This window comes from Streptomyces sp. NPDC024698 (genome assembly GCF_055559015.1).
In genome coordinates, this window is sequence record NZ_JBVHLK010000012.1 from 1 (window position 1) to 115,343 (window position 115,343).

Here is a 115,343-nt window from a genome sequence, read left to right on the forward strand (position 1 = left end):
CGCCCGCTGGTCCTTGCGCGGCACCGACGCGAACACATCGGCCACGAATAACCCCAACTTCACCCGGGCACGGCCCACTTCATGTGCGTCCATACTCCCAACATGCCCTCAAACAGGGACAAGCGGAAGACGTAACGGAGTCCTACTAGGGCGGCGAGTATTTTCAGGGTGGTTCGGTGCACGCGGTCACTAAACCACGGTCACCCAACGGCTGTAGCGTTGACCTCAGCCCGGCCTGCGGATGGCGCGCGTGAGCGGTGCCACGCTCGCCCGCAGGGTGGATGAGGCCCGGCAGGGCGATGTGCCGACGGAGGCGTGCGGAGCATCGCCGCACTGATCGGCAGCAGGTACGGCCGAGGGCCGCGTCCAGTCGTCTGCGTGCTTCGTCTACACCGGCCAGGGCCGCCCTGCGGGGACCTGTTGCACACCATGGGGTGTCCGCGCAGCGTGTGGATGAGCTGCGGGAGGACTGCGGTTTCCGGGAGTTCGGCGCCGTCTCCAAGAAGCCGTGCCGCATCGGCCCGCGCTGCGTCGAGGTCGCTGCGAAAGCGTGGGCTGGAGTCGCATCGGCCGTGCGCGGTACGCAGCTGCTTGCGCTCCTCCGCAGGCGGCAACGGCGAACGGGACGCAACCAGCGCTTACCGGGTCCTGCTGACTCGCGGCACCCACGCCACCCGCATCCACGCTACCGACCCCGGCCCAGCGCTTCCTCGACCGCCTCATCATCCAAGCCTCGACGGGCTGGCTCGCTGGCTCGCTCGACGAAAGAGCACCAGCCTGATGTCCGGCGCCACCGCTTCACGAGGTCTGGTCTGTCCCACGCTGCAAAACCTCAGCCCCAGCTACAACTCGCTTACTCCAGACCATATAGTCAGATGCCGATCTCATCTGACTATATGTGGCCAGTGATGGACTCATGTCAGGAAAGAATATTGACGCCGAAGCATCCGATTACTTTGAGCGGATGCGGATCAAGGTAAAGTTTGAAGTAGTGCCCTGATCGTTTGCGATCGTCTACATAGGACACAAGGAGACCCCGCTCACCCATTTCAGCAAGGCGCGTAAGACATTCCTCGGCCCCAATCGCCTGCTTGCCACGCCTTTGCAAGGTCCTCACTCTCCCCCAAAGGATACCCTCGAGCCTCGCAGCCGGAATTGGTTCGATCCCGACCTGGAAATGTGCTCCAGAATTTATCGCATCCTTGGCCAGAATGTTGACCTCGGAGTCAGCCCCGAATGCGGCCAACAGTTCACTCGCGGACACTTCGTTCATCTCGCCCCCCCGGTAACGCTTTCCCACGTCTCCCCGAAGTCAAAACTAAGTTCGTGAGCTTGGATTTCTCCTACAATAAGGTGCTCATCTTCAAATTGCGACATATCCCACTCGCTATCATGGATTTGAATATCCCTTGATGCGCCCACCGGGGGATTTACATCTGCCACCCTCAAGCGCAGGATGACACCCTCCCCAACCCACTCGCGCCCCAGGCTCTCTGCGCTGGCAACGGCAGTGTCGAGGTCGTCCGACCAAGACGTAAAAATGCTATCCGTATTATCTCCACCGACGTGATCGATGATGTCCGAGCGGCTTCCCATAGGAACCGCACGGCCTTGGACAGCGGCGCCATAACTAGTGTGCCCCTTGGCGAGACCGCGATACAAATGGCCATCGCTGAGGTCGCAACTGTCACTGGTGTTGTGTACCAAGACCGGCGTGGTGCCTGCCAGCACATAATACGTGTGGAGTTCCTGGACGGTGAGGTTCCAGCGGTTCGCCGTACCGGGTGTGACGCGAGTTGTGACGACGTAGGCATGACTGTTGGCAGCTGTGTTGAGGGCGTCTCCGTGGTGGAGTTTGCCTGCAGGGACCCAGGTATGGCTGGTGTCGTCCCAGAAGGGATGGTTGGCAGTGGTATGGAGGTTTGCGGTGTGGCCGCCCTTGTCACGGATGGTTACGTCGAGCAAGTCCGTGTCGTAGTTGATCCAGACGTGCTGGACGGTACGACCGCCCCGGTGCTTGCCCGTCTTGGGGTCAGCGGACTCGACCTGGTCGCCGGTCTTGATCTTGCCAATTGCCTTGGTCTTGCCACCTGCCATGAGGACGGGCGTAGAGGGGGAGAAGCTGCAGCGGGGTGACGACTCTGTGGGCTTCGTGCCCGCGTTCCCCGCTTCCGGTTTGCTCGGTTTGGTTGCTTCCGCGTTCGCTTCTGTCGCGTGCTCTTGCACGTTGGCGCGCTTTGCGGCGACGAGGTCAGCCGCGTCGTCTGCGGCTTCGCTCGCGGCACTTGCGTCGGCGCCGGCTGTCGCGACTGTCGCACCCCCCGCTGCCTCCTCTTCGATGGCCCTTGCGGCACTCACTCCCACGCCCACGACTACGCGGACGCCGAGGAGCATGCTGCCGCCGGCATCGGCATCCGCGGCACTGGTAACTATCCCCGTAACGCATTCCACGAAGGTGACGAGGCAGAGCCCGACACCCCCCACAGCCCCGACGGTCAGCATCCCGGCGGCCGTGTAGATCAGCTGGCCACCGTCGTAGCTCTCGCACCGGTTGGTACCGAAGTCTGCCGGCTGGCAGGGGGTCTCGCCGAGTGTCGGTGCCGGCGTCTGGGTGGAGGACGGAGTCGATCCCGTGGAAGGCGTCGGCGTGGTGGAGGGTGAGGGCGAGCCGGTGGAGCCGCCGGAGGTCTTGGTGCCACTCCCGCCGCTGTGGTGCTTCTTTTTGACGCCGCCACCGCCGCCGCTGGAGTCCACCATTTCGATCAGGCCGCTCGGGTCAGAGGAGCTGGCCGGGTTGTCGCCGGCGTAGGTGTAGCCGCCCATCTGGTTGGGGTCGCCGGCCTCGAAAATTGGGTCGGGGGTGAGGAAGCGGCCAAGGACGGGGTCGTAGTCGCGAGCGCCCAACAGGTTCAGACCGGAGGCGGGGTCGGCGGGTTGTCCGAGGAAGCCGTGGTTCTCGTCCGCGGCCACCCAGGAACTCGGCTTCGTGCCACGGGGATTGCCGAAGGGGTCGAAGGAGCGGCGGGTGACGGCCAGGGTGGAGGCATCGACGGAGGTGACAGCGGTTCCTTGGCCGTTGGCGACCTGATAGGAGACCGTCCCGGTGCTAGAGCGGGTGACGGTGGTGCCGTCCGGGCCGCTGATGTTACGCAGGCCCGTCCAGGTCTTGGCGGAGACGTTCAGGGTGATCTGCTCGGCACCACCGAAGAGATAGAGGATGCGGGTCTTGTCGACGCCGTCAACCGCGGCGGTCTGCTCGAGTAGGCCACCCTGGGCGTCGTACAGGTACTTGCTGGTATTCGTGTGGGCGCCGGAGGTGGTGGCGACGGTGGCGGTGCGGCCCTCGGTGTCGTAGGTGAAGGTTTGGCTCTGGCCTGCTGGGACGACACCTGTGGCGGCATTGGTCCAGGTCTGGCCGGTGCCGCCGCAGGCGGCGAGCGTCAGCTGAGTGCCGGTGGTGGCGGAGGCGGCCGGGTCGGTCAGGCACATCGCGGTATTGGCGTTACTGACCAGGGTGCCGGTGGTGGTGACCTTCCACTTCTGGGTGGCGTCGGTCTTGCAGGTGTCGATCACCACGAGGGCGCCGCTGGTGGTGGCGTTGCCGGTGGTGTCCAGGCACATGCCGAGGACCTTCACCGTGCCGTCGGTGCCGATCGTCCACTTCTCGCTGGTGGCGCCGTTGCAGGTGTTGATCTGCACCTTGGTGCCGGCGGTGGTGGAGCCGCCCGTGTCGTCGACACATCGCCTGACGCCACCTGTGATCGTGAATGAGCTGGTCAGCGGGCCGGTCGAGGCCACCTTCCGGCTTATGGTGGCGCCGGCATTCACGTTGCCGTGAGCAGGGTCGGTGTAAGTCGGAGCAATGCTCGCCGTGCCAGCCGGGTTGGTGAGCGTGGCCGTTCCTGCCTGGTTAGGCAGGGTCGCGGGCGCCGTGCCGTTCGCGCCGGGGTACGTGATGTTCTGGGTGGTGTCGTTGAGGGCGTTTCCGGTGGTGTCGTGGTTGACCGTGCCAGTGCGGTCACCGAGCTGGTCGTAGGTGTAGCTCTGCCAGTAGGGGGCCGGGCCCCCGACGGTGCTGGCGGTGATCGGGGCCGTGGTGGTGGTCTGCACCCGCGCGGTGGTGCAGCCGCCGACCGCGCCAGGTGTGGCCGCGTTCGGGTCGGTGATGCCGGCGGTGTCGGTCCAGGCGGTGGTCAGGCGCTGGAAGGAGTCGTAGGTGAAGCATTGGGTGTCGTGCGTGGTGTTGTCCTGCAGGTCGTCGATCGCGGTGAGTTCGCCAGCCTGGTTGTAGCGCAGGTTGGTGACGTCCAGGGCGTTCGCCGAGGTCTGGAGCATGCTGCTGGTCTGGGTGACGCGCCCGGTGGTGGCGTCGTACTGGGCGAAGGTCGCCATCTCCTTGCCGGTGCGGCCGTAGTCGGCCTGCAGCACGCGTCCGAACGCGTCATGGACGGCAGTGTCGAGATAGGCGGGAGTATTGGCGTTGTTGATGAAGCCGCCGATGCCGTCGAGATTGCCCTGCTGGGTGTAGCCGTAGTCGATGTCCTCGGCTGGCAGGTTGCCGTCAGCCTGGAAGTGCGTCGTGGACAGCAGCCCGACCGTGTTGGTGTAGCGGTTGGTGGAGGTGTAGGTGACGCTGCCGGAGGCGGGTGCGCTGGACTGGCCGGCGGCGGCGAAGCCGTCAGACGCCGGGACGGTCAGTGTGGTGCCCAGCGGCCGGTAGGCCGTGTCGTAGTCGGTGACGGCCTGGGTATAGGCGGATCCCGAAGCGCCGCCGACGTAGCGGGTGGCGGAGGTGGCGTAGCCCTTGGCCAGCGTGTCGTACACGTGGGAGACCAGCAGCTTGGACTGGTCGGGCGTGGCCGACCATGCGGCGGCGTACTCGGCCGTGGGGCGGTTGTCCCAGTCGTAGGCGAAGGACATGGCCTGGCCGCGGGCGTCGGTGGTCTGGAGCAGGTTGCCGGCGACGTCGTACTTGTCGAACGTGGTCGTGCCGGAGTTCGGGTCGCTCTGACTGAGCTTCTGGCCGAGCAGGTTGTAGGTGTACGACCAGGCGTTGCCCGCGTTGTCCTTGATCGACTCGATCTGGCCTGCGGGGAAATAGGTGTACTTGGTGGTGAAGTCGGCAGCCGCGACGGCATTTGCGGTGCCTTGTTTCCACAGCACGGTGGTGCCGTTGGAGGCGACGACGACCGCGGTGGAGTCGTTGCGGACCCGGAAGGTGGCGCCGGTGGTGGCGGTCAGGCCAGTGGTCCACAGCTGGGCGGCGGCCGTGCTGTAGATGACCAGGTTGCCGTCGGTTCCGAATTTGGCCCAGGCGCCGCCGTGGCCGGAGGTGCCCGACGACCAGATGGTCGCCCCGCTCGCCAGGGCGGACAGGACGAGATTGCCGTCCGGCTGCATCGTCAGGCGCACGCTGTCGGAAGTCAGCGATGTCCCCGACGGGATCACCGAGCCTGCGGGCAGGGTGACCGTGGAACCGGTGTTCTTCACCACGCTGCTGGTGGTCTGGCCCACTGCGTTGGTGAAAGAGGCGGTGGAACGGCCTCCAGCCGCAGCGGTGGTGTCGACCTCGTCGGCGCCCGGATAGCTGGTGGAGGTGTGCCACTGCTCGACGGCTTGGTGCCAGAGGGTCCCTTTCAGGGACCGGCCCTCGCCGTCGTAGGTGGTGGTGGTCTCCGAGGGGATCTGGTTCTCGTTCGCCGCGAACAGCGTGGTCGAGGGGAAATTGCTCGGCTCCGAGTATGGCGCGTAGGACGCCACTTGCCAGCCGTGCGAGTCGTAGAAGGTGTCGGAGATGACCCGGCCCGCGTTGGAGTCGCCCATGGCGGTGGCCTGGGTCTGACGGGGCTGGAGCATGCCGTCGTAGATCGAGACCGAAGTCGCGTACGTGCCGTCGTCTCGCAAAGTCTTCGTCGTGACCGAGGTGGGCGCGCCAGGCTGGGTGATGGTGCCGCCGGGTGCGGGTACGGCGCCGGGGTTGACGGAGTACGTGAAGGTGCGGTCCGCGCTCTGGCCGGCTGCCTTGTCCCGGCCGGGCAGCCACACCGCGGTACGCCGTCCGAGCGCGTCGTAGGTCATGTCGGTCTTGCGGCCGTTGGCGTCGATGTTCTCGGTGGGGACGCCGCGCAGCGGGTCGAGGGTGGAGGCGACGCTCCAGTTCTTGCTGTTGATGGTGGTGATGCCGGTGGGGTCGGTGTTGCCACCTGCCGAGGTCCACGACGGGGTGAAGTCGGTGTGGGTGTTCTGCCCGGTGACGTCGAGCGTGTCGGTGATCCGCCCGGCGCCGTCGTACTTCATCGCCGAGTTGGTCTGCCAGTTCTCCGTAGTGCCGGTGTAGCCGGTGGCCGTCCGCATGGCGGTGACCCGGCCGATCGCCGTACTGCCGCTTTGCTCGAGCTGCCCGAAGGTTCCCAGGCTGGTGAGGGTGCCGTCACCGTCGTAGTAGAGCTTCTTGTCCGTCAGGAGCGTGGAGGCGCTCGGTGCGGTACCGCACGGGCCACTGACGACGGTGCTCTGGTCGGGATAGGACAGGGCCATCGAGTTGCCGGACGGCGGTGCCGCGTAGGTGGTGGTGGCGCACTTCTCCTGCTTGGGATCGACGCCGTCGCCGTGCTCGTCGACGGTGGACAGGCGGCTCTGGCCGTCGAATGCGGCGTCGGTTTTGGTGTGCCGCCAGGTCCCGTCGGCGAGGCGTTCGTACTTCAGGGAGGTGGCGGATTTGATCCGGTGAGCGGTGAGGTCGGGCAGGGTGGACAGCGTCGGCTCGCTGTCACCGGGGTTGTCCTCCTGGGTCCAGTCCGTCCAGGGCGTCTGTCCTGCGGAGGCGGTGGTGGTGAAGGCGAACGGGCCGTTGACGCTGACGGCGTCGACCGTGCCGCCAGCCTGGGTGTAGGTGTCGTCCTCGAGTGCCGTGCCGGACAGCTGGTCCACGTCGGTCACGCTCAGGACGGCGTTTCCGTCGACCTTGGCGTCGACGGTGACGGAGCGCCGGGTGCCGTCGGCTTTGTAGTCGCCGTCCATGCCCTGCAGATAGGTGGTGGTCTGCTGGGTGACGGGTTCCGGGGCCTGACCGGTCTGCACGGTGACGGTGCGAAATCCGCGGAACTGGTCCCAGGTGCGGTACTGGTCGTCGGTCGTGGCCGAGTCGTCACGGTGCCAGGCGGGGGATGAGTAGCTGTAGTGGGAGACCTGGGCTTCGGAGCCGGCTGGGTTGTTCTGCGCGTTCGGCTTGTACTGGCCTGCGATCGTCAGGTCGGAGACGGCCACGCTGTTGACCGTGACTTTGTTGAACCAGTCTGCGATCGGCTTCGAGGCACCGGGGACAGTCCAGTAGACCGGGTAGCAGGAGTGGGTGTTGCTGTCCGCCTGGGAGATCGACAGGGTCAAGCCTGCGCAGGGAGCGGAGTTGTACTCGACCGCGACGGACTCCCCGGTCTCCGTCTGCACGCTGGAGATGCGCGGCCGGTACAGCGGCGGTGCGGAGGGGGAATCGTCGTTGACCCGGTTGTCGACCTCGGTTCCGGTGAACGACACCTGGTTCACATCGATGTCGCTGTTGCCGTTGTCGTAGGTGCCCTTGCCGGTGTGCTTGATCGACTGCAGCCACATGACGGCCTGCAGCATTCCGGCGTCCTTCGGGTCCACCGTGGTGCCGGTGACTGGGTCGACGGTGCCGCCCGCGTCTGAGTAGACCTGGCCCAGTTTGTAGGAGTCGACGGCGGTGAGCTGGTCGGTCGCCTTGACGTGGACCTTGGTGGTGATGGAATCCAGCCTGGTGGTGGTCCAGAAGGTGGGGCTTGAGGTGATGCACACGTCGTCGGGGACGCTGGTGGCGCCGTCGGGCAGCTTTGTCTTGTCCGTCGAGTCGCAGTGCAGGTCCCACGGCACGTCCGGCCAGTGAGTGGCGGTGCTGTCCTTGAGATTGTCGGCCGAGCAATCGGTGAAGCTGCCGGTCGTCTGGCAGCGCTGGGCCAGGCCGAGGTCCACTTCCGCGGCGGGGGTGCGCCCCGCCTGCTCGTCGGCCAGGGTATAGCCGTAGGAGATAAGGGTCAGCGCGCCGCCGCGGGTGTAGGAGGTCAGGGCACCGGTGTCGTCCGGGTCGGTCGACTTGGCCGCCTGGCCGCCGCCGAGGTCGTAGTAGTTGGACTCGGTGGTGTAGTCGTAGCGCTGCACGAATCCGGCCGGCGACACCACGAAGTCGAGGTTCCAGCGCCAGCCTTCGGGCTTGTCGCAGCGGGAGGCCTTGCCCTTGGCATCGTCGTGGCACGGGTCCGCCGAGCGCGGGTGCAGGACGGGGACCCCCCAGGCGGAGTGTGTGGAGGAGTCGTCCGGGTTCGCGGGCATGGTGGCATCGGTGCCCGCACCGCTTGGAGAGTGGTCTGCACCGAAGTAGGCGGCGGTGCCGTCCTTGGTCAGAACCCGGTAGTAGATGCCGTCGTGCAGTCCGTTGTCGGCACCGGACAGCTCCTGCACGAGAGTTCCGTCGTCACCCTGCAGCCGCCACTGCTTGATCTCGCCGTGGACGCTCGAGTCCACGCCGTCGGGCACCAGCGCTCCGGAATGCGCGCCAAAGGACAGCGTGGCGTTGTCGCCGCCCCAGCACTCGTCACCGGAGCCCTTGAGGATCTTGTCTCCGCCCGACTCGAGCAACGAGTCGCAGTGGCGGTAGGACCGTTCCACGGAACCGACCTGGTAACTCCAGCCGTCCCCGACCCAGGAAGCCTGGGAATTGCGGGCGGTGGTCTCGCCGTCGACGGACTGGGAGTCGTAACTCAGGCCGACGGAAGGCGCATTGCTGCCTACCGCAGACGGCACGGAGATCGGGTAGGAGTAGGTGAAGGAGCCGGTGGCCGACGCCTGCCAGGTTCCTGCGGCCGACAACTCCGTTGCCCCGTAGTCGCCTTGTGAGCCAGAGGTGCCGGAGGTCACGGCGAGTGCCGTGGTGCCGGCGGCAGCGGCAGCCGTCAGCGGTGCGGTACGGGCCGACATCGCCTCCGGCCCGTTCGCGCTCTCGGACGGCTTGGGAGATGCGAACTGGTCGGGCTGGGCGGATTCCGTGCCGGTGGTCGGCTTCGCGGTGGGGGTGGCGTTAGCGGACTGCGAGGGGCTGGCGCTCGCAGTCCGCGTCGAACTAGCCGTGTCGTCGGCCGGCTTGGGATCGGCCGCACCGTCGTCGCCGGGCGCAGAGGCCATGGTGACAGTCGCTGTCAGCTGTTCGGCGGCGGCCCGGTTGGTGAACTTCAGCGGGGTGGCCTTCTGGCACTCCGCCTTCTGCGGGGTGGTCAGTGCACAGCCGGGCAGCTGCACCAGCTGCAGCCGGGAGCCGTAACCGCCGCCGTACGCACGGGCGATGCTCCTATGGAGCGGCACTGACACGCTTCTTGAGCCGGGAGAACATCCAGGTCATCGAAGTCAATCAGCCTGACCGCGCCCTGCGCCGCAAGCGTGGCAAGACCGATGCCGTCGATGCGGAGGCCGCCGCCCGCGCGGTGCTATCCGGGCGCGCCGACGTGACACCCAAGACGGGCCAGGGCCCGGCCGCCGACATGCGTGTGCTCCGACTGGCGAAGGAGTCGGCCGTCAAGGCCCGCACACAGGCGAAGAACCAGCTCAAGGCCGTATTGCTCGGCATCGATCCCGAACTGCGCGAGGCACTGTCCAACCTCACCAACGCGACCCTGATCGCCACGTGTGCCGACCTTCCCGACGCCGACGACGCAGCCGTCTTCACGCTGCGACTGCTGGCCCGTCGCGTCCAGCAGCTGACGGTCGAGGTGAAGGAACTCGTCCAGCGGGTCACCAAGGCCGTGCGTCGCTGCCAGCCGCAGCTTCTGGACATCGTCGGCGTTGGGCCCGACAGTGCCGCTGCCCTGTTGATCGCCGCCGGCGACAATCCCGAACGACTGGCCAGCGAGGCGTCGTTCGCGGCACTGTGCGGCGTGAGCCCCGTCGAGCAGTCTTCCGGGAAGACTCGACGTCGCAGGCTGAACCGCGGAGGAAACCGGCAGGCCAACGCCGCCCTCTACCGCATCGTCGTGACCCGCCTCCGCCGTGACGCTCGAACACGTCTCTACCTTGAACGACGCACAGCACAGGGCATGTCGAAACGCGAGGTAATCCGCTGTCTCAAACGCTACGTGGCCCGAGAGATCTACCGCCACATCCAGCCGACCCAGGCCTTCGCTGCCCCGCCTGCTGTCGCTTGACGCAACATATGGGCATCTTGAACACCCATCGTGCCGCCGGGATGAGGAAGTACGCGGCCGACCACGAATGGCTCACCATCATCCAACTGCCTTCCTACAGCCCGGACCTGAACCCCGTGGAAGGCATCCGGAAGCTCCACCCAACAATGCGCCGGTGGAGCTTCCAGAATTGATGGAACGGCCCGGCAAGAAGGCCAGAATCGCGCTACTCCAAATTTCCGAGAGTCCCCTGCGGACCCTCCGCCACGATCGCACGAAATGCCTCGACCATGGCTGCCACTCCCCCCTTGGGCACGATCACGAGATCAGAACACTGGAAGAAGACTCCACCGCCATACTCGCCGGTTTCCCTCCATCGATTCATCACCGTTTCGATCGCACCAAGAGTCATGAAACTTGCACTCCACCGGGTGCCGTCAGGGAGTCGCAACTTGGCATCAACGTCCTCTACTGTTTCCGCCGCGTCATCGGCACCGAGCATGAAAAGCGCAGTGAACTCAGGTTCCCTGACGACGTGGTAGATGCCGTCTTCCACAGGTTCGACGTGATTACTGTCCATAAATCTGCTTCAGCCTCGCGATCACCTTGGACTCGTTCCCCTTGTCCGCCTTGCCGACAACTTGTATGCCGCCGTCAACATTCCGGAAGAAGAGCCGCCCACCGTTTCGCCCTCGCGCGTAGGTCACGTCCGTGCCTCTGAAGAACTTTTCCGCGGAAATATGAATCCGGGTAGAGGAGGTAAAGCGCTGACTGACAGGTGGTCCAAGTCTCTTTGTATATCCTGACTCTTCCCTGCCTACTGGGCCGCCGCGCGGTGCAGAACACCGACGCCCCGAACGCCGACGTCCGCGAGATGGGCGAGCTATGGGTCACACATACCAGGACATCAGGGCCATTCCGCGCTCCCTGGCATGGTGGCGCGAATCAGCCCATCACAGGCTCGATCTGCTCCCAATCCGTGGGAGTTCCCGGACCTTGGTAGGGCTGGACATACTGATAGAGCGTGCCATCAGGGATTCCCTCGGGTGCAGAGTCGCCGAGCCAAACAGCATCACATTCACGGCATATCCAGAGGCGACGTCCGCCCTCAATGAATCGGAATGCTGAAACATTCCCCACGTTGCAACGGGTACACAGAATCACGAATTACCTCTCTTCGGGGTATATAGGAATGACCTATACCGGGTGAGCCGTAATGATTCTACTCGAACCCGATTCGGTGATGATCTTAATGTCTGTCTGCCCCTGTGTACCGATTGTTCGTCCCATGGGGACGATGTACTCATCCGTACCGCCGACCGTGAGTGGTGTTCCTCTGAGCTCCCAAGCTTCATCCAAGGTACTCAGTAGCTCGCGACCGTGGCTGTTGAACTGCGTATGCGTCGCCTTTGAGGGGTCGGTGGCCCCTTGCGTTCCGTGCCTTAGTACGTGCCTTAGACGGTGGCCGTCGGCGGAACCAGGGTTGTAGATCAAACCTGCGGGAGACAACATTGATCCGTTTCCAAGCGGAGTCATGTTGAACGGGCAGTTGCTGTTGTGAACGAGGACCGGCGTGGATCCCGCCAGCACATAGTACGTGTGCAGGCCGTCGACGGTGAGGTTGTATGTCCGGGTGTGTTTGGTGAAGGGCCTGTTGCCTGTGACGATAACCGTGTGACCGGTGTTGGTGCGCAGGGTCATGCCGGGTTTGAGAGCGCCTGCTGGTATCCAGTCGTGCTGGGATGGGGACCAGAAAGGGTGTCCGTGCGTGGCTGTGAGTTTTTCTATGCCGTTCTTAGTGGCGATGGACAGCTCGTTGAAGCGCTTGTCGCCGTCGGTCCTGATGAGCCGTGTGACTGCCCGGGGGCCGGATTTTCCGGTCTTCGGATCGGTGGCCAGGACCTTGTCGCCGAGTTTGATGTCCTCGATGTTCTTGGTGGAGCCGTCTGCCATGAGGACGTCCGTGCCGGCGAGGAAGCATTTGCAGTCGACTGTTCGCCCCGAGACGCTTCGGGTTCCGCCTCGACTGTGGCCGGTGTACGCAGAGACGCTGTTGCTGTTCCCGAGCGCTGCGCCGCTCGCCATCGCTTCGATCACGGTGGCAGGGCTCATCCAGAGTTTGCCGCCGTTGCAGCTGGCGGAGCAGGCTCTGGCCTTTGCGACGAAGCGGTCCTGGGCTCCCATGTCGATGCCGTTGGCGTCCGTGTGGGGTGCGTCGCAGTAGTAGCCACCGACGCGGCCGGAGCAGTTTTCCTCCATCTGCATGCTGATGTCTGCTGCGATGGATTCGGCTTGTGGGTGGTTGGCGCGCAGGAGGATGCCGGGGTAGAGGGTGAGGTACCACTCGTTGTTCTTGCGTACGAGTTGGTTGGAGTCGCCGTGGGCGGCGGCGGGGAGGTCTCCGATGTATCCGGCCCCGTTGGAGTGCTCGACGCCGACTCCGCCGGCGTGTTGAGGGGCGGTGGTCACATACTGCTTGTCTCCGCCGTTGGAGCCGGTGCCGCCGATGGGGTAGCCGATGCCGCAGATGTCGGCCATGCACAGGCCGGAGGGGTCGGAGTGTGCGACGGGGTTGTTGTCGGCGTAGGTGTACCCGTTCATCTGAAGCGGGTCTGCAAGGTCGATGACCGGGTCGGCGGAGAGGAAGCGGCCGGTGTTCTGGTCGTATTCACGGGCGCCGAGGTGGGTCAGGCCGGTGGCCGCGTCGTCGATGCCCGAGCCGAGATAGCTGCGCTTGTTGGGCCAGTTGGCCGGTTTGGCGCCGCGCGTCTCCCCGTACGGCTTGAAGGCTCTGCGGGCGATGGTCTGACCGGAGGACAGTTCCACGGAGGTGTTCGCCGTGCCGAGGGGGTCGGCGATCAGGGTGCTGAGTTTGTGGCCCGTCGTCGCACCGTTGGTGGCGGTGCGGACGACGGTGGGCGCGCCCGCCTGGCCGTAGGACCGTGAGGCGAGGGTGATCGTGCCGGAGGTGTTGGTGGTCACCTCTGTCTCGCCCAGGTACAGGGTCGAGCCGGTGGAGGAGTTCTCCAGGATCCGGTTGCCGGCGGCGTCGTAGACGTAGGTCGTCTTCTTGCCGTCGTCGGTGATGGTGTCGAGCTTGTTCTCGGACGTCCAGGCCAGGTTCTGGGTGGTGTTGGCCAGGTCGCGCAGGGTGGTGTTGCCGCTGTCGTCGAAGGTGTAGACGCTGCCCTTGCCGGTGGGGGTAGAGCTGATCGAGGTGGCTGTGTGCGGCTGCTTCAGGTACGACGGAGTGGTTCCGTTGCCGGTGACGGTCTTGCCGTACCGGTAGGCGAAGCTGACGTTCTTGGCCGGGTCGGCCGTGTCGTGTTCGGTCTGCGTCGCCCGGTTGCCGAGCCAGTCAAAGGTGAAGGACTGACGGTAGGCGGTTGCGCCGGTAGAGACGGTTGCCGTGTCGGGGGCCGCTGCCGCGAGCGTCGACGTCAGCGAGGGGTTCGGGCTCGTGACGTCGGCTGCGTCGTCCGGGGCTTCAGCCACCGGTCCTGACGAGGTTGCGTAGGAGGCGCGGTGCCCCCATGTGGTGCCGTTCGCAGCCTTGCAGCCTGTGCCGTTCTTGTCCGGATTGATCTTCGACGTCCAGGCGTGCACCAGCTCACCCAGAGCGTCGTAGGTGTAGCACTGGTTGTCCCAGGTACCGTCCGCCGGGTCGCCGAGCTGACGGGCGTTGGAGGTGATGGTGCCGGAGGCGTCGTAGGAGTAGAAGCTGTCGGCGATGCGGTGGGGGCCGGCGCTCTCCCGGTCCGCCACGGTCCGCTGGAGGCGGCCGGTGTGCGGGTCGACGAAGTTGGTCGTCCAGACACGGTTGGGCTGCGATCCCGAGACGGTGCGCAGCGGCTCGCCGTAGGGCGAATAGGTGGCGTCTGCCGTGTACCAGGTCTGTCCGGAAGTGGATTCCGGCAGACCGTCGCTGTCGTAGCGGCTGACGACGCGCTCACTCGCCAGACCGCCCACCGGGGGCAGGGTGACCGACTGCTGCGCACCTGTGGGGGTGTAGGTGTAGGAGTAGGCGTAGGTGCCGGACAGCCCGGTGGTCATCGAGTTGGCGGGGATGACGGTCTCGGTGCCGGTGGGACGGTATTCGGTGTCGTAGCCGGTGACGCGGTTGATGTAGTCGCCGTTGGCGGTGTGCCGGATCGAGCTCACCGGCAGGCCGATCGCACCCGGCAGGCTGTCGTAGGTGTACTCCTTGACCGGTGTGGAGGTCGCGGAGCCCTGCCTGACCTTGACGACGCGTCCCAGGACGTCGTACTCGGTGAAGGTCTCCTGCTGGCGCGCGTTGCGGACACGGTAGGGGCGGTCGGCGTCGTCGTACCAGGTGTCCGTGGTGCCGGTGTCGGGGTCGGTCGCGGAAGTTATGCGGCCGCGGGCATCGTAGGTATAGGACCAGACGTTGCCCGCCGGGTCAGTGGCCTTGACCTGGTTGCCGCGCGCGTCGTACTCGTAGGTCGTGGTGCGCCCGCTGCTCGCCGAGGAATCCGTCGTCGAGTAGTGCTTGACGGATGCGACCCGTCCCAGCGCGTCGAATGACGTCAGGGTCGTCGGGGTGGTCGATCCCGGTGGGTTCACCCAGGTGCTGGTGTCGTTGTAGGTGGTGTAGGTGGCGTACTTGTAGTCGCCGTCCTGGTAGACCGATGCGCGGACCTCGCGCTCCAGGCCGTCGTAGCGGTGTTTGGTCCAGCTGGCGATGGACGATTTCGAGCGGGGGGTGAACAGGTCGGTGCCGGGTTCACCCACGGCGAGGTAGGCGCTGGTCTGCTCGTTGACCAGGCCGTGGTCGTTGTAGGTGGTGTCCGCGATGATCCGGCCCGGTCCGTGGGCCTCGGACTGGGTCTGGACCGGACGAGCCAGCCCGTCGTAGAGGGTGACCTGGCGGGAGTAGGAGCCGTCGTTCTTGAGTGACTTGACGGTCACCGCGGCCGGACGGTTCACCTTGGATGTGGCGATCGCCGTCTGGTAGGAGATCTCGACATCGGGCGACTTGCCGCCCGAGGAACGCGACGAGGAGAAGCCTCGTACCAGGCGTCCCAGCGCGTCGAACTCGCTTCGCTCCACCCGGTTGTTGGCGTCGGTCACCGTCAGGGGCAGGTTGCGGCCCGGGTCGTAGGTGGTGACTGTCGCATGGTTCATGTTGTCGATGGCCTTCACCGAGGTGACCGGGCCGCCCGAGTCGCCGGGGGTGTACTGCTTCTCGGTGGTTCCAAGGCCGGGGGCCGTGACCGTGCGGACTCGGCCCAGCGGGTCGTACGTCGTGGTCACGGCGGCGGTGTAGCCGGTGCCGGCACCGTCGTTCTGCGTTGTCGAGGTCACCTGGCCCTTGGTCGGCGTCGCACCGTAGGCGAGCTTGTCGTAAGCGGTCTGCGCTGTCCCCTGGAGCTTGGTGGCGGGGTCCGCCGTGTCGTAGTCGGCGCACGAGGTGGCCATGGTGCGCTGTTCCTTGGGCAGGCCGATCAGCCAGGCCGTGGTGTTGTGCACGTACGACGTCTTGGTGCAGGACTGGTCGGAGAGGGTCTCGCCGCTTCCGTTGGGCTTGACGACGGAGGTTTCTACCTCGGTGGGCAGCCCGTAGGTGTCGTCGACACTGGTCAGCGTGCGTACGCTACGCCAGCTCGAGTCGACGGACTGGATCTCGTCGGTCCGCTTGATACCCGTGCGGTAGGCGAGAAGCGGTTCCCCCGTGGTGCCGTCCTCGTTCTCGCGGGAGCGGGACGCTGTCTGCTTGGACCAGGGGAAGCTGAGGCCGCGCTTGAGGATTTTGCCGTCGGAGTCGCGGTAGGTGATGGTCTCCGCGGTCATGCCCGCGTACTGCGGCGCGTCGTCCGTGAGCAGGGTGTAGGTGCCGGTGGAGTCCTTGACCGTGCCGCCCACACCCTGGAAGTAACGGGTCACGGTGTACGACTGGGACTGCGCGACGCCTTCCTCGGAGATGGATTTGCTGCCCTTGGTGGCGGTGACCTGCCGGTAGCCGTGCCAGTCGGTGTAGGTACGCAGTGCGGGACGGGTGAATTCGTCGTCGCTCTTGGCCCAAGCCGCGTCCTGGTAGGCGTACTTGGTGAAGACCGGCTCTCCGTGGGAGGTGACCTTGTCGTTCTCGGTGACGGAGTCGACGACGTACTTGTTGAACCAGGCCTTCGCCGGTGTCCTCTCGTCGCCGTCGGGCGACCAGCGCACCGGGTAGCAGGTGCCGTTGGCCTTGCCCTTGTCCTCCGTAGGCGGGCTCGTGCAGCCGCCGGTGTACTCGACCTCGATGTCCCCGCCGTTCTCGGTGGAGACCATGCCGATGCGCGGGCGGGTGAAACCGGGACGCGGGTCGTTCTTGCCGTTGAGCACCAGGTTCGGCAGCTGCCGGTCCTTGAGCCGTGCGCGCAGCGGAGAGTCGGCGCCGACGGTGTAGGGGGCAAAGCTGATGCCGTCCGCCGACTGAAGGGTGCCGGTGGTGTCACCGGGCGCGTATCCGGTGCGTGTGATCGAGTTGAGCCACAGGCCGGGCGAGGTGTCGTACCAGTCCGCGGGGAAGGACTGACGCAGCGTGTACTTGTCGACCGGGCCCAGGCCGCTCTGCCCGGCGCGTGCCGCCCTGGTCGTCACGGTGTCCAGACGCAGCTGCGTCCAGAAGGAAGGGAATGGTGCGCACAGCTTGGAGGTGGACTTGCAGTTGAGGTTGCCGGGGGTGTCCCACCAGGGCCGGTAGGCGCCCGGGTCGTCGGTCTTGGCGAAGTTCGCCGCGTCGCAGGCTGTCTCGGACTTCAGGCAGCGCTGCTTGGCCCCGAAGTCCACGGTGGCCGCCGGCTTGGTGAGGTCCGAGCGCATGCCGTACTCGATCGTGGTCGGGTACGCGTTGCGGTCATACTGCTCGGGCGACTTGAACTTCTTCTTCACCGCGTAGTAGTTCGTCTCCTGCTTCCAGTTGACGACCATCGTGTTGCCGTTGACGTCGACGACCTTGTCCAGGCCCCAGTACCAGGCCTGCTGCCTTCCGGAGCCGCACCGGGAGTCGGCGAAGGTGTCGGCGTGGCAGGGCTCGCCGGGGTGGTTGCCGAACACGGGGACGGTGGAGACCGAGTGGGTGTCGGCGTGACCGCCGCCGACACTGTTCTGGCCGTAGAAGTACTGGGTGCCGTCAGTGGTGGTGACGACCCAGTACTCGCCGTTGTTGTCGTCGTTGCTCGCGCCGGTCCGGTGCTCCACCCGGGTTCCGTCGTCCTGCTGGGGCCGGTAGATCTCGGTGTCCGTCTCCGGCTTGCTGCCCGGGGCGGCGTCCCGGACCAGTTCCGTGTTCCGGCCTCCCAGGGACATCACCGCGTTGTACGAGACCCAGCACAGGTCGGACGTCTTGTCCTTCTTGGCTGTGTTGTTGGGAGTCCCGGAGTCGAGTGTCTTGCTGTCGTCCTTGCAGGTGCGGTAGCGGCGCTCGATGTGCCCGGGGTCGTAGGACCAGCCCTCGCCGATCCATGAAGCCTGCGGCGAGGAGACCGCCGTACGGCCGTCGACGGCCTGGGAGCCGTACTCGAAGGAGACCTTGGGCGCCGGTCCGGCCGGCGTAGGTGGCGTGATCAGCGGGTACGACCAGCTGAAGCCGCCCGACGAGCCTCCGGCGGCCCACTTGCCGTCGGAGGCGAGCGGCGTCGCCTTGAACGATCCGCCCGCACCGCCGCCGGAGTCGACGGCACCGACGACCGCCGTGGCGCCGGCCACCGCAGGAGTCGCCGCCGCCGACGTGCGGTAGGCGGCCTGGGCGACGCCGGACTTCGCGGTTCCCGTGGACGGGGCGGCTGCCGGGGTCACGGCGTCCTGGGCAGTCGGGTCGACGGTGGCGGTCAGGGACTGAGCGGCGGGGTCGTTGGCTGTCTCCAGCTCCTCGTACGCCTGGCACGCCTCGTCGTCCGGTGTGGTCAGGTAGCAGTCGGGGAACTGCACGAACCGCAGACGCGAGGCCCAGTCGGCGCCGTAGAGGCCCTTGAACTTCGAGTAGTCCAGCTTGACGGAGACCGGTACCGAGCCGGTGGCGGGGGACTGGACGACGAGGACCGTGCCGTCCACCCCCTGGCTGACCGGCGCCGCGCGATCGGGGATGGTGACCTGCCACGTGCCGGTGGGGGCTGGCTGGTCGGGGGCCTGGCCGAGGCTGACGGGCAACTTGCCCACCGGCTGGAGAGCGGCCGGGTCGGCTGCCGCCGAGGAGGCGCGCGCCGAGGTCGTCGTGGCCGCCGTACCGCCGAACGTGACGGAGTCGCTCAGGCTGGAGGGCGGGGTCACCGTGCTCGAGGGTGCGGCGAGCAGGTCCTTGGGGACGTCGGCCCTCAGCGTGTCGAGGCGCCTGGGGGTTGTCTTGCCGGGGACGGGCAGATCACGTTCGAGGTCCGCGAGATCCAGAGTCGCGCGCCCCGTCTCCGCCGTCGCCGGACCCGGAGGCACAGCCAGTGCCTGCGCGGGCAGCAGGCCCACCAGCAACGCGGCCGCCGTGACGGGCACGGCTGTGCGCGCGAGGCGGCGTCTACGGACATGTGGAAGTCCACCGAACACGGCGAGGTCCCCCCGAACCATTGGAGCGGGACCAGTGACGGACCACGCATGACGATGCATCAGACAGTTTGGATTCTGTGATCACGCTGTGAGGAAACGCCAGACGTGTAGGGGTGATGTGAGCATGATCACGGAAGGTAACGCGGCGCTACACAACGAACAGGAATAAATGCCAAGCAAAGCCATGCGAATGGACTGTTACCGCTTTAGTTTCGTTCGACGCTAATGCGGTCATATCCCGTCATATCGCCGCGCATTATGGCCCGATTGGCTATAATTTGCCACCCGTGGAAGTTGACGGATCATCAAATTTCGTACTCCGTAGCCGACTTCCTCCCGGCGCGTCGGACACAGGCCGAGCTCCCGCCCCGTTCGGGCGCGAATTGCGCACAGGATGACGACAGCTCCTTCATAGGTCATCATCGGCTGGCCCGGCAGCGTTGTGTCTCGCGCCGGATTCCATGGGGGAAAGGGAAGCCGTCCGATGACGCTCAACTGGCGCCGTATACCCGGCCGTCGGACCAGTGCGGCACTGCTCGCCACCGCAGTCGCCACGACCGGCATCGTCTACGCGGGCCTTCGGCTGGACACCGGCGCAGAGGACCACGGAGTCACTGGGAACGACCGGAGCGCAAGGACGGTCACCGAAGCGGAAGCCGTCGACCAGGCACGCCGGACGGGCAAGTCGGTCGAGGTCGCTTCCGCGCGCACCACGCACTCCACCACCTGGGCGCGTCCTGACGGCCTCATGACGAAGCGGCTCTACTCATCGCCGATCCGGGCCAAGGTGGGCGGCGAGTGGAAGAAGATCGACCCGAGGCTGCACCGCACCAAAGACGGATGGGAACCGGCCGCCACCAACACCCGGATGGTGTTCTCGCCCGGCTCCGCCGCCGGACGCGGCAAGCAGCGTGCTTCACGCTCGGTGACCCGCCGGATCGCCCTCCTCAAAGGCGCAGACACGGCCGACACCGGGACCCCGCTGGTCACCCTCCACGTCGGCGACGGCACCTACGACATCCAGCTCACCTGGCCCGGCACCGTTCCCGCGCCCATCATCGACGGCAACCGCGCCCTGTACCCGGAGATCTTCCCCGGTGGCGACCTGGTGCTCACCGCCGACGACGACGGCTTCGGACAGCTCATCGTCCTGAAGAACCGACAGGCGGCAAGCGACCCGCATGTGCGGCAGCTCGCCTACGGCCTTCACTCCGCCGAGCTCACCTTCCGCCTGAACCCGGCCTCCGGGATGGTCAGCGCCGAGAACCCGTACGGCGAAGAAGTCGCCGTCTCCCCCACTCCCCTGATGTGGGACAGCAGCGGCGCGCCGGCCGACACCGACGGCACCGTGGGTGTCACCGCCCAGCCCACCGAGCCCGAGTCCCCGGATCCCTCGGATTCGGCCGTTCCCGACCCCAGTGACAGTCCGACAGCCACGGCGGACGACCCCGTCGAATCCGACGAGCAGAGCGACACCGACGTCGAGACGCTGCCCTCCGCGAGCGACGGTCCCGAGCCGACCGTCTCGGAGTCCCCGCTGCCGTCCGCACCCGCGGAACCGACCCCGGAACCCTCGCGAACCGGCTCGGCCGCCACGCTGAGCCTGCCCTCCCTGGACGGACCCTCTCCCGACTCCCGAGGCGACCTGGTGGAGAACGATCTGTCCGCAGGACGCTGGACGATCACTCCGGACCAGGACTTCCTGAACGACCCGGACACCACCTACCCGGTGTTCATCGACCCCTCGGTCAAGAAGCACGTCCAGAACTGGACCACCGCCTACGACCGGCATCCCACAGCGACGTTCTACAACGGGAAGGGCTTCAACAAGGGAGGCACCCACGAAGCCCGCGTCGGCTTCGAATCCGACACGTGGGGAACCTCCCGCTCCTTCTTCAACATCGGCTTCGACAAGGACCTCAAGGGAACGAAGATCACCAGCGCTAAGTTGCACCTGTTGGAGACCTACTCCTGGTCGTGCAGCGCCCGCTCGATGAGCGTCCACCTCACCGGTGAGATCAACGCCCACACCAACTGGCGGAACGCGCCCAGGCTCACCGACGGCAACAAACTCGCGACCAAGAGCTTCGCGCACGGCTGGAAGGCATCGAGTTGCCATGACGCCTACGAAGCCTTCGACGTGAGGAAGGGCGCCCAGGAGACGGCCGACGACGGCGACGACACCATCACTTTCGGACTGCGCGCCCGTGACGAGCATTCCCAGTACGCCTGGAAGAAGTTCCAGGCCAACGGCGACAACGCCACGTACCTGGCACTCGTCTACAACCGCAAGCCCGTGATCGTCTCCAACTCCCTCGACCTGGGACCGGACGCCAAATGCACCACCACCAAGCCCTACGTCCGGATGGGCTCGGGCAATCTGACCTTCACCGCCAAGGCCACGGACAAGGACAAGAACCTCAACTACCTCGACTTCGACCTGTGGCCCACGGGCCAGTGGGAGAGTACCGGTGACCTCCTCAAGTCGACCGGCAAAGTGTCCGTCGGCGCCGACACCGGTACAGCACTGAAGACGACGAACAACTTCTCCACCAGCACGCTCAAGAACGGCACCACGTATTCGTGGCGGGTCCGAGCCCTCGATGATGCCGGAAGCTCGTCGGCGTACTACCCGCTCAAGGAACCCTGCCGTTTCGTCCTGGACACCGCGGCACCCCATTCGCCCGTGGTCACCTCCAACGACTTCCCCAATGCCGACGCGGCCGAGGACGGATTCGGCAGCGGCGCCGAGGACGCGATCTGGAGCACCAAGAAGTTCGGCACTCCCGGATCGTTCACCTTCCGCGCACTCGACACGGACGTCGTACGCTACGAGTACGGCTTCAACTCGCCCACCTATACGGGCCAGATCCCGCGTACGGCCGGCACCGCCACCAGCGTCAAGGCCACCATCACCGACGCCAAGCCGCCGACCGCGGGCCCCAACGTCCTTTACCTGCGCGCCCTGGACAGTGCGGGCAACTACTCCGACCCGGCGAAGTACTTCTTCTACGTGTCACCCCGCGACCAGGCCGACGCGCCCGGCGATTTCACCGGCGACAAACTGCCCGACCTGATGGCGGTCACGGAGGGCGGCAACCTCGCCCTCTATCCGTCCCAGGCCGACAAGGACGTGACCAAGGGGACAGGCGACCTGGACTACTCCATGGCGGGCGCCTACCGGGCCAACCCCGACAAGGACCCCAACGGCACGGACGACGAACCGCCCTACGTCGCCGCGCCCTCCGGTCACTTCAAGGGTGCCCTCATCACCCACAACGGTGACATCATCGGCGGCGACGGTCTTCAGGACCTCGTCGTCCGTCTCGACGGCAAACTCCGGGTCTACCCCGGAGACGGCTATGGCGCCGTCAACATCGACAAGCGGCGCGAGATCCTGTTGCCGGACGGAGCCCCCAGCCCCGCCGACTTCACCCAGATCATCAGCGCCGGCGACGCCACCGGCGACGGACGCACCGACTTCTTCGCCACCGTCAAGGGTGCCGGCGATGACGAACTCTGGGCCTTCACCGGCTACCACGGAGCCACCATCGACCAGGCCGTCAGGCTGTCCGCCTCCGCCTGGAAGGACCGCGACCTCGTCACCGCTCAGGACATCACCGGCGACGGCGTCACCGACCTCCTCTACCGCACCGACGTGTCCGCCCGGCTGCTCCTGCGCAAGGGCATCGCGGCGAGCGGCGGCGGAGTGAACCTGAACTCCCTGGCATCCGCGGCGAATTCCTCGGGCGGCGTCGACCTCGAGTACGGGGCATCGGGCTGGGCCAGCAGCAGCTTCCCGTTCGTGATCGGCACGCCAAGCGCCGACGGGGACACCGTGCCCGACATCTGGGCCGTCCGCTCCGACGGATCCGTACGCTTCGTCTCGGGCGTCAAGACCAGCGTGACCGGATCCGGAACCGAGGTCATCGCCCCGGCCGACTACTGGAAGACCCGCATCGCCATCGGCTGACCGAACCCCCTGGCCAACGGTTGGGCCCACCTCAGACGGTGGGCCCAACACCACACACGGACCAGACGGTCGCCACCACCAGGCCCCCGGCAACGGCCGCAGAGGGAGCACAGCGTGTCAGCGCCGTTGGCGGCCTGGCACGGTGTCTCTGGTCGCCCCAGTCGAGTGTCTGCTTCTCTCGTCTTGGGGCAGACCGCGCGGTGTGCAGTTTCGTCTCCACCGGGTCCTTGCGGTTGTTGACACCGCTGCCCGCCTTGTGGCCGGGGTCCGGCGGCTCGACCCAGAGGTTCCGCGGATCGTTGGGGTCGCCGCCGAGCTGCAGGCTGATGACGTGGTCGTATTCGGCATCGCGCAGGGAGCCCCGATAGCCGTACGAGGCCGCGTTCAGCGCCTTCTCCTTGCCCGTGACGGATGTGGAGGGCCGAATGCCGGAGGTGTACCCGCCCTTGCGGCAGATCGTGGACTTCAGGTTCGCCTGCGTGACCGCCGGAGAGATCGCCCCCGGCGTGCATGCCAGGTCCCCCAACGGCTCCCCCGTCTCATACCGGAAATGACAGCTCCCGGCCGGAGGCTGTTTCTGGACGGTGTAGGTGGTCTGCGGGCTGGCCCCGACCGCGATCGCCCGGTCCGCGCCGCCGCCCGTGCCCGACGACCTCGTGGCCGAAGTACCGGTCGGCGACGCGGTCGATCCGCCCGTTGCGGCCGGGGTGCAGCCCGCCAGGAGCACGGCGGCGAGCAGCACGGATGACGCGGCGCGGTAGCTGGAGCGCATGACGACCCCTCACGAGCAGGCAATGGCTGGGCACATACTGTCCGGCCAGCGCGTCAGCGCACCGGCCGGGGCGCGCAGTACAGCACGGCACGATGCAGGGGGCGCCTCTACGCAGTCCAACGCCTGCATAGGCCATCGAGTTCGACGGCGATGGCGGAGGGCGTGGTCATGGCAGTCGGCACTCTCATGTCGTCAGCGAGGTGAGGGCGTTGTTGCGGATGGCGTGCAGGCGGTGGAGCAGCTTGTCGTCGCCGGTGCCGAAGGTGTCGTGGAGGCGGCGGTATTCGGCGTAGAGGGCGTCGTAGATCGCTGCGCGGTTGGGGTCGGGCAGATAGGCAGCGGTCTGTTTGCCGCCCATGGCGGCTGCGGCTGTCCGGACATCGGGGTAGGCGCCGGCCGCGACGGCGGCGTGGATCGCCGCTCCCAGCGCGGGGGTCTGGTCGGACAGGGCGACGGAGACCGGGCGGGCGAGGACGTCCGCGTAGATCTGCATCAGGAGGCTGTTCTTCTTCAGGCCTCCACTGACGATGAACTCGGTGACTGGTACGCCACCTGCTTCGAAGGTTTCGGCGATGACGCGAGTACCGAAGGCGGTGGCTTCCAGCAGGCAGCGGTAGAGGTCTTCGGGCCGCGTGGTCAGGGTGAGTCCGGCGATGACGCCGGTGAGGTGGTGGTCGACGAGAACGGAGCGGTTGCCGTTCATCCAGTCGAGTGCCACAAGTCCGTGGGCGCCGACCGGCTGGGCGGCGGCCTTGCGGGTCAGGAGCTGGTGGAGGTCCTCGCCGTGCTCGGCGGCTTCGGCCTCGTACTCGGGCGGGACGCCCAGGCGGGTGCACCAGGCGAAGATGTCTCCCACAGCGCTCTGGCCGGCCTCGTATCCGTAGGAGCCGGACACGATTCCTCCGTCGACGACGCCGCAGATGCCGGGCAGGTCCGGGGCGAGGGTGTCGGCGTTGAGGATGTGGCAGGTGGAGGTGCCCATGATGGCGAGCATCTGCCCCTGGTCGAGGGCTTGGGCGGCGGGTGCTGTCACGTGGGCGTCGACGTTGCCGGCGGCGACGGCGATGCCGGCGGGCAGGCCGGTCCAGGCCGCGGCCTGCTCGGTCAGGGAGCCGGCCCGAGCTCCGAGCGGGATCAGGGGGTGTTCGAGGCGGGTTGCGGCGAAGTCGGCGAAGCGTGGGTGCAGCGCGGCGAGGAAGTCCTGGCTGGGGTAGGCGCCGTCCTGGTAGATGCCCTTGTATCCGGCCGTGCAGGCGTTGCGGGTCTCCGATCCGCACAGCTGCCACACGATCCAGTCGGCGGCCTCGATCCAGCGGTCGGTGGCGGCGTAGACCTCGGGTGCTTCTTCAAGGACCTGGAGCGCTTTGGCGTACTGCCATTCGCTGGAGATCTTTCCGCCGTAGCGGCTGATCCACTTCTCTTCCCGGGCGTGGGCGAGGTCGTTGATGCGGTCGGCCTGTCCCTGGGCGGCGTGGTGCTTCCACAGTTTGGGCCAGGCGTGAGGGCTGCCGCTCCAGCGGGATGTCATGGCCAGGGGGGTGCCGTCGGCCGCGACGGGCAGCACCGTGCAGGCGGTGAAGTCGGTGGCGATACCGATGACCTGCTCTGGGCGTACCCCGGCGGCGCTGAGGGCTGCGGGCACGGCGGTCTGGAGGACCTGTCGCCAGTCCTGGGGGTGCTGGAGCGCCCAGTCGGGCGGCAGCAGTTCTCCGGTGAGCGGCAGGCTGTGGTCGATAACGGCGTGCTGGTAGTCGTGGACGGCCGAGCCGAGTTCGGTGCCGTCGTCGACGGAGACGACGACGGCGCGCCCGGACAGGGTGCCGAAGTCGACGCCTACGGCGACCAGAGGGAGGTTGTCTGCGCTCACGATGTTGCCTTCGGTGCGGTGCCGGGGGGTGGGTTGGTGCGGATGGGGGTGCCGGGCCAGGGCAGGAGGCCTTCGTCTCGGAGGTTTCAGGTTCCGTCGTCGGGGAAGCCCGGGGTGCTGACGCTGTGTCCGTCCCAGCCGGCGGCCATGAGGGAGAACGTGGTCAGCAGGGCGCCGTTGGCCGGGGGCTTTGAGGAGCCGATACGCCTTGGCGGTGATCGTCTTGGCTCCAGTCGTGCGCAGCCTCTCGGTACGCCACTCACGGAGGCGGGGCGCGGTGATCTCGTCCAGGTCCCGTGCCGTGCGTATTCCGCGTTCTGAAGCATGGCCGGCAAAACCACACACTGGAATGACCGAACGAGCCGGGCCCCGCGGACCGCCAGGTCGACAACGGCATCCGCGGAAACACTCAAGCCCGACCGTTTCTCGTCTGCACCCATGGAAGGAGCCGATTCGACTTCGGCGAGTGCCGTCCTCAACTCCGCGACAGCAGAGGCATTCAGGCCGAGAGCTCCAGACATGCGGTCGAGGACGTCACGACTGGGAACCATCCGTCTGTTCTCCACCTTGGACACCGTCGGCTGACCCACCCCAGCCCGCTGCGCCAACACGGCACCGGTCAGGCCGACATCCACGCGCAGAGCCCGAAGACGTGCCCCCAGCGCCCGCATCCGTTCCTGCCGCTCACTCCCCATACCCAGCGTTCTACACCACAGAGCAGCAAGCTCCGGATGCAAACGGTCGTGATCACCGTTCTCCGGTGCCCTTCGAGCTACCACCCCTCTTCGGAGGGGCCGACAACTTGGGCGCCGACCTGCGCCGCCAGCCATGCCGCACGCTCGTCATGCCCGGGGCGTGCGTGGATAAATACGGTGTGCTCGGGCGCCCACTCCTCGCAGTGAATCGTGTGACTGTTGCACACGACTTGCAACTCGGCGTACTTGCACCCTTCGCCCAACCCGAGTTCAGGCACAGCCGGCCGTTTCATGTCGTGCCAAAGGATGCAGCACCTAGTGATGTCCGCCCAGGCCCGCAGGGCTTCACTCCCCTGCGAGAGGTTGGCAACGCCCCATGTCAGCTCTGCCGGAAGGCTGGCGCTCCCCTCTCCGCGCCACCTGACATCCGCTTCCGGGGAAGCCTCAGTCAGACGCCGCAACTCGTCATCATCACTCGCCCAAGCCTCCAGATAGCAACCGCTCGGCCTGTACGAGAAGGCGATCGACAGCAACCCCTCCGCGAGCGTCAACGCCTCGGCCAGATCCGTCGTCCGCAACACCGGCCATGCCTCTGTGACCCCCATCCGCGGCATCCTGCCAGAGTGATCATTCCGTCTGCCGAGGCTTTTCCTGCCCGGTTCGAGACCCGCAGCGACTCACGTCAGATGAAGCCGTGGCGTCAAGGCAGGCCCCTGGGGCCGCAGCGAGCTACGGCCCATGAGTAGAGCTCCGTGCAAACCCCGACGGGGGTCCGGTCGGCTCCAGGCGAACGGATGAGCCCTTGATACCGTCCCGCCTGTGAAGGATGCGCACTGGTGGCCGAAGACGAGACACCTGCTCGCGAACTGGCTCATTACGACGCCAGCCCTCTTGGCGGTGGGTAAGCTTGCGGGAGAGCACGAGGGCATCGTTTTTTGCGCCGTCCTCGCCGCCTGGATCACCGCGTGCAATGAGCTTGCGCCCAGGTGGCGCCGGTACCGCCGATCCAGGAAGCAGGCCCGGAACGCTGCCAGCAGCTAGTGTGATGCGCCTGAAATCCCGACGCTTAGTTACTACGCTGTTGGCATGTCGCATCCCGGGCCTTCTGCTGTGGAGATCACACTGTCCGAGGCCGAGCGTGCCGAGTTGGTGCGCTGGACGGAATTGCCGCACCGGCGCTCGGCCGAGAAGGCCCGCATCGTCCTGGCGTGCGCGGACGGCATGTCGAACGCTGGTGTGGCACGGCTTGTCGGTGTCCAGGCCAAGACGGTCGGCAAGTGGCGTCGGGCCGTCGCCGCGGAGCGTATGGCTGGGCTTGAGGACGCAGGCTGGATCGGCCGGCCAAAGGCCGACCTCGTCCTCGACGACACCGAGCGCAGGCAGCTGCAGCAGTGGGCGCGGCAGGCAAAGACCGCTCAGTTCCTCGCGTTACGGGCCAAGATCGTGCTGCGTTGCGCGGAGGGCGGGACGAACCAGCAGACCGCGGCCGACCTCGGCATCGACAGGTCGACCGTGGACCGCTGGCGGGCCCGGTTCATCGCGAAACGCCTTAATGGTCTGCATGACGAGCCGCGCTCGGGCCGGCCGCCTTCGATCCTCCTCGATCAGGTCGAGGAGGTCGTCGTGGCCACCCTGGAGTCGCTCCCGGGCCAGGACACGCACTGGTCACGGGCCTCGATGGCCCAGCGCACGGGCCTGTCGAAGTCGACGATCGGGCGGATCTGGAAGCGATTCGACCTCAAGCCCCACCTGCAGGACTCCTTCAAATTGTCCACCGATCCGCAGTTCGTCGCGAAGGTCGTCGATGTTGTCGGCCTGTACCACCACCCGCCCGAGAAGGCGGTCGTGCTCTGCGTGGACGAGAAGTCCCAGATCCAGGCACTGGACCGGTCCCAGCCGGTGCTGCCGATGATGCCGGGCATGCCCGAACGCCGCACCCACGACTATCTGAGGCACGGCATCACCAGCCTGTTCGCCGCCTTCAACATCGCCGACGGCACCGTCATATCGGCACTGCACCGACGCCACCGGGCCATCGAGTTCAAGAAGTTCCTGACCCGGATCGACAAGGCCGTGCCCACCGACCTCGACGTGCACCTCGTCTGTGACAACTACGCCACCCACAACACCGCCGACATCAGGGCATGGCTCGCCAAGCACCCCCGATTCCACGTCCATTTCACTCCCACCGGCTCCTCCTGGATGAACCAGGTCGAGCGATGGTTCGGCCTTCTCACCGACAAGCTCATCCGCCGCGGCGTCCACACCTCCGTGAAAGCCCTGGAGGACGACATCACAGCGTGGATCGACACCTGGAACGAGAACCCACGGCCCTTCACCTGGACCAAGACCGCCGACGAGATCCTCAACTCCCTCGCCGACTACCTCACCAAGGTCGGAACCACCGGCCAGAAAACCGAGCAGAACTAAGCATCAGGATTTCAGGCGCATCACACTAGCGTGGTCGCCAGCGGCGGTTTCCCCGCTGCTGCCACGAGCACCTGGCCCAGCGCGCGCACGACACCCTATTCACTCACTCCCGGAAGTGCGCCGACTGCAAGGCGCCGGAAGGGTGCGAGATCGGCCGCTGGCTGTACCGCCTGATGCGCGAGCACCGCCGGTGAACACCCGCCCGAGGCCGGACTCGGCGGATCCGGAGCAGAAGTCGTCGGCGACCGGCCGCGCGGCAGGATACTGCTGGGTGGAGAACCCGAACGGCCACAGCGGCTGGACATGGCCCGCGCTGCCGCAGCACCGTGAGCACAAGGACACGTACGCACGGACGTCCTGGACCAGCTGATCTCCCGGTCCTGGGCGCCGATGCCGGGACCGGGAAAGGGGCGGTCGCTCATACTCCCCCGCGGGAACGGCCGCTCACCTCACGAGGTCAGCCAGCGGAATGCCCAGCCCATCGGCGATCAGGAGCAGATCCCCGTGCTGCGGCTCACGCGTCCCGGCCTCGTATCGCTTGATACGGAACACCCCCGCGTCCGCAGGGAGCAGTCACCTTGGGCGGTGCGGTGGGCCCGTGCCGGGGGACCATCCCTGCGGGCGCGGGGAGCAGTCTGCGCGGGCCAACTTCTCTTGCATGGCCGGGGGACCATCCCTGCGGGCGCGGGGAGCAGAACATGACGTCGGGGGACGCGTACGAGGGCTGGGGACCATCCCTGCGGGCGCGGGGAGCAGACTGTCTGACCTGCGACGCTACCGGCTGGAAAGAGTATTTCCGTTGACTTCTACCGGTTCCGGCAATTCGGACGCGTGGGTAGAGCCGTCCAGTTATCCCGGCACAGCTGGAGCGTCTTGAATGAGCGCTCTCAATGGGGATGTGAGGTCGGGGTGGTCACCGCGGGAGGCTGACTGGAGGAGCTCGGCGCACACGACGAGCAGGGCAGTTCGGCCTGATGGCCCGTCGAGTAGTGGTGCGAATGCGCGGCGGATGCAGTTTGCGGTGGATGGCACGAGCTGCGCGTAAGCGTAGAACAGGGCGGCGTCATAGCCGCGGGGTGCCATGCCCCAGCCTTCCCAGTCGAGCAGGGTGGCACTGGTGGTGAGGTTGGCAGCGTGGAAGTCGCCGTGCGCGCCCTCCCAGTGCCGGACTTGGGGGGCTGGCCGGCCCGTGAACTGAGGGACGGCGCGGTCGATCCACTCTTGGCGGACGGCGGTGCGGTCGGTTGAGGTCGCGGCGATGGTCTTCAGAGTGGTGCTGGTGCTCGCGAACCAGCTTTCAGACAGGGGGAGTTCGTGACGAAGCACCGGGTTGGACGCCAAGAAGGGCTCATCGATGTAGGCGGTGAGTTCGGCACGGTAGGAGTAGGCCTTGCCGTGCCAGTCGTGCACTCGGTGCAGAGCCGGTTTACGGACAGCGGGAAACGCGGTGGCGGCTTTCTCGGTGCCCTCCCACAACTTGCCGCTGCCCATGCCGGCGGGGACAGAGAGCAGGCGCAACCAGCACGGACCGTATTCGGGGTGGTCGGCGCGGTGGCCCAGAGTGCGACCGTGCCAGCCCCACGACGGGGGGCCAGAGGTAGTGGCGCCCAGGACGCATGCTGCGAACGCGGACGCTGCCTGCATTCGGCGCGTGTCGTCGTCAGAGGGGGGAGGCGAGTACATCGAGGACCGTCCGGAGTGTGGCGGGAGGGATGGCGGTCCTGCCAGTCACGGCAAGAGCCTCGTCCCAGTGTGCCTCCTGCCCGGTGGCCAGGAGGACGCGTTTGACGCCTGGACACGACGCGGCGGCCGCCAGAGCGGCGGCGGCCACCGGGGCGCCGGGGCGTATGAGGTCGGCAATTTCTGCAGTGGCCAGGGACAAGAGCTCTCCGCCGTGCAGCGGGGCAGATGCATGGACTTCCCATCCCAGCTCTGCGGCCTGGGCGATGGGCCCAGTCCGGTCCAGGGCTTCGGTCAGGTGAACGTCCATCACGAGGCTGACGGGTAGCTGCACGAGACGAAGATGGTGGGATTTGCTTCCGGCCGCCTCACAGGCCAGCTGGTCCAGCAGCGGCACGGTGAATCGGCCGTCGCTGAAACCCGACCAGGTGGCCACTCCGTAAGCCGTCACCTCGCCGGCATGTGCGGCCCGCTCCAACACGGCGAAGGCATCCCGCATAGCGTCGGTCAGCATCTGTTGGTCGCCGTGGTGGTATTCGGGGTTATGGATGAACACCGCATCGAGCTGCTCGCGGCCCAGTTCGATGCGGCTGCGGGCGATCTGCCAGCGCACGTAGGCGGGCGCGAGGCTGTGCCGGATCTCCGCTGTGGGGATGACGGCGACGGCGTGCGCGGCCCGGGCGGTGGGTGCGGTGAGGAATCCGGCCTTCGTCGCAACCAACAGGCCGGGATGGTCGGCGAGGACAGGGGCGAGCAGGTGATGAGCGCGGCCACCGCAATAGTTGGGAGCAGTGTCGTCCATCCGGACGGAGTGCGGGCAGCGTGCCGGGCGGCGGCGGCCAGCCTGTCACCGGGGATGCGGTAGGTGCCGAGCCCGAGGACGGCGCTCATCCCAGCTCCTGGGCGCGGACAGCCGCCATCTGGGCTGCGACCAGCTCGGTGACCACGGCAGCCGCGTCGACCATTGCGACGTCGGCTGCGGCCGCGAGGTCGTCGAGCCGGTGCCAGCCGACGTGCAGGAGTCGGCGGAGCAGCGGTGCGGCGTCCGCCGCAGCGTCGACCTCCTGACCTGCACCCCGGATGCGCACCAGGTGCTCGCCGTCAATCGTCACCCGGGCGACGTGGGCTCGGCCGGTGGTCAGCCGCACGAGGGTGCCCGGTTCGGGCGGAACAGTCGTCAGGTGGGGCAGCGACGGTCTCATGCGGCCCATGTCCGCGACGTCTTGCGCGGCTGCATACCGTGCCAACACGGAGCCGTTGTCCAGAGCTGATGTGACTTCCTTACCGAAGCGCTTGACGAACTGGGCCTGTATCTCGGGGCTCGCGTTCAGGGGCAGGTCGATGCGGAAGGTGTCCGAGGACAGGAGCTCGTCTGCCAGCCACGTCAACAGTCGGCTGCCGGTATGTGGTGGCGTGATCCCGCAGGTCAGATGCAGAGAGGGGGTGCCCTGGTCGGCGGTAACTGCGTGCCACCAGCCGCGTGGCACGTAGAGAACGTCACCGGGGTGCATGACGAGCTCAACGATCGGGTCGGCGGGGGGCGGTTCAGGCGTGGCGACGTCACGGTGCAGCGGGACGCGGCGCGTGGGTCCGAACAGCCTCCACCGCTTGGCGCCCTCGATCTGCACGACGACGACATCGTGGTCGTCCCAGTGGGTGCCGAACCCCTCGGCGGCCGTCCACGACGCGTAGGCGTTGACCTGGACAGGGGAGCGCAGCCAGCCCTCCAGTTCGGCGGCCAGGTCCCCAATCGGTTCGTGAAGGTGATCGACTTGGTCAACCACGAGGGAGGCACCTTCCGCGAGGCGCTGGTGGAGCTCGGCGGGATGGACGCGCTGCCAGACCGTCGATCGGCGGGTCGTCACATGGGCCGCGTAGCGGTGCGGGAGCAGCATCTCGCCGGCGTGCGCGAGGCGTAGGCGGGGCGGCTCCAGTCGGTGGCGGGAGATCAAGTCGTTGAGGACGTCGAACGAGCATAGGGCGCCGAGTTCGTTCTTCGACAGGGCGCCGGACAGGTGACGGTAGTCGCGGTGCAGTGTCTGGGCCAGGAAGGTGTCCTGGCCCAGACGCTCCGCGATGCGCAGTTCGCTCATCGCCGGAAGGGGACTTCTAGTCGTTGCCGTCGCTGCGACCGGTGCCGCCGCCGTCGGACGGAATGGCGGAGCGACCGCGGGCGGCGGCGATGGCCCGGCGGCTTCGCAGCAGACAGGCGGCCTGTCCCGCCGAGCTGTCCGTGCTGGTGTTCGTCGGCATGTTGTCCTCCTGAAGAGTGGGAAACGGCCGGAGACCTGACCGCTTCACCAGCGTGGCCCGACCGGTGATGGTTCGTCATTGCCTCGTCGGGGCCCGCACATTGCGGGTTGCCCGCAATGCCGTTCGCCTCCCGCAGCACCGCGCAACGACTACCGTGGACACGGCCCGGCCCCGTTATCCGTGCCTGTCCTTCGGGGGATCGCATGGCCACCGTCACCCGCGCACGCCGAGCTGAGATACAGCGCGAGGCGCAGCACTTACGCATGCGCTGTCAGCGCGAACACCACACTCTCGAGCGAACCGTCACAGAGATCCGCACCGCTCTGCATGAAGTCACCGCGCTGGAAGCATGGCGTCTGGCCATGGGCTGGTCTCGCGCTCAGACCGTCGCCCAGATCGCCGCGGTCTACGTGGCGGCTGATCTGCGGCCACGCGGCCTGACGGACGCGTGCCAGGAAGCGTTCCAACTGGCTCGTGACACCCGCTGCATCAAGCGGTACGAGCGCCGCTTCCTCCGGCCGCTCGACGGCCTGTCCTAGACCGCCGGGAGGTGCGTGGCGCGACCCTGCCGCGCGGCGGTGCGCAGCGCTGCGACGACGGCCGTGGTCGTCGGGTTCGCGGTCTCGGTGTGACGGGTCGCGGCGAACGAACAGCAGGCGCAGGATCGGGCGGTCCTCGATGAGCGCCGTGTACCAGCCGCCGAGGGGGGTGTAGATCTTGCCGCCCATGGAGGTGATGTTGACGATGGTGCCGGAGTGCTGAGCGCGCATCTGCGGCAGAACGAGCTGGGCCAGACGCATGGCGCCGAAGACGTTGGCCTCGAACTGACGGCGCGCCTCGTCCATGGGGACGTCCTCGATGGCGCCGGGCGCGCGGCGAGCTCCGGCTCGGGACGGAACGGGAGGTTCATGAGGACTCCTCGTGGGTCAACGGGGGGGGCGGCACGGCTCTGATCCCAGCAAACAAGCTCAGCCGGTGCCGAGGCAGTAGCCCCGCTTGGCCTTACGGCTCCCATCGGGCGGGCCGAGAAGCCGCAGGAAGGGCGGGAGACGGGCCGACGGGACCAGGAGGCCCGCCTGGCACTCCGGCCGTACCCCGTCCTCGTGGTCGACGAAGTGGGCTATCAACACCAGACCAGCTTCGCCTCGTTCCAGGGGCGTCCTAGCCTCCGCGATCCTCGAGCGCCTCCTACACACTGCGAAGTCGTCTCGATCAACACAACAGCTACCGACTGAACAACCACCTCCAGGCCATCGAGGGGGACACCGAAGTGGCCTGAGCGGTGGTGCACTCAGAGTGGGATGCGGACAGTGCATCCCCGACAAACGTCGTGGCCTTCTCCCTCGGGGCCGACGGACGCCGGAAGCCGACAAGACGCGTCCTCATTTCCGCTCCTTGGTGGGAAACACGTACTCGTCGAGGACCAGACCGACGGCGACGGCCGCCGGGATGGCGACGAGGGCACCGATGATGCCGAGAAGCGCGCCGCCGACGAGCACCGCGAGGACGGTGACCAAGGGGTGGACGTCCACCGCGAACTTCATGGCCCGCGGCACGATGAGGTAGTCCTCGGCGACCCGGAAGACAACGTAGAAGACCGCAGTCGCGATCGCGACGGGCAGGGAAACGGACAGCGCGACGAGGCTGACGACAATGCCGGCGAGAGTGGAGCCGACGATCGGAATCAGGTCCATCAGGGCGGTGAAGATGCCCAGGGCGGCTGCGTAGGGGACGCCGGTGCCCACGCACCAGGCGAAGGTCGCCAAGCCGGCGATACCCGAGGTGACGAGGTTGCCGAGCATGAATTTCCCGATCCGATTCATGATCTCTTCGGCCATGCCCTCGACGCGTTCGCGCCGGCTCGCGGCCACGAAGCGGTAGCAGAACTGTTTGATGGCCGGCAGGGCCGCCATGCAGTACAGGGTCACCGTGATCACGATCGCCGTGGACGTGAGGGTACTCAGGACCATCTGGCCTGCGCCCAGAACACCGCCCGCCAGGCCGGTCGCTCCGTCTCCCGACCCGATCTGCTGCTTGGCCTTCTCGACCAGGTGGTAGCGGTCCTCCAGACGACCGATCGCCGACTGGTGGTCGTGAACCTGCTGCAACCAACCGGGCACCGCATCGACCACCGACGACACCTCGTTGGTCACCGGCGGAATGACCAGAGCCAGGAACCCTCCGAGTACCGCGATGAACCCCGTCAGCACGATCGCGACGGCCCAGCCGCGCCGCAGACCCCGGCGCGTGAACCACGCGACGAGCGGTTCCAGACTGATGGCGACGAACGCGGCCAGCAGCAGCAAGGTCAGCATCGAACTGACCCGCAGCACGGTCTGCACAGCCAGCCACGCCAGACTCGCGCCCAGGCCCAGACCGAACCCCACCGTCACCCACGACCGCCTGCGCTCGCGGCGTGGATCTCGGCGCGGCGGCTCTTGGGGTGCCTTCCGGGACCCCTCTACGGCGTCCGCCGGTCCGGAACCGGAGCCGCGCGCCGCTTCTTCAACCGCGCCCCGCTCTTGCCCAACGGACTCGGACCCGGACTGCGCAGACATCGCGGCGCCTCTCCTTGACTCGAACAGGTGTGGCGCGCCGCCCAGGACGCTCCTGAACCGCTCTCGCCCTGCGCCAACGCCCACGAGCACTTCGTCCGCGACGCGTTACGGCATAGGTCCGGTTACCCAGGGACTCCGCTCCTACCACGTCCGCGTCCCACCGGGTCACCTCACCCGTCCGGGACACCGTCAGTAGGCGCCCTGCCGACGCAGAGAGCGCGGGCGGCCGTCGGGATCGGCGACGACCCGGTAGAGCGGCTCGGTCAGGGCCCGCGTGATGCGGGACAGATGCGGCGGGTGATAGGTGCGCAGCCGTCCCGGCGGTCGCGGACCGTGACGGCCGCCGTCGTGCCACGCGTCCAGAGCGGCGGCCGAGTCGGCGTAGGCCGCAAATGCGCGGCCCGGGTCGCAGAGTGCAGCCGCTTCCCCGTCTCCGGCGCGGTCAAGGTGTTCGAGATTCAACGACAACCGCAGCTCGCGCGCGAAGACGCGGGCGCCGTCACCCAGGCCGCCGGGGTCCATCGGTTCACGGGAGTCACGGGTCTCGTCGAGGACAGCGCAGCTGAGTTCCGAATCGTGCGTCCAGGAGCGCCGGTTGACGTTGTCGGACCCGACCGCGGCCCAGACATCGTCGATGACACAGACCTTGGCATGGACGTACACGGGTGTCCCGGCGTGATTCTCCAGGCTGTAGACGGCCACCCGGTCGCCGCCGGCCCGTCGCAGGACTTCCAGAGCGTGGATCCGGCCCAGCAGATTCATCGGTGTGCTGATCCGCCCCTCCTGGTCCGGCACTGGCGGCAGGACGGCAATCATCCGCAGCCCCGGATGATCCGCGAGAGCCTGGGCGAATGGCTGGACGGCACTCTCCGACCACAAGTACTGGTCCTCCAGGTAGATCAGCCGGCGTGCCCGCCGCAGGGACTTCGTGTAGGCGCGGGCGATGCTGCGTTCACCGTCGGGAGCGAACGGATAGCCCCTGAGGCGGTTCGGGTAGGTGCGCAGGATCTGGACCGTGTGGGAACCGCGCGGGCCCGGGTCGGGTTGCTGCACCGGGAGCGGATCCGCCCGTGTGTCCTCGCCCCGCAGTGCCGCCCGCAGCCGGCTGCGCGGGCTGCGACTGAGCGGAGCCGGGTCCGTCCACCGCTCACGGAACGTGGCCTCGACATCCCCGACGGCGGGCCCGCGCACCGCCAGCTGGACGTCATGCCAGGGCGGACGGGAACCGTAGGCGTCGGCCATGGGTTGCGCCAACGGGTCCCCCTGATGAGCGGCGTCGTCCCTGCGGCTGTGGCAAAGATCGATTCCGCCGACGAAGGCGACGTCCTGCTCGGGCCGACCCGGGTGGCGCAGCACCACGAACTTTTGATGGTGCGATCCACCCGGCCGCACCCGCATGTCGAGCAGGCACTCCCCTCCCGCCTCCTCGATCTCCTCCCCCAAGTGGTAGTTCTCCTGTTCGCTGAACTGGAACCGATCCAGGTGCGAGCGCCACACCAGCCCCTTGACGACGACACCGCGGCGTGCGGCGTCGCACAACACGTCGCCGATAGCGCTCTTCGGTCCGTCCAGCAGCTCGTCAGGGTCGCCCCGCCAGTCCGTGAACATCAACATGTCGCCGGCTCGCTGCGCCCGCACGGCCGCGAGCAGCTCGGCGAAGTACACCGCTCCGTGCACCAGGGGGCGGACGTCGTTGCCCGTGGACCACGCCCCACCGTCGGCATGACGGCGGTCCACGCGCGACGCCGGATTCCCCCGCTGAGCGGAGGTGAGCAGCCAGTCGGCGCTTTCCACGTGACAGTCCTTCCAGTCGACGGCCCTTCCGGGATCTCCTGATAGATCCGTTACCCCATGAGCGCGTGACCACGCGATTCCTGCTCCGCCAGCCCTGCGAAGGCCTCCGTCGCCGGCGTCGAGAAAGGCACCACCTCCGCAGGCGTGCAGCGCCAGTACTCCGGCACCGCCGGCCGCACCGAGAACTGCCAGATCGGCGTCTTCGCCGCCTCCGCCACCACCCTGGCACGCGCCCTGGTGGACCGCGAGCTGTATCTGCCCAAGTCCCCGACGGACGACCGCGAACGCTGCCGGGCCGCAAAGATCACCGACGACGAGGCCACTCGTTGGAGGGCGGTCCGGCAACACCGCCCACTACATGCCCCCTGCCAACTACACTCCCGACGACGCCTCTCACCAGGCCAGATAGCGAAACGCTGCTCGAGTACCAGCACAGCGCCGTTCTCGTCTTCACCGCAGCGACCAACGAATTCATTCCGAGCCAGCACGACTGGTGGCACCGTCAGCACGAGGAACGTGACGGTCCGGCGCACGTGGCGGCCAGAACGGAAGCTTTCCGGATCCGCGGTCAGGCCTTCCAGGCTGTTCATCGGCTGCGCCTGCTCGTACCCGATGACGACCTGCATGCACAGGCAGAGCAGACCATGGGATGATCGGCGCCCCTCACCGCGCAGCAGAGCGCGAAGAACTGCGGGTGAGGTCGGCCGAGGGGCGAACGTTCCTCAACTCCTTCGTCGCGCACGCCTCGGCCCGGATCAGGTAGACGGCCGATGGCTCTCGCACCAGTGACATCCAACGCGGGGTCGCTGCGGGTCGGCGACGCGACGGCGACCGGCTTCCCTGTCGATGCACAGCTCCTGTCCGGCAGGGTTCGCGCCGAAATGGGTTACCGGTTCGGGAAACGTGGAACCTGCGGGGACTCCGGTCGCTCCTGGTAGGTGAATTCCGTGTCCAACGTGAGGGCGTGGCGGGCTCGTTCTGTGCTTCGCCAAGTCGGTCCCGGTGCCGGCTCCTGCCTGCTCCGTCCTGTGACCGTTCCGCCTTGGCTGAAAGAGGGGCCGATAACGCACCGTTCTTCGACGCCCGGGCCGGTGTGGCCTCAACCCTCCCCAGGCTGCGTCTTGTCCGGGTTCGGGCAGTCGCGGTCAGCGAGGGCCGGCCCGAGCCGGCGTGACGATCACCGACCACCGATTGCCGGGCAGTTGCTCCCGCTCGTCCTGTCCTCCACATGAGAAGGCTCACCAGTGATCCATGAGAAAACGCCCGTGTTGGTCGACGAGTCAGGGGAGGGGGTGAATGGCCGGCCGGCCTCCTGGGAGCGGCGGCTGCGGGACTTCGGGCACGTCGGGCGTCCGTCTGTGTCCGTGCGCGAGCGCCTGGTCGTGCCGTTTCCCGAACCCGGGTCATGGCTTTGGCGCACGCTCGGGTTCTCCCCGGCAACGGGGCGCCGGCTGGCGCGCTGGTCGCAGTGGGGCGGGCCGCTGCTGGTGGCGCTCCTGGCCGGGCTGCCGCGTTTTTGGCGTCTGGGCAGCCCGCGGGCGGTCGTGTTCGACGAGACGTACTACGCCAAGGACGCCTGGTCGATGCTGCGGTTCGGCTACGAGGGCACCTGGCCCAGCAGCAAGATCTCCGACCCGCAGATCCTCGCCGGTCCGCAGGTGATCCCGCTCTCCGACACCGGGTCCTTCGTCGCGCACCCGCCGACGGGCAAATGGGTCATCGCCCTCGGCGAGTGGATCTTCGGCCTCACCCCCTTCGGCTGGCGTTTCATGACGGCGCTCCTTGGGACGCTGTCGGTGCTGATGCTGTGCCGAATAGGACGCCGCCTGTTCCGTTCGACCCTGCTGGGCTGCCTGGCCGGAGCGCTGATGGCCGTGGACGGCCTGCACTACGTGATGAGCCGCACCGCGCTGCTCGACCTCGTCGTCATGTTCTTCGTCCTGGCGGCGTTCGGCTGCCTGCTCATCGACCGCGACAGCTCGCGGGTCCAGCTCGCGGCAGTTCTGCCGGTCGACGAGGACGGCCGGGTGCGCCCGGACGGACACACCGGCGACCGTGTCGGGACGGGAGCGCGACCCTGGCGGCTTGCCGCGGGCCTGTGCCTGGGCCTGGCGGCCTCGACCAAATGGAACGGCCTGTACTTCCTCGCCTTCTTCGTGATCCTCACCCTGCTGTGGGACGTCGGCGCTCGCCGCGTGGCAGGAGCGCACCGCCCCTACCGCGCGGCGCTGTGTAAGGACCTCGGCTGGTCGGTGCTGTCCATCGCCCCGGTCGCTGTCCTGACGTACCTGACGGCATGGACCGGCTGGTTCCTGTCCGACAACGGCTACGGACGCCACTGGGCGGACGCCCGGGGTGGCACATGGTCGTGGATCCCGGCTCCGCTGCGCAGCCTGTGGCACTACGAGCACGCCGTCTACCAGTTCAATGTGGGACTGAGTACTCCCCACAAGTACCAGTCGAACCCCTGGAGTTGGCCGGTCCTCGGTCGCCCTGTGCTGTTCCACTACCAGTCGCCGGCACCCGGGCAGGACGGCTGCCACGCGACGGCCGGCTGCGCACAGGCAATCCTCGCCCTGGGAACACCGCTCCTGTGGTGGTCGGCGTGCTGCGCACTCATGTACCTGCTCTACCGATGGGCGCTGCGCCGTGACTGGCGCTCCGGCGCGATCCTCTGCGCGGTAGGTGCCGGCTATCTGCCCTGGTTCCTCTACCAGGACCGCACGATCTTCTCCTTCTACGCGGTCGTCTTCGTGCCCTACCTGTGCCTGGCCGTGACGATGATGCTGGGAGCCCTGTTGGGTCCTGCGGGAGCGACTCAGGGGCGCCGCATACGAGGTGCGGTGGCCGCGGGCCTGCTGGTCCTGCTCATCGCCTGGAACTTCATCTACCTCTTCCCGGTCTACACCGGACAGACGATCCCGTACGCCGACTGGCAAGCCAGAATGTGGCTCGACACCTGGATCTGAGCCCAGCCACCCGCCACCCAGTACGCGGCGCTGCGCGCGCCCTCGACCCGACGGGAACCGGTTCGGCGTTACGCTCCGCGGCTGGGAAACGGTGTGCACGCTCACGTAATTCCGCGCCGCCGAACGCCAGTTGGTGGATACCGGCAGTCCTTCCGGCGCCAGGTTCATTGCGGTCCGCCCAGGTCAACGGACCGTGGCCGCTTCCACGAGTTGCCTGGTCCGTCCGAGGTCACCCGGGCACCGCCCGCGGAGGTTGAGGTTGATTCGACGCACCCACACCCGTCGGCCAAGGCCTCGTTCAGCGACCGTTCGGCGGCATCGAACACCCCGTGCCGCAGGCAGCTTTCAACGGCCGAGCCGAGATACGACGCTCAGCGCCCGGCCCTTGCGTCGTCGGCTGCCCGGCTCCAGTACTCGGCGAGGGCTCCTTCTCTGTACGGGGCGGGGCTGACGCTGAGTTCACCGGCGAACGGGCGGTCCAGGACGAAGACCAGGGGCAGACTGACGCCGATGAGCCCGGCGACCGAGGCGACGAAGAGGATCTGAGCACCTGTAAGGCGGCTGCGAGGTGGGCTTCCGTGGTCCCGTAGCTGGGATTTCCCGCTCGCATACGGGGCCATTGGTCCTCGACGACCGCGTGGACGTAGCCGCTCATCGTGGAGTCGAGACGAGCACGTACCTGCGTCGGGTAGGCGGTGGCGTCACGGGTGATGAGCGCTGCGTCCGTGGCCTCGGAAGCGACGATGGTTCAACTGGGTCCAGAGAGTGACGATGACAAAGGCGAGGATGATCCCGTAGATCGCGCCGAACATGCCGAGTGTCACCCCGACCATCTCGTTGGGCTCCCTACGGGCCACCGAGGGGTATCTGCGGCGCAACAGCACGCTGCTGCGAACAGCGAGGAGGACAGTCCCACCGACGGTGAAGACGGCGAGTGTGAAGGTGCTGTAGTGGTTGAGCAGCCAGAGCGAGAGATGCGCGGAGTCCAGGGCGGACACAACTACCCCAACGCGCGGTGTTGATGAGCCGCTACGGGGATGGCCAGGTGGTTCAAACCACCGAGTGAGAGATCGATTCCGCCCGACGCCGCGCAGCCCAGGGTGACTTCCTACGGTGGGATAAGGTCGGCCGAGGAAGATCCGCTCGGTTCGCCCGAGTTGCATCGAGCGGGGGAGACGGCGCCCGCCCGCGAGGGGAGCTGGATGCTGCAGGCATTGGGACTGGGGCCGGCCGAAGAGGCTGTCTACACCGCATTGCTGGCTCGCCCCACAGCCTCCGCGCGCGACCTCGCCCGGCAGACCGGACTGGAGGAGCCCGCGACCACCCGCATCCTGCTCGACCTGTCGACACGTGGCTTGGTGGTGATCGCCGCCGAGGCCGGGAGCGGGACACCTGACCCGGCGGACCGCGGGGCGGGCCGTCCGCCCGCCCGCTACCGGATCACCCCGCCCTCGGTGGCCCTGGCCCCTTTCCTCGTCGAGCAGCGCAACGCGCTTCAGCGGGCCGAGACCGCGTTCGCGATGCTGACCGAGCAGTACCGCAGCACCGCGGTACATCCCGCGGGCAGCGTCATGGAGGTGGTGGTCGGCGTGGAGCAGGTGGCGCACCGATTCCATCAACTGCAGCGCGGCGCTCAGCGGGAGTTGCTCGTCTTCCTCGTCGGGGAACCCATCGCGGTACCGCGCGAGGACACCGACATCTCCGAGAATTCCGCGTTGGACCGCGGAGTCGCCTTCCGCGTCGTGGCGGCCAAGGACTATCTCGACGGTCCCGACGTGGGCAGGGACGTGAGGGAGGCCATCGCCTCGGGTCTCGAACTTCGGCTGGTCGACTCGTTGCCGCTGAAGATGGTCGTGTCGGACCGGGAGCGTGCGATGGTGCCGCTGGACATGGCGGACTCCGGCGGTGAGCCGAGCGCCATCGTGGTGCACCGCAGTGGCCTGCTGACGGCCCTGGTCCATCTCTTCGAGAAGGAATGGGCCCAGGCTCGTCCGCTGTACACCACCGCCACGGGCGTGCGCGCGGGGTCGACAGCCGATCAGCAGCCGACAGAGGGGGAACTGGAGGTCCTTGCCCTGTTGCTGGCGGGGGTCTCCGACCGGCGGGTGGCCTCCCAACTCGGCCTTTCGATACGCACCGTGGAGCGACGGACCCGCCGTCTGATGGACCTCGCCGGAGCTGATTCGCGTCTGCAGCTCGGGTGGTACGCCGCACGTGCGGGCTGGTTCTGACCCACCGGTCCGAGGGTCGCCCGGTTGATCGCGGCGATGGACACTCGGGCGTACCCGCACCTTTCGGGCCTCGAGCGCACCGAGCCGACGAGCCGCCGGACGTGACCGTGTGACGGGAAACCGACATGCGGGAAACCCGTCACGCGCTGCGTCCCCCGCCGATCCGTATGCATGGCAGGCTCCAGCCACAGCCTGACATGTTCACGGTATCCAGTGGGGAGATCCATGCGCTCCATAACGCGTACAGCCTTGGGCGCGGCGACCGTCGTCGTCCTGACCGTCACCGCGGTCCTGCCTTCCGGGGCGGCGGCGGACACGCAGTCTGACGGTGCCTCGGGCAAGAGGCCCATCGTCGGCGGTGGGACCGCGGCGGCGGGCGGCAAGCAGGTGTCGGTCACGCTCGTCACCGGGGACAAGGTGCTGGTGACCACGGACCTGTCGGGTCACAGCTCCGCGGCCGTCCTGCCCCGCGAGGACGGCACGCAGCCGATCGTGCAGACCTTTCAGATGGGCAAGGACCTCTACGTCTACCCGGAGGACGCCTCCCGGGCGATCGCCGAGGGCAAGGTCGACGAGCAGCTGTTCAACGTCACCGGGCTCATCCGCCAGGGATACGACGACGCACACACCAACACGCTTCCGCTCATTGCCACGTACCAGAACAGTGTGAACGTCGCCCGCAGCACGCCGGCGGCTCCTCGCGGGGCCGAGCGGGGCCTGAGCCTCCCGACGGTGGACGGCGTCGCGCTCAAGGCCGGCAAGGACACGGCCGCCACCTTCTGGCAGGACATCACCAACGCCCGCTCACGTTCCGCCTCCACGCTGAAGAAGCTGTGGCTGGACGGCAAGGTCGGGGCCACGCTGGAGCAGTCCACCGCGCAGGTGCACGCCCCGGAGGCCTGGGCTGCCGGCTACGACGGCAAGGGCACCAAGGTCGCCGTGCTGGACACGGGCGTGGACGCCGAGCACCCGGACCTGGTCAACCGGATCGCCGCGTCCGAGAACTTCACGGACTCCAAGACCACCGACGACCAGGTGGGCCACGGCACTCACACCGCTTCCACGGTCGGCGGGTCCGGAGCGGCCAGTGACGGCCGCGAGAAGGGCGTCGCCCCCGGTACCTCCCTGCTCATCGGCAAGGTCCTCAACGACCAGGGCTACGGCCAGGACTCCTGGGTCATCGCGGGTATGCAGTGGGCCGTCGACCAGCAGGCGGACGTCGTCTCCATGAGCCTGGGCAGCCCCGCGATCGGCGACTGCGCCGACCCGGTGGCCCAGGCCGCGCAGCAGCTCTCGCAGAACACCCACACCCTGTTCGTCGTCGCCGCCGGCAACGCCGGTCCGGGCGCCGAGACCGTCTCCTCGCCCGGTTGCGCGCCCGGCGTGCTGACCGTCGGCGCCGTGGACCACGACGACACCACGGCGCAGTTCTCCAGCCGCGGCCCGGTCGCCGTCACCCACACCCTCAAGCCCGAGATCGCAGCCCCCGGCGTCGACATCTTGGCGGCCAACGCGGGCGGACGGGGCATCTACGCCTACCGGACGATGTCCGGCACCTCCATGGCCACCCCGCATGTCGCGGGCGCCGCGGCCGTCGTCCGCCAGGCCCACCCGGACTGGACCGCGCAACAGATCAAGGCCGCTCTGGTCGCCTCCGCCCGCACCGGCGGCAAGGTCGCCGGCGCCGACCAGACCGGCGCCGGTGTCCTCGACGTGTTCGCCGCGGTGAACCAGAAGGTGCTCTCCGCACCGGCCGTCCAGGCCGGCAGCTACGACTGGCCGCAGGACGCATCGGACCGCACCACCGTGCAGGTGCCGTTCACCAACACCGGCGGCCGCGATCTGACCCTGAGACTGAGGGTCAGCGGAGTGCACGGCAACGACGGCAGCGACGTCGACTCCGGCATCGTCCAGCTGGAGGAGGGCAAGGTGAGGGTCCCCGCGGGGGCCACCGCTCAGGTGCCGCTGCGGATCGACCCCACCGCCCGCCTGAAGGACGCCCAGTACGGTGCGGTCACCGGCCGGATCCTGGCCACCGGCGAAGGTGTGCACGTCTCCGTGCCCGTCACCCTCTACGTCCAGCCGGAGACGGTCACGCTCCGGGTCAAGGTCATCGACCGCAACGGCAAGCCCGCGGCCGGCTCCTCCTCCCTGGACCTCGTCAAGCTCGACATCGACAAGGGCGAGCGCCGTACCAACGCGGGTGCGACCGACCAGACGTACAGCGTGCGCCCGGGCGACTACGCTCTCAGCAGCTATGTGATCTCGTACGACGCCAACAACGCGGTCGAGTCGGTCAGTTACCTCGCGCAGCCGCAGCTGCGGATCACCCGTGACACCACCGTCGTCCTCGACGCCCGCAAGGCCCACCAGCTAAGCCTGCACACCGACCGCCCCTCGACAGTGGACAGCACCACGTTCAGCTACAGCCGCACGTGGGACGACACCTGGCTGATGTCCGGCTCGGTCGTGATCGGCAAGAGCGTCCAGAAGGTCTACGCGGACATCGACGGACGTGCCAGGAACGGCACCTTCGAGTTCCGGCCCACCTGGCGGGCGACCGGCTCCGAGGACGGGGCCTCCTACGTCTACAACCTGTCGTACCCGACCCGGGGTCCGCTGTACTCCGACCAGGTCTACAAGCCCAGGGACTCCAGGCTCGCCCAGGTCACCGAGACATGGAAGGCCATGGGCAAGGAAAGCGACTACCTCGACGCACTGTACGTCCGCTCCTCCGGGGGTGACAGCGACTACATCACCGTCAGCCCGTTCCGCGGGGTCCATGTGCCCAGTACCCGCACCGCCTACTACACGACCGGCGACGACGCCTGGTACCACGGCGCGATGACCAGCTTCCCGTTCGCCGCGTTCATGGGCGACCAGGAGCGCACCTACCGGGCCGGAGATCGGCGCGCCGAGGAGTGGTACGGCGGCCCCCTGCGGCCCGCCGCGCCGCGCGACGCCGACGGCAAGCTGATGCTGTCCGCCGAGCGGCAGGGCGACCTGATCGGCTTCCAGAACGCGCTCTGGGTCGACGGCTCCGGCGACCACTGGTCCTCCGGCGGGTCGTTCGGCGACCTCGGCAACCTGGCGCTGAAGCGCAACGGCGAGCAGATCGGCAGCAGTTACGACCCGTACGGCGTGTTCCAGGTGCCGGACGAGGACTCCGCGTACGAGCTCACCCAGAACCTGGAGAAGATCCCCTCCTCGGACCGGAACTGGCTGCGCTCCACCGCCGTCACCACCACGTGGAGCTTCCGCTCCCACCGGGAGCCGGACGTCTACTCCCGCGGCCTGCCGATCCTCGCGCCGGCGTACGACCTGCCGGTGGACGGCATGAACACCCTGCCGGCACAGAGCGGCATCAGGGTCGGCCTGTCGGTGGAAGGCCACGCCGGGTACACCCCCGGCGCGATCACGGAGGCCTCGCTGTCCTACTCCTACGACGGCGGCACCACCTGGACCGAGGCGCCGACCCAGCGGCGGGGCGGCAAGTGGACGGCCGTCCTCGACCACACCGGCGCCTCCGGCAAGCAGGTCACGACGAAGGCCACCATTACCGACGCCAACGGCAACGCGGTCACCCAGACCATCACCCGCGCCTACGACGTTCGGTGACCACCTCGTCCGGCCGGGCTGCCCAATGGAACGGGCAGCCCGGCCGGACGCCATTGCCACCTGTGATCACCAGGCCAACGAGCGGGTCGCCGCTACCGGCGGTCGCCACCGGCGGCCCTCTTCCCGACAGCCGGGACCTGGCGCCACTGATTGCGCGGCATCGCGCCGATCCGCGCCCACCAGGGGCACCCATGAGCCTGGTGGCGCATCTTCCGCAAGGCCGCCCTCGCGGCCGGTCATTCGCCAGCCCCGACGACATCGCCCACGCCACCCGCCTGGCAACATCCCCGCTCAACTCCCGTGCCCGCCCGTGGATCTGGGGCCGCACCCCACCACCAACCCGCTCTCTACGACGCCGATATATGTACCGCCTTTGAGGAATCCAGCACTAAATACTCCAGCCGTAGATCGTGATGTGACGGACGAATGGCGGAAGGTGCGGCTAGGGTCTACGCGCTCGGCGGTCCTGCGCGTGCTTTCCTGCGCGTTGGGCGCTCACCAGAGCCAGGGGCCCGTGTTGTTGGAGGAACACCGGTGATCGGCAAGCTGCAATGCGTGGTTCTGGACTGTCAGGATGTCCTTGAGCTCGCCCGGTTCTACCAATTGCTCCTCGGTGGCGCGGTCAACCAGTCCGATCCCCGGTGGGCCGTCAGCGACGACTTTTCGACCCTTCACACGAGCTCTGGCCTGGTCTTTGCGTTCCAGCGCGTGAAGGATCACCGGGCGCCGCGGTGGCCGGACAGCACGTACCCGCAGCAGTTTCATCTGGACCTCGATGTCCCGGACCTTGACCAGGCCCAGGAACAGGTCCTCGGCTTCGGCGCCACGCTGCTGCATGTCGACACCCGCGGTTGGAGGATCTTCGCAGATCCGGCAGGCCACCCTTTCTGCCTCCTCAGAGGCTGACAGGGAGAGGCCGACCCCCGCTTTCGCCCGGCGATGTCCGTTCTCCGGCAGGGGGAACGGGTGCGGCCACCGTTGATCATCGGTGTGTGAAGACTAACGATCACGCGGTGGCCGCCGTTCACAGCGCAGACACTGCCCGCCGGCAGGAGGCGTTCGAGGGCCTGATGAGCCGGATGGCAGGCCGCTTCGCCCGGGTCTGACCCCGGCGCCGGGCTGGGCGGTTGGTGCTCGGCTGCTGTCGGACCTGCCGCGCAAGAACTGCTGGACTGTCACAGACGCTCGGCCGGCCGCGCGCAAAGCGGCACCGCCCGCTCGGCCGACGATTCCTCGAAAGGACAGCCCGAGGCGTCAATCGTTCGGTGGGTCAGACCGCCGAGCGATGCCGCAACCAATCCTCACGGTCGTTCGTCCAGCAGGACGCTCCACCTTGACGCCCTGAACCACGCCCGCTCCACGGTGTGTGGGTCGACGGCAGACGGGATGGGAGCTGGGGCAGGTGTGTGGTTGAGCTGGTCAGACGAGGGACGACCGGATCCGGTCGATGGCCCGCAGAACCTCATCTCTGTTCTTCGCGCTCTTGATCCAGGTTGGTAGCCGCGCGACGAGGGTCATCTTTCTTATCTGCGCATCCCATGGTGCTCGCTCACGCAACGGCGCCTGTACGAACTTCCGGATCAGCTCCAGATGTTCCGGGTTGTAGGCCCACAGCCAGCCGTGTCGCGTCTCTGTCTGCAACCACAACGGCAGACCGAAGTAGGGATCTGCCGCTTCACCTCGCCCCCGGAAAAGGCGGAAGCCTCCCCCAGGAGCATCTCGCGACAGACCGCATGCCCTACAGACGAGGCGGTGGCGCCCGAACACGGAAGGAACCCCGCCCTCAGCCGCCGACACCATCGGGGCAACGTGTGCAATCCCAGCGCACTTCGGACAGCTCACGAGCACATGATCAATGAAGTCGTACTTCGTGTGCTGGGCATCTCGGAACCGCTGTGGCGAGAGCATGACGCCAGTGCGATCCCTCTGCCTGACCGTGCTCATGCACGGAAGAACCGTGCCCCTACCGTGCCCGGTCGGGCGGGGAACCTCGGGGAACCACGGTCGCTCGCGGTGACAGGACCGAGGAGAGCCCCCGACCGATCCTGCTGGTCAGAGGCCCTCCACCACTGCGGTGGGTGTGGGACTTGAACCCACGGTGACTCGCGCCACGACGGTTTCAAGACCTGTCCCCTGGGCTCACCGCGGCAGATCGAGGTGCGCGAGCAAGCGCAGCACACCGGCGAGGTGATCGAGATCGTGCCACATGGCGATGACGTTCTCTGGGGCGCGCTGTACAAGCGCCCCGATCTCAGCGACGTCGTCGCTGACCTGTCCGCAGTCAAGCTTCGTCGGCGTTTTGCTCATGTCGAACGCGGCTGCAAGGTCGAGGCTCCAGTAGTAGTCCACGGGCAACTCGGAGAGGTTCACCTCATCACCGAACCGGAGTTCCGCCTCGTCTAGAGGGCGTCTGAAAAGCCTGTCAGCGGGCTGGTCTTGCGAGGCGCCGTATGAGGAGCATGGTCATGGTGAGGTAGATGGCGTTCTCCGAGCAGACGCGCAGGTACTCGTAGTCCTTGGACAGGCGGCGACACCGTCCCAGCCAGGCGAACGTCCGCTCTACCACCCAACGCCGCGGGACCACCGCGAAGAGGGCCACTGGCGGAGGCGGTGCCCCGACCTTTGCCCAGGTCGAACGGAATCCTCCGTCGCGGCGCTGCACGACCTCCACAGTGATACCGGTGGCTTCCTGTGCCCAGGCATGGAAGTCGGCGCCGCGGTAGCCCTGGTCCGCCCACACGTGTCGCAGACGCGGGAAGGTCTCGGCAGCCCGGGAGAACAGCACCGCGGCACCGTCGCGATCACCGACGCTGGCCGGGCTCACGCAGGTGACCAGAACGGTGCCACGGGTGTCGACGAGCAGGTGGCGCTTGATGCCGCTGACCTTCTTGCCGCCGTCGTATCCGTGCAGGCCGCCGCGTTCGCTGGCCCGGACACTCTGGCTGTCGATGATGGCCGCACTGGGAGTGGGATCCCGGCCGAGCCGCACACGCTCACGCTCGCGCAGCACCGTCAACATCCGCTCCCACACGCCTTCTTGCTGCCATCGCCGCCAGTAGTGGTAGACGGTCTGCCACGGCGGCAGGTCATGCGGCAGCAACCTCCAAGCACAGCCGGCCCGCAGCCAGTACGCCAGCGCGTTGAGGATCTCCCGCCGCGTGTGTTTCGCCGGCCGACCACCGGGCTTGACCGCCGGAACCAGCGGACAGAGGATCTCCCACTCCGGATCGGAAAGATCCGTCGAGTAACGGGTACGCAGCCCGCACACCCCAGCCCCCGAAAGTGCGACACCACCCCGCTATCAGGCAACTTGCCCGCTGACAGGCTTTTCAGACGCCCTCTAGCCACCAGAACTGGAACCTGAGAGGTGGGGCAGGTCAACCTGTCACCCCTGCATCAGACCCGTTGAAGGTGCGGCGGGCCGCGGTGTCCGCCTGGGAGTCGGCAACGAAGCCGACCGAGCCGCGCGGACCCGAGCGCGAGGCGCCGCGATCCGACGATCACCCCGGATGAGCACCCAAGAACGACGGTATGGAGGTCGGTCTTGACTCCCCACGGCTCGCGACGGTGCACCAGACCGTGTTCCTGGTCGGTGCGGCTGGGGCGTGGCGTCGGCACGTCGTCCGTCAGCAGCTCGGTTCCGCAGCGTCTCGGTGGTCACCCGCGAGTTCACAATATCGCGAAGGAGAGGACACACAGGAAAATAGTTACCCCCGAACACAAGAACTCTGCAATCCCCATCACATATCTCTTACTGAATCTTGCATTAGAATTCCCTTCATCCGGATTGAGCTTTCGGGACAGAATCTCATTGGCCAGCGCATCACGCTGCTTCCTCCCTGTGATGCTCACGTCGTACGCAAGCACCGGAAGATGACCATAATGGGACACCTCAAGAGTAAGGGCACGCCGTCCACCACACGAGATCACGCTACTATACGGAACTTCGTAGACGCTAAATAGGTTGCGCACAACCAGCAAGTCTTGCGCGATTGTCACAGACGGACGCAAATAGAAAGAAAGGGAGAAGTAAAAAACCAAGGGAATGGGCGAAAGCGCGGCTAGCCGTAGCGACGCCGGCTGGTGCCACAATGCTTGCTGCGCGAAAATTTGCAGAGCAGAAAACGTTGCGATCACGATAATTCCGCAAGCTATTCTCTGAGGTCTACGGTGTCGCATTTATCAACCTAGCATGTAGTGATTCTGTGGAACTGGAGGCGTACGTGATCGTCAAGTCTGGTCAATCTCTCCTCTTGAGCAAGCAATCGACCTGTGGTCGACCCTCCCTGGAGGGTCGACCACAGGTCGATTACCCTAAAACATCCACTTTGTGATTCGATGTATTATACTGCTGGTATCGCCTGATGTATACGCCTCTTGCGCCCTTTGTGCAAACCTGGCGCCGGCGCTAGGCAGGTAGGGAAGCGCTATCTCCGCGGCGCTTACGGCTGCACCGAAAACATCGTGGGTACAGTTTGATCCGTTGTCATATGCGCATGAATCCACAGCTTGACTAACGCTGGCTGCCGCGCTGACTACCGCTCCCACCTTTCCGATCGCCGCGAGAACCTCGGCGGGACCTGCGGCACATGCGCCCATTGTCACAACTACACATGTTCCTGCAATTCCCGTAGCGCCATAATTGACAGCTTCTCCCGCATCCCCGATCAGCTGGATCGCATCTCGGTGATCGTGGTTAAATTTCAAACCTTTCTCCCACAAACCTTCCTGGCCGCCGTTCCCTGTCCTCTTTGCCGGTACCGGTTCTGGGCCCTTCCTAAACACCACCTGAGTTGACTTGTGGCCCCCGACCGTGCGGACCGTAACGGACATAACTCCGTTCCCAGTACCACCGCCTGCCTTCTGGTACTGGTAGGTCTGGGTGGAGGTGTGGGTGGAGACGAGTTTTGTCCATCCGCCCTGGCTGTCGCGCTCCAGGTGGTCGACAGTGCTTCCGCCGTGGCCGTCACTGCACCCGTACTCGCAGGGCGTTACAGGCCGCAGGCCGGTGGGGTCGGACTTGGTGACCGGGGTGTTGTTGGCGTAGGCGTAACCGTTGAGGGACTCGTGGTCGTCGGAGGCGAGGACGGGGTCGACGGAGAGGAAGCGTCCGGTGACCTGGTCGTACTCGCGGGCGCCGATGTGGGTCAGTCCGGTGTCGGTGTCGGCGGGTTTACTGAGGAAACCCTTGTCGTCGGGCCACGCTGACGGTGTCCCACCGCGAGTTTCGCCGAAGGGCTTGGTGTAGCGGCGGGTGATGGCCTGGGTGGTGGCGTCCACTGCCATTGAGACGGTGCCGTGGTGGTCGTCGACCATCCAGGACAGGCCGGTCTCGGTCCGGACAGCGGTGGCGTCGCCGGCCGGATAGTAGCGCTGCGCGGTGAACTTCTTGGCAGCCGTGTCGTAGTGGAGCTCCTGACCGTTCAGGTAGAGGACGGTGTTGACGGGGCCACGCCTGATCAGGAGATAGCCGTTGGCGTCGTAGAGGTAGTCGGTGGTCTTGGAGCCTTCGGTAAGGCGGGAGAGTTCTCCCTCAATGTTCCAGATGAGGCTCTGCGCGGTGCCGGTGGGGCCGTAGCGCTTGGTGGTGTTGCCCTGCCCGTCGTAGGTATAGCTCTTGGCGGTACCGCTGTTGACGGTGACTGAAGTCAGCGTGTGGGGCTGTCCGGCACCGGTGGCGTTGACTGCGGGATAGCCGTACGCGGTTTTGGTGTCATCGGCGGCGTTGTGCTCCGTCTGGGTGTCACGCAGCCCGCCGGGCTTATATGCCCAGCTGGTCCAGTACGGGGCCGGCCCTCCGAGGGCGGACGCCGAGCGGGCGGTGGCGCAGTCATTGGACGTCGGGGTCCAGGCTTCGGTCAGACGGCGGTAGCCGTCGTAGGCGAAGCACTGGGTGTCCTTGCCGTTGGCGCTATCGGTGATCGACTTGACGTTGCCGGTGGCGTCGTAGACGTAGTCAACATCGTTGGTGTAGCCGGTGTTGGTCTGGTCGACGGTGTGGGTGTTGGCCAGCCTGCGGGTGCCGTCTTCGTAGCGGTTGAAGACCTGGAGCTGCTTGGCGCCGGTGGAGGTGCCCAGGCGGGTCTCCTCGATCTCGCCATACGGGGAGTAGCCGATGTTCTGGACGTAGTCGGTCATGCCGTCGGTGCCGATGAGCATGCCAAGGCCGTTGTACTTGTTGGTCACGCTCTCGGCGGGCAGACCGGCGGCTGCAGGCATCGAGGTGGACTGGACGGTGCCGTCGATGTTGTAGGTGGTGGAGGTGGTGAAGGTCTGCGGCGCGCCAGCGGTGACCAGGGAGTCGCTGGCAGCGATGACGGTCTTGGTGGCCTTGGGACGGTCAAGGGCGTCGTAGCCGGTGACGGCCTGGGAGTAGATCTTTCCGGTGGTGCCGCCGACGTACCGGATCGAGGCGGTCAGCTGGCCTTTGGCCAGAGAGTCGTAGGTGAACTTGGTCAGTTGATGTGCGTTGTCTTTCGTCCCGTCCCAGGTGCCGGTCTTGCGGTCGAGTTCGTCGTAGTCGGTGATCAGGGTGCGGGAGACGCCGTCGAGGGTCGTGGTGGCCGTCAGTGGCTGGTCGACGTCGTTGTAGGTGGTGTCGGTTTTACCCTTGTCGGGATCGGTGGAGGTGGTCTTGCGGCCCCGCAGGTCGTAGCCGTAGGTCCAGACCGCTCCGTCAGGACCGGTCATCTTCTTGATCTGGCCGCTGGGGGTGTACTCGTACAAGGTGCGGGTGTAGTCGCTGCCAGACGGGACGGAGCCGCTGTACTCGCGGCGCTCGGTGATCCGGCCGCGGGCATCGACGATCGTCAGGGTGCCGGTGCCGCCCTCGGCGGCGGTGACTGCGGTGCGGTCGCCTTGTTCGTCGTTCTTGGTGCGCCACTTCTCCTGGTTGTAGACCCGGAAGACCGATTCGGTGGCGCGGCCTGCGGCGTCGTAGACCGTCTCGGTGGAGGCGGGGACGGATCCGAGGTAGGTGTTGGCCAGGGTGCCTGAGGGTTCGTTGTTGTCGTGGACCTGCTTGTTGGTGATATAGGCCAGGCCGCGGTCGTCGTAAAGGGTTTCGGAGATCACCCGGCCGCCGCTCGGCGCGGGCACCTGCTTCTGGCGGGAGCGCAGCAGGCTGTCGAAGATCTCGTAGGAGCTGTTGTAGGTCTTGCCGTCGGCCTTGAGGGCGTCGGTGCGGACCCAGGTTTCCTTGTCGTTGTTGATGCTGTAGGCGTAGGTGATGCTGGCGGCGTCGTCGAGCGTGCGGGAACGGTCCGGCTTCCAGACCGACCGCAGTCGGCCGAGCGCGTCGAAGGACCACTCGGTGGTGTTGCCGTTGGCGTCGGTGGTCTTGGTGGCTGTGCCCCAGGCCGGGTCCACCTCGGTGGTGGAGCTGTAGAGCTTGGGGTCCGTGGTGGTCTTGGACGTCAGCGGGCCGTAGCCGGTGTCGTCGGGGACGTATGTGGTCTTGACCGTGCGGTTGAGGGCGTCGGTCGCGGTGGACGGGCGGCCCAGTTTGTCGTAGGTGGAGCTGGATATCTGCTGGTAGACCGGCTTTTTGTCGAGCTCACCATAGCTCGCGACCCGGTAGGAGGCGGTGATTTCTCCCTTGGTGGGTGCTGCACCGACCGCCTGGCCGTCATAAGCCGTGGTGACGTCGGAGACGACGTCGTCAGGGACTGTCGGGGCGGTCGCGCACTGAACGCTGTAGGTCTCGGTGCGCGAGACCGCGTTCACAATCCAGGCCAAGGTGTTGCGGGCGTAGCTGGTCCGCACGCACGACTCGTCGCCGGTCTTGGCTGCGTCGCCGCTGTCTTCCACGGTGATCGGCATGCCGTACGTGGTGTCGTACGTGGTCTTCTGTTTGACCGTGCGGGTGCCGGTGGAGGTCTTGGTGCGAGTGGTGGTCTCGTCGGCCTGGACGATCCAGGAGTCAGTGGTGCCCCAGCTGTAGGCGTGGCTGCCGGTCTTGTGGGACCAGGGGCTATTGATGGTGCCGCTGACTTCGTCGGCGTCGTTGTAGACGATGGTCTCGCGGACGAAGCCGGCGTACTGGCGGGAGTCGTCGATCGCGGTGCCGGTGGAGTCGGTGACCTTCTCCACACGGGCGGTGCCGTCGAGTTCCTTCTCGCCGTCCAGGCCGCGCATGTAGAGCGTGGACTTCTTCGAGCGCGGGCCCTCGGTGTCGCCGGAGGTCTCCACGACCTTGCCGTAGCCGCGCCACTGCGACCATGTGCGGTTGGAGGCCTTTGTCAGGCCCTCGTCGTCGGCGTAACCCCAGCCGGCGCCGCCCTGGTAGTCGTAGTACTTCTCGCCGGTGTCGCCGTGGCCGTAGGGGTCGTCCTGGAAGACGGAGGTGACGACGTACTTGTGGAACCAGTCGGTGACCGGGGTCGCGCCAGACTGGGACCACTTGACCGGGAAGCAGCGGCGGGTGCTCTTGTCGATGTCCGCCGGCATGCTCGAACCCCAGATGCAGTCGGGGTCCGAGTAGTTGACGGTGATGGTGGAGCCAGTCTCCGTCTTGATGGTCCGCACCCGCCACTTGATGTAGCGCAGGGTGTCTGGGCCGCTGCCCTCTACGTGGTTGGACAGCTGGATGCCGCCGAAGACGACCGGCGGCATGGCGGCCGTGGTGCTGTTGGCCTTGCCAGTGTTCTGGATGGACTTCAGCCACAGGCTCGGCGAGGAGGCGTCACCGGTGTCGGGGAAGCTCTGGTCCAGATGCCAGGTGTCCACGTCGCGCTGGGTGGTGCCGGTGCCGCTCCACACCGAGGTGGTGATGTCGGTGAGGCGCTTGCGGGTGAAGAAGGACGGACCGATCTGGGTGGTGCACTTGGTGCTGGCCGCACAGATCATGTCGAAGGGAACGTCTGGCCAGTTCGCCTTGGTGGCAGACGTCAGGCTGGAGCAGCCGCCCGAGGTTACGCAGCGCTCGGCGTAGGTGTAGCGAACCTGCTGGGCGGCTGGCTTCGAGTAGATCAGGTCGCTGCGCAGGCCGTAGTCGATACGGTTGAGGTAGCCGCCGCGGGTGTAACTGGTGCCGTTCACCGTGGTGTCGGCGTTCTTGGAGTAGTAGTTCGTCTCTTTGCTGTACCAGTAGGCGGAGGCGTTGTCGTGGGTGTCCACGACGTAGTCCAGGTTCCAGCGCCATGCCTGGTTGCAGGAGGAGTCGGCGAAGCCGGTGGACTTGTTACAGGGTTCGCCGGAGTCGTCGCCGAAGACGGGGACGGTCCATACGGAGTTGGTGACCGGGTCGTCGTCGGCGGTGTCGGTGGTGCCCTTGTCGCTCCAGCCGGGCAGTCGGTGCTTGCCGAAGAAGTACTGGATGCCGGACGCGTCCGTGACCTTCCAGTACTCAGTGTTGTTGTCACCGTTGCCGGTGGCACCGGTCAGGTGCTCGACGCGGGTGCCGTCCTCGTTCTTCAGCTTCCACGAGCCCCCGGCTCCTTCGGAGAGGGCGGCGGTGTCACAAGCCGTCTTGTCGGCGCAGGTGTTGACCAGCTCCGCCGCTTTACCGTTGAGGACCAAGGTGGCGTTGGCGTACTTCCAGCACTGGTCGCCCTTGCCGGACTGGCCGTCGTCCTTGCAGGAGCCGTACTTGCGCTCGATGTAGGACTCGGTGATCGAGAAGCCTTCGCCGATTACAGAGGTCTGGTTGTTCTCTCCGGACGTGCGGCCGTCCACTGAGGCGGAATTGTAGGAGATCGACAGGTTCGGGGCTGGCCCGGCCGTCGCTGGGGGAACCCGCAGCGGGTAGTTCCAGGTGAAGTCACCCGTGCTACCGCCGGCCTCCCAGGTCGCGGTCGGGGACAGCGAAGTGGCGCTGTAGTCGCTTCCGCCGCCGGAACTGTCGGCCGCCGCCGCCAGCAGCATCGGGGTGCCGGCTGCGAGTGCGCGGGCGGAGACGGTGCCTGTCAGGGTCTGGGACTCTGCATCGTTGTCCGCGCCCGCCACTGGGCTCTGGGTGCGGCAGGACCTCTTCTCCGGGGTGGTCAACGCACACGCTGGGAGTGTCACCAGGCGCAGGCGGGGGCCGAAGTTGCCGCCGTAGACATCGTTGAAGGAGGAGTAGTCCAGGGAGAGGTGGAGTTTGTCGGTGTCACCAGCGGAGTTTCCGGATGCTGCTCCTGCCGGGTCGACGGTGAACAGGATGCCGTTGACGCCCGCCTTCTTCGCGGCCGACTGGGAGTGGGTGCTAAGCACCACCTTCTCGGCCTGGCCGGTGGCCTTCGTCGGCTTCTTGGTCTTCGCCGATTTCGCTGCTGCTGCGGCGGGTTCCTGGGTCAGCGTCATGCCGAGTCCGCCGATGGTGATGGCGGCCTTGCCGGTCGCTGCAACCTCGGTGGTGGCCTTCCCGGCCTTCGGCCAGGCGGCCCTCTTCAGCCGCTCACGGGTCTGGCGGGTTGCCGGTGCAGCTTTGTCCTTCGGGGCCTTGGACATGCCGGGCTTAAGCACGCCCACCTTGTCGGTCTTCGCCTTGGGCCGATGCTCAAGCGGCTTGCGGGCGGCCTGGGACTGAGCCTGCGCAGCGAAGTCATAGCCCGCGGGAGCTACGAGTTGTGGCAGGAGGGAGAGGGAGGCGACGAGTGCGCCACGGCCGAGCCAGCGACGTATGACTGCGCCTGGCAAACGTGTGCGGAAAGGTGTTGGAGACACGGTTGTTTCCCGTTTTCGGAAATGGAAAGGGACTTGGACAGGAAGCGTCCGGGCGTCGGTGTCCGCGCCCGAGAACGCAGGAGCTCGACAGCACGTCCGCGCAGGTACGCGGGTGATGTGAGCAGAACGAAACTGAGCAGAAGAGGGCGGGACGGGGCAGGCAAGAGGCCCGCCATGTCCCGCCCCGCTCTTACCGCTGTTCGGCGTTGCGCCGGTTGGCGATCGTGTCGGTGGAGGTGGCTCCGGCCCAGACGCGAACGCTGTCAATCGTTCCGGGGAAGTAGCGTGCGGCAGCGCCGTTGATCTTTGCCCGGCCGACCTCGAACGCTCCGCCGCCCTGCCAGGGGGCTGAGTACGGAACGCCGTCCTCGTCGCCCATCAAGGCGCTGTCGACGTAGAGCTTGAGCGCGCCAAGCCTGGAGGTGTCATCCGGGTCAGCTGCTGCCTGGGCGTCATAGACGACTGTCAGCATGACGGGGACGCCCAGCTTGGCCGTGGTGAGCGCGGTGGACTCGCTCTGGGTCCAGATCGCTCCGGTGCCGTCCTTGTCGGGGCGGCCGAACTTCCATCGTCCCTGGGTGCTGCCGGCTGGCTGCTCGTACCAGACACCCCAGGCGGACTGGCTTGTGCCCGACTGGCCGAAGACCTGCACGGCGTACGACTTACTGGTGTCTGCGAGCTTGGCGGGGTCCAGCGTCACCCAGGCGGTCGCGGTGAACGAACCGGAGTCGTCAACGACCGGACCGGTGGCTGTGGCGTAGGCGCTGGTGCCGTTCAGAGTCATCGCCTGCGTGGTCGTGACCTCTTCGCCGATATCAGGGTCGCCGGTGGTGAACTGGGTGAGCGCAGCTCCGTTGAGGGTCAGGTTGCGGCTGAAGCCGCTGGTGTCTGTGATCGTGGTGCCGGTCGCATTGGCCATGTCCGTGGCGTCCCACTTGGCGATGAGCGCCGGAACCGGGTCGCCGGCGGTGCCGTCGCTGAGGTCCTCGTCCTCCAGCCAGGCATCGTGGGTGACCTCGGTGTCGGCGAGCGCACGGGACCAGACCTTGACCTCGTCGATGGTTCCGGCAAAGTTCTCCTTGCCGGTCGCCGCGTGCCACAACCGACCGACCTGCAGACCTCCGGACGCTTTCCACGGGGTGGCGGTGAACGGCACCGGATTGCCCTGCTGGGCGCCGTTGACGTAGAGCTGGAGGGTCTGTGCCGCGGCGTCGTAGACGCCCGCCAGGTGAGTCCAGGCTTTCAGGACCGGGGGCTTGGTACCGATCGAGCGGGTGATCGCGGGATCGGCGACATCCGTCTGGTGGCGGTTGAAGATCCAGGCGTTGTATGTGCTGGAGTAGTAGAGCTGGAAGCCGGAGGCGTTCGTGCCCGCCTGCGACAGGACGGTGTAGTTGACGTCCTTCTTCTCCAGGCGTGCCCAGGCCGAGACGGTGAAGGACTTGGTGGTGTCGAGCACCGCGCCGGAGGTAGACAGGTAGGCGGTCGTGCCGTTGAGCTTCGCCGCGCCGGAGCCGCTGCGGGCCAGGGTGTCCCAGGTGGCCCCCGAGGAGGTCAGCGGGTGCTGGGTCGCGGTGGTGGCATCGGTGAGAGAGTTGTCCAGGTGCCAGATCCCCGAGGGGGCCTCGGCGCCCTTCACCAGGAAACTGTAGTAGCCGGTGAGCGAGCTGTGTGAGGCAGCGTCGTAGCCCCAGACCTGGATGGTGTTCTCGCCGGCCTGGTTCGGCGTGATCGATTGGGTGGTGGGCGCACCCTTAGCGACCGTGATCGGGGGCGAAATGGCGCCGCTGTTCAGCTTCCACTTGTAGCTGACCACGTCGGACTGGATGCCGGGCGTGGTGGGGTTGGTGTCCGCAGGGGTGAAAGTGAACTTGCCCGGGGTGCCGACCCCGCCTGCGGCCGGGTCGGTCTCGGCCGGCTTGTAGGTGCCGTCCTGACTGGTCACCACCGGAGGCGGCGGCGAGTCGGTATCGACCCGGAAGTAGCACCACGACGACCAGGAGGAGTCGAGCACGCCCGTGACGCCCCGGTCCGTCTTGTAGTACGCCTGCGTCTTGACCCGCATCCGGTAGTCCGTCTGCGGTGGCAGCGCGCTGGAGGATGCGGTGCGGGCGGCGTTGTCGGCTACCCAGGCACTGTCCGGCGAGGCCGCGTACCAGGTGCGGCTTGAGCCGTCGGCCTTCCACACCTCGAACAGTGCGCGCAGTTGAGCGTTGGAGCCGTCGGAGGACTGCACCGTGGCCAGCATCTTCGGCGTGGTGTCACTGGTGGCAAACGGCAGCGTGGAGGTATTGCAGGCGCGCCCGGTGGTGCCCTGCTGGACACCGTACGAAGTCGGCTTGCCCGGATAGGAAACGTAAGTCACCGACAGCATGGCATCGTTGCGGAACCGCGCCCAGGCCCCGGCGTCCGACTCGTCGTGCGCGGTCAGCGAGAAGGTGATCTGCGGCGCCTTGTCTGCGGCGTACGACGCGAGCGTCGTCGTCAGATTCTCGTTCGTCTCCTCGCCCACGTTGTCGCTGAAGCGCACCCAGTTCGCCGGCTGCGACGGGCTGCACAGGCTGCCCCGCCCGTAGGCGACGTTGCGGTCGCCCATCAGGTCCACGCCGGTGGGGCGGGACGACCACGTGGTGCTGGAGGAGATTCCTTTGTCCACACGGCTCAGGTCGTACCAGTGCGGATCACAGGAGAACGTCCACTCCTGATACACCTCCATCGTCGCGTCCAGGATCTTCTTGCCGTGGATCGACGAGAGCGGGTACTCGAAGTACATGCGCTGGGTGTACGGGCTGTTCGAGCAGAGGTAGCCAGCATAGTTGGAGCAGCGCCCCACGCCCTTGTCTCCGTCGAATTTCCAGTACTTGGTGCCGTTGGAGGCCAGAGCCGTCCAGTCGCCCAGAGTTATGCCCTTGGTCGGCGGATCGATGTAGAGAGGGAAGACGGTGTCCTCTCCGTGGAGTAGGGCTGGATCGGGCGTGATCTCGAGGGTGGTCCCATCGACCTTGAGCGGGAGGTCGGCTGCAGCGTCACCACTGCCGGGGCCCTCCAACGGGGTCGGCTCACCGCCGGCGGCGGGCAGTGGGGTCGTCTCCGTGGTCGGCTCGTCCCCAGCCTCCGCCGCTGCCGAAGAAGCAGTGCGGGCGAGTTGAGTGGTGACGTGGGCAGCGGAGGCGACGGCTGCCGAGGTGGTGTCACCGGCCGAGTCCCACATCCGCCCTGTCGGGCTCTCGAAGACCGGGGTGCCGTCGCTGTCGCGCGCGACGAACCCGCCGTCAGCTGTCGGGGCGATGTCCACGCCGTGGCCTGACACCGTCATCTTGATCGTCGCGAGCGCCGGGTCCTTTGCCGCCTCAGCGGTCTTGACCACGAGTACTGAGGTGTAGCCGGAGCTGAGCGCGGTCAGTTTCAGGTCCACGTCCGGAAGGACTTCGGCGTAGGTGGCGGTGTCGCCGTCGAGCTGGGGCTTGGGGAGTGCGGTAGGCCAGCCCAGTTCCAGCGAGTGCCCTTTGTCCTTCAGCGCGACCAGAGCGTTGCCGGTGCCGCCACCCGAGAAGGTGAGGCCGGCGGTGGTGTTCTTCGCCTGTACAGCGCCTCCGGCTTCGTGCACAAGGGTAGTGTCGATAGGGCCCCAAGTGCCGTCGTCCTTGCGGGCGCGGACCGGAGCTGCGTTCATCTCCTGCGTGAAGGTGCCGTCCGGATTGGCGAAGACCTGGGAGGACTCGGTGGTCGCCGCGTCCACGGCCACCCGCTCACCGGTCGTGGCCGCACGAGCACTTGCCTCTGACTCCAGAGTCCTGTCAGCCGTAGTCGTGGCCGCCCTGCCATCGGTGAGCACCGAAGCCGCCCCAGCCTCGGCCACCGGGACGGCACACGCTAGAAGCGTGACGGCTATCGACCCACTCCACATCGCTTGACGCCAGCGGTGCCGACGTTCTCGTGAAAGCACACCCCACCCGTTTTCTTAATTCTTCTTAACAAGATTGCGGGGAGCATGTGGTGGATGATCATTTAGGTCAACGGTGTCACACATCACACTGGCTGGAATCCACCTCCACGAGGTGCTCGAGTGGGCTGATGAACCTTCACGGAGCCGCCGCAAACGGACGGCCCCGCGCCCCTCCTCCGCGCAGCAGCATCTTCCTTCGTATCAACTGACGGTCGGGGATGGCAATCCATCCAGATCAGACTCGAGTTGTACGCAGACGACGCACCCGCTCGCATGATCGATTGGCTGAAATCGAGCTATGCCCATGTTGCCCCACTGGCTGAGAAGCCCGCCCCCGGCTGCTCCTAGCTGCTGTCGTCTTACGGTTGGCGTCAACCTTGTCTGGATCAATGAGCCGGTGCAGGGGTTCCTTCGCTTCGGGATCGGTCTTGCCGGGCCACGAGGGGAAGGTGCGCTTGGGTCGGTTCAGGGCTCAAGAATCATCCGACTGATTGACGGTTGAGAACAGGCGTCTCGGACTGACTGGAAGGGCAGGTGTCCCTGCAGGACGTCGTGTGCCTCTCCCTTAGCTTGACTCTGTCGGGGATCTTGGAGTTTCCCGGTACGGCAGCGTGATCAACGGGCATGCTCGGGGCTGTTCCAAAGGTCCTTGCGATTGTCGAGGTGCTCGTTGTCCCTCCGTCCCCGTTCCGGTGAGCAAGTCCCGTCTCTGACCGCGCAGATCGCGCGGGCGAGCAATCCGGACGGCACGACGGCGATATGGGTGCGCGACCGGCTCGACGGGCTGTGGTGCGACGAGGACTTCGCCGACTGGTACCCGCGCGACGGGCGTCCGGGTCTCTCGCCCGCCCAGCTGGCCACCGTCTGTGTGCTGCAGTTCGTGCTCGGCCTGTCGGACCGGCAGGCCGCCGAGGCGGTTCGCTGCCGCATCGACTTCAAGTACGCGCTGGCCATGGAACTGGACGACCCAGGCTTCCATCACAGCGTGCTGGCCGACTTCCGCGACCGTCTCGCCGAAGAGGGCCGTGCCGACCACCTGCTCGACTTGGCGCTGGCCCGCCTCAAGGAGGCCGGCCTGGTGCGCGAACGCACCACGCAGCGCACCGACTCCACCCATGTCCTGGCCGCGGTACGGGATCTCACCCGAATGGAGCTGGTCACCGAGGCGGTCCGCGCTGCACTGGAAGAAGTCGCTGGTATCTCTCCTCACCTGCTGGACGATCTGGTCGATGAGGACTGGGGACGCCGCTACGGTCGACCGGTCCGTCTGGGCAAGAACCCCACCAAACCCAAGACCAGGATCCTCGCCACCGGAAACGACGCCGTCCGGCTCCTGGAGCACCTCTACCGTCACGGAGTGGACCGCGCGCCCGGCCCGCGTGTCCAGGCCCTGCGCCAGATCATGGTGCAGAACTACCACCGCGACGCCGCAGGACACCTGCGCTGGCGCACTGCCGAGACGGAAGGCGGACCCGGACTGCCGCCCTCGTCCCGGGCGATCGTCTCTCCCTACGACACCTCGGCCCGCTACGCCCGTCACGGGCACATCACCAGCTGGAAGGGGTTCTCGGCCCATTTGATCGAGACCTGTGCTCCTGACGGCCCCAACGTGATCACGGACGTGGCCACCACCGCGGCCACCACCCACGACAGCCAGGTCCTGCCCGGCATCCACATCCGACTGCGGCACCGCGGCTTACTGCCCGCCGAGCACCTGGTCGACGCCGGCTACACCTCCCTGCCCCACCTGGAACAAGCCGCACGTGAGCACCAGGTCACCGTCTCCGGGCCACTGCGCAGCAACCCCACCCGCCAATACCGCAAGAACGAAGGCTTCGGCCGGGACGACTTCCACATCGACTTCGACCGCCGCCAGGTCACCTGCCCCCAGGGCCAGATCAGCGCAGGCTGGCACGGCCCCTACCCGACCTCCTCGCCCACCGCCGCCCCGCTGATCGTGGCCCGGTTCACCAAGAGCCAGTGCCGCCCCTGCCCTGCCCGCACCCGCTGCACCACCACCGCCGACAGCGCCCGGACCGTGGGCTTTCCCCCGCGAGAACTTCGCGACCTGCAACTCCGCGTCCGCGCCGAGCAGCAGACACCCGAGTGGAAGACCCGCTACGCGGTGCGCTCCGGGGTGGAGGGAACCGTCAACGAGTTCGCCCACGGCCACGGCATGCGCCGTTGCCGCTACCGAGGACAGGGAAAGGCCCACATCCAGCACGTCCTGACGGCCATCGCCGTGAACATCGAGCGCCTCAGCGGACTGACACCGACCGAGGAAGCACCCACACCCCGCCAGCCGACCGCCTTCCAGAACTACCTCGACCAGCACGAACTACCCCGGCCGAAGTCCTGGCGAACCCTAGGCACCTGACCTCGGCAACTCCAAGATCCCCGACAGAGTCAAGTTATTACGAGTTGGTGCGTGATAGCGGGTGAGGCGTGTTTCTCCCGGTGACGGCCGTTTTCAGGCTGCAGTAACTCGGTCGGAGACGAGGCCGGCAATGGCCTGGTAGGTGGCGGGCAGGCGGTCGCGTCGGTGAGTCCAGCGGGTCAGTTGTTTCCAGCGTTTGTGATCAGCGAGGGCATGCTCGACGGTGATGCGTTTCGAGGAGTGCCGGTGGCGGGCTCGCTGACGGGCTTCAAGAACCTCGGGCGGGCTGATCTTGTTGCCCTTCCTCGGCGGGGTGACGGCTTGGCCGGGGTGATCGCGGCGGAGCCCGAGATAGCCGTCGTCCAGAAGTACCTCGACCTCGGGAAAGTGCTGGAAGCAGATCCCGATCCCTTCGTTGCGTGCGGCGGTCGCATCATGCATCCGACCAGGTCGCAGAGCATCAGTCCATAGGGTGCGACCACGGTGGTCGGCAATGACGGTGGCCTTCATGGTGTTCAGTTTCTTCTTGCCGGAGACGAACGCCCGCCGTCCGCCGCGGCTAGCTGGCGGCCGGCGGACCTGGATCTCGGTGGCGTCCAGACGTAACTCGATGCCCTCGGCCTGGGCATAGGCGAAGACATCCGGCAATGTCCGAAGACGCAGGCCAGGACGGTCGGGGACCGCGCAACCCCGCTCGGCAAGAAGGACGCGTATCTCACCGATCGCGCGGGTGATGGTGGAGCGGTCCACGCCGTAGAGAAGTCCGAGGACGGCATGCGGCAGATCGTGTCGCAGATGAATGAGAGTCGCCGTCAATCGGTCGATGAATACCAGCTGATGTCGGGCGCCGGCACCAGCCGCCCGCCGTCGGGAATCACCACGTGCCGCGTGACGGCGACCTTCGACGCCGGCCTGCCACTGCCCGGCCAACTCCTCGACCAGACAAACCAGATGACGCCGCGAGAGCCCGGTGAACACCCGATGCGCGAGAACCGACCGCTTGACCATGATCGCCACATCCGGATCATGCCACCAGCCAGCAACGACACTTCACCCGCTATCACGCACCAACTCGTAAGAGGTCATCTCGATTGGGATTCCACTTCCTGTCGGCGACGCTCGGCGTGAGTGCACATCCGAGGCTCGCGCCCCTCGACATACGATGCCGACATGCACGCAGATGGCACGCAGGCGCCCAGGCCCTCCTGATCAACGGCACCGTCGGTGTAGGCAAGACCACCGTTGCCGAGGCAGTGGGCGACCTTCTCGCCGACGCCGGGCTTCCTCATGCCGTACTCGACCTTGACTGGCTGAGACGGTCGTAGCCCGGTCCTTCCGGTGACCGTTTCAACTTCGAGATGCTTCTGCGGAACTTGCAGAGCATCGCCGGTAACTACCTCGAGGCAGGAGCGACGCGCCTCGTACTCGCAGGCGTGGTCGAGCACCGAAACGAGCGGAAGCGGCTGGCCGATGCCGTAGGTGTTGATCTCACTGTGTGCTGGCTGCGGGCCGAGCTGCCGGTCATCCACCAACGTCTGACCCACCGCCACGACAGCGAGCCTGAAGCATTGCAGTGGCACCTGGACCGGTCCGCTCAACTGGACGGAATCCTCAGCCGAGCCGCGGTCGACGACTTCACCATCGATACCACCACACGCTCCGTCCTCGACGCCGCCGCATCCGTGATCAGGGCAGCCAACTGGCAGTGACCACCGGACTACTGGGCCGCTCCACCGCTGGTCAGGTCACCAGCCTGCGGTAACAAATCAAGGTGGCGGTGATGCCGGCGAAGGCGAGGAAGTGTTCGGCCTTGCGCTCGTAGAGGCGGTGCAGACGGCGGCACCCGGCAAGCCAGGCCACCGTCCTCTCTAGGGTCCAGCGGAAACGGCCCAGCCGCTGGGAGGACTCGACGCCTCTGCGGGCGATGCGCGGGGTGATGTTCCGGGATCGCAGCCACCGGCGCAGGTGGTTGTAGTCATACCCCTTGTCGCCATGCAGCTTGGCGGGCCGCCGGCGCCGCGGTCCGCGGCGGCAGCGGATGGGCGGGATACCGCGCACGAGGGGTTCGAGCCCCTGGCTGTCGTGGGTGTTCGCAGCAGATATCCCGATCGAGAGGGGCAGACCGGACCGCTCGGTGATCAAGTGGATCTTTGATCCTTTCTTGCCGCGATCTACGGGATTCGGACCCGTCAAATCCCCCCTTTCACGGCGCGCATGTTCACTGAGTCGATCGCGCACCGCGACCAGTCCAGGGCGCCACTCGCCCCGAGCTCGTCCAGGACCAGGCGGTGGAGCTTGCCCCACACCCGGGCCCGGCTCCACTCGGTGAACCGCCGGTGCGCGGTTGGCCCGGACGGGCCGAAGCCCGCCGGCAGTTGCCGCCATGTACAGCCGGTCGTGGCTACGAACAGGATCGCCGCCAGCATCTGCCGGTCTCCATACCGGCGTCGGCCACCGCCCTGTGGACGCACCGGCGCAGCCGGGACCACCCGTTGGAACAACTTCCACAGCTCGTCCGGCACCAGCCGTTCCACCATCGCCGTCACGGCTGCCAGCCTAATGATCAAGCCAGTTGAGACGACCTCTTAATCGCGCTGCCAGGCGAATTCACAGATCCAGGGCAACCACAGACGCACCACGCGCAGAACGGTCCTCCCGGTACGGCCCACCCCGAATCGGCGCATCCCGGCCCACCCTCGAATCGCCGGGCATTGAACCCTGTTCCTCCCCATGACCGTTGTCCCTCTTCGAAGGCGCTCGGCAGGCGCACTCGATGAAAGCAGGAGACACGTATGGCAACACCCGCTGACACCACGAACGAGATCTCGTACGCCTCCGACGACGAGGCGGAGCGCAGCGCCCTTCGATAAGGCAGGAGGTCCACGTCACCGTCGCCGGAGCAGAACGTCAACCAGGGCGGGCACGGCGGCATCACACCGCTCGGACCGAACGGCGAGATTCTGCAGAAGGGAGCCCCGCAGGGCTCCGTGGAGAGCGAGTTCTACGAACGGGTGCGCGCCGCCGCGTACCCGCACTTCACGCCGGTCGTCCCGGCGTCGTACACGGCGGACGAGGTTCGCCACCGGCTGGGTGCCAGTCTGTCCTCGGCGCAGCTCGACGGCCTCGACGACCGCCAGAACATCTACATCGAGAACATCACCTCGGGCCTGGCCGACTCGAAGACCCTCGACACCAAGATCGGGAAGTCGACTACGAGCTACCGCGAGAACCTCGAACAGCACGACAAAGGCAGGTGGGCGGCGGGGACCAAGGCCCTGAAGTTCGCCATCGGCGTAGACCCGGCCACCGGCTCGACGTTCCGCGGCTGGCGTGCGGTCGGCGGCACCGACGCGGGCGAGAGCCGACTGATTGCCGGCATCCAGTCGCAGAGCATCCTGAGCAAGTTCTCGGAGGATCCGGCGGTCTGGGACCAGCTGATCACCAAGATGCAGGACATCAGGACCGCGGCGCACAACTCCGACATCGGCTTCATCGCCTCCAGCGTGTTCTCGGTCACCGGCACGAGGGAGGGCGAGCAGGTGGTGGACGCCAAGCTCATCGACTTCGCCCATGTCATCGACGCGGCGCAGCCGTTCAGGCAGTCCCCCAGTGTCAGCCCCGACGGGAGCCCGCGGCTCGGCCCCGCAGAGCTCGAACCGGACGCCCGGCTGGCCAACCGCACCGATCTGACCAATCTCAAGAACAAGTACCGGGGACAGTTCATCGCGGGTATGGATGACCTGATTGGGGACGCCACACGGGTCCGCGGGGAGAAGGCCCAGTCCCAAGTGGCGCGCTTCGCGGCGATGAGCCCCGCATCGGGTGTTGCCCAGCAGTCGACCAGCACGGCGTCCCAGGGCAAGCCGTACGTCCCGCCGAAGAACACCCAGGGCTCCGTCCGCGGCCGCTGACGGCCCGGGACCCAGGAGGTCGCGCAGCCACCACCTTCCGTCGGCGTCGCGGAAGATGACGGCTGCGTGCCGCGACCAGGCATCGGGCTTCGGAGTGGCGCTCCTTGTCCTGGGCACGTCTCAGGATGACGGCGCCGACCCACAGCGCGCCCGCGCTAGAACGAACCCCGCGAGCACGTCGGTCCCGAACTGCTCCAGTTCCTCCAGCTCGAAGAACACCCCAAGGAGACAGAACACCCTGGCCACGTAGACAGGGACTCAGCAGGGCTCAGGGGAACTCGCGGGATGTCGCACACTCATGGGCAAGCGGCCTCGGCTGGCTGGCCTGTAGGCCGAGGTCGAGCAGGTGCGAGGCGCGGAGCAGCGCTGTCTGGCGCATGCAACCGACCTGTGCAGGAGGCCCATACCCGGGGCGATGCCGGCCTTAGGACCAGCGCGCCCCTATGCGACTGTGAAAGGCACACTGTGCCCCGGCGTCGGTGGTCCGAGGGTGGGCGGCCGGCGCCGGGGCGTTCGTCATGCCGGTGTGCAGTTACCGGGGGCCGGGACGGTGGCCGTGGTTGGCCGCTCGTGGCCTGACTTTCCGTGACCTGGCTTGCCGTGGTCGGGCTTCCCGTGGCCTGGGCAGGGCACGACCCCGATCGCCACCCCGAACGGGAGGTCGCCGACGGGGATGGTGGCCACGACGGTGTTGGTGGCGGTGTTGATCACGGACACCGTGTCGGCGTTGGCGTTGGTGACGTAGGCGCGGGTCCCGTTCGGCGACACCGCCACCTCTCGGGGCGCATCGCCGACGGGGATGGTGGCGACGACCGTGTTCGTCGCCGTTCTGATCACGGACACCGTGTCGGCGTCGGCGTTGATGACGTAGGCGCGGGTGCCGTTCGGCGACACCGCCACGCCCTGGGGCGCATCGCCGACGGGGATGGTGGCGACGACCGTGTTCGTCGCCGTTCTGATCACGGACACCGTGTCGGCGCTGAAATTGGTGACGTAGGCGCGGGTCCCGTTCGGCGACACCGCCACCCCGAACGGGAAGGCGCCGACGGGGATGGTGGCCACGACCGTGTTCGTGTTCGTCTTGATCACGGACACCGTGTTCGCGCCGGAATTGGTGACGTAGGCGCGGGTCCCGTTCGGCGACACCGCCACCCCGATGGGAGCGTCACCGACAGGGATGGTGGCGACGACCGTGTTCGTCGCCGTTCTGATCACGGACACCGTGTCGGCGCTGAAATTGGTGACGTAGGCGCGGGTGCCGTCCGGCGACACCGCCACCCCCAGGGGCTCAAGGCCGACGGGGACGGTGGCGACGACCGTGTCGGTCGCGGTGTTGATCACGGACACCGTGTCATCAGCGCGGTTGGTCACGTAGGCGCGGGTGCCGTTCGGCGACACCGCCACTTCCCACGGCGCAGCGCCGACGGGAACCGTGACCGCCACCGTGTTCGTCGCTCTGTTGATCACCGACACCGTGTTGGCGTTGAAGTTGGTGACGTAGGCGTAGGTGCCGGGCGGCACGGCCTGGGCGGGCTGCGGGGCCATCATGGGCAGGGCCAGGCCGGCCACTACGACGAGACCTGCCCCCAGCGCCCGCAACAACCCATCCCACCACGAGCGACGCACTCGAAGATCAGGCGGCGCCGACGACGGGAGGGTCTCCTGCACGCCCACCCCCCTCACGGTTTGACAGATAGTCACAGCAATCCTCTCGACCAGACTGACAGAATGTGACGCATTATGACAGTCCGTCACATTCGGTACGGCGGAGACGCGCGACCGCCCTGACCATGGGCCATGGCAGTCGCCTGGACGTTCGTACGCCCCACCGACGCCGCACCCGGTCGGATACCGCGACCGAACCGGAGGAGCCTGGGCACAGAGGCGGGCGACTGGACCCAGGCACGGTGAGCACGACCGGCCGGAAGAGGCACCCTCCGCCGACAAACACTCGGCAGAAGAATCGCTCAGGAATTCGTTGATCCGGCGCAGGGCGGCACGCCCACAAGTACGGCAACGGCGGCCTGCCGCTGTGCCAGTGGTGCATGCGCCCCGCCCGCGAGAACTGGGGCTCCACCGTCCGCTTCCCCAGCACCCGCCCGTAAAGCTCCCTCTGCGGCACAGTCGGCAGACGAGGCGCACCGTCCGGCGCAGGCGAGCACGCCGCCGCTGCGGGCGAACGGGCCCTGGGAGCTCGACGGCCCCCTGCACGAGTAACAGCACGTGCACAGGAACACGCAGGCGAGGAGGAGTGCAGCGCGCACAGTTCGTCGATCCTCGGGGCGTGCGCGACGAAGGCGGTGCGCCCGATCAGACGGACGATCGCCCACAGCGCCGACGCTCCGCCGGTGCTTGCGGCGCCCGCCGACCCACGCCTATCCGCCCTTTGCCTGCTTCCTCCGCGCTCACCCTCACCCCCACTTCGACGAAACCGTCGGCCTGGTGGTGCACGCGGTCCAACGTATGGATTGTTCAACGATCCTTCAATAGAGTGGTTCAGCATCCCATCGTCTGCTTCGGACGCGGAAGATCGGCAACCAACCGGAGGGCTGTAGGAGATGAGCCGGCATCAGTTCGAACAGGTCGACGACCACGGGCGGATCCTGTTCAGCGACGATCCCGCGCTGCGGCTCGAGCGCGTGCTGATGGTTCTGGACACCGCGGAAGGTACGGTCACCCTCGATCACATGCAGACACGTCACATGCCCACTGCCCTCTTCGAGTTCCGTCGCGCCGTGGGCGTGGGCGACTTCGGGTTCGTCATGCCGAGGGGAGCCTCGCTCGACGACATGCCCGAGGAACCGCAGATCGAAGGCGCCATCCTGTTCGGCATGAGGCGCCTGCCGCCCGAGTTCTCCGACCTGTGCTTGATCCCTGGATGGGAGCTGCACGAGATACCCGATGAACAGCCAAAACTGGATCGGCGCCTCGGGTACACCTACTCCCGGCTGGAACTGCGGACGCCCGACGGTGAGATCTACTCCCGGACCTGGGTCGCGCAGGACCCCGAGTGGGCGGCCGCCGCCCTGCGTCACGGCTACGTCGTGTGCCTGTGCGGCGTGGAACTGGGGATCCGCGCACCGTATGCGATGACCGAGGCGCAGCACACCACGAGCATGCGCTACGAGGCCTTCCGCCGCGGATGCGCGGTGGGGCTGACAGTGGGCGGATTCGTCGCCTACGTCGACCACCGCTGACGCGCCACACCGAGCCGGCATGCATCGAGTACGAACCGGGCCGCGACGCGGTGTCCGAGCGGGCCCGCGGACGATGTGAGGTCGACGTGCTGAAATCCGGCTGTGAGACCGTGCGGGCTCGGCTGCTACGAGTGCGCTCTGACGCATCGAGCGGGCCGCCTCCTCAAGCACATCGCCTGCCCGCACTCCCAGCACAGTGCGGTGCGCAGTCGTCGCCGGCAGATGACAGCGCAGCCGAGCTTCGCTTTGACGACGCGCGGCATATGCACCGCCGCCCGCCCTGGCTCGCCGCCTGCCTGTCTCCACGGAGCGACAGCGACGGTTCCGGCGAGCAGAATTGACGTCCCGTCAGGTGGCGAGGCCGAGGGCCGCGCCGAGGCGGCGTGCCTCGTGGTCGAAGAAGGCATGGGGGTCGGCGACAATCGCGCTGCGATGGCCGAAGAGCTCGAAGGAGATGGCGCCGAAGAGGTAGGTCCAGGCCATCAGACTGCCCATGACCCGGTCGGCCGGGGTGTCCGGCGGGAGTCCGGCGAGCAGCGGCGCCAGTGACTGGCGAGCGTCGTCGGGCATCGTGGGCCGGGTGTCGCCGGGGCGGTGGCCGTCCTGACCGGGAGGGTCGGTGAAGAGGGTGCCGATCAGGTAGGGGACCCGGGTGGCCTGCGCCACGGTGTCCTGGGGGGCGGCGTAGCCGGGCACCGGCGAGCCGTAGATCAGCGCGTACTCGTGCGGATGCGCCAGCGCCCATTCACGCACCGCGTGGCAGACGCCGACCCAGTGCTCCAACGAGTCCGTCGGCTCGCCGTCCGCCCCGTCCAGCGCGGCGTAGGCGGCCTCTGCCGCGGCTCCCAAGGATGTGTAGGCGTCCAGGATGAGCGCGGTGAGCAGGGCGTCGCGGCCCGGGAAGTAGCGGTAGAGCGCGGATGGGGAGGCCAGGCCGAGTTCCCTGGCGACGGCGCGCAGTGAGAGCGCGGCGGCGCCGCTCTCGGCGAGCTGTCTGCGGGCCACCGTCTTGATCTCCGCGGTGAACTCGATCCGGGCCCGTTCCCGTGCGGTGAGGGGCTTCTGCGGGGAGGACATGGGTCCATCCTGGCACGGGACGGCGAAAGCGAGAACACTGAACGCAAACGAGAACACCGTTCTTGACAATCCTCCGGCGCTGCGCCAGTCTCTCGGTGTCGGCCAAAGCGAGAACACTGTTCTCTCGCGCTTCGGAGGAAACCGTGAGCAAGCACCTGATCGTCGGCATGGGTCCCATCGGCTCGGCCACCGCGCGGCTGCTCGCCGCCCGCGGCGAGGAGGTCGTCCTGGTCAGCCGCTCCGGCGCCGCGCCCGCCACAGCCGGCCTCGCCGACCTGCCGGGCGTACGGTCCGTGCGGCTGGACGCCACCGACGCCGTCGCGCTCGGCGAGCTGGCCACCGGGGCGGCGGTGCTCTACAACTGCGCCAACCCTGCCTACCACCGCTGGGCCATGGACTGGCCCCCGCTCGCCGCCGCCCTGCTCGCCGCCGCCGAGCGCTCCGGCGCCGTCCTGGCCACGGTGAGCAACCTCTACGGCTACGGCGCGGTCGCCACCCCGATGACCGAGGACACCCCGCTCGACCCCAACTCCGCGAAGGGCCGGGTACGTGCCCGGATGTGGGAGGACGCGCTCGCCCTGCACCGGGCCGGACGCGTCAGGGCCACCGAGATCCGCGGCTCCGACTACATCGGCCCGCATGCCGAGAGCCCTCTCGGGGCCCGGGTCGTACCGCGGCTGCTGGCCGGCCGCGGAGTCCAGGTGCTGCGCAGCGCCGACACCGCCCACAGCTGGACCTACACCGAGGACGCCGCCCGACTGCTGGTCACCGTCGGCGGCGAGGAACGGGCCTGGGGCAGGCCCTGGCACGTCCCCAGCAACCCGCCCCGCACCCAGCGCGAGGCCGTCGCCGACCTCGCGCTGGGTGCGGGGGTCGCGCCGGTCCGGGTCAGCGAGATCCCGGCCGCCATGCTGGCCGCGTTGGGCCTGGTCAACCCGACCGTGCGGGCCCTGCGCGAGGTCGCCTACCAGCTCGAACGGCCCTTCGTGATGGACTCGGGCGCGGCCACCGCCGCCTTCGGCCTCAAGCCCACCCCCTGGACCGAGATACTCAGCACCACCGCGGACTCCTACCGAACCCCGGCCGACCACCGCTAAAAGGCCGGCTGCGCATCGGCCGTGATGATCCCTACAGTTGCCCCATGGCATCTGATGACTCGTCTGACCTGCCCAAGGTGATCCGGGAACTGATGTGGGTGGTCCGTCCGGCAGACACGCACCTCTCGAAGTCGAGCGCTCCTGGAGGGAGCAGTGCTCTCGCGCGCGACGATGACAACGCGCTCGACACACATGCCGTGCTCTACCCGGCTGACAATGTGGTCAGGCAGGCCGTAGCCATAGGCGTAGGTGTTGGCGTCGTCGCGGGGATCGCGCTGAGCGCTGCTGTCGTGAAAGCCGCACCGCACGTCAAGAGCAGGGTCGAGAGTTTCAAGGCGAAGCGGAACCGTAAGGCGGAGGACGCCGCCGAGGCCGCTGCTCAAGAGGCCGGGCTGAAACAGGCCGTCGACATCAAGTGGGAAAGGAAGTAGCGCACGGTGTGACGTCAGTTGTTTATCCCCTACCCCGCAGTAGCTGATCGAGCGGGTCGTAGGCCTCGACTCGGTGGCAGCGCTGCTGCCTGGCTTCGACCGCGCCTCCCCCCGCCGAGATGACGATGATCGATCCGCTCCACGGCTGAATCCACGGCGGACGCGGCCGGGGCACCGGGCGTGGCGTCGGGTTTGTGCGGGTTGTCGGGTGATGATGGCGCAGTGCGACTTGATCACGTGTCCTATGCGGTGGCCCGCGACAGCTTCGTCTCCACCGTCCAGTGGATTGGATCGGCCCTCGGCGCCGGGTTCGTCGACGGGGGCGTGCACCCGCGATTCGGCACCCGCAATTTCATTCTGCCGCTGAGCAGCGGCACCTACGTCGAGGTCGTCACCACCCTCGACCACCCCGCCGCCGACCGCGCGCCCTTCGGCCAGGCGGTCGCGCGCCGCGCCGCCGAGGGCGGCGGCTGGCTCGGTTGGGTGGTCTCCGTCGACGACATCACCCCGGTCGAGGCCCGCCTCGGCCGCACCTCGGCCGAGGGCCACCGTGTCCGCCCCGACGGGTTCGACCTGAGGTGGAAGCAGATCGGCCTGCTGGAACTGCTGGAGGACCCGCAGCTGCCCTACTTCCTTCAGTGGTTGGTCCCCATTGAGGAGCGCCCGAGCGCCGACCCGCGCACCTCCACCACCATCCACGGGGTCTCCATCGCGGGCGACGCCGCCTCCATCGCCGAATTCCTCGGCGAACCGTCCGACCACCCCCTCGACCAGATCGACGTCGCCTGGGTCGAGGACGAGGAACCGGGCCTGGTCTCGGTCGAGTTCGCCACCGCCCACGGCCCGGTCACGATCTGACCAGGGCCCGACTGCCCCGCGGGAGCGGCCGGCCTATCGACACACACAGCACCGCGTCGGTCAGTTCAAATAGTTCATCGCCCGCGCGGTCAAACACTCGCAGTAGTCGGCCCGGCAGCATGACGCTTCCACGAACGCTTCCCGCCGGGAACAGCGATGCAGCACACTCAGGACAACGGCCTTCGGTTGATCCCGTGTCTCGTGACGGAGCCCAGGATCAAGCGAAGGCTGTTGCCATGTCTGGCGAATGACCAGGTGAACAGCCTGGTTCGAGGCGCATTTCGACACCGCAAGACAAGGAACAGGGCTGGTCAGGGGAAGGACCGGTCAGCCGCGCCCGCGCGCCAGCGCTGTCCCGTTCCTGCGATCAGCGGCAAAAGGGACAGTCCTCCGTCGCCGCCCGGAGTGACGGCCGTCGTGGTCGCCCCAGTACTTGCCGGGCTGCACCGCCCCCACACCGATCGCAGCACGGCCTGTCCGCCGGCGGACCCGTCACCGAACTGCGGGCGCACCTCGGTCAGCCACTGCGCAGCAGCCGGTCCAGCCCGTCGATGGCCGGCACCAGGTCGCCGGTGTACGCCGGGGCGCGGTCGACGTCGCCGAGTTCCCGGTGGATCCCGACCCCCCGATGCCCGGGAGTACGTCTCTTTTCAGTCATTCCCCTACAACAGCCCTGTACGGAAAGGTACTTCCGTACAGGAGCACGCGCCTGACATCTTGCATCCACCACTCGTTTCGTACGGCCCGTCGGTGCCCTCGGCACGGCCGGGACGTCTCCGGAGGACGCCTTGATACCCCACATATCCAGCCGGACCAGACGCACGCTGGCTCTGGCGGCCGCGCTTGGCGCCGCCTTCGCGTTCGGCACCCCGGGCGCCCGCGCGGGCACGCTCCCCGTCGGCCCCTCCCCCGTGCCGACCGCCAAGGCACACGCTCCGGCCGCCGTGCCGGCTTCTCAGAGTGCGGCCTGGGTGGCCGGCACGCGTGCCTACCTCGTGATCACCGCCCCCGGTGACAGTTCGGCGGTCCGCTCCGCGATCGCGGCCAACGGCGGCACCGTCTTCTCGAACTTCGACGCCATCGGCGTGATCGTCGCCCACTCGGCGTCCAGCGACTTCGCCGCCACCATACGCGGCGTCGCCGGCGTGCAGCAGGTCGGCGCCACGCGCACCTCGGACGTCCCGGCCGACGCCTACAACCCGGCGCTCCCCGCCAATCCGGCCCAGTCCTCGACCCCGGCCGGAGAACCGGTCCGGGCCGACATGAGCCAGATCAAGGCCGACCAGGCCTGGGCCGTGAACCCGGGCTCCGCCTCCGTCACCGTCGGCATCCTGGACACCGGTGTGGACGACCAGCACCAGGACCTGGCGCCCAACTTCGACGCGGCCGACTCGGTCTCCTGCGCCTACGGCAAGCCCGACACACGTGTCGGCGCCTGGCGGGACGTCGACACCCACGGCACCCACGTAGCGGGCACCATCGCCGCGGCGAAGAACGGCAAAGGTGTCGTCGGCGTGGCCCCCGGGGTGAAGATCGCCGCGGTCCGGGTCGCCGAGCCGGGCAACTCCTTCTTCTTCGCCGAGAACACCATCTGCGGCTTCGTCTGGGCCGGTGACCACGGCTTCAAGGTCACCAACAACAGCTACTACACGGACCCGTGGCAGTTCAACTGCCCGGACAACGTCGACCAGGCCGCCATCATCGAGGGCGTCAAGCGCGCCCAGGAGTACGCCGAGGGCAAGGGCTCCCTCCAGATCGCGGCCGCGGGCAACGAGAACTACGACCTCGCCCACAAGACGACCGACTCCGCGAGCCCGAACGACTCGACGCCGGCCACCCGCACGATCACCAACGCCTGCCTCGACATCCCGACCGAGCTGCCGGGCGTGGTCACGGTCGCGGCCAACGGCACGGGTGTCACCAAGGCCTCGTTCTCCAACTACGGGCAGGGCGTCATCGACGTCGCGGCGCCGGGCAGCAGCGTGTACTCCACCGTCCCCGGCGGCGGCTACGGCAGCAAGAGCGGTACCTCGATGGCCACCCCGCACGTGGTCGGCGTGGCGGCACTCATCGCCAGCGCCAACCCGGGCATCACCCCCGCGCAGATCCGCGCCAAGCTGGCCTCCCAGGCCAACGACATCGCCTGCCCCTCGGACAGCCGCTGCACAGGTACGACGGCCGACAATTCGTTCTTCGGCGAAGGACAAGTCGACGCCCTCAAGGCTGTCGGGACCACCCCGCCGCCCGGTAAGTACTTCGAGAACCTCGCGGACTTCGCCATCAACGACAACGCGACCGTGGAGAGCCCCATCGCCGTAACCGGCGTGACCGGGAACGCCCCGGCCACCCTCAAGGTCGGCGTGGACATCAAGCACACCTACATCGGTGACCTGAAGGTCGACCTGGTGGCGCCGGACGGCACCGTCTACACGCTGCACAACCACGCCGGCGGCAGCGCCGACAACATCGCCCAGACCTACACCGTGAACGCCTCCTCCGAGGTCGCGAACGGCACCTGGAAGCTGCGCGTCAACGACAACGCCGCCTCCGACACAGGCAAGATCGACGCCTGGAACCTGACCTTCTAGCGCAGGGCCCGGCAACACCCGCGTTCAACACGCACTGCGCCAGCGACAGCGCCTTGCCCGCGACAACGGGCAAGGCGCGTGGCTGTCATTTCGGCCCGGACTGCGAACCGCTGGGCGGCAGCGGGCATACGGGCCGCGGCAGCGGTGAACACCGCGGTCGGGGCCCATAGCCGGAGACGTCCAGGAAGGCCGCGAACGGCCTGGAGCCGGCGTCCAACTCACCGTGCCTCCCTGAGGAGCCGCGGGGGTCGTGTCCGCGCTGGCCGTACGGGCAGCGGGACGTCGTACGAGGTCTACGTCCACGCCGTCGAAGACGTCGGGCACGAGTCCTTCTTGGACCTGGACGTGTTCCCGCCGTTCGATCAGGACGCCGCGGAAGAAGACTTCGGATGGCTCCTGGGCACGGCTGCGGACCCGCAGGGCGCCCTGGTCCTTGCCGAGAGGTGCCATGGAGCCGTACGCGGACGATGGGTCAACCAGGGCATCGTGCAGGACGAGTACCGCGACTTCGTCCGGGCGGGACGCCCGTCCGACATGTCGCCGGACGGGCGTCCCTGGCCTGACTCGCGCACCAGCCCGTGCGCGGGGTGCTCCCATCCCGTCTGCCGTCGACCCAGGCAGAACCGAGCGGACACGGCCCAGAGCGTCAAAGTCGTTCGTCCGGCAGGGCGCCCCACCTTGACGCCCTGAACCACGCCCGCTCCACGGTGTGCGGGTCGACGGCAGAAGGGATGGGAACCGGGACTGTGGCGGGTTGAGGACTCGCGGAACTCGGCCGCCGGGTCCACGAGCGTGCCAAGGAAGCCAACCAGCCTTGTCAGAGGCGCGCTCACCTGCCACGATCCGCCCATGGTCAACTCCTCAAAGGCTGCGGGAAAGTTGAACGTACTCCGCGACCTGATGGGCCTGACGGTCGGGGCATTTCTCATGGCCGTGGGCATCAAGATGCACCACGACGGCGGCTCCATAGTCTGGCCCATCGCAGGAACAGCAGTGCTGAGTCTGAACGGCATCTGGACGAGCCGGCGTCGACAGGCCCGGCACGGACGGGACATCAGCGACTGACTCCGACGAACGCGAATATCGGCAACCGCCGCCGAGCCGCGGCACCAGAGTTACGGATCGACGGCAAGTGACCTCACTCGCTGGCATGCGATCCCGTGCCATCCACGCGACCCCACTGGGGGTAGCCTCCCGTCTGTTCGAAGGTCTCTGGAAGGTTCCCTGTGCACACCATCGTCTTCCTTCTGCGGAGCATGTTGGGCCTTGGTTCCAGTCTGGTGTTCTTGTGGGAGCTGAACCGCCAGGCTTCGGGACCGGGCTGGAGGAAGCCGCGAGTCTTCGCTGCGGCGGCGGCCGGGCTACTCGCCGTCCTGTTGACCGCCGCCTAGAGGGCGCCGGCCGACGAGCCCTCCCGTGCCCGTTCGGTCGAGATACAGCGGGGAGTCACGGGCACCGAAGGACACCGAGCACGAGAACGGACCCTGACGGATTCACCTGGTCAGGGCCGTCTCGGCTGGCGGTGGGTGTGGGATGCGAACCCGCGATGACTCGCGCCACGACGGTCATCAAGACCGTTCACGGGCCCCCACAGAGAAAGCGGATTCCTAGACCGCCGCCCGCCGGACCTGATAGTTCCAGCGTGTGAGCGACCGGACGACCGTCTCGGCACCAATGGGGTTGGCGCTGTGCACGTAGATCGCGCCGATTCGGAAGGGCCGCCCGTTGAAAGCTGCTTCTTCCAGGAGGGTCACCACGGGCAAGATGCTGTCGTCGCCGCCGAGGTCGTGGTCGAGCCAGAGTTCATCGATCAAGCTGTCGCGGTGCTCTTGCAGGAGCTTGACACCAGCGTCCCTGCTGCGCGCGATCTGCGTGGTCCAAGGCAGTGGCCGGAGATCGTCTATGCCAAGGATGACCGGTGACGGTGCGGGCGACTCTGCTTTCATTCGACCATCATCACCGCACGGCCACCGCTGTGCCCCCTTCTCAGTAACTCGCTTGATCATGGCCACGGCTCGTGCCACAGGCGTGCCAGATCCAGCGGGGAACGACGGTGGCCCGAGGGTGACTGATCCCGCGTCCACCGACGTAGGCGCTTCGCAGGTCAGAACAACGACCCGAGCGTCGCGCGGTGGAACGGGACAAGTCGGAGATCACCCGCTGGCTTGTGCATGAGTGGCTGCGCATCAAAAGAGGGCAGTGAAGAAACGTCCCGGGAAGCAACTGCGGGAGTGCGCGCGAAACCGCCGCGGCGCCTCAGGGTAAAGGCCGAGGCGGCCCGCGTCACCGAGGCCGATTCCGTCTGGGGAAGCGGCGAACGGCACCGCACACCGCGTCGACGGCCGGATCGCCCTACTCGGCGACGCCCTGGCCCTGACCGAGCGATCCGGACCACGCGGTCGGCCGCATCATGGAGTACACGTCACCGCCTGTGATGACGGTGCACCTCAGCTCCCTGGTCTGACAGGTCCTCCGTCGCGCTCGAAGCGGAGTGCGTCGCGCAGCCTGCGCAGGTCGTCGGCAGGTCTTCCCAGACCGTTGAGGTGGAGCCGGGCCGCCTCACCGCTCGGATGCGGGTTCGTGGGGAAGGCCAGGTCCATGGCCTCGCGCATCATCCACTGGTCGTAGGCGAGCAGCCGTCCCGCGTACTCCTGAACCTGGACGAGATCACTCTCCGTAAGCTCCAGGTCGCGTATGCGCGCGTGCAGTCGGTGCAGGGCCATGCACTGCCGTCCGGCCTCCTGGGCGGTCCGCCCGGAGAGAGGGCCCGGTTCGCCGCAGGCCGCCACCACCCGGTCCGCCGGCGTCTGTGCCGTCACCGCCTCCTCCAGCAGCGCGGTGAGCGCCCGCAGTTGGGCGGCGCGCGGCGGACGCACCGGTGCGGGGCGGCGGCGCAGGCTCGCCAGGAAGCGCACGGCATGCCGACGCCGTCCGCCTGGCTGCCGCCCCGGCGCCCAACCTGGCCTCATGGCCCCTCCTGGTCTTTACCGCAGGACCCCGACCACCGGCGGTTTCCTCCGTGATCGCACAGAGCCTCGGCGGCGCACTCCGAGCGGGGCTGCCCTTCCAGTGTGCGCCACCGCGCACCGCGGCCGGGAGACTCGCACTGCCGCCCATTGCGCGGACGTTCCTGAGACTGCGGTGTCTGGCGGGTCGGATCCCGTGCGGAGGCCGTACCTTGCGCCACCGTTCTCCACTGGGCGGCCGGCAGGCGGGTTGGGATCTTGGGATCTCGTGCCGGATGTCGACACCGGCCCGCACACGTTCTACGGTCCTCATGTCAGACACCAGCGCGGTTCACTGAAGTGCCTGGAGCGAAGTTGGCTCAGCGGGAACCTTCGGTCGGCTGCCGGACACGTATAGAGCATGGAACTGAACGACGCTGGTCCTGCCGTACCGGTCAGGGACATATCTGATCGCGAGCTGTGGACGAGGGCCGTCGACGGCGACCGGGAGGCGTTCGGTCGGATCTTTGACCGGCACGGGAAGGCCGTCTACAACTACGCCTTCCGGCGGACCGCCGACTGGTCCGAGGCCGAGGACGTCACATCGACCGTGTTCTTGCATGCCTGGCGTCGACGATCCGAGACGGTGCTGGACCGCGACTCCGCTCTGCCATGGCTGCTCGGCATCGCGGACGGCCTGCTGTCGAACACCAGACGGCGCCTGAGGCGTGCCGAGGCGTTGCTGTATCGGCTCGTCTCGCACGACGAGTCGGTGGGCGACCATGCGGACCGTGTCGCCGGCATGGTGGACGACGAGCTTCGCATGTCGGAGATTCACCGCGCGCTGGCTCGGCTGCCGCGCCACGAACGTGAAGTCGTCGAGCTCTGCGTGTGGTCGGGTCTGGACCAGCAGGCGGCCGCAGCAGTGCTGAAGGTGGCGGTGGGAACCGTGAAATCCCGATTGCACAGGGCACGACGCAGGCTCGGAACCGATCTCGTTGGCGGTGCCACGGTCACGGCGTCGTTCAGTTCGAGGAATCCCGTCAACTCGAAGGAAGTCGCACGATGAATGACATGCAGGGCATTCCTGCGGCTCCTTCCGATCGTGATCTGCCGAACCACCGGCGGATCCGCGAGGAGCTACTGTTGAAGATCGGTCCAGAGGACAAGGATGCCTCGCTGCTTCGCAGGTGGGGGGTGCCGCTGAGTGTCGCAGCCGGTGTCACGGCGGTGAGCGTCGCAGCGGTGGCTGCGTTCGGTGGGACGGGGCAGGCGCAACCGCGCCTCGCCGAGCCCGCGCGGAGCGGCGAAGGCCTGACGAGCGCCCCGTCACCAACTCCGAGCACAGGCCACGGTTCCACGTCAGGAGGAACCGACTCGGCGTCGTCGCCGGATGCCTTCACCATCACCAACGCGACCACGACCCCGATTGCTCCCGGGACCGTCACCAAGATTCTCTCCTCCTGCCTGGGGCCCGACGCCTCGCGCTATCACGCCGTGATCGCCGTTCGCACGCCGGTGGTCTCAGACAGTTCCGACGGTGTCGTCGTCGCCGTCGACTCTGCCGACCAGTACGTGCAGTGCGCCTCAAAGGGCGACAAGGGCAGCAGCCAGGACTCCCCACCCACCTTCATCAACAACCGCCTGTGGGGAACCGGCCGTTTCATCGAGTATTTCGACTCCACCCGCGAACCCGCCGGCAAGGGGCAGTACCTCATGCTGGGCGCGGGGCACTACACCACTGAGGTTGCCAAGATCACCGTCAGCTTCGGCCACAAGCCGAAGGAATACCCGGCTGTCATGGCGGGCGGCGCGTTCGTCTATGCGGCAACTCTCCATCCCGACACTCTTCCTGGCCGGCACTATGTGGGTCCGAGCCCCTATATCCATGCCTACAACGCGTCAGGCAAGGAGATCTACGACCAGACGAAGGACCCGAAGTTCACCAGCGAGTAACAGGGCCGCGTCCCGCGCGGTGAGGTTGGCATGCGGAGGGCTGTGCTGCTCTCGCAGGTGCACCTTCCGAGCGGGCCACCTGGCGCGGGAGCTCCCGGGGCTTCGCGTCAACAGGCCGCAGAGGAAGCAAGGTTGGGACCCCCGGCCATGCACAGCCGGGGGTGCGTACAGAGGAACGACGGTACCCCCTCGCGGCGCGACGCCGTCGAGGTAGTACCGGGGGTGGGCGGTGAGTCTGCCTTGGGACCTCTTCTCATCGGAGTTCTCAGGCGGATTCTGCCCGGATTCAGGTGTGGTGCCGTCATTGCCGGCGAGGCGATGCGTGTCCGGGACGACGACCGGAAGATCGCCCTGGAGCACCGCGGTCTGCCGGAGTTCGTTCAGGTCGTACTCCGGCAAGCCGCGGCCGATCCCGATGACGGCCACGTCCAGTCGGCCCGCCCGTGGTCGGCGGAGCAGGGCGGGTGTCGCCGACGTCCCCGTTGCCCCCGCATCCTCGATGCGAGTGAGCACCGGGACTCTTCGGTGAGGCGGCCCCCACGGCCTCCTCGACTCCCATCAGCCCAATCAGGGAACGCGCGGACCACTAGGACGATCACGGCCGACGTCCCGAGGTTCACGGTCGGGATGTCCACACCGTGGTCAGGCTGCCCGCGGGTTAGCCGGTGGTGTGGTCGGGGAGCCGGAGCGGGAATTGCCGTTGCGGCAGCCGCCGGGAACGTGGTGGACGGCGGCGATGCCCCGGTGGGCCTCCACGATGCCGCGGACGATGGCGAGGCCGAGGCCGGCTCCCGCGGGTGGTCTACGGGCGTGGGTGCCACGCCAGCCGGTTCGAAGACGCCGGGTGCTCGGCAACCTCCTTGTCAATGCCATCCGCCGTACGCCCGCCGACGGCACCGTCGCGGTCGTTCGCTGAGGTCGCTCCCGATGTGGTTGTCGGCCGGCAGCGTGGTGGGCCGCCACAGCCGGGGGCTGGCGTCAAGATTCAGGGCCGGTCCTTGCCGTCCACCTCGACCGGCACCTGCTCGATGCGGTTCCCGACCAGGCGGGCCCGGACCCGTTCGACCGTTCTCTGCCAGGCCGGTCGTCTGCTTCCCACACGATCACGGCTGGTGGCCCCGTGAGCGGCCGCCCTGCCTGAAGGTCCACGGACACACGACTCGACTCGGCTTGCGCGGGCAGCGTCACCGACGGGTGCTCCCCCGACATTGAGGCGAGCCTGCCGGGGAATGCTGCCGTAGCCGCGGCGACGATCACCCACCCGGCCACAACGAGCAGCAGGCCCCGGTTGTTCAACTGCCCCTCCAGCGCGACCTCATCCAAGTGGCCGGTGCACATCCTGCGGAAGACCTTCCAGATCCCGCCCAGGATGACGACGTTGATCCCAGTGATGACATACAGGAAGACAGCCGAGACGGTGGTGCCGATGAGACCGGTGACGCTGTGCAGTTGGGAGCCGTCGTCCTGGACCGGTCCAGCCAGCGCCTTGACGCCGAGGGAGAGGAGGAAGGTCAAGGCGAAGACGATGCCGGAGTGGCCGAGGGGGAACCAGAACCCGACCGACAGCGGGCGTTGGCCCTCGTACATGAGCTTGCGGGTGGTGTTGTCGATCGCGGCGATGTGGTCGGCGCCGAAAGCGTGCCGCATCGCCAGCGTGTACACGGTCACGCCCATGCCGATACCGAAGGCCTTGGCGCCCACGGTGTGGTGCTGGGGAGCGACGATCACTTCGAGCGGCCCGCGTACCCCGGGCTGCCCATCGCGGCCTGCCGAACCATGGGGCGAGGAACACGGACAGCTCCACGACGACCAGGTCCCTCGATCCCGGACGCCGCGCTGCCCATGGTCGATAAGGAGCAACCGTCATAGAGAATCACATGAAGCTCAAACAGCCCCAGATGGCGAGAACCTCCATCGACGCCGGATCAGCGGGCGGGCTTCTCCCAGGTCAGCGAGTACCGGCGCAACACATGCCGGCGATAGCGCACGCCGGGCAACAACCGCCGGGCAGCAGCCCGCACCTGCCCATAACTCATCTGCGGATCGGCGACCGGCATGCCCTGTGGGCCACGCGCGCGACGCAGCACCTTCGCGATCCGCACGATCGGGGCAGCCGCGATCAACGCCGCCCACTCCGTCACGCTCGCCTCGCGGGCCAGACCGACCACCACCAGCCTGCCGCCAGGCCGCAGCAGTTCACGCATGCGGACGAGGGCCGCCTCGAAGTCCATGTGATGGATCGTGGTCACCGAGCAGACGAAGTCGTACTCCGCACGGGGAAGTCCTGCGGTGAGGAAGTCTCCCTCGACGAAGGTGAGTTGCGGGTGGCCGGCAGCGGACTCGCGTGCGCAGGCGATCATGTCCGGCGACGTGTCGATCCCGGTGACGTGTTCGGCCCGCCCTACGAGCTTCCGGGCCAGCAGCCCGTCCCCGCAGCCGACGTCCAGGGCATCGCCGCACCTCTCGGGAACAGTCCGGAGGATGCCCGGGTGCCGGGCAACGTTGGTGTTCCAGTACGGCTCTGCGGCGGGCTGGCGCATCGGATCATCGTAGAGGCGGGTCATGGCCTCCCGAGTGCACACCGACGGATTCGCCGTCCCCATGGGGAGCCGTGATCGCAGGGATGGGGAATTACGGGCTCTGGCGACGATCTTGTGATGCTGTCCGGCTGAACTGGGCATCTACCGAGTGTGCGGTTCAGGGGGTTTGGGGCGGTTGCTACCGCATTTAGCTGATGTGGTGGTGGAGGCAGTCAAGCGGACAGCAGGGACGGTCACGTTACATGCGGCCTGCCAGTCGCTCCCGGCGAGATGCCCGGGGTGCGGGATGCCATCGTGGCGAGTGCACGGTCGCTACATCCGTCGGCTGACCGATGCTCCGTCGGGCGGTGCGTCCGTCGTGATCGAACTGGCGGTGCGCCGGTTCAAATGCCTCAACACCCATTGTCCGGCGGTGACGTTCGCCGAGCAGGACCCCAGGCTGACCAGCCCGCATGCCCGCTACACGCCGCTGTTACGAAGCCTGCTCGTGTCGATCGCGCTGTGCCTGGCGGGCCGCCCCGGCGCTCGTCTGGCTGCCGCGTTAGAGATCCGGGTCGCCAAGGACACGCTCTTGAATCTCCTGCGGGCCTTGCGGGACCCGCCTGCCTCGGCGGTCCGTGTCCTGGGCGTCGACGACTTCGCTCGGCGCAAGGGCGATACCTACGCCACCCTCCTGGTCGACCTGGAGGCCCGCTGGCCGCTCGACGTACTTGTCGACCGGGACGCCGAGCCGCTGGCCGCATGGCTGCGCGGCCACCCCGAGGTGGAGATCATCTGCCGTGACCGGGCCGGCGCCTACGCCGAGGGTGCTCGTTCCGGAGCCCCGCAGGCACAGCAGATCGCGGACGGAGGGCATCTCTGGCGCAACCTTGCCGAGGCCGTGGAGAAGACGGTTGGCGCCCACCATGCCTGCATCCGGGCTGCGTTCGCCTTGCCCCCGGTCACCGAGGAAGCATCTGAGGAGACCCGAGTCACCGCTGCGTCACCGGTGGAGGTCGTGCCGTTCATCCCGCCCGATGGCACGTTCGACGTCACGGGAAAACCACGGCGGCTGGTCGCCCGCACGACCGAGCGGTACAAGGCGATCCAGCAGAGGCTGTCCGCGGGGATGTCGCTGGCCGCGATCCGCCGCGAGCTGCGGTTGGACCACTCGACCGTACGGCGCTTCGCCCGCGCCCAGAGCCTCAACGAACTCCTGGTCAAGGCGGTCAACCGGAACTCGATTCTGGACGCCTACAAGCCCTACATGCACCGACGGTGGAACGAGGGCTGCCACGACATTCCCCAGCTCCACCGCGAACTACACGAGCAGGGCTTCAGCGGCGACATCCAGTGCGACGCCCTCGTGCAGCACGTCCGCGACTTCGCCGACATGATGCGTGATCTGCGGGGCGACCTGCTGCCCGCCTGGATGGACCGCGTCCACGCCGACGACCTGCCCGCGCCGCACTCTCTGGTCGTAGGGCTCCGCCGGGACCAGGACGCCGTCGTCGCTGGCCTGTCCACTGACTGGAGTTCCGGGCAGGTCGAAGGCCAGGTGACAAGAGTCAAGCTGATCAAGCGGAAGGGCTACGGTCGCGCCAACCTCGACCTGCTCCGCCGACGCATACTCGTCGCGGACTGATCCTGCCCGTGCCCGTCAGACAGACCATCGGCCAACAGCCCACCTCGGGAAGTCAGTCCCACCATGAGACGACAGCAAGGCCCTGCTTCCGGGCTCCTGCATAGAACTCGCGAAGAGCATCGAAATGGTCCATCAGATACGTTCTGGGCCCGTCGACGAGGCCTTCGGCTCCGTGGCCGATCAGCGCTCCTGCCTCACGGATGTCCAGTGGCAGCACAGCCAGAACGGCCTGGAGGTCGATCTCCCCGACCAGACCGGAGACTCGCCTGACTGCCAACGGTTCAAGGGCGGCCGGTGCAGGCCCGAAGGGCCCGATGGCATGAGGATGAGCATTGAGGAAACCGACATCCATCGCCAGACCGCCGTCGGTGGCCTGCCTGAGCGCGGCGAGGTGCAATTCGCCGACTCCGGCGATCTCGCACGCACGTTCCAGCATGGCTGGGACCCAGTCGAGGTCAAGGCAGTCAGCCGTCGGCGGGTCCCACTGGTGATCACCATCGAAGGACTCGTCGGCGCGTGTCCGGCAGGCGGCAAGATACTCCGCAGAGACTCGGGCAAGCTGCTGGGTGACGGCCATGACAACCAGTATCCCGGGGGCGTCCACCCCTTTTTTGAGAGCACCCCGTTCGTCACAAGATCTTCGCCAGAGCCGAATTACGTGACGCTGATGGCCGGCTTCGGATCGGTCGACGGGCTGCGGATCACCGGCGGCGCCTCCGGCAGCGGGCAGGGGGACTAGCTGCTGCTGTCCGTGGTCCTGGCGCAAGAACTGCGGTACGCGGCCACCCATCCGGGCCGCTGTCCCGGCGACGAGCGGGCCGAGCAGGTGGGGTGGCAGCTCGTGCGCCCGGTCCAGGATCAGTCCGAGCAGCTCCTCCCCGAAACTCTCCGAGCGGTCCGGGTCCCGCGCCCTTCGACAGTCATCCTGTTGCCTCCAACCGGGCGGCGGGCCGGCGTCCTGGCTGTACGGGCGGCGTGGTCTCCAGGATGCAGACCCGGCGACCGGGCACGCCACACGGCTTCCGTGCGCGCCCCGGCTCACATCGGCCGATGATGGGAGTACGGCCGAGCACACGGAGCTGACCATGACGGGTTGGCGTGTCAGGGACTACACCCCGGACGATCTCGAAGCGGTGATCCGGGTCGACGCGGAGAGCGGCACGACGGAAGAGTCACCGCTCTTTCCGCTCTCGGACGTTGTGGCGGCCCTCCAGGCCCTCCATCCGGCGGTGGTGGCAACGGCTGAGGAGGTGGTGGTCGGCGCCGCCGTGAGCAGGGTGGAGGGTGAGCGGGCGTGGATCCTGCGCATCTGCATGGCACCAGCCTGGCGGCACCAGGGGCTGGGCAGCGACCTGATCACGGCTCTGGAGCACCGGCTGTTCGCCGGCGGCGTCCGAACGGCGCACACGGCCCTGCCCGACAACGAGACCGGTGCCACCGCCCTGCGCAACTGTGGCTTCGGCGCCCGTCCGGGCCTGGTCTTCTTCGAGAAGCGCGGGCGGGTGACCCCGCAGGCGGTCAGCATGCTCGCGTCGCTGGGAGCGGAGCTGCCGCCCGGAGGACTGTGGCAGAGGGTCGCGGGCATGCAGCGGGAGAAGGAGCTCATCGAGCGGCGCCTGGTTCTGCCGCTGGCCCATCCCGAAATGGCCGCCCGGCACGGAGTGGAGCTGCCGCGGGCGGTGATGTTGTTCGGGCCGCCCGGGACGGGGAAGAGCACGTTCGCACGCGCGATCGCCAGCCGTCTGGGATGGCCGTTCCTCGAACTGTTCCCTGCCCGGCTGGCCGCCGAGTACGGGCTGGCGAGCGGGCTGAACCGGCGCTTCGACGAGATCGCCCGCCTCGATCACGTCCTAGTCTTCATCGACGAGGTCGAGGAGATCGCCGGGACCCGGAGCGGCGCGGACGCAACCGCGGTCGGCGTCGTCAACGAACTGCTCAAGGCGATCGTCCGGTTCCGCAGCCAGGACGGGCGGCTGCTCGTCTGCGCCACGAACGACGTGACCACCCTCGACCCCGCGTTCCTGCGGCACGGCCGTTTCGACTACGTGCTGCCGATCGGCCCGCCCGACGACCGCGCGAGGACGGCGCTGTGGGAGAGCTACCTGACCCGATCGGGCGCGGAGGCCGACAGCACGGCGCTGGCGTCCGCCAGCGAGGGTTTCACCCCTGCCGACATCGCGCATGTGGCGCGCACCGTCTCCCAGGTCCAGTTCGAGCGCACCTTCGACACCGGAGCCAGGGCCCGCCCCACCACCGAGGACTACCTGGGCACCATCGGCGAGACCAGACCCACGGTCAGCGCGGCCATGGCCCAAGAGTTCGCCCACCAGACAGAGGAGTTCGCCCGCATCTAGGTGTGCCGGATCAGGCCGGGCCGGTGGCCGTCCCTTCCTCCTCGGCCTCCATGCGCCGGATTCCCTCATGGGTGAATGTGACCAGGGCGGGAGTGTTGCCGGGTTCCCAGTCGACGGTGACCAGCCCTTCGCCCGCCAGGTAGGCGCAGGCGGCGTGGTCCTGTTCCGGTACGTGGCGGTCGCGCCGCAGCTGTGTTCCGGTGATGCCGAGGGGGCGGTTGCCTTCTACGGCTTCGTACAAGACCCGGAGCACCGCGCCCCTTCGTGTGCGGGATGGGGCTCCGGGACCCGTTGGGTCTCTCAGATCTCGTCGGAGTGGGTGCCTGCGCCGACAGGGGGTCGGCTGGCGGCCAGCCAGGAGCGGGCGGGGCCTGCTGGTGTTGCCGTGTCCACGGTGAGGTGGAGGCGGGTGCCACCGTCCAGGCCGGGATAGCTGCGCTGTTCCGTGCCTGCGAAGCAGTGGCGTAGCACCTCTGCGACCGCTCGGGCGGCGTCGGGCGTCTGCGCGATGATCCGGACCTCGGCGTGTCCGGACGACGGCAGTGTCTGGGGCTCGTTGTAGTTCACGTGAGCGTGGGGCCTTTCGGGGTGGGTGCGAGGCCGACAGGCCGCGGCGCCGCGGCGCCCCGGCCTGTCGCCCCCGGTCGGAGGAAGGTCTGTTCCTCAGCGGTCGGCATCCGTGTGGTGGGCTCGACGACCGGAGTCGTCGGGCAGGCCGGGGGGCCTCGGCAGGGGGTCGCTGAAGCGGTAGGCCTTGATCCGGGCGTCGTGCTGAGCGTTGAGCAGGTGGATCCAGCGCATTCCGACGCCGATCATGAGGATGATCACCGCGGCAACGACGAGGGTCTCCACGGAACTCACCTCCAACCGATTCCGGGCCGAGGAAAGGCACTGCGTCCCAGCGGCTCCCCGAAGGGAGACATGCAGGCTCCGCCCTCACCCTCCCAGGTGGCTTCCCGGCGGCGCGCGTCGCGGATGCCGCGCCCGATGTCGGTTTCGTCGGCCATCAGAACGTCAGCGGTGAGGACGCTGCCGGGGATCGCCGCAGCGGCCATCAGGCGGGCCGCGGCCGCGGGTGCGGTCTCGGGCGGGATGACGAGGAGGTCCCAACGGCCGACGGTGTAGGAGAGCAGGATCAGCTTGTCGGGGTCCTGCTCGGTGAACCAGCCCACGTGCAGCGTGCGTCCGTCCAGGGCGACCGTGCGCGGTACGACGGGCCAGCGGGTGGGGTTCACGGTGACGTGGGTGACGCGGCCCCAGGGTTCTTGCAGGGCAGCGGCGAGCGGTGGGAGCTCTGCCTCGAGGTCGCGGGAGCGGGGCCACCAGGCCCCGTCCAGCTGACCGGCGAGCGCGGTCTTAGGGGTGAGGGACAGGCGAGCCGGGGCTTCTGCGGCGAGGTCGCGGGGGGTGGTCCGGTCGAGGGTGGTGGTCATGGAGGGGACCTGCCCCCGGACTGCCCGTCGGCAGCCCGGTTTTTAGGCGATCGCCGGAAATGACACCCACGTGAAAGCCGGTGTGCGAAGTACTCCCGGTGCTTTCACTGTACGCCTGTTCGCCTTGGTTGGGCCCTTCTGACCAGGTATTTTCCGGCGGGCGGTGGTGTGGTCGACGGGAGTGCCGTGAAAGGACCACCGCTCCGCGGACATCGCCCGAACGGGTGCTGACGGGTGCTCAGCTCCTCGTCGCCACCACACCCGAACCCGGGGACGCCACCGCCGTTGCGGAAGGCTGACCCCGAGTCCCCAGCGGCCGAGCCGAGAGCACGGCGCCGTCGTGGCGAGCCGCCCCGTCTCGTCCGACGCCGGGTGGTACGCGGCAGAGCAGGCCGGCAGGAGGTCCTGCATTCCGGCCGGGCTCCAGGCATGCCGTGCCCTGGTCAGAGCCCCTCGTCGTGCGGGTCCTCTTCGCGCAGAAGCTCGTCCTCACCACGGCTCTCGGGCTCGTTCTGTCTGGGATTCCGCCCTTGTTCACGCGCCTGCCTTCCCGGCCGGGGCTGGGCGGGCCCCCGGAGCGATGGTGTTCCCGCGCCTCGCGGCCCCGGCCCGGGTACGAGGAACGGACGGGCTTCCGGCAGTCCGCCGGACCGGGTCGAGGACTATGCTGCTGTACGGGCGTCCCAGACCCTGGCGGCTTGTCGTTGCTCGACACAGATGGCTGCGGGGAACGGACTCTTCGTCTGTGACCCGGCGCATCCCTGGAGGAACTGGGCGGGTCCGGTGTGCTGTCGGACCGACTGTTGCTCCGCCTCCGCCGAACGTACGCCCTGCCGGCAGCGCGCCAAGGGGCCGGATTCTCCGGCGCCACCGCGTCCGCTGCCGGATGGTCCGCCGAATCGAGGCATCATGCCCCGGCCGCAGCTCGCCCTCTACCGCCATGACCGAGGAAAGCGGGTACCGATCACCCTTGCCGGTGAGATCGACCTGGAATCGGCCCCGCTGATAAGCACGGCGCTGGCCCGGTGTCTGAGCGACGGCATCCGCGCCATCGACATCGACCTCACCCCCGTCACCTTCTGCGACTGCACCGGCCTCAACGTCTTCCTCCACGCCGCGCAGCGGACGACCGAGGCCGGCGGGACCCTGCGACTGCACCACCCGCCGGCGACACTGCGTCTGATCCTCGACCTCACCGGCTCCGGGTTCCTGCTCCTCGACGATCCGTTCGGGAATCTGTCACCTCCGCTCGGGGATGTCCCGGCCCCGACCGCCCAGAGCCCGAGGCACCGGGCCGTTCCTTTTGCCTCCGTGCTCTCGGGTGATGCGCCGTGACGGCCTGGGCGGGACGGGGGCAGCCACGAAAGCCCCGTGATGACGAATCGTCCACTGTGGAAGCGGTCCGGATACGCCGTGTGAACCGCGGGCTGGCACAGGACCTGAGCGGGAAACTGACGGATCTGTACGTGGACTCCCACGAGTCATCGTCGCGTCCTGATGCGTACTGCCGTCCCAGCCGCCGGCAGTTCCTGAACCGTCTCACAGCCGACATCCGGCAGCCGGGCTTCGCGATGGTGATCGCGGAGACGGACGGACTGGTGGGATGTGCTTTCGGATTCCCGCTGCGCAGCGACGCCCTCGAGTGGATCGGGTTCGACCGGGCCCTACCGCGCGTCGTCGAACAACTCGCCGCGACCGGCGGCATCCTGGCGATCACCGACATCCTGGTCCCCCCGCACCCGCAGGACGCGCACGTGGCTCTCCGATTGCAGGAGCGGCTGCTGGCCGACCACCGGGCGTCAATCGGCGCCACCCTGGTGGACCGGGCCGATCACCCCACCCTCAACACGCTCCGTTCCTGGGGATGGCTGGACGTGGGAGCGTTCTGGAAGCCGACCGGCGCCACGCGGCTCCGGGTGCTGATCCTTCCCGTCGGCAGACCGAACTCCCCGCTACCGGGGGGATTTGCGCACGATGCCTGGACGCGATGGCCAGGGTGAGGCGCGACGCCGGTCGGCCCGCATCCAGGTGCTGGTCGCCGAGCCGGCGGCCCTGTCGGTACCCGGTTCGATGTGGTGGACATATGCCTACGGCCGTCCCGCTCACATCTGGCAGGGGCCGCTGGGATCTGGCAGTGGTCCCTCCGAAGTCAACGCAACCGGTGGCGGAATCGATCATGACGGCGCCGGCGGACAGACCACGCCCCGTCTGACACCGACCGGCGGACGGGCCGGTTCGGAGATCCGTTCCTCCGTCAGCGGCTCGGGCGTGGTCACTTGCGCGGCCCACCCGATTCGCCGCCCTGCGACGCACGCGGTGGACAAGGCACCTCGGCACGGGACGGGTTGAGCGTACAGTCCGTTCGGCTGGTCCGAGGAGTACGGTGAAATCACCGAGGGTTTCTCGCGCACCGGCTTCCACGCGCTCGTGTCGTTTTCGGCGATTCAATATGCCGGGCCGGTCAACAACCGGCCCGGGGCAGGGTTCGCGTCATGACTGCGGCCGTTTTCCCGTCGCCGACGCTCGAAGTCGAAAACCGGTCCCCCTCGTCCTCTCTCCGTCTCGCGCTCGCTCCCACCGGTCCCGCTCCGGCCCTGCTGGACGGCGCGTGGTGGCCCCGCTCCCGCGATCTCGGGGCGGAACTCCCCGCCCTGACAGCCGTACTGGAGCCGCTGTGGGGGCGGATCACCCGGGTGACGGTGAATCCCACACACTGGCCGGTCGTCCCGCGCAAGGTGCCCGTGGCCGGGCATGTCGTGAACGTGGGCTGGTTCCTGGCCGAGCAGGACCCACATGAACTACTGCTGCTCTCCTACCACATGGGCCGCTGGAACCTCCTGGTGATCCCGCCACGGACGGACCCCGTCCCAGCCGCCTGGCTGATGGCCACCGCGAGCGACCACCTCGGCACATCGAGCGCGAGCCGGCTGATCGAGGAGGCGGCGCGGCTCCACGGGCTCGATGCGCAGCACGCAGACCGCGCCGGCGCGTTCTCCCCCGCCCGCCGATAGTCGTCGCCGGGAGCGGTCCGCCCCGTCCCTGACGGTCGTGAGGCGTCGGTGAGGTCGGTGCCGGTGCGGCGTCAAGCTGGGAATGGCCGGCGCCTTGTCAGTCATCTGTATCGACGTTGCCCGCCGCCCCCAGCCGTACGACGGAGTTGCCGGATAAGACGGTGAAGACGGTGAAGACGGTGAAGAGGAACGACACCGACGCGGCCGCGAGATGTTCCTTGAGCATCCGCGCGACCACGCCGAACGGCTCCTCGGGCGTCACGGCATCAGCCGCCTCGGACGTCCCCGCCAGGGTCACCGCCCTGCCCCGGCGACTCCCGCCCCCGGGAGAACGAGAGGCCCGCACGCCCTCCGGCCCTCTCGCGGCCGCAAAGGCTCCTCACTGATCTTGGAGGACACCCCCACAGACCACCGAACCCTCACGAACCCGGACCTCAGCTCTTCTTGTCGGACGCGAGTTCAGCGGTGAGCGGGGAGTCCTTCCATCTGGCCGAGGCGGCAGGACGCTCTGGGCCGAGCGAACCGGGCCCGCCTTGGACCGGAACCGATCCGGATTCTGTCGCCGTGGAGGGCATCGGCTTCCGCAGGCCTGCCCGCAGCGCCGCGCGCCGTCCGAGGCGAGGCAGGAAGGTGTAGAAGCGGTCGGGTAGGAACACGGCGTCCGCAATGATCATCGCGCCGGAGAAGAGTGGCAGCCCCATGAGCACGGCGATACCGGCGTGCATGCCCAGCAGCATGACGAGGACGGGGTATTTGAGCCTGCCGAAGAGCACGAACGGAAAGGCCACCTGCAAGAGCACCGTCATATATCCGGCGATCGCGATCAGCATCGGATAGTGGTCCACAAAATGGGAGAGTGCGGGCCACGGCTGGAAGAGCTGGAGGTTCAGCACGTAGTGGAGAGCGGTGCCGGCGCCCCAGGAAGCGCCCTGGACCTTGAACAGGCCGGCCGATCCATAGAGGAAACAGACCTGGGCCGCGATGAGGAACATGCCGCAGTTGTGGACCACCGTGACCAAGACGGCGCGGGCATCGCGGAGTTGCTGTGCGGCGTGGCTTCCCACCCGCCGTGGCGGCGCGTCCGAACGAGCTGTCCTCAGCCGGATCCTGCGTGCGTCCAGGGACCAGCGCCGGCCGCACGCGGTGGGGACGAGATAGATGGCCATCAGCAGGACCAGGTTGTCACCCCCGTCCGTCATGAAGATCGTCCGGGCGTGGAACGAGATCACCACGACGGCGAAGAGAAGCGACAGGACGCGGGTGCGCCATCCCAGCAGGAACAACGCGGACGTAACGACGGCCAGCGCGTAGCAGAGCTCGAAGTAGGTACGACTGTCGGACAGGGTCAGGATGCTGTTCCACCCTGTCTGGTCGAACAGCTGTCGCGCCAGCGCGGAAGTCCAGGGGGAGCCAGGACCCCAGATCTCGTCACGGTGCGGGAACTCGCGCAGCAGGAAGACCAGATAGAGCAGGCCGTAGCCGATACGCAGCACGGAAGCGGCGTACAGCGAAATCGGACGCCCGGTCAGGAGCTCGTCCACGGCAGTGATCCGGCCGACGAGCCACCGAAGAGGGGAGGGGGTCGCACTGGGCTGCTCCGTTGGCCGTTGGGGCGCCGGCGCCGCGGCAGCGATCGGGGAAGTGCGTTCATTTCCCATGGGGGGTTGCCTTCCACCAGGGCAGAAGCCGGTTTTCGGTGGGCGTCGGGGGGCGGTTGTCCGCAGTGGGCCCGGGGGCGGCGATGGGCAGCGTGACGACGCGAAGCTGAATGAAATCGAATGTGCCATCGCTGTGGGCCGCAACGCGTTGTGCGGCGATGTTGCTCAGATACTTCTGCATCATCAGGGCACGTTCCGTGTGCGCCTTGTCGTCCCCTCCGTGGGTATCGACGTAGGACGTCCAGGCGCGGCGCAACATGTTCTGCGCCGTGTGGCTCGGGAACGGGTCGTGCTCGACGGCGGCATGATCCACGGCGGTCAGGTCGAACCAGCCGCTCACCTGAACCGATCCGCCGGCACGGGTGTGTGCGGTTCTCGCCAGGATCTGCCGGTTGACGGAGTCGGGGTCCGGGGCGAAAAGCCGCCAATTCTGCTCGAAGAAGGGATAGACCCATGAATTGATCAGCGGACTGTACCGCTTGGAGACGGTGTTGGCGGGCGCCACATGAAGGAAGACCAGAGCGACATGGAAGAGAGTCGTCGCTACGCACAGGGCCACCGTGGTGGACAGTCCTGCTTTCAGCACCCGGGAAAACCCTGACCGACCGGCCGGCGTACGCACGTCGGCGGGGAATTCCTGCGCGGCGGGAACGAAATCGGAGTGTTGGATTTCCTGGACGTCCGCTGATCCAATTCCGCCCGCCACTTCCCACCCTGTCTTTCTCATATCAGCTACTCGCGCCTGACTCTTTCTACGGAACGTCACCGGTGGCGCACGGCGGGTCCGATGAGGATTCCGCCGCGCGCCTTCATCCGACCAGGGGGCGTGCCACGGTGGGCTGCCTAGCCCTCGTAGCCCTTGGAGTGATCATCGGCCTCGTGTCCGTAGGGCACGTCGGCATAGCCGTAGTTCTCGTCGTGCTGCTTGCCGTGGTCGGGCTTACCGGGCGTGACGTCATGCCCGTGGTCCGGCCCTTCGGGCTTTCCGTGGTGGTCCGGCCCCTCGGGCTTTCCGTGGTGGTGCGGCCCCTCGGGCTTTCCGTGGTGGTGCGGCCCCTCGGGCTTTCCGTGGTGGTGCGGTCCCTCGGGCTTTCCGTGGTGGTGCGGTCTGCCGTTGCCGTTGCCCCCGCCCGTGTTCCCGGCCGTGTTGCCCTCGGTGTTACCGGCGGTGACATTCCCCGTCGTGTTTCCCTCGGTGTTACCGGCTGTGTTGCCGACGGTGTTACCGGCCGTGTTGCCGACGGTGTTGCCCGAGGTGCCACCGCTCGTGACGCTGAGGATGGGCCCACCCAGGACGCCACCGGTGACCAGTCCACCGCTGACCAGGCCGCCGCCGAGCAGCCCGCCACTAGTGGTCGTTCCAGCGGTCGTACCGGTGGTGGTGCCGGTCGTCGTCCCGCCGGTCGTGCTGGTCCCGCACGAAGGCCGCGTGATGGTGTTGGTGTCCATCGTCACGATCCCGGACTCGGCCACAGCACCGGCCAGCACCCGTCCCTCGACCGCCGCCCCGTTCGTCATGGTGATCGAGGTGTGGGCCATGAAGGTGCCCACGGAGAAGGAGTTGGCCTGGAAGGTGGCGGAGCTCCCGATCTGCCAGAAGACATTGCACGCCGTGGCGCCGCCCGTGAACTGCATGCGGCTGTTGGGGGCCAGCGTCAGTCCGGAGGGGACCTGGAACACCCAGACGGAGTCGGGGCCGCCGTTCAGAGTGAGCGTGCCCGAGTTCGTGACCACGCCGTCGACGAAGCCGTACAAGCCGGGAGCCAGCCCCGTCGGGCCGCCCGCTCCACTGAGTTCCGAGCCGAGGGTGGCATCGACGGGGGTCCGGGCCGCGGCGACGGTGTACGCGTTCTGCAGTGCGGCGTGGGCGGCGTTGGCCGGGCCGTCCGTGATGTGGATGGTGCCGTTGATCACGTTGGCGCACGGCGGAGGCGCGGGAGTTGCGGGCGGCGGAGGTGTGCAGAACCCGGTGACCGAGGTTCCGGGTGACACCCCGACGTCTCCGCTGATCAGCGAGGCACCGGTGTTGGTGACCGCCGCGCCGCCCAGCTCCGCGAAGCTGGTGGCGGCCCCGAGAGGAACGGGCGTTGTGATGGCACTTGCCTGAGTCGGCGTCAGGACGACCATCGCGGCGGCAACCGTTGCGGCGAGGGCCGGGGCCAGCAAGCCGGACACAGTGCGACCGGGTGCCGCATGAGGGATTTTCAGCTTCATGGAGAGCCATTCTCTGTGGGGGGGCCGGAGCGTCCCGGGCGCTACGGATCACCCGGAAAGCCTTGGTGCCTGCGGCATATTACGCAGACACGATCACCCATCAGCGGCAAATAAAGGCGGGAGGCGATTTCTCATTCCAATGGCGCAAAGCGTGGTTGAGTAATTTGAATTCACCTTTACGATCATCCGACATCCCCCTTTGAAGCAGTCACATGAAATCGCCGCCGGCCGGGATGACAATTCGCCGTCGATTCACTCGGCTCTGAAGAGCCGTGCCACACGCGGTAGCATGGGGGGTGGGTTGGCTCACTCTCACGTGCAGCCGCCCGGAAGGGCGACTCCGGCGTGTTTGCGCCGGAGTCGTTGTTACGGCCACCCTGGCGGTCTAGGCCAGGCCGCGACCTTCCGGGAGACCAGACCTCTTGACGCCGAGCCGGTTCACCGGTCACCGGGGCGTTCATGGTCCCGACGGTCCTCGCGCCTCCAGCGTGCCCGGTTCTGACGGCTGTAGCGGCGGTCCCAGCGGTCCTGACGGTCCCGGCGCTGTTCGTAGTCCCGGTAACCCTTGAGATCGGAACCGTCGCCACGGATCCAGCCTCCCCCGCGATCGCGGCCGTAACGGGTGGCTCCGAAGATCAACACGGCCGCGGCCGCCCACCAGAGGGGATGGAGAAAGCCGAGGCCGAACAGCACGGCGACCAGCAGGAGAAGCAGAACGAACACGGCGGGCCTTCCCGGAGCGGAGCAAACCATCACTGCCGGGGGCCAGGGCCTGTTCGCACAGCGTAGCCCCTGCACGACGTTGCGGACAGCGCCCCATGTCCGCGGCGTCCGACGGAAGCGGCCGGAAGCGGATGGCCACCTGACGTCTGTCCGGGGAGGGCCGCGAGGGCTAACGTGCGTGGTACGGCCCGAGCCCCCGGCAGCGTCGATCCTCTCGCGCTCCTTCGGGGGCGCACCTCACGCATCAGTGCCGGATTCCGTCCCGTCGCCAACGGGCCGCTCCCGCACCCGCCGTCGCCACTGGACCCTGGTGCGGCATCGATGCGCCTCAGACGGGCACCCGCGCTGTCCGCCGCGTCGCACGCACACATCGCAGGCGGTACCCATGTACGTGCTGATCGTTCCCGCTTCGACCCCCTTCGTCCTGCTCGCCGCCGTGATGGGCCTGTCCTGGTGGGAGGACCGCATACTGCCCGCGCCGTCGGCCGAGCCGGTCGACTCTCCCGCCGAGGCTCCCCTCGCCCCGGCGGCCCCGGCCCAGCTCGCGGAACTCCCCTTTGTCGAGACTGCGTTGACAGAGGAGGCAGCCGGGCGTTGACCGACAGCCGGAAGCCACCCGATCACGACCGTGCGAACATCGTGATGCCCCTCTCCGGACCGACCAGGAGACCGGCCCGGGGACTATGCTGCGTACGGACGTCCCAGACCCTGGCGGGCCACCACTGCTTGGCCCGTATGCCTGTGGAGAGCGGACCACTCGTCCGCCCGCCGCGCGCATCCCCGGGGGAACCGGCTGGGTCCTGCGCTCCGGAACATCGGTTGCTGGATCGGTCATTCACCTGCCTGCACGTCCGTCGGCCGTACCGCGTACCGGGTACGGTCTCGTGAACCGAGGCACCCTGCTCATGGGCATCCCACCGATTCCGAACGTCCGCCGGCACGACGCGGACAACCGGCGGCGGCGTCAACGCCTTCTTCCGCACCTTGCGACACAGCACCACGACCGGCGGATTCACTCCAACTCCACCATTCCAGAGAGGCGTTGCCGCCCCTCGCCATCCTCAACCTGTCGGACTCCCGCCTCCTCGCCCTTCCCCATGCCTTCGCCGGGAGCCGACCAGGTCATGGAACAACCGGGGAACCGAACCCGGTGGTCGCCGTGATCCCCGGCAGCCGGTCGGTGCGGATCCAGGCTCTCGTGGCCGAGCAGGCGGCTCTGCGCGGCGCGCGGGTCGGCGTCCTCGACGTGTGTACGGCGGCGGTGGCGGCACTGCCGGTCGGCGGGGCCGGGATGTCCGCGATGTCCCGCGACCGGGCGAGTCATCCGCTGTGCAGCACCGACTCCGTCAGCCGGCATCTGGAGGAACTCCAGCTCACCCTGGGCGAGGGGCCGTGCGTGGACGCCCACGCCCTCGGCTCGACCGTCCTCTGCCCCGACCTGCTGGCCGGTGAACTCCAGCGGCATTGGACGGTGTTCGCCGACGCGGCCCTGGAAGCCGGTGCCAGAGCGGTCTTCGCCTTCCCCCTGCGGATCGGAGCCGTCAGCCCCGGCGTACTCGACCTGTACTCCAGCAGCTCGGTCGAACTGGACGCGGAGGAGGTGGCCGATGCGATGGCCTTCGCCGACGCCGCCACGTTGATTCTGCTCGATGCCCGGATCAGTGAGACGGGTGCCCCGTTCCACACCCAGGCGCCCGACACCCACGCGGCCGGCACCGACCGGCCGGACACCGCGCCGTTCGACGACCTGGGCGGATACCGCGCCGAGATCGACCAGGCCACCGGCATCCTCATGGTCCAGCTCGACGTCGGCTTCGAGGAAGCCTTCATCCGGCTGCGCGCCCACGCCTACGCCCGAGGGCTACGGATCTCGGTGGTCGCCGCCGACGTGATCGCCCACCGGCTCCGCCTCCCCCCGGACACGACTCCGTCCGACATCCGACCGACGGAGGCACGACCCCCCGACGAGGAGTCCTGATGCTCACGCCCCATCCACAGAGGTGTGCACGATGAAGGAACAGCTGATGGCCCGGACGTTCGTCGAGCTCGCCGACAGCCTCGTCGCCGACTTCGACCTCATGGACTTCCTGCGCCTGCTCACCGACCGCTGCGTCGACCTGCTCGACGCGAGCGCGGCGGGCGTCCTGCTGGCCGACCGTGACGGCGTACTGCGCGTCATGGCCGCCTCCGACGAACGGGTGCGCCTTCTGGAACTCTTCCAGCTCCAGAACCACGAAGGCCCCTGCCTGGACTGCTTCCACAGCGGAATCGCCGTCACCGTCGACGACCTGCGCCACGAGGCGGCCCGCTGGCCCCTGTTCAGCGCCCAGGCTCGGCGCAGCGGCTTCACCGCAGTCCAGGCGCTGCCCATGCGCCTGCGCGACGAGGTCGTCGGCGCCCTCAACCTCTTCCACGCCACCCCGGCACCCATCAGCCCCTCCTCCACCCCCTTCGCCCAGGCCCTCGCAGACGTCGCCACCATCAGCCTGCTGCAACAACGCACCACCGAGCGCACCACGCTCCTCAACGAGCAGTTGCAGAGCGCCCTCAGCAGCCGCGTCCTGATCGAACAGGCCAAGGGAAAACTCGCCGAACGCCGCCACACGGACATGGAACGGGCCTTCACCACCCTGAGGGCCTACGCCCGCTCCCACAACCGCCGCCTCTCGGATGTCGCCCGCGCCTTCATCGACGAGACCGAATACCTCCCCGGCCTCAGCTCCCGAAGCTCCTGAACAGCCCTCTTCAAGAAGGGTTCGTCATGCCACTCGACCCCCCTCGCGAGACCTCCCTCGACACCCCTGCCGGCATGGACAACATCGACGAGGAGGAGCTGAGCGCCCTGGACGCCCACTGGCGGGCGGCGAACTACCTGGCCGTCGGGCAGATCTACCTCATGTCCAACCCCATGCTGACCGAGCCCCTGGCACCCGAGCACGTCAAACCGCGACTGCTGGGGCACTGGGGTACCTCACCTGGACTGAATCTGATCCACACGCACCTCAACAGGGTCGTGAAGGCGCGGGACTTGGACGCGATCTGTGTCTGGGGACCAGGCCACGGCGGGCCCGCCGTGGTCGCGAACTCCTGGCTGGAGGGCACCTACACCGAGACGTACCCGGACATCACACAGGACGCCGTCGGCATGGCCCGCCTCTTCCGGCAGTTCTCCTTCCCGGGCGGCATCCCCAGTCATGTCGCGCCCGAGACGCCCGGATCGATCCACGAGGGTGGCGAGCTGGGCTACTCCCTCTCGCACGCCTACGGAGCCGCGTTCGACAACCCGGGGCTCCTGGTGGCCTGCGTGATCGGCGACGGTGAGGCCGAGACGGGCCCGCTGGCCGCCTCCTGGCACTCCGGCAAATTCCTCGACCCGGTACACGACGGTGCCGTCCTGCCGATCCTGCACCTCAACGGCTACAAGATCGCCAACCCGACGGTCCTGGCCCGGATACCGGAGCCCGAACTCGACTCCCTGCTCAGGGGATACGGCCACGAGCCCCTCCATGTGACCGGGAACGACCCCCGCGCCGTCCACCGGGCGATGGCCCGCGCCTTGGACGAAGCCCTGGACCGCATCGCCGCCTTCCAGCACGCCGCCCGCACGGAGGGCACTGCCGAACGCCCCCGGTGGCCGATGATCGTGCTGCGCACGCCCAAAGGCTGGACCGGACCGGCCGAGGTCGACGGCCTCCCGGTGGAGGGCACCTGGCGTGCGCACCAGGTTCCGCTGCCGGCCGTACGCGAAAACCCGGACCACCTGCGGAAGTTGGAGAGCTGGCTGCGCTCCTACCGGCCGGAGGAACTCTTCGACGAATGTGGACGCCCCCGGGCACAGGTTCTGGCCTGCGTCCCAGGCGGCGCGCGCCGCCTGGGCGCCAACCCGCACTCCAACGGCGGTCTGCTGCTGCACGACCTGCCCCTCCCGCCCCTGGAGCGGTTCGCCGTCCCGGTCGACAAGCCCGGCGCGACGGCGCACGAGCCGACCCGTGTCCTCGGCGACCTGCTGGCCCGGGTGATGGCCGACTCGGGCGAGCGGCGGGACTTCCGGCTGGTCGGCCCGGACGAGACGGCCTCCAACCGTCTCCAGGCCGTCTACGAGGCGAGCGGCAAGGCGTGGGAGGCCCAGGTACTGCCGACGGACGAGCACCTGGAACGCGGCGGCCGGGTGATGGAGATCCTGTCCGAACACACCTGCCAGGGCTGGCTGGAGGGCTATCTCCTCACCGGGCGGCATGGCCTGTTCTCCTGCTACGAGGCCTTCGTCCACATCGTCGACTCCATGGCGAACCAGCACATCAAGTGGCTGCGCGTCGCCCGCCGGCTCCCCTGGCGCCGCCCGATCGCCTCCCTCAACTACCTGCTCACCTCGCACGTCTGGCGCCAGGACAACAACGGCTTCTCGCACCAGGATCCCGGGTTCGTCGACCACGTACTCAACAAGTCGCCGGAGGTCGTGCGGGTCTACTACCCCCCGGACACCAACACCCTGCTGTCCGTGGCCGATCATGCACTGCGCAGCCGCGACTACGTCAATGTCGTCGTCGCGGGCAAGCAGCCCTGCTTCGACTGGCTCGACCTCGACGCCGCCCGCGCGCACTGCGCCCGCGGCGCCGGGATCTGGTCCTGGGCCGGCACCGAGTCCGAGCGCGGCGAGCCGGACGTGGTGCTCGCCTGCGCGGGCGACGTACCCACCCTCGAAGTGCTGGCCGCCGCCTCGCTGCTCCGTCTCCATCTGCCCGAACTTGCGGTGCGGGTGGTCAACGTCGTCGACATCGCCCGGCTGCTGCCCGCGGAGGAACACCCGCACGGCATGTCCGAGAGCGAGTACGACGCGCTGTTCACCCCCGACAAGCCCGTCGTCTTCGCGTACCACGGCTATCCGTGGCTGATCCACCGGCTCGCCTACCGCCGCGCCAACCACCCCCACCTGCACGTGCGCGGCTACAAGGAGGAGGGCACCACCACGACCCCGTTCGACATGGTGGTACGCAACGACCTCGACCGGTACCGGCTGGTCATGGACGTCATCGACCGGGTGCCCGGTCTCGCGGTCGGCGCGGCGGAGCTGCGGCAGCGGATGGTCGACGTCCGCTACCGCCATCACGACTGGATCCGCGCCCACGGGGAGGACCTGCCCGAGGTCGCCGAATGGACCTGGGGTCAGTGACCACCCGGGTGGCCGAGATGCGGGTGGGGGACGCCGCCGCCGAGGACGCGAAAGCCGTGCTGGCCGCGCTCGCGAGCAGTACCGAGGGACTGTCGGGGGGCGGGGCGGGTGAGGCGGCCGGGCGGCTCGCGGACGTCGGACCGAACGCCGTACGTACGCACCACGTCCGTGTCCTCGCGCTCCTCGGGCGACAGTTGCGCAGCGCCCTGCTGATCCTGCTGGCGGTGACGGCCGGGGTCTCGTACTTCTTCGGCGAGCGGACCGGCGCGATCATCATCGCGGGGATCCTGGTGCTGAGCGTGGCGCTGGGATTCGTCAACGAGTACCGGGCGGAGAAGGCGGCACAGGCCCTGCACTCGCGGGTGCGCCACACGGCCGTCGTGCTCCGGGACGGCGCGGCCGCCGAGGTCGAGGTGACCGAACTGGTGCCGGGCGATGTCGTGCGTCTGACGCTGGGGCAGGTGGTGCCCGCGGATCTACGCCTGCTGGAGTGCACCGCGTTCGCCTGCGACGAGAGCGTCCTCACCGGGGAGTCCGCCCCGGCCGACAAGGACCCGGAGCCCGTCGCCGCGGGGGCCGCGCTGGCCGAGCTGAGCTCCTGTGCGCTGATGGGGACGGTGGTGCACGGGGGCAGCGCGACCGGAGTGGTCGTCGCCACCGGGGGCCGTGCCGAGTTCGGACGAATCGCCCTGGGGCTGGGGGAACGGCAGCCGGAGACCGACTTCCAGGCGGGGCTGCGCCGCTTCTCCGTGCTGCTCCTCAAGGTCGCCGCCGCCCTGACCACGGGGATCTTCGTCGTCAACCTCCTGCTCCACCGGCCCCTGCTCGACGCCCTGCTCTTCTCTCTGGCCATCGCGGTGGGCATCACCCCACAGCTGCTGCCCGCCGTGGTGAGCACGAGCCTAGCCACCGGCTCACGGCAGCTGGCGCGGCGCAAGGTCCTGGTCAAACGGCTGGTGTGCATCGAGGATCTGGGCGACATGGATGTCCTGGTCACCGACAAGACGGGCACACTCACCGAGGGCCGCATCCGTTTCGAGGCGGCCCTCGATCCGACCGGCGCACCCTCCGAGACGGTATTGACGCTGGGCCTGCTGGCCACCGAGGGCGACCTCGACGACGTGGGCGGGAACGCGTTGGACACCGCGCTGTGGCAGGCCGCGGACAAACCCCCGGCCGGTCACCACCGGCTCGCGCTGCTGCCCTTCGACCACGACCGGCAGCTCGGCTCCGCGCTGGTCGAGCGCCCGGACGGCAGCCGCCTGCTCGTGACCAAAGGTGCGCCCGAGGCGGTCCTGGCCCGCTGCGGTGACGTACCGGAGGAGGCCGCGGCGGTGCTCCAGGAGCACTTCGCGGCGGGCAGCCGGGTCGTCGCCGTGGCCACCAGGGACGTCGGCGGGCAGACGTCCCTCACCGCCGCCGACGAGTACCGGCTGCGCCTGGCCGGATTCCTGGTCTTCCTCGACCCGCCCAAGGCCGGTGCCGCCGCCTCGCTGAAACGCCTGGCGGACCTCGGCATCACGGTCAAGATCTGTACGGGCGACAACGCGCTCGTCGCGCAGAAGGTCTGCGCCGAGCTCGGCCTGGCGCCAGGCCGGGCCCTGACCGGCCGGGACATCGGGGAACTGGACGACGAGCAGCTGACCAGGGCGGCCGAGACCACCACCGTCTTCGCCCGTGTCTCGCCCCAGGACAAGGCCCGGGTCGTACGGGCGCTGCGGCGCCGGGGCCGGGCCATCGGGTTCCTGGGCGACGGGGTGAACGACGCGCTGGCCCTGCACGCCGCCGACGTGGGGCTGTCCGTGGACACCGCGACCGACGTGGCCAAGGACGCGGCTGACGTCCTGCTCCTGGAGAAGGACCTCGGCGTCCTCGCCGACGGGGTCGCCGAAGGCCGCCGGATCTTCGCCAACACCATCAAGTACGTCCTGATGGGCACCTCCAGCAACTTCGGCAACATGTTCAGCGCCGCCGGAGCCTCCCTGGTGCTGTCCTTCCTGCCGATGCTGCCCTCGCAGATCCTGCTCAACAACCTCCTCTACGACGCCGGGCAGTTGACCATCCCCACCGACCACGTCGACCCGGAGCAGCTGCGCGCTCCCTCGCACTGGGACATCGCCTTCATCCGCCGTTTCATGCTCTTCTTCGGGCCCGTCAGCTCCGTCTTCGACTTCCTCACCTTCGCGGTCATGATCGAGATCTTCCACACGGGCGCCGCGTTGTTCCGCTCCGGCTGGTTCGTGGAGTCCCTCGCCACGCAGGCGCTGGTCGTCTTCGCGATCCGCACCCGCCGGGTGCCGTTCTACCGCAGCCGACCCAGCCGCCCCCTGATGGTCAGCGCCATCGCCGTCGTCGCCGTCGGTGTCGCGCTGCCGATGTCGCCGCTCGCGGGGCCGCTCGGGTTCCAGGCCCTGCCGCTCGGGCTCCTCCTCACCCTGGCTGTGATGGTGGTGCTCTACCTGGTGCTGATCGAGGGCGCCAAGCATGTCTTCTACGCCCGTGCCGACGCGCGGGCGGCGCATCCACCGGTACGCCACCGCACGCGCCGGCACCGCATCCAGCGCCGGGCCGGCCGCTTCAGCCACGCCGGACCGCTGTGACCTTGGTGACGTACTGTCACCAAGGTCACAGCGGCACCGCGCAGCACCGACGGCGGAGCGGAAACGACCGGAATCTGCGGGCGTACTGCCGGCCGGCGGACCGCCAGGTCCCGTTCCGAGTCCCAGGCCGCCTCAACGGCCCCGTCGGTCTCCGAGACCCTGCGCAGGCTCGCCGCCTCCACCAAGGACGAAAGTGAGGGGATCCGAACAGGCGCCGCCCATGGCTGATGTCTGCCGGGAGAGACTGTCTGCGCACCTCGCACGCGGGCCGTTCGGGGCCGGCGCGATCTGCCCAGTCGGTCACGAACGGCTTCGTTCGGTCCAGGTGGTGCCTGCGCAAATCGGCCACTCCGAAGCAAGACCTGCTTTTCAGATGGATCTGCGCGGTGAAGCCCCCCAGGGCTCTGTTGACCGGTGTCCATCAGACGGCGACGATGCCCTCCATGCCGGACACGCCGAAGGGGGACAGGCCGGTACTCGCTGACGTGATTTTGGCGAGTGAGCCGTCGGTCTTGACGCGGAAGCCGTCGACTGTCCCGGAGACGGCGTTCTGGACGTAGACGAACCGCTCGTCCCGGGTCACGGCGAGGTCGATCACGCCCTGCGACGTGGCCGAGGGCGGCGTGGCGATGCCCACGTCGTTGGTCAGGGAGAGCCGGCCGTGCCTGTCCATGCGGTACCCGGTGACGGTGGAGTTGCCGGTGTTGCCGCCGTAGAAGTGGTTGCCCGCGCGTTCGAGCCAGCACAGGGTCTCCTGGCCGTTGGGCAAGGGCTTCTGGAGGACTTTCAGCGTGCCGTCGTGTCGCACCTTGTAGGTGGTGACCGTGGACTTCGCGGCCTCGGCGACCAGCATCCGCTTCCCGGTCGCGTCGAAGGTGATCGCGAACGGGACAGCGCCGGCGGACTTGTTGACGACAGGTGCGGCGACGGCCGGCAGACCGTTCCGGTTCATGGGGAGGACTTCGACGGTGTTGGCGGACTTGGTGGTGACGATCAGGTCGCGCCCGTCCGGAGTGAACGCGACCTCGCCGGGAGAACTGGAGAACAACGGGACGTCCTTGTTGTCCAGACCCAGGGATCGGTGCGACCCGGCCAGCGGCCGCAGCCCCTCACCGGATATCTCGAAGCCCTGGACGCTGCCCCGTCCGCCCGCGTTCATGACGTACGCGACCCGTCCGTGTACCGCGATCGAGGCGGGGAACCTGCCGCCCGAACTCACGACGTGCCGATCCTTGAGCCGGCTTCCCTCGACTCGGAAGGAGGTCACCGTGCCGCTGCCCGCGTTGACCGCCAGCAGCATCCCCGAGGCGTCGTCGTAGACGAGTGAGCCCTGGGAGGCGAGCGAGTCGGTCGGGGCGTCGACCTGGTCGCCGCCCTTGCCTCCGGTGGCATAGGTCCCCGAGGCGTTCAGCGTGCCGTCGTCGCCACGGGCGAACACATGGATGGTGTTGCCGCCCAGCTCGTCGCCCTGAACGAACACGGCGTGGTCGGCGCCGGGCGCGCTCCCTGAGTACTGACTGGCCGATGCAACGGTCACAGCCACCGTGGCCGCCGCCGCGGCGGCCAGAGCCCCGCCGCCGATCATGATGCGCCGTGTTCGTGACTTCGCCCGATGACCGTTCCTGATGGCGGCGGGCCGGCTCGTACGGCGATGGTTCTCGGGGGTGTTGTGCATGTGCGTTTCCCGTCCGTGCGAGGTGTCTTCGCGGTGCAGCCCACGGCTGTGTGGACCGCGCCAGAGTGGACGGCGGGAATGGTGTGGCGACACGGGAACTGTGGCCGCGTCAGACTCTCGTAAGACCATGGCCGGCTCAGCGCCGCACACCATGACCGATGTCTTACGGAACCCTTACGCGCCCCTCCCCGAGGCATCAACACGCATACGCTCACGGGCGTGTCGACCATACGAAACATCGCCCTCGTCACTGCCGCCCCACTGGTGCTGGCCGTTGCGGGTCTCGCACATCCGCATGGGCTGCTCCGCTCGACGGCTTCGGAGTGGACCCGGTTGCACATCGCGCTCCTGCCGGTTTTCCCCCTGCTCACCGTCGGACTGCTGATACCTCTGTGGCACCGGCCTCGCCCCGGCCTCGTGGGCGTCGCCACGGTGGTGGCCTGGACGGGTGCCTTCGGCTACGCGGCCTTCTACACCGGTCTCGACGCGGTCGCCGGCATAGCGGCCGGGACCGCGGTCGGGCACGTCGGCGGGACAGCGAGCCTCGGACCGGTCAAGCGGCCGCTGTACGACATCGGAGAGCTCCTCGGACACGTCGGCGTGTACGCCCTCATGGGCGCCATCGCCGCCACGGCGGTCGCACTGTTCCCGAAGCACGGAGTCCGGGTCCTGCCGGGCACGGTGGTGCTCCTCGGGGCCGGCTGGTCGTTCGTCGACAGCCACATCTTCTGGCCGCGCGGTGTCTCGACGATGGCCGGTTTCGCCCTGGGGTTCGCGCTGCTCGCCTGGGGAACCGCGGTGAAGCGGGTGCCTCGATCGCCGGTCACGGCACGAGGCTAGAGTCACCGGTGTCTCCCTCACCGGCCCGGAGTGCCCTGTGCCCGAACCGCTGGCCGTCGCCGTCGCCCAGCCCCGCTGCGCCGGCCCGGACGTCGCCGCCAACGCTGCACTGCACGCCGAGGCGGTACGGGGTGCAGGGGCCCGCCTGGTCGTCCTCCCCGAGCTGTCGCCAGCACACGGCGCGGACCGCGGCGCGGGGCATCGACGCGTACGTCGCCTGCGCGATCGCCTGGAACAAGGCGCCCTCCAAAGCGCACACGTTCCGGCGAACCCGTGTCACGTTCTGCCGAGGCTTCACGTGTTCGCGGCGGAGGGTGAAGGCGGCGGCATCATCTTCGGCATCAGATCAGCGTGGATTGCGACGGTGTCCTGGCTCGCGATGAGCGTTGCACCATTGCGGCGCAGGGCGCCAAGTGCCGCCATGTTGTGGCTCTTGGTGTCCGCGACTACGGCCCGTGCACCCGCTCGCGCGGCTTTGTCGAGAAGGAGTCGGAGAGCGGCGGTGCCGACTCCGCGTCCGCGATGTGAACGGCCGAGCCAGACGCCGGCTTCGAGGACCTCGTGGCTGTCGCGGAAAGCCAAACGACCTGACCCCACGATCTTCCCTTAGTGGGTGATCGCGAAGGTGGACTCGCGGAGCGGGCCGGCAAGTCCGGGGCGTCGAGCCCTGTGCCAGCTCCGGAAGGATTCCCGTCGCTCCGTCGTCCATCCCGGTGGGCCGGCCACGGGAGGCATGACCTCTTCGGGTGCTGCATCCTCGACGGCCACCGTGAGGAGTTCTTCGAGGTTTCCTTCATGCACGTGCTGCACTTCCACCCGACCGACCATGCCGGTTCCCCTCCCGCTGAATGCTGGACACCGGTTGTTGATCCTCACGTTCTGTGTGGTTGTTGCGCCAGCGGTTTTCGGCGGGGCCGGAAGCCGTCCAGGGGCGACGCGGTCGGCGAGATGGATCAGGTCGCGACTGCGGATCGTCCGGGGTCGAAGGTGAGACTCCTCTCCTTCTCGTCAACTTTCCCGCGCTCTACAGACACCGATTGATGGTGTGGCCCGAGAGACAGTGCAAGCGTGACGGGACCGGCTTGCCGGCGGGCCGGTCATCCGCAGGGCACGACGACCACCGGCCCGTACTCCCGGCGGAGCAGCGCGTGGGCCGACCGGCCCCGGGCGCGGACCTGGCACACGCGCGCGGCGGTGTGCGCCGATGACGACTACGGCAGCTTCCCGGGCTGCTGCGAGCAGTGCCTCCACGGGCGCGGTTCGGACCGTGCGGGTCCCCACCACGACTCCGGGGTACCGGTCCCGCAGCCCGGTGATGGCATAGCGCGGCACGGCTTCCCCTGCACAGACCTCCCTCGTCGATTGTTCCTGTCCGGGACTGTGCGCCGTTGCCAGGGAAGGAAGTTCGGGGGCGACATACCGATGGCTCCAGGAATGCAGGACACGCGGCCCCGCGTCGCGCCGCTCGGCCTCCTGGAGCGCGTATTCAGCCACCGTCACGGCAAAGGGCACTGCGCCGGCCCCCTGGGTGGCGGCCGGCGCACGCCGTGTTCATCGGAAGGTCTGGCGCATCTCGCCCAGGCCGTCGATACGGCTGACCAGGACGTCTTCGGGGCCGAGGAACCGCTGCGGAACGCGGCGGTTGCCCACTCCGGCCGGGGTCCCGGTGAAGATGAGGTCGCCGGGGTAGAGCGGGCACACACCGCTGATGAACTCCACCAACCGCGGAACGGAGAAGATCATCTCGCTGGTGCGTGCCGCCTGGACGCTCTCGCCGTTCAGGAGGCACTCGATCGCGATGTCGTCCCGGTCCGGCAGCTCGTCGGGGGTCACCAGCGCCGGACCGGTCGGGCCGAAGCCCGGATACGACTTGCCCAGCGAGAACTGCGCCGGCTTGCCGGTGAGTTGGAGGACGCGCTCGGAGAGGTCCTGCCCCACGGTGAGCCCTGCCACCGCCTCCCAGCCTTCGCTCGCGGGCACCCGATGGCAGGGCGCGCCGATGACGGCGACCATCTCGAGCTCCCAGTCGACACGGCCCTTGGGCAGTTCGACCCGCGCGGTCGGGCCGACGATACAGCTGGGGAACTTGGTGAAGAGCAGAGGGATCTCGGGCGGGACGTACCCGGCTTCGGTGGCGTGCGGACGGTAGTTCAGCGCCACCGCGAAGACCTGACGCGGCCGCGGGACCGGCGCGTCCAGATCGGCGGTCCTGTACGGGCGCGCCGCAGGCAGTACGGCGCTCCCGGCCCAGGCCCGGAACTCGGTCCAGTCGGTCAGGACGTCCATGGGGTCCGGGCCGAAGCGGCCCGAAGAGGCGTCGGCGATGTCGACCGCGCCGTCGTCGGTGAGCAGGACGGCTCGGTCGGAAAGCGTGGCCAGTCGCATCTGCTCCGCCTCAGTTCGCCGGGCCGTAGAGGTCGATGGAGAACGGCTCGGTGTCGTGCGCGTCCTTCCAGCCGACCACGTGGTTCCGCAGCGTGCCGACGCCCTCGATCTCCGCCTCGATGCGGTCGCCCGGCCGGAGGTAGAAGTCGAACGGGTTCGGCTGCACGGCGGCGACGCCCGAGATGGTGCCGGTGGTGATGATGTCGCCGGCCGAGTAGCCCTGGGCCGAGTGGTAGGCGACCAGGTGCGGGATCGAGATGATCATCTTCTGGGTGTTGCCCGTCTGACGTCGCTCACCGTTCACGCGGAGCTCCATCGCGAGCGCGTGCGGGTCGGGAACCTCGTCCTTCGTGACGATCCAGGGGCCGACGGGGCAGAAGGTGTCGATCCCCTTCGAGAAGGAGAAGACGCCCGACTGCATCTCTCGGCGCTGGATGTCACGCGCGGTGATGTCGTTGAAGACGGTGTAGCCGGCGATGTAGTCCTCGGCCTCCTCCGGACCGAAGAACTTGCCGCTCCTGCCGATCACGATGGCCAGTTCGAGTTCGTAGTCGAGCTCCTTGGTGAGTCCTTCGGGGTAGACGATCGGCTGGTCGGGACCGATGATCGCGTCGACGTTCTGGAAGAAGACGATCCCCTTGTGCACCGGGTGCGACCAGTCGACGGCGGTCAGCTCGTCGTGGTGGTCGGTGAAGTTGCCCGCGGTGTGGAAGAACTTCTTGGGCACGATCGGCGCCCGCAGGGTGACGTCACCGAGGAGGAATCGGCGCCCGGTCTCCTCGACCTCCCCCGCTTGTTCGAAGTAGTCGCGCATCGACGGGACGTCGAGCTCGACGACGGCCTCGCCGTCGACGTAGCCGACCCGACCGTCGTTGAAGGTCACGAGTTTCATGCGGAGGCTCCTGGTGGTCCGACGCGGAAGACGCGCAACTGAAGCGCGAGCGTCGCGTAGTAGCCCACCAGCGTGGTGAGCTCCACCACCGCCTCGATGCCGTTCAATGAAACGGCTCGCTCGAAGACGACGTCGTCGGCGTCACCACGCGCGACCAGGACCCCCACCAGTTCAAGGGCGGCGGCTTCGGCGGGGTCCGGGAGTTCGGGTCCCGTGCCGGTGCTCACCGCGGCGATCTCCGCGTCGGTCAGACCCGCGGCCCGGCCGATCGGCTCATGGGCGTAGCGCTCGAAGGCCGAGTCCCAGTGGGCCGCGACCGAAAGGACGGCGAGTTCGCGGATTCGATCGCTGAGCGAGGTCCGGTAGCGGATCGCCGAGCCCAGCTCCTGGAGGGCCGCTCCGACCCTGGGTGCGAACAGCATCGCGTTGAAAGGGCCGTTGAGTCCTCCCTGCGCGTCGGTGAGGGCGAAGAGCTGGGGACCGCCGGAGCGGGGCCCACCGGTGATCGCGTCGTACAGGGAGCGCTGGGCGGGGTCGAGTTCGCCTGGGGCCAGGCGGGGCAGCCGTGTCATGGCCCGAGTGTGGAGCGCGTACCGCAATCCATGCGGTGCCGTGCCGAGCAATGGCATGACACCCGTGCACGTTCCAATGATTGAAACGGACGTAGTGCGGATCACACACCATCGCCTTTCATCCCTCGCATGGACGACTGGCTCGGACTCGATCATCGCGCGGCCCTGGTGGCCGGTGCCGGCGGCATCGGTGCGGCCGCGGCCCTCGGCCTCGCCGGACAAGGTGCCCGCGTGACCGTCACGGACGTCGACGAGGAGCGGCTCGCCGCGCTCGCCGAGCGGGCGGCGGAGGCAGGACTCTCGATCGCCACCCGCGCGGCCGACCTTACCGACCCGCGGAGCGCTCGTTCCGCGGTCGCCGAGAGCGCCGAGACGATGGGCGGTCTCGACGTCTTCGTGCACGCGGTCGGCATCAACGACCGGCGCCCGGTGCTCGAGACGCCCGACGACGTCTGGGAGCGGATCATCGACGTCAACCTCAAGAGCGCCGTGTGGAGCACTCAGGCGGCCGGCGCCCTGATGGTGTCCGGCGGCTACGGGCGGATCGTCCTGCTGTCCTCGGTCTCCGGACTGCTGGCGCACGCCAACCACGCTCCGTACGCCGCCACCAAGGGCGGGGTCAACCAGCTCTGCCGCGTCATGGCCCGCGAATGGGCGCCGCACGGCGTCACGGTCAATGCCGTCGCGCCCGGTTACACCGAGACCGACCTGACGCGCGCCTACCTCGACAAGCCAGGCATGCGCGAGGGCATGGTCGACCTCGTTCCGGCCGGTCGGCTCGGCACCGCCGACGACGTCGTCGCACCCCTGTTGTTCCTCTGCTCCCCGCAGTCCGCGTTCGTGACGGGTCACGTCATGTACGTCGACGGCGGTCGCACCCTCGTCTGAAAGGCGGACCCATGAATCATCCGCAGCGCTTCACCGGCAAGGTCGTCCTGGTCACCGGTGCCGGCACCGGCCTCGGAGCCGAGATCGCCGTCCGGGCGGCCCAGGAGGGTGCCGACGTGGCGGTCCACTACCGCAGCTCGCAGGAGGGCGCACGCCGTACGGCCGACCGGGTCGAGGCCGAGGGCCGCAAGGCCTTCCTCGTCCAGGCCGACATCGTCGAATGGGCGCAGATCACGCGCATGGCCGACGCGGTATGGGGGCACTTCGGCCGGGTCGACGTGGCGATCAACAACGTGGGCGACATGGCCAGCGATCAGATGTCGTGGCGAGAGATCACCGAAGAGGCGATCGACCACACGCTCGCCGTGGATCTCAAGGGCACCTTGCTGTGCACCCACGAGTTCGGCTCCCGGATGCTGGAGCAGCCGGGCGGCGGCTCGATCGTCAACGTGGGTTCCACGGTCGTGGTCCGCGGCAGCGCACGGGCTCCGCAGTACGCGGCCGCGAAGTACGGCGTCCTCGGCATCACCAAGTCGTACGCTCAGGCGTTCGCACCCAAGGTCCGGGTGAACACCTTCGCGCCCGGTTTCATGGAGACCGAGCGCATGCTCAACCGTGAGGACTACAAGAACGGACGCGGCGACAAGCTGCGGGAGATGACCCCGATGCACCACATCCCGAAGCCCGAGGAGGTCGCCGGCACGGCGCTCCTCCTCGCGACCGAGGACGCCCAGCACATCACCGGCAGCTACTTCGTCGCCGACGGCGGCTACAACATGATCGGAGCCTGATATGCCCGAGCAGCGCATCCTGTTCGTCAACGGCAATGTCTTCGACGGCTCGGGAGCCCCGGCCGTCCCCGCCGACGTGGTCGTCCGCGACGAGACGATCGAGGCGGTCGTCCTCGGCGGTGGCGTACAGGCGCAACCGGGCGACCGTGTGGTCGACTGCACGGGCAGGACGGTCATGCCGGGCATGATCGAGTCGCACTGCCACCTGACCTTCCCCTCGGCCGTCGGTCACATCGACACCTCCTTCAACCCGCCGCTGGACGTCAGCTTCTTCCACCACATGCCGACGCCGGACGAGCACCTGGAGATCGCCAAGCGCAACGCGCGCATCCTCCTCGACCAGGGCTTCACCAGCGCCTACTCGGCCGGTTCGCTGACACCTGTGCCGACCGAGGTGATACTCCGCGACCAGATCAAGGCCGGGGCCGCGGTGGGACCGCGGATGCGTGCCGCGTCGTTCGAGCGCGACAACAACCCGGTGCAGATGGGCCCCGACGGCCCGCGCGAGCAGAAGACGGGGCCGGACGCGATACGCGCGTTCATACGCGAGCAGGCCGCGATCGGCTTCGACAGCGTCAAGCTGCTGATGAGCAACGACGACGTCTTCTTCGAGGGCGGGTCGATGGTGACGCAGTACAGCGCCGAGGAGGCGCGGGCCGCAGGCGAGCAGGCGCGCGAGTCCGGTGTCTGGCTCAACTGCCATGCCCAGAATCCCGAGTCGATCAAGCTGGCGGTCACCAGCGGCTTCCGCTCGATCTATCACTGCTCCTACGCCGACCAGGAGGCGATCGACCTCCTCGAAGAGGCGAAGGACTCGATCTTCCTCTCGCCGGCCGTCGGCATCATGTGGGCCAACGTCCACGAAGGCGAGGAGTTCGGCATCGACACCGCGATGGCCCAGAAGATGGGCTCGGTGAGGTCGCTCGAGGCGATGACGCAGCTCTACCCCGAGCTCCGCAAGCGCGGCCTGCGCGTCTTGCCGGGCGGCGACTACGGCTTCCCGAACAACCCGATCGGCCGCAACGCCCGCGACCTCGAACTCTTCGTCGACCTCTTCGGTTACAGCCCGCTGGAGGCGCTCAAGGCGGCCACCTTCCTCGGAGGTCAGGTCCTGGAATTCCCGGTCGGCCTCCTGGCGCCGGAATACCTGGCCGACATCCTCGTGGTGGACGGAGACCCGACGAAGGACGTGACCGTGTTGCAGGACGCCGGGAACCTTCTCGCCATCATGCAAGGCGGCCGGTTCCACACCTGCGCCGAGCAGCTCACGCGCGGTACGGCATGAGACGGTTCGACGGTGTCGAGTACGCCGTGATCCCGGGCTTCCGCCCGCTCGAACTCGACCTGTACCTCCCCGACGCGGTATCCACCGAGGGCCCTGTCGAGGTACCGGTCATCGTCCACGTACACGGCGGCGGGTGGCGACGCGGTTCGCGTCGCCACCCGCTGCCGCGCCTGGGTGAGGACTTCTACCCCTCGATGGTGCGCGCGGGCTTCGCGGTGGCGGCGGTCGACTACCGGCTCAGTGGCGAGGCCCCCTACCCGGCCGCGGCCGACGACGTTCGCGCCGCGGTCGCGGCCGTCGCCGAGGTCATGAAGCCCCACAAGGTCGGCGCGGGGCAGGTGTTCCTCTGGGGCGACTCGGCCGGCGGGCACCTCGCCCTGCTGGCCGCCCTGACCGGCTCGGCCGTGGACGGAGTCGTCGCGTGGTTCCCGATCACCGACCTGACCGCCATGCCCGACCCCGACGATCCGCGGACGCGCGAGGCGCTCTTCCTGGGAGCACCAGCCGCTCAGATCCCGGATCTCGCCCGCGAGGCCAGTCCGATCAGCCACGTGCGTGCCGACGCGCCTCCCTTGCTGATCATGCACGGTGACAGCGACACGATGGTGCCGACCGCGCAGAGCGTCGACTTCGCGGCGGCCCTGACCGCGGCGGGAGGGTCCGCGCGGTTGCTGCTCGTCCCCGGCGCGAGCCACTTCTGGGACGGCGCCGAGGACGTGACCGCCCTGCAACAGGAGTCCCTCGTCTTCCTGCGGAGGCTCGTCACGTCATGACCCGTCCGTTGATCCCGGGATTCAACCCGGACCCCAGCGTGGTGCGGGTCGGTGACAACTACTACCTCGTCACCTCGTCGTTCGAATACCTGCCGGGGCTGCCGGTCCACCACAGCACCGATCTACGGGACTGGCGTCAGATCGGCCATGTGGCGACCAGACCGGAGCAGGTCGAGCTGGAACGGATTCCGACGCCCGGCGGGGTCTGGGCCCCGACGCTGCGTCACCGCGACGGCCTCTTCCATCTCATCGTCACCGTCTTCCTCGGCGGCCGGGGCTGTGTCGTCTTCACGGCGACCGATCCGGCCGGCCCGTGGAGCGACGGTGTGAGCATCCCCGCGGTCGACGGGATCGACCCCGATCTCGCCTGGGACGACGACGGCACCGCGATCGTCACGTTCGCCCGCCATCCCGACCCGATTCAGCAGGTCCGCGTCGACCTGACGACCGGCCGGGCCCTCGACACGCCCCGTGCGGTCTGGGGCGGCAGCGGCGGCTACTCCCCCGAGGGGCCGCACCTCCACCGCCGTGGCGCATGGTGGTACCTGGTGGTGGCCGAAGGCGGAACCGACCGGGGCCACGCCGTCACGGTGGCCCGCGCCAGAAGGCCCGACGGACCGTTCGAGGGCTGCCCGGGGAACCCGGTTCTCTCCGCCGCCGGCACCGGCTGGGCGGTGCAGAACCTCGGCCACGCCGACCTGGTCGAGACCGACGCGGGGACGGCGCTCGTCTGCCTCGGAGTCCGACCCGTGGGGCTGGCCAAGTCGTTCTCGCCCCTCGGCCGCGAGACCTTCCTGGCCGACGTCGACTGGGTCGACGACTGGCCGACCGCGCGGCTGACCGAGTTGCCGCCGGCGCCGGACGAGGAGGTGACGTACGACTTCGCCGCGCCGGACGCGCTGAGTGACCCGGTCTGGATCGCCGTACGCCAGTTGCCGGCCGCGGTCGCCACTCCGACGCCCGACGGTCTCCTCATCCGTCGCACTCCCGGTCACACCGCGCTGGACGGCCCACGACCGGCGTTCGTCGGGCGTCGGCCGCGGCATCTGGACGCCGTGGTGAGCGCGGTGTTCGACGTCCGGGAGGGGCGCGGGGGCCTCGCGTTCCGCAACGCGGAGGACAACCTGGTGGCGCTGGAGGCCCGAACCACCGGAACCGGGATCCAGATCGAGGCGCGGGTGGTGGTGGCGGGATTCGACCGGACCTGGCACGCCACCCTGCCGTGCGGAGACGTCGAACTCACCATCGCGACGGCGTCGCCGCCCTCCGACGTCTCCGCCGGCGCGGTCGGGGGCGACCTGATCCGGTTGACGGCCCGGGTGG

Annotated in this window: 80 protein-coding genes and 10 pseudogenes (1 of these 90 running past the window's edge); 39 read left to right on the forward strand and 51 right to left on the reverse strand. The window is 67.9% G+C overall.

Going from position 1 to position 115,343, the window contains the following annotated elements:
• Positions 1-919 precede the first annotated feature (919 nt).
• On the reverse strand, positions 920-1,273 hold the full coding sequence (locus tag ACZ4AA_RS24660) for a hypothetical protein (RefSeq protein ID WP_467606673.1): 354 nt from the start codon (positions 1,271-1,273) through the stop codon (positions 920-922).
• Positions 1,270-9,369: a ricin-type beta-trefoil lectin domain protein gene (locus ACZ4AA_RS24665; protein WP_467606675.1), complete on the reverse strand. Its 8,100-nt coding sequence runs from the start codon at positions 9,367-9,369 to the stop codon at positions 1,270-1,272. The genes ACZ4AA_RS24660 and ACZ4AA_RS24665 overlap by 4 nt, the downstream gene beginning before the upstream one ends.
• Here ACZ4AA_RS24665 and ACZ4AA_RS24670 point away from each other — a divergent pair.
• Together ACZ4AA_RS24670 and ACZ4AA_RS24675 are read left to right on the forward strand one after the other, a co-directional pair.
• Positions 9,333-10,205, forward strand: a pseudogene (locus ACZ4AA_RS24670) (transposase); the annotation flags it as partial. The gene ACZ4AA_RS24665 and the pseudogene ACZ4AA_RS24670 overlap by 37 nt on opposite strands.
• Before the next feature lie 17 nt (positions 10,206-10,222).
• Positions 10,223-10,342 (forward strand): annotated as a pseudogene (locus ACZ4AA_RS24675) (transposase); the annotation flags it as partial.
• Between the two features lie 68 nt (positions 10,343-10,410).
• Here the strand turns inward: ACZ4AA_RS24675 and ACZ4AA_RS24680 are convergent.
• Together ACZ4AA_RS24680 and ACZ4AA_RS24685 are read right to left on the reverse strand one after the other, a co-directional pair.
• The gene (locus tag ACZ4AA_RS24680) at positions 10,411-10,740 is read right to left on the reverse strand and encodes a hypothetical protein (RefSeq protein WP_467606678.1); all 330 of its coding nucleotides are present in this window, start codon (positions 10,738-10,740) and stop codon (positions 10,411-10,413) included.
• A 641-nt stretch (positions 10,741-11,381) separates the two neighbouring features.
• Positions 11,382-18,671 (reverse strand): RHS repeat-associated core domain-containing protein, encoded by a 7,290-nt coding sequence (locus ACZ4AA_RS24685; protein WP_467606681.1) that lies wholly within the window; start codon positions 18,669-18,671, stop codon positions 11,382-11,384.
• Between the two features lie 535 nt (positions 18,672-19,206).
• Between ACZ4AA_RS24685 and ACZ4AA_RS24690 the strand changes: the two genes are divergently transcribed.
• The gene (locus ACZ4AA_RS24690) at positions 19,207-22,695 is read left to right on the forward strand and encodes a DNRLRE domain-containing protein (RefSeq protein ID WP_467606685.1); all 3,489 of its coding nucleotides are present in this window, start codon (positions 19,207-19,209) and stop codon (positions 22,693-22,695) included.
• A gap of 31 nt (positions 22,696-22,726) precedes the next feature.
• Here ACZ4AA_RS24690 and ACZ4AA_RS24695 read toward each other — a convergent pair whose 3' ends face one another.
• The 4 genes and pseudogenes from ACZ4AA_RS24695 to ACZ4AA_RS24710 form a co-directional block, all read right to left on the reverse strand.
• Entirely contained in the window at positions 22,727-23,467 is a 741-nt protein-coding gene (locus ACZ4AA_RS24695) for a hypothetical protein (RefSeq protein WP_467606689.1), read from the reverse strand.
• Between the two features lie 184 nt (positions 23,468-23,651).
• On the reverse strand, positions 23,652-25,334 hold the full coding sequence (locus ACZ4AA_RS24700; RefSeq protein WP_467606694.1) for a ribulokinase: 1,683 nt from the start codon (positions 25,332-25,334) through the stop codon (positions 23,652-23,654).
• A gap of 296 nt (positions 25,335-25,630) precedes the next feature.
• Positions 25,631-26,029: pseudogene (locus tag ACZ4AA_RS24705) on the reverse strand (helix-turn-helix domain-containing protein); the annotation flags it as partial.
• 77 nt (positions 26,030-26,106) lie between these two features.
• Positions 26,107-26,634 carry a hypothetical protein gene (locus ACZ4AA_RS24710; protein WP_467606699.1) on the reverse strand — a complete coding sequence of 176 codons (528 nt, stop codon included), beginning with the start codon at positions 26,632-26,634 and terminating at the stop codon, positions 26,107-26,109.
• 481 nt (positions 26,635-27,115) lie between these two features.
• On the opposite strand from ACZ4AA_RS24710, the gene ACZ4AA_RS24715 reads away from it, so the two are divergent.
• Positions 27,116-28,459 (forward strand): IS630 family transposase, encoded by a 1,344-nt coding sequence (locus tag ACZ4AA_RS24715; RefSeq protein ID WP_467606702.1) that lies wholly within the window; start codon positions 27,116-27,118, stop codon positions 28,457-28,459.
• A gap of 849 nt (positions 28,460-29,308) precedes the next feature.
• On the opposite strand, the gene ACZ4AA_RS24720 is transcribed toward ACZ4AA_RS24715, so the two are convergent.
• From ACZ4AA_RS24720 to ACZ4AA_RS24735, 4 genes are all read right to left on the reverse strand, one after another.
• Positions 29,309-29,950, reverse strand: a complete 642-nt coding sequence (locus ACZ4AA_RS24720; RefSeq protein ID WP_467606705.1) for a hypothetical protein — start codon at positions 29,948-29,950, stop codon at positions 29,309-29,311.
• 169 nt (positions 29,951-30,119) lie between these two features.
• The gene (locus tag ACZ4AA_RS24725; protein WP_467606709.1) at positions 30,120-30,941 is read right to left on the reverse strand and encodes an aldo/keto reductase; all 822 of its coding nucleotides are present in this window, start codon (positions 30,939-30,941) and stop codon (positions 30,120-30,122) included.
• A gap of 85 nt (positions 30,942-31,026) precedes the next feature.
• A complete protein-coding gene (locus ACZ4AA_RS24730; protein ID WP_467606712.1) occupies positions 31,027-32,232 on the reverse strand; it encodes a cupin domain-containing protein in 1,206 nt (401 codons plus the stop codon).
• Between the two features lie 16 nt (positions 32,233-32,248).
• Positions 32,249-32,392 (reverse strand): hypothetical protein, encoded by a 144-nt coding sequence (locus ACZ4AA_RS24735; RefSeq protein ID WP_467606717.1) that lies wholly within the window; start codon positions 32,390-32,392, stop codon positions 32,249-32,251.
• Between the two features lie 449 nt (positions 32,393-32,841).
• Between ACZ4AA_RS24735 and ACZ4AA_RS24740 the strand changes: the two are divergent.
• Positions 32,842-32,931: pseudogene (locus ACZ4AA_RS24740) on the forward strand (NIPSNAP family protein); the annotation flags it as partial.
• 156 nt (positions 32,932-33,087) lie between these two features.
• Here the strand turns inward: ACZ4AA_RS24740 and ACZ4AA_RS24745 are convergent.
• The 4 genes and pseudogenes from ACZ4AA_RS24745 to ACZ4AA_RS24760 form a co-directional block, all read right to left on the reverse strand.
• Positions 33,088-33,264, reverse strand: a pseudogene (locus ACZ4AA_RS24745) (SDR family NAD(P)-dependent oxidoreductase); the annotation flags it as partial.
• Between the two features lie 96 nt (positions 33,265-33,360).
• Entirely contained in the window at positions 33,361-33,522 is a 162-nt protein-coding gene (locus ACZ4AA_RS24750) for a hypothetical protein (protein WP_467606721.1), read from the reverse strand.
• Between the two features lie 252 nt (positions 33,523-33,774).
• Positions 33,775-34,785 carry an AI-2E family transporter gene (locus ACZ4AA_RS24755; RefSeq protein ID WP_467606725.1) on the reverse strand — a complete coding sequence of 337 codons (1,011 nt, stop codon included), beginning with the start codon at positions 34,783-34,785 and terminating at the stop codon, positions 33,775-33,777.
• A 354-nt stretch (positions 34,786-35,139) separates the two neighbouring features.
• Complete coding sequence (locus tag ACZ4AA_RS24760; RefSeq protein WP_467606728.1) at positions 35,140-36,744, reverse strand: phospholipase D family protein; 1,605 nt, start codon at positions 36,742-36,744, stop codon at positions 35,140-35,142.
• A 117-nt stretch (positions 36,745-36,861) separates the two neighbouring features.
• Here ACZ4AA_RS24760 and ACZ4AA_RS24765 point away from each other — a divergent pair.
• Positions 36,862-37,059: pseudogene (locus ACZ4AA_RS24765) on the forward strand (transposase); the annotation flags it as partial.
• A 977-nt stretch (positions 37,060-38,036) separates the two neighbouring features.
• Positions 38,037-39,713: a dolichyl-phosphate-mannose--protein mannosyltransferase gene (locus ACZ4AA_RS24770; RefSeq protein ID WP_467606733.1), complete on the forward strand. Its 1,677-nt coding sequence runs from the start codon at positions 38,037-38,039 to the stop codon at positions 39,711-39,713.
• 298 nt (positions 39,714-40,011) lie between these two features.
• Here ACZ4AA_RS24770 and ACZ4AA_RS24775 read toward each other — a convergent pair whose 3' ends face one another.
• Together ACZ4AA_RS24775 and ACZ4AA_RS24780 are read right to left on the reverse strand one after the other, a co-directional pair.
• Entirely contained in the window at positions 40,012-40,458 is a 447-nt protein-coding gene (locus tag ACZ4AA_RS24775; RefSeq protein ID WP_467607258.1) for a bestrophin-like domain, read from the reverse strand.
• The gene (locus tag ACZ4AA_RS24780; RefSeq protein ID WP_467606737.1) at positions 40,415-40,711 is read right to left on the reverse strand and encodes a bestrophin-like domain; all 297 of its coding nucleotides are present in this window, start codon (positions 40,709-40,711) and stop codon (positions 40,415-40,417) included. Before ACZ4AA_RS24780 ends, ACZ4AA_RS24775 begins: the two co-directional genes overlap by 44 nt.
• A gap of 204 nt (positions 40,712-40,915) precedes the next feature.
• Between ACZ4AA_RS24780 and ACZ4AA_RS24785 the strand changes: the two genes are divergently transcribed.
• The 4 genes and pseudogenes from ACZ4AA_RS24785 to ACZ4AA_RS24800 all read left to right on the forward strand — a co-directional run.
• A complete protein-coding gene (locus tag ACZ4AA_RS24785; RefSeq protein ID WP_467606741.1) occupies positions 40,916-41,944 on the forward strand; it encodes a TrmB family transcriptional regulator in 1,029 nt (342 codons plus the stop codon).
• Positions 41,945-42,169: 225 nt separating this feature from the next.
• Positions 42,170-45,562: a S8 family peptidase gene (locus tag ACZ4AA_RS24790; RefSeq protein ID WP_467606746.1), complete on the forward strand. Its 3,393-nt coding sequence runs from the start codon at positions 42,170-42,172 to the stop codon at positions 45,560-45,562.
• Positions 45,563-46,096: 534 nt separating this feature from the next.
• Positions 46,097-46,468: a VOC family protein gene (locus ACZ4AA_RS24795; protein ID WP_467606751.1), complete on the forward strand. Its 372-nt coding sequence runs from the start codon at positions 46,097-46,099 to the stop codon at positions 46,466-46,468.
• Between the two features lie 107 nt (positions 46,469-46,575).
• A pseudogene (locus ACZ4AA_RS24800) lies at positions 46,576-46,745 on the forward strand (IS701 family transposase); the annotation flags it as partial.
• A gap of 956 nt (positions 46,746-47,701) precedes the next feature.
• Here the strand turns inward: ACZ4AA_RS24800 and ACZ4AA_RS24805 are convergent.
• From ACZ4AA_RS24805 to ACZ4AA_RS24825, 5 genes are all read right to left on the reverse strand, one after another.
• A complete protein-coding gene (locus ACZ4AA_RS24805; RefSeq protein ID WP_467606755.1) occupies positions 47,702-47,932 on the reverse strand; it encodes a hypothetical protein in 231 nt (76 codons plus the stop codon).
• Between the two features lie 52 nt (positions 47,933-47,984).
• A complete protein-coding gene (locus tag ACZ4AA_RS24810) occupies positions 47,985-48,830 on the reverse strand; it encodes an IS5 family transposase (protein WP_467606758.1) in 846 nt (281 codons plus the stop codon).
• Between the two features lie 401 nt (positions 48,831-49,231).
• Positions 49,232-49,699, reverse strand: a complete 468-nt coding sequence (locus ACZ4AA_RS24815; protein WP_467606762.1) for a PH domain-containing protein — start codon at positions 49,697-49,699, stop codon at positions 49,232-49,234.
• A 177-nt stretch (positions 49,700-49,876) separates the two neighbouring features.
• Positions 49,877-56,167, reverse strand: coding sequence for an RHS repeat domain-containing protein (locus ACZ4AA_RS24820; RefSeq protein WP_467607261.1), 6,291 nt, complete (start codon positions 56,165-56,167; stop codon positions 49,877-49,879).
• Between the two features lie 232 nt (positions 56,168-56,399).
• The gene (locus tag ACZ4AA_RS24825; protein ID WP_467606765.1) at positions 56,400-59,954 is read right to left on the reverse strand and encodes a LamG domain-containing protein; all 3,555 of its coding nucleotides are present in this window, start codon (positions 59,952-59,954) and stop codon (positions 56,400-56,402) included.
• Positions 59,955-60,825: 871 nt separating this feature from the next.
• Here ACZ4AA_RS24825 and ACZ4AA_RS24830 point away from each other — a divergent pair.
• Positions 60,826-62,532, forward strand: coding sequence for an IS1182 family transposase (locus ACZ4AA_RS24830; RefSeq protein WP_467606770.1), 1,707 nt, complete (start codon positions 60,826-60,828; stop codon positions 62,530-62,532).
• A gap of 93 nt (positions 62,533-62,625) precedes the next feature.
• Here the strand turns inward: ACZ4AA_RS24830 and ACZ4AA_RS24835 are convergent, their stop codons facing one another.
• Both ACZ4AA_RS24835 and ACZ4AA_RS24840 read right to left on the reverse strand, forming a co-directional pair.
• Positions 62,626-63,540 carry a transposase gene (locus tag ACZ4AA_RS24835; RefSeq protein ID WP_467607264.1) on the reverse strand — a complete coding sequence of 305 codons (915 nt, stop codon included), beginning with the start codon at positions 63,538-63,540 and terminating at the stop codon, positions 62,626-62,628.
• Between the two features lie 74 nt (positions 63,541-63,614).
• Complete coding sequence (locus tag ACZ4AA_RS24840; RefSeq protein WP_467606774.1) at positions 63,615-64,082, reverse strand: hypothetical protein; 468 nt, start codon at positions 64,080-64,082, stop codon at positions 63,615-63,617.
• 18 nt (positions 64,083-64,100) lie between these two features.
• Here ACZ4AA_RS24840 and ACZ4AA_RS24845 point away from each other — a divergent pair, with 18 nt between their 5' ends.
• Positions 64,101-64,241 (forward strand): hypothetical protein, encoded by a 141-nt coding sequence (locus ACZ4AA_RS24845; RefSeq protein WP_467606779.1) that lies wholly within the window; start codon positions 64,101-64,103, stop codon positions 64,239-64,241.
• 31 nt (positions 64,242-64,272) lie between these two features.
• On the opposite strand, the gene ACZ4AA_RS24850 is transcribed toward ACZ4AA_RS24845, so the two are convergent.
• Positions 64,273-65,069 (reverse strand): IS5 family transposase gene (locus tag ACZ4AA_RS24850; protein ID WP_467607267.1). Its coding sequence is split into 2 segments (ribosomal slippage): positions 64,273-64,739 and positions 64,739-65,069, totalling 798 coding nucleotides; the frame shifts between segments, so codons are not numbered across the junction.
• 450 nt (positions 65,070-65,519) lie between these two features.
• Between ACZ4AA_RS24850 and ACZ4AA_RS24855 the strand changes: the two genes are divergently transcribed.
• Positions 65,520-66,443 carry a hypothetical protein gene (locus tag ACZ4AA_RS24855; RefSeq protein WP_467606784.1) on the forward strand — a complete coding sequence of 308 codons (924 nt, stop codon included), beginning with the start codon at positions 65,520-65,522 and terminating at the stop codon, positions 66,441-66,443.
• Positions 66,444-66,959: 516 nt separating this feature from the next.
• On the opposite strand, the gene ACZ4AA_RS24860 is transcribed toward ACZ4AA_RS24855, so the two are convergent.
• Positions 66,960-68,198, reverse strand: coding sequence for a YVTN family beta-propeller repeat protein (locus tag ACZ4AA_RS24860; protein ID WP_467606791.1), 1,239 nt, complete (start codon positions 68,196-68,198; stop codon positions 66,960-66,962).
• 803 nt (positions 68,199-69,001) lie between these two features.
• Here ACZ4AA_RS24860 and ACZ4AA_RS24865 point away from each other — a divergent pair.
• Positions 69,002-69,640, forward strand: coding sequence for a hypothetical protein (locus ACZ4AA_RS24865; protein WP_467606796.1), 639 nt, complete (start codon positions 69,002-69,004; stop codon positions 69,638-69,640).
• Positions 69,641-69,988: 348 nt separating this feature from the next.
• Here the strand turns inward: ACZ4AA_RS24865 and ACZ4AA_RS24870 are convergent, their stop codons facing one another.
• The gene (locus ACZ4AA_RS24870; RefSeq protein WP_467606800.1) at positions 69,989-70,717 is read right to left on the reverse strand and encodes a TetR/AcrR family transcriptional regulator; all 729 of its coding nucleotides are present in this window, start codon (positions 70,715-70,717) and stop codon (positions 69,989-69,991) included.
• 143 nt (positions 70,718-70,860) lie between these two features.
• On the opposite strand from ACZ4AA_RS24870, the gene ACZ4AA_RS24875 reads away from it, so the two are divergent.
• From ACZ4AA_RS24875 to ACZ4AA_RS24885, 3 genes are all read left to right on the forward strand, one after another.
• The gene (locus ACZ4AA_RS24875) at positions 70,861-71,814 is read left to right on the forward strand and encodes an NAD-dependent epimerase/dehydratase family protein (protein ID WP_467606804.1); all 954 of its coding nucleotides are present in this window, start codon (positions 70,861-70,863) and stop codon (positions 71,812-71,814) included.
• A gap of 44 nt (positions 71,815-71,858) precedes the next feature.
• Positions 71,859-72,245 carry a hypothetical protein gene (locus tag ACZ4AA_RS24880; RefSeq protein ID WP_467606807.1) on the forward strand — a complete coding sequence of 129 codons (387 nt, stop codon included), beginning with the start codon at positions 71,859-71,861 and terminating at the stop codon, positions 72,243-72,245.
• A 222-nt stretch (positions 72,246-72,467) separates the two neighbouring features.
• Positions 72,468-73,103, forward strand: a complete 636-nt coding sequence (locus ACZ4AA_RS24885) for a VOC family protein (RefSeq protein ID WP_467606811.1) — start codon at positions 72,468-72,470, stop codon at positions 73,101-73,103.
• 517 nt (positions 73,104-73,620) lie between these two features.
• On the opposite strand, the gene ACZ4AA_RS24890 is transcribed toward ACZ4AA_RS24885, so the two are convergent.
• A complete protein-coding gene (locus ACZ4AA_RS24890; RefSeq protein WP_467606816.1) occupies positions 73,621-73,761 on the reverse strand; it encodes a hypothetical protein in 141 nt (46 codons plus the stop codon).
• 130 nt (positions 73,762-73,891) lie between these two features.
• Here ACZ4AA_RS24890 and ACZ4AA_RS24895 point away from each other — a divergent pair, with 130 nt between their 5' ends.
• Together ACZ4AA_RS24895 and ACZ4AA_RS24900 are read left to right on the forward strand one after the other, a co-directional pair.
• Positions 73,892-75,691: a S8 family peptidase gene (locus ACZ4AA_RS24895; RefSeq protein WP_467606820.1), complete on the forward strand. Its 1,800-nt coding sequence runs from the start codon at positions 73,892-73,894 to the stop codon at positions 75,689-75,691.
• 849 nt (positions 75,692-76,540) lie between these two features.
• Complete coding sequence (locus ACZ4AA_RS24900) at positions 76,541-76,756, forward strand: hypothetical protein (protein WP_467606824.1); 216 nt, start codon at positions 76,541-76,543, stop codon at positions 76,754-76,756.
• 542 nt (positions 76,757-77,298) lie between these two features.
• Here the strand turns inward: ACZ4AA_RS24900 and ACZ4AA_RS24905 are convergent.
• The gene (locus tag ACZ4AA_RS24905; protein WP_467606828.1) at positions 77,299-77,637 is read right to left on the reverse strand and encodes a cyclic-phosphate processing receiver domain-containing protein; all 339 of its coding nucleotides are present in this window, start codon (positions 77,635-77,637) and stop codon (positions 77,299-77,301) included.
• A gap of 501 nt (positions 77,638-78,138) precedes the next feature.
• Entirely contained in the window at positions 78,139-78,660 is a 522-nt protein-coding gene (locus ACZ4AA_RS24910) for a hypothetical protein (RefSeq protein ID WP_467606832.1), read from the reverse strand.
• 397 nt (positions 78,661-79,057) lie between these two features.
• Here ACZ4AA_RS24910 and ACZ4AA_RS24915 point away from each other — a divergent pair, with 397 nt between their 5' ends.
• Together ACZ4AA_RS24915 and ACZ4AA_RS24920 are read left to right on the forward strand one after the other, a co-directional pair.
• On the forward strand, positions 79,058-79,705 hold the full coding sequence (locus ACZ4AA_RS24915; protein WP_467606837.1) for an RNA polymerase sigma factor: 648 nt from the start codon (positions 79,058-79,060) through the stop codon (positions 79,703-79,705).
• A 77-nt stretch (positions 79,706-79,782) separates the two neighbouring features.
• Complete coding sequence (locus tag ACZ4AA_RS24920; protein ID WP_467607270.1) at positions 79,783-80,592, forward strand: hypothetical protein; 810 nt, start codon at positions 79,783-79,785, stop codon at positions 80,590-80,592.
• A gap of 642 nt (positions 80,593-81,234) precedes the next feature.
• Here ACZ4AA_RS24920 and ACZ4AA_RS24925 read toward each other — a convergent pair.
• The 3 genes and pseudogenes from ACZ4AA_RS24925 to ACZ4AA_RS24935 form a co-directional block, all read right to left on the reverse strand.
• Positions 81,235-81,423 (reverse strand): annotated as a pseudogene (locus ACZ4AA_RS24925) (hypothetical protein); the annotation flags it as partial.
• Positions 81,424-81,852: 429 nt separating this feature from the next.
• Positions 81,853-82,326: pseudogene (locus tag ACZ4AA_RS24930) on the reverse strand (HoxN/HupN/NixA family nickel/cobalt transporter); the annotation flags it as partial.
• Positions 82,327-82,517: 191 nt separating this feature from the next.
• Positions 82,518-83,156, reverse strand: a complete 639-nt coding sequence (locus ACZ4AA_RS24935) for a class I SAM-dependent methyltransferase (protein WP_467606843.1) — start codon at positions 83,154-83,156, stop codon at positions 82,518-82,520.
• A gap of 178 nt (positions 83,157-83,334) precedes the next feature.
• Here ACZ4AA_RS24935 and ACZ4AA_RS24940 point away from each other — a divergent pair.
• Positions 83,335-84,030: pseudogene (locus ACZ4AA_RS24940) on the forward strand (ISL3 family transposase); the annotation flags it as partial.
• 477 nt (positions 84,031-84,507) lie between these two features.
• Complete coding sequence (locus ACZ4AA_RS24945) at positions 84,508-84,756, forward strand: transposase (RefSeq protein WP_467607273.1); 249 nt, start codon at positions 84,508-84,510, stop codon at positions 84,754-84,756.
• A 52-nt stretch (positions 84,757-84,808) separates the two neighbouring features.
• Here the strand turns inward: ACZ4AA_RS24945 and ACZ4AA_RS24950 are convergent, their stop codons facing one another.
• On the reverse strand, positions 84,809-85,333 hold the full coding sequence (locus ACZ4AA_RS24950; RefSeq protein WP_467606850.1) for a DUF1877 domain-containing protein: 525 nt from the start codon (positions 85,331-85,333) through the stop codon (positions 84,809-84,811).
• 508 nt (positions 85,334-85,841) lie between these two features.
• Here ACZ4AA_RS24950 and ACZ4AA_RS24955 point away from each other — a divergent pair.
• A complete protein-coding gene (locus tag ACZ4AA_RS24955; RefSeq protein ID WP_467606856.1) occupies positions 85,842-87,110 on the forward strand; it encodes an ATP-binding protein in 1,269 nt (422 codons plus the stop codon).
• A gap of 10 nt (positions 87,111-87,120) precedes the next feature.
• Here ACZ4AA_RS24955 and ACZ4AA_RS24960 read toward each other — a convergent pair whose 3' ends face one another.
• From ACZ4AA_RS24960 to ACZ4AA_RS24975, 4 genes are all read right to left on the reverse strand, one after another.
• Positions 87,121-87,351: a hypothetical protein gene (locus ACZ4AA_RS24960; protein WP_467606859.1), complete on the reverse strand. Its 231-nt coding sequence runs from the start codon at positions 87,349-87,351 to the stop codon at positions 87,121-87,123.
• A 59-nt stretch (positions 87,352-87,410) separates the two neighbouring features.
• Positions 87,411-87,677 (reverse strand): hypothetical protein, encoded by a 267-nt coding sequence (locus tag ACZ4AA_RS24965; protein WP_467606865.1) that lies wholly within the window; start codon positions 87,675-87,677, stop codon positions 87,411-87,413.
• Positions 87,678-87,773: 96 nt separating this feature from the next.
• A complete protein-coding gene (locus ACZ4AA_RS24970; protein WP_467606870.1) occupies positions 87,774-87,962 on the reverse strand; it encodes a hypothetical protein in 189 nt (62 codons plus the stop codon).
• A 5-nt stretch (positions 87,963-87,967) separates the two neighbouring features.
• Positions 87,968-88,543: a DUF5994 family protein gene (locus tag ACZ4AA_RS24975; RefSeq protein WP_467606875.1), complete on the reverse strand. Its 576-nt coding sequence runs from the start codon at positions 88,541-88,543 to the stop codon at positions 87,968-87,970.
• 909 nt (positions 88,544-89,452) lie between these two features.
• Here ACZ4AA_RS24975 and ACZ4AA_RS24980 point away from each other — a divergent pair.
• From ACZ4AA_RS24980 to ACZ4AA_RS24990, 3 genes are all read left to right on the forward strand, one after another.
• Positions 89,453-89,878 carry an STAS domain-containing protein gene (locus ACZ4AA_RS24980; protein WP_467606881.1) on the forward strand — a complete coding sequence of 142 codons (426 nt, stop codon included), beginning with the start codon at positions 89,453-89,455 and terminating at the stop codon, positions 89,876-89,878.
• A gap of 80 nt (positions 89,879-89,958) precedes the next feature.
• Entirely contained in the window at positions 89,959-90,543 is a 585-nt protein-coding gene (locus tag ACZ4AA_RS24985) for a hypothetical protein (protein WP_467606886.1), read from the forward strand.
• A 492-nt stretch (positions 90,544-91,035) separates the two neighbouring features.
• Positions 91,036-91,554 (forward strand): DUF5994 family protein, encoded by a 519-nt coding sequence (locus ACZ4AA_RS24990; protein ID WP_467606891.1) that lies wholly within the window; start codon positions 91,036-91,038, stop codon positions 91,552-91,554.
• 97 nt (positions 91,555-91,651) lie between these two features.
• Here ACZ4AA_RS24990 and ACZ4AA_RS24995 read toward each other — a convergent pair whose 3' ends face one another.
• The 5 genes from ACZ4AA_RS24995 to ACZ4AA_RS25015 all read right to left on the reverse strand — a co-directional run bounded on the left by ACZ4AA_RS24995 (position 91,652) and on the right by ACZ4AA_RS25015 (position 96,149).
• Positions 91,652-91,816, reverse strand: a complete 165-nt coding sequence (locus tag ACZ4AA_RS24995) for a hypothetical protein (RefSeq protein ID WP_467606893.1) — start codon at positions 91,814-91,816, stop codon at positions 91,652-91,654.
• A 172-nt stretch (positions 91,817-91,988) separates the two neighbouring features.
• A complete protein-coding gene (locus tag ACZ4AA_RS25000) occupies positions 91,989-93,212 on the reverse strand; it encodes an HTTM domain-containing protein (RefSeq protein WP_467606897.1) in 1,224 nt (407 codons plus the stop codon).
• Complete coding sequence (locus tag ACZ4AA_RS25005) at positions 93,202-93,939, reverse strand: DUF5819 family protein (RefSeq protein WP_467606899.1); 738 nt, start codon at positions 93,937-93,939, stop codon at positions 93,202-93,204. Before ACZ4AA_RS25005 ends, ACZ4AA_RS25000 begins: the two co-directional genes overlap by 11 nt.
• Before the next feature lie 116 nt (positions 93,940-94,055).
• Complete coding sequence (locus tag ACZ4AA_RS25010; RefSeq protein ID WP_467606902.1) at positions 94,056-95,387, reverse strand: ice-binding family protein; 1,332 nt, start codon at positions 95,385-95,387, stop codon at positions 94,056-94,058.
• A 477-nt stretch (positions 95,388-95,864) separates the two neighbouring features.
• Entirely contained in the window at positions 95,865-96,149 is a 285-nt protein-coding gene (locus ACZ4AA_RS25015; protein WP_467606904.1) for a hypothetical protein, read from the reverse strand.
• A 385-nt stretch (positions 96,150-96,534) separates the two neighbouring features.
• Here ACZ4AA_RS25015 and ACZ4AA_RS25020 point away from each other — a divergent pair, with 385 nt between their 5' ends.
• The 5 genes from ACZ4AA_RS25020 to mgtA all read left to right on the forward strand — a co-directional run bounded on the left by ACZ4AA_RS25020 (position 96,535) and on the right by mgtA (position 103,919).
• The gene (locus ACZ4AA_RS25020) at positions 96,535-96,747 is read left to right on the forward strand and encodes a hypothetical protein (protein WP_467606908.1); all 213 of its coding nucleotides are present in this window, start codon (positions 96,535-96,537) and stop codon (positions 96,745-96,747) included.
• Between the two features lie 552 nt (positions 96,748-97,299).
• Positions 97,300-98,127 carry a GAF and ANTAR domain-containing protein gene (locus tag ACZ4AA_RS25025; RefSeq protein WP_467606911.1) on the forward strand — a complete coding sequence of 276 codons (828 nt, stop codon included), beginning with the start codon at positions 97,300-97,302 and terminating at the stop codon, positions 98,125-98,127.
• Between the two features lie 31 nt (positions 98,128-98,158).
• Positions 98,159-98,884, forward strand: a complete 726-nt coding sequence (locus tag ACZ4AA_RS25030) for a GAF and ANTAR domain-containing protein (protein WP_467606914.1) — start codon at positions 98,159-98,161, stop codon at positions 98,882-98,884.
• Between the two features lie 74 nt (positions 98,885-98,958).
• The gene (locus ACZ4AA_RS25035; protein ID WP_467607276.1) at positions 98,959-101,319 is read left to right on the forward strand and encodes a phosphoketolase family protein; all 2,361 of its coding nucleotides are present in this window, start codon (positions 98,959-98,961) and stop codon (positions 101,317-101,319) included.
• Complete coding sequence (gene mgtA / locus ACZ4AA_RS25040; RefSeq protein WP_467606916.1) at positions 101,301-103,919, forward strand: magnesium-translocating P-type ATPase; 2,619 nt, start codon at positions 101,301-101,303, stop codon at positions 103,917-103,919. Before ACZ4AA_RS25035 ends, mgtA begins: the two co-directional genes overlap by 19 nt.
• A gap of 421 nt (positions 103,920-104,340) precedes the next feature.
• On the opposite strand, the gene ACZ4AA_RS25045 is transcribed toward mgtA, so the two are convergent.
• Entirely contained in the window at positions 104,341-105,594 is a 1,254-nt protein-coding gene (locus tag ACZ4AA_RS25045) for a lactonase family protein (protein ID WP_467606919.1), read from the reverse strand.
• A 219-nt stretch (positions 105,595-105,813) separates the two neighbouring features.
• Between ACZ4AA_RS25045 and ACZ4AA_RS25050 the strand changes: the two genes are divergently transcribed.
• Complete coding sequence (locus ACZ4AA_RS25050) at positions 105,814-106,434, forward strand: hypothetical protein (RefSeq protein ID WP_467606921.1); 621 nt, start codon at positions 105,814-105,816, stop codon at positions 106,432-106,434.
• On the opposite strand, the gene ACZ4AA_RS25055 is transcribed toward ACZ4AA_RS25050, so the two are convergent.
• The 6 genes from ACZ4AA_RS25055 to ACZ4AA_RS25080 all read right to left on the reverse strand — a co-directional run bounded on the left by ACZ4AA_RS25055 (position 106,418) and on the right by ACZ4AA_RS25080 (position 110,283).
• On the reverse strand, positions 106,418-106,672 hold the full coding sequence (locus tag ACZ4AA_RS25055; protein WP_467606925.1) for a hypothetical protein: 255 nt from the start codon (positions 106,670-106,672) through the stop codon (positions 106,418-106,420). The genes ACZ4AA_RS25050 and ACZ4AA_RS25055 overlap by 17 nt on opposite strands.
• Before the next feature lie 56 nt (positions 106,673-106,728).
• The gene (locus tag ACZ4AA_RS25060; RefSeq protein ID WP_467606929.1) at positions 106,729-107,031 is read right to left on the reverse strand and encodes a GNAT family N-acetyltransferase; all 303 of its coding nucleotides are present in this window, start codon (positions 107,029-107,031) and stop codon (positions 106,729-106,731) included.
• Between the two features lie 411 nt (positions 107,032-107,442).
• On the reverse strand, positions 107,443-107,946 hold the full coding sequence (locus tag ACZ4AA_RS25065) for a universal stress protein (protein ID WP_467606932.1): 504 nt from the start codon (positions 107,944-107,946) through the stop codon (positions 107,443-107,445).
• Positions 107,947-107,985: 39 nt separating this feature from the next.
• A complete protein-coding gene (locus ACZ4AA_RS25070) occupies positions 107,986-108,819 on the reverse strand; it encodes a fumarylacetoacetate hydrolase family protein (RefSeq protein WP_467606936.1) in 834 nt (277 codons plus the stop codon).
• Positions 108,820-108,829: 10 nt separating this feature from the next.
• Positions 108,830-109,711: a fumarylacetoacetate hydrolase family protein gene (locus tag ACZ4AA_RS25075; RefSeq protein ID WP_467606939.1), complete on the reverse strand. Its 882-nt coding sequence runs from the start codon at positions 109,709-109,711 to the stop codon at positions 108,830-108,832.
• A complete protein-coding gene (locus ACZ4AA_RS25080; RefSeq protein WP_467606943.1) occupies positions 109,708-110,283 on the reverse strand; it encodes a carboxymuconolactone decarboxylase family protein in 576 nt (191 codons plus the stop codon). The genes ACZ4AA_RS25075 and ACZ4AA_RS25080 overlap by 4 nt, the downstream gene beginning before the upstream one ends.
• A gap of 129 nt (positions 110,284-110,412) precedes the next feature.
• Between ACZ4AA_RS25080 and ACZ4AA_RS25085 the strand changes: the two genes are divergently transcribed.
• The 5 genes in view from ACZ4AA_RS25085 to ACZ4AA_RS25105 are tightly spaced (at most 11 nt apart) and all read left to right on the forward strand, a layout consistent with a single transcriptional unit that may run on beyond the window.
• Positions 110,413-111,171, forward strand: a complete 759-nt coding sequence (locus tag ACZ4AA_RS25085) for an SDR family NAD(P)-dependent oxidoreductase (protein ID WP_467606948.1) — start codon at positions 110,413-110,415, stop codon at positions 111,169-111,171.
• A gap of 11 nt (positions 111,172-111,182) precedes the next feature.
• The gene (locus tag ACZ4AA_RS25090) at positions 111,183-111,962 is read left to right on the forward strand and encodes an SDR family NAD(P)-dependent oxidoreductase (RefSeq protein WP_467606953.1); all 780 of its coding nucleotides are present in this window, start codon (positions 111,183-111,185) and stop codon (positions 111,960-111,962) included.
• 1 nt (position 111,963) lies between these two features.
• A complete protein-coding gene (locus ACZ4AA_RS25095) occupies positions 111,964-113,247 on the forward strand; it encodes an amidohydrolase family protein (RefSeq protein WP_467606956.1) in 1,284 nt (427 codons plus the stop codon).
• Positions 113,244-114,020, forward strand: a complete 777-nt coding sequence (locus tag ACZ4AA_RS25100; RefSeq protein WP_467606960.1) for an alpha/beta hydrolase fold domain-containing protein — start codon at positions 113,244-113,246, stop codon at positions 114,018-114,020. The genes ACZ4AA_RS25095 and ACZ4AA_RS25100 overlap by 4 nt, the downstream gene beginning before the upstream one ends.
• On the forward strand, positions 114,017-115,343 hold the 5' portion of the coding sequence (locus ACZ4AA_RS25105) for a glycoside hydrolase family 43 protein (protein ID WP_467606963.1). 146 nt of this gene lie beyond the right edge of the window; the window shows 1,327 of its 1,473 coding nt (coding positions 1-1,327); its start codon is at positions 114,017-114,019; its stop codon lies beyond the right edge, outside the window. Before ACZ4AA_RS25100 ends, ACZ4AA_RS25105 begins: the two co-directional genes overlap by 4 nt.

Coding starts and splice junctions, on each gene's coding strand:
- ACZ4AA_RS24660 (WP_467606673.1), bottom strand. CDS start 1,273: ATGAACGAAGTGTCCGCGAGTGAACTGTTGGCCGCATTCGGGGCTGAC.
- ACZ4AA_RS24690 (WP_467606685.1), top strand. CDS start 19,207: ATGACGCTCAACTGGCGCCGTATACCCGGCCGTCGGACCAGTGCGGCA.
- ACZ4AA_RS24695 (WP_467606689.1), bottom strand. CDS start 23,467: ATGCGCTCCAGCTACCGCGCCGCGTCATCCGTGCTGCTCGCCGCCGTG.
- ACZ4AA_RS24710 (WP_467606699.1), bottom strand. CDS start 26,634: ATGGGGGTCACAGAGGCATGGCCGGTGTTGCGGACGACGGATCTGGCC.
- ACZ4AA_RS24715 (WP_467606702.1), top strand. CDS start 27,116: ATGTCGCATCCCGGGCCTTCTGCTGTGGAGATCACACTGTCCGAGGCC.
- ACZ4AA_RS24720 (WP_467606705.1), bottom strand. CDS start 29,950: ATGGGCAGCGGCAAGTTGTGGGAGGGCACCGAGAAAGCCGCCACCGCG.
- ACZ4AA_RS24725 (WP_467606709.1), bottom strand. CDS start 30,941: ATGGACGACACTGCTCCCAACTATTGCGGTGGCCGCGCTCATCACCTG.
- ACZ4AA_RS24730 (WP_467606712.1), bottom strand. CDS start 32,232: ATGAGCGAACTGCGCATCGCGGAGCGTCTGGGCCAGGACACCTTCCTG.
- ACZ4AA_RS24735 (WP_467606717.1), bottom strand. CDS start 32,392: ATGCCGACGAACACCAGCACGGACAGCTCGGCGGGACAGGCCGCCTGT.
- ACZ4AA_RS24785 (WP_467606741.1), top strand. CDS start 40,916: ATGCTGCAGGCATTGGGACTGGGGCCGGCCGAAGAGGCTGTCTACACC.
- ACZ4AA_RS24790 (WP_467606746.1), top strand. CDS start 42,170: ATGCGCTCCATAACGCGTACAGCCTTGGGCGCGGCGACCGTCGTCGTC.
- ACZ4AA_RS24835 (WP_467607264.1), bottom strand. CDS start 63,540: ATGGTCAAGCGGTCGGTTCTCGCGCATCGGGTGTTCACCGGGCTCTCG.
- ACZ4AA_RS24865 (WP_467606796.1), top strand. CDS start 69,002: ATGAGCCGGCATCAGTTCGAACAGGTCGACGACCACGGGCGGATCCTG.
- ACZ4AA_RS24870 (WP_467606800.1), bottom strand. CDS start 70,717: ATGTCCTCCCCGCAGAAGCCCCTCACCGCACGGGAACGGGCCCGGATC.
- ACZ4AA_RS24880 (WP_467606807.1), top strand. CDS start 71,859: ATGGCATCTGATGACTCGTCTGACCTGCCCAAGGTGATCCGGGAACTG.
- ACZ4AA_RS24890 (WP_467606816.1), bottom strand. CDS start 73,761: ATGACTGAAAAGAGACGTACTCCCGGGCATCGGGGGGTCGGGATCCAC.
- ACZ4AA_RS24900 (WP_467606824.1), top strand. CDS start 76,541: ATGGTCAACTCCTCAAAGGCTGCGGGAAAGTTGAACGTACTCCGCGAC.
- ACZ4AA_RS24905 (WP_467606828.1), bottom strand. CDS start 77,637: ATGAAAGCAGAGTCGCCCGCACCGTCACCGGTCATCCTTGGCATAGAC.
- ACZ4AA_RS24910 (WP_467606832.1), bottom strand. CDS start 78,660: ATGAGGCCAGGTTGGGCGCCGGGGCGGCAGCCAGGCGGACGGCGTCGG.
- ACZ4AA_RS24915 (WP_467606837.1), top strand. CDS start 79,058: ATGGAACTGAACGACGCTGGTCCTGCCGTACCGGTCAGGGACATATCT.
- ACZ4AA_RS24935 (WP_467606843.1), bottom strand. CDS start 83,156: ATGACCCGCCTCTACGATGATCCGATGCGCCAGCCCGCCGCAGAGCCG.
- ACZ4AA_RS24945 (WP_467607273.1), top strand. CDS start 84,508: ATGCGTGATCTGCGGGGCGACCTGCTGCCCGCCTGGATGGACCGCGTC.
- ACZ4AA_RS24950 (WP_467606850.1), bottom strand. CDS start 85,333: ATGGCCGTCACCCAGCAGCTTGCCCGAGTCTCTGCGGAGTATCTTGCC.
- ACZ4AA_RS24955 (WP_467606856.1), top strand. CDS start 85,842: ATGACGGGTTGGCGTGTCAGGGACTACACCCCGGACGATCTCGAAGCG.
- ACZ4AA_RS24975 (WP_467606875.1), bottom strand. CDS start 88,543: ATGACCACCACCCTCGACCGGACCACCCCCCGCGACCTCGCCGCAGAA.
- ACZ4AA_RS24980 (WP_467606881.1), top strand. CDS start 89,453: ATGCCCCGGCCGCAGCTCGCCCTCTACCGCCATGACCGAGGAAAGCGG.
- ACZ4AA_RS24990 (WP_467606891.1), top strand. CDS start 91,036: ATGACTGCGGCCGTTTTCCCGTCGCCGACGCTCGAAGTCGAAAACCGG.
- ACZ4AA_RS25000 (WP_467606897.1), bottom strand. CDS start 93,212: ATGGGAAATGAACGCACTTCCCCGATCGCTGCCGCGGCGCCGGCGCCC.
- ACZ4AA_RS25005 (WP_467606899.1), bottom strand. CDS start 93,939: ATGAGAAAGACAGGGTGGGAAGTGGCGGGCGGAATTGGATCAGCGGAC.
- ACZ4AA_RS25020 (WP_467606908.1), top strand. CDS start 96,535: ATGTACGTGCTGATCGTTCCCGCTTCGACCCCCTTCGTCCTGCTCGCC.
- ACZ4AA_RS25030 (WP_467606914.1), top strand. CDS start 98,159: ATGAAGGAACAGCTGATGGCCCGGACGTTCGTCGAGCTCGCCGACAGC.
- ACZ4AA_RS25035 (WP_467607276.1), top strand. CDS start 98,959: ATGGACAACATCGACGAGGAGGAGCTGAGCGCCCTGGACGCCCACTGG.
- mgtA (WP_467606916.1), top strand. CDS start 101,301: ATGGACCTGGGGTCAGTGACCACCCGGGTGGCCGAGATGCGGGTGGGG.
- ACZ4AA_RS25045 (WP_467606919.1), bottom strand. CDS start 105,594: ATGCACAACACCCCCGAGAACCATCGCCGTACGAGCCGGCCCGCCGCC.
- ACZ4AA_RS25070 (WP_467606936.1), bottom strand. CDS start 108,819: ATGCGACTGGCCACGCTTTCCGACCGAGCCGTCCTGCTCACCGACGAC.
- ACZ4AA_RS25075 (WP_467606939.1), bottom strand. CDS start 109,711: ATGAAACTCGTGACCTTCAACGACGGTCGGGTCGGCTACGTCGACGGC.
- ACZ4AA_RS25080 (WP_467606943.1), bottom strand. CDS start 110,283: ATGACACGGCTGCCCCGCCTGGCCCCAGGCGAACTCGACCCCGCCCAG.
- ACZ4AA_RS25085 (WP_467606948.1), top strand. CDS start 110,413: ATGGACGACTGGCTCGGACTCGATCATCGCGCGGCCCTGGTGGCCGGT.
- ACZ4AA_RS25090 (WP_467606953.1), top strand. CDS start 111,183: ATGAATCATCCGCAGCGCTTCACCGGCAAGGTCGTCCTGGTCACCGGT.
- ACZ4AA_RS25095 (WP_467606956.1), top strand. CDS start 111,964: ATGCCCGAGCAGCGCATCCTGTTCGTCAACGGCAATGTCTTCGACGGC.
- ACZ4AA_RS25100 (WP_467606960.1), top strand. CDS start 113,244: ATGAGACGGTTCGACGGTGTCGAGTACGCCGTGATCCCGGGCTTCCGC.